Raw genomic sequence first — 115,343 nt, 5'->3', positions numbered from 1 at the left:
GCTTTATAAATTTTTTGTCCGCAGCGCTCGCATGGAATTAAGGATCGCGATTACAGCCACTCCTACATCCGCAAACACGGCAGCCCACATGGAAGCTAGCCCCAAAGCTCCCAGCACTAGAACGAGAGCCTTGACCGCTAATGCGAAAACTACGTTTTGCTTAGCAATGGTCAGGGTTTTTCTAGCAATTTTTATAACGACGGAGAGTTTTGAAGGCTGATCATCCATAATTACTATATCAGCGGCTTCAATTGCTGCCTCCGAACCGAGTCCACCCATAGCTACTCCAATATCCGCACGAGCCAGAACCGGTGCATCGTTGATCCCGTCTCCGACAAAAATCACATTTCCCTTTGCTTTTTTTGTCTCAATGATCTCTTCTGCCAATTCGACCTTATCTCCAGGCAAAAGTTCTGCATGAAAAGCATCCAGATTAATCGTGTCTGCAACTTTTTGGGCAACCGCCAGCCGGTCACCGGTCAGCATAACCGCAGAACGCACACCGGCATCCTTCAGGCCCTGTATAGCAGCAGCTGCATCCTTTTTGATGGTGTCAGAGATGGAGATGTAGCCCAAATATTCCTTTTCGTCCGCCAAGTGTACCAGAGTAGCGCTTTCCGTTTCTGGGAACTCATCGATACCTAAAGAGCGCATCAGCTTACTGTTGCCCGCATAGATTGCTTTGCCATCGATAATCGATTTAACTCCCTTGCCGGAGATTTCTTCAGCGTCGGATACCCGGCTTTTATCGATTGGTTTTCCGAAGGCCTCTTTGATGGACAGAGAAATCGGATGGTCGGAGTAACTCTCCGCATAAGCGGCCAGCTCCAGGAATTGATCCCGGTCAAGCTTCAAACTATGCACGTCGGTTACGGAAAAGGTACCCGTAGTGAGTGTGCCAGTTTTATCAAAGATTACCGTATCTACGCTGGCAAGGGCCTCCAGATAATTGCTCCCTTTGACCAGAATTCCGCAGCGCGAAGCGCCGCCCACGCCGCCGAAGAAGGCAAGGGGCACGGAAATGACCAATGCGCACGGACAGGAGATAACCAAGAAGATCAGCGCCCTGGATATCCAATCGCTGAAAGTCTGGCCGGGAATGGCAAGCGGCGGAATGACAGCCATCAGAGCCGCTGCAATGACCACGATCGGCGTGTAATAACGGGCAAATTTGGTTATGAATTTTTCTACTTTTGCTTTCTTACTGCCGGCGTTTTCCACCATATCCAGAATTTTGGCGACAGTAGATTGGTCAAATTCACTGCTGACTTTTATTTTAAGAATGCCGGTCAGATTAATGCAGCCGCTGGTAATGGGCTGTTCAGCTGTCACATCCTGGGGCAGTGATTCGCCGGTCAGAGCAGAAGTGTCCAGAGAAGAATGACCTTCCAGAACGACTCCGTCCAAAGGCACTCGCTCGCCGGGTTTTACCAGGATAATATCTCCGATGGCGACCTCATAAGGGTCAACCTTCTCTTCATGGCCGTCCTTCAGCAAGTTTGCGTAATCGGGACGGATATCCATGAGTTCACTGATGGAACCGCGGGACTTGTTAACCGCATATTCTTCAAATATGGTCCCCACCAGATAAAAAAGCATAACGAAAACAGCCTCTTTATAGTCCTTTAACCCGATGGCACCGATGGTCGCGATGGCCATGAGAAAGTTTTCGTCGAATACCTGACCGTGGCAAATATTGCGAATAGCGGTCAGTAGCGTATCATAGCCGGCGATTAGATACGAGGCTATAAGGATGATAAAAGCTGCCAGTTCAGGGAGGGGCAGCAGCGCTCCCATAACTAATAGTATGCCCGAGACGGCTGCCCGTCCCAACTGTATCTTCTGCTTGCGTTTCATATAGAATTACCCCTTTCGATTGCAGATATGTGTCGTGCCGATCAATCTAGCGGACGATTTTGCAGCCGCGCTCCACTTTCGTAATGGCCTTTTGGGCCAGATCAACGGCTTCGTTGAACTTATCGTCGTCAGCTTCCAGTATTAATCTCTGCGACATAAAATTGATGGTCGCGCTGTCCACGGAGTCCAGCTTGTTGATGGCAGCTTCCATCTTTGCGGCGCAGTTTGCACAGTCCAGTTCAGATAATTTAAATGACTTTTTCATGGTTGGTTCCTCCTAAAATTAAATGATTAAGCAATTGTTTAATTAATGGTTAAATTTTTTTATCGTTTGCAGTTCATATCAAAGACACTGTCAACGATTTTGTGAACGAGATCCGCTTCTTCCGTATCTGCCAGCGTATAATAAGCTTCCTTGCCTTCACGGCGAACCGTCAGCAGCCCGGCCTGCTTCAAAACTCGCAGATGGTGTGAAACAGCCGGAGAACTCATGTCTATGGCGGCTGCAATGTTGATTACGCATTCTTCACTGTGACACAGAAGCCATAAGATCTTTAACCGAGTTGTATCACTGATTAGTTGAAAAGTATTAGAGACTTTTTCAAAGGTGTCCAGTGTGGGCTTATGTTCCAGCAGTTCTAAAGTGTGGCTGCCGTGGTCATGAGGAAGTGTGGGTTTTGCCATATCAGATTCCTCCTTTCTTATAATACAGGAAATATCAATTGCGTAGCATTTCCTGTATTTCAACAAAGTCTACTTCTTTCAAGAATCGGCGAAGCCGACTTTGTTATAACGTAGGAAATACGATCATTGATATTTCCAGTCTATTGGCCAAGGCTGCTCCTTTTTAAGAATCAGCAACGGCGACTTAGTCTGCAAACGATTAAATGAATGTTTAATCGTTTGCCTATACTATAACTTTTCCGAATTGTTTTGTCAAGGCTTTTTCATAAAAAATTGCTGGCGCGCTTGGGTGGGTGAGCGGAGGGGGCAGCAAAGTATCAAGTTTGGCCGCAGGCCCCCTGGTTGCGGGCGTGTGGCTCCCTTCGGAACGTAACGCTCAAGGATTGGGGGACCACGACGATCACGGTTATTGCGACAACCCCTCCCTCAGGGGAAAAAAGTAAAATCGTTGTTCAAAATTTACGCCGTTTTCAACGACTGCGCCTCGTCAGATTGGGGATTGACCGGGTTTTGCCCATATCCCGCGGAACCAGCCACTACAACCCCACAATTTTGCGTAAAAAAGCCAAATTTCCAAAAAAATTTTCCAAGCCAAAGAAAAAACAATTTCATCTGCCGCAGCAACCCAAAACTTGGCGGTTCGCAGCACGCATCGCACCCAAAAAAGTCCGCGGCCGGAACCTAAAAATCCAGCTGAGTAATATAGGAAATAAAGGATTTCATAGCAGCGGATAAATATGTATTCTTCTGCCAGAACACATGGACATGGGCCGGCATGGGCCGTTCCAGCGGGACGCAGCAAATATCCGGATCGTCGGCAAAGATATCTTTATAAATAATCGTGGCCGAATTATTATCGCGGATCATGTAACGAATGGTGGAAAGCTGGCTGGAATTCATGATGATATTCAAATCAATGTCCGAGAAAGTGGAACGGATCGATTTGTAATGATAAGACCCTTTAGAAATAATCACCAGAGGAAGGCCAGACAGCATTTGGGCCGCAATCTTCTTTTGGCTGGCCAAAGGGTGGTCTTTGTTGACCGCCAGCTGCAGTTCAGTGGCAAAGATTTCCTTGGAATCACAATTGTTGTAGCAAGTTTCATTCTTGATGCCAAGGAGCAGATCCAGCTCCGCGTTGCCCAGCATTCGAATGCCGTCGATGGTTGCGATTTCAAAGATTTCCAGCTCAATATTTGGATGTTTTTCATTGAAATCAGGGATGATCTTGCGAAAGAAAAAGGTTCCCATAACAGAAGGCACTCCCAAACGGAGGACCGCCTTTCTGCCCTTAGATAGATCACAGGCTTTTTCGTAATAGCTTGCAAACTCCTTTAAAAACTGGTTTGTGAGCGTCTGAAAGGCTTCCCCTTCATGGGTTAGGCGAAGCCGATTGTTGACGCGGGAAAAAAGCTTGTAGCCCAGCTCCGTTTCCAGCCCGTTAATGGCTGCTGTGATCGACGGCTGTGAGATATGACAAGCTTCCGAAGCTTTGGTTATGCTCCCTTGTCTGCAGACTTCTTCAAAATACCGCAAATGATTAATATTCATAATGGTACCCCCTAAATTCGAAATATTGAGAAAATTCATATCAGATTCCCTTTAACCCTATTTTTTCTGTCAACAGTATAACAGATGATTCTGCTGGAAAACAACTAAATATATAGAACTGTAATCCTAGAAAAAACTGAGGGTATTATCAGAATAATCAATTTTTCCTGTGTTATGGATTGTGATATCGTTAACAAAGTAAAACAGCGCTGTAGCTTTAAAACTGCTTGAGAAATAAAAATTAGAGGAGGCCTTTATGAGGTTTGAATTTATCAATTTGCTGATGAATCCCTTCATGCTGATGTTTTTCGCCATCGGCACCGGCTTGATTTTCGGAAAGATTAAATTTGGGAAATTCAGCTTCGGATCTTCAGGAGCCTTGTTTACCGGACTGGTGATCGGCTGGGCTATGTATCAGTACGGCGGACATATTGTGGCGCAGGGCGAAAGCGCTGCCGGATATGAAGCCGCCAAAACAATGATGGACAATGGAATCATCGATGGAAATTTTTTAGAGATGTCTTTGATCTTTTTCGTAGCGGCGATCGGGCTGCTGGCGGCCAAGGATATGGGCGTTGTTATACGGAAATACGGTCCTAAATTTGTCGCCCTGGCTGTCATTATCACCTTTGTCGGTGCACTGGGAAGCTTTGGCGGCATGAAGCTGGTAAAGGAGGCCGGCGCCTATGAATTTTCGGGGGTTTACGTGGGTGCTCTGACCAGCTCGCCGGGCCTTGGAGCGGCATTGGAAACAGCTGAGGATCATGCAAAATCTGTGGCAGCCGATTATCAGCAGGCATCCCAGGAAGAAAAAGAACATGTTTTGCAGGTGATTGGAGATGACTCCCTGACTGTGGACAATACACCGGCTCTCACGCCCCAGCAGCAAGACGCATATGTGACCAACGCCACAGGAGGCGTAGCCACCGGATATGCCATCGCTTATCCCTTCGGCGTTATCATTGTCATCTTTGCCGTCAGCTTCTTTGCCATTATTTTCAGAATGGATCTGAACAAAGAAAAAGAACGCTACAAACTGGAAATGAATGAGGCCAGGGGGATGGTCAAGGAAAGAAATATTCCGGTCAGCCCATTCAATATGATCGCCTTCGCGGTGACCTGCGTTGTGGGCTATCTGGTTGGGAGCATCGAAATTTATCTCGGCCCTTTGGGATATTTCAGCTTGGGCGCTACCGGAGGAATCCTGATCATGTCCCTTTTGCTGGGTTCCATCGGCAAGGTCGGCCCTCTTTCCTTCCGAATGGACAACAAAGTAATGGGCATTATCCGCGATATCGCACTGGTATTCTTCCTGTGCATCGTCGGGTTAAAGTACGGATATGTGGCCATCAACGCCTTGACCGGATCCGGCGTACTTCTGGCTGTTTCCGCCCTGGTGGTGGGAATAACGGCCATGCTGGTGGGATTCGTTGTCGGCCGCTATGTGTTCAAGCTGAACTGGGTTGTGCTTTCGGGTGCGATCTGCGGCGGGATGACATCCACACCTGGACTTGGTGCAGCGGTAGACGCTCTGGAAAGCGATGATCCGGCGGCCGGGTATGGAGCTACTTACCCATTCGCGTTATTATGTATGATCATATTTACAATTATATTAAACCAGTTGCCAATTGTGTAATGGAGGTATTCGAACATGAGCGAAAAAAAGATGGGCCTTGCGGCCAGGCTGAGAGATGAAAAAGCGTTAGCATTAGTACGATCAGCGGAGGAAGCAGCAGAGATAATTAAAGACGGGATGACAGTGGGCGTCAGCGGTTTTACGCCATCCGGTTATCCCAAGGCTGTGCCTCTTGCTCTGGCAGAACGGGCGAAAGGCGGAGAGAAAATAAAGATCGATCTCTATTCGGGAGCATCGGTAGGACCGGAGATCGATGCGGCTCTTACTGAGGCGGGCGTGATCAAAAAGCGGCTCCCTTATCACACCAATGCCACCATCCGCGGCAAGATTAACGAAGGCGAAGTCGAGTACATAGATATGCATTTATCCCAGAGCACCCAATATGTCAATTATGGTATGCTAAACAAAATCGATGTGGCCATAGTTGAAGGGCTGGCCATCACGGAAGAGGGCCATATCATACCGACCACCGCAGTGGGCAATGCTCCCGCATTTATCAAAAACGCAGATCAAGTCATCGTGGAGATCAATCTAAAAAAGCCCATGAGCCTGGAAGGAATGGCCGATATTGTCCTGCTGGATAATCCGCCCAACCGCAAACCCATCGGTATCTGCAATCCGGCCGACCGAATCGGCATGCCCTATATGGAGTGCGGGTTCGATAAAATTGCTGCCGTTGTCATTACCGATATGCAGGATAAAACCAGGCCTCTGGGCGAAGTGGACGATGCTTCCAAAGAGATTTCCAATAACATCATAAAATTTTTTGATAGAGAAGTTGCCTCTGGAAGATTGACAAATTCTCTGCTTCCGTTACAATCGGGAGTAGGAAGTGTTGCCAACGCGGTTCTCTACGGCCTGTGCGATTCCGAGTATGAAAACCTGACCTGCTACACAGAAGTGGTACAGGATTCCATGCTGGATCTGCTCCGGTCGGGGAAAGCCAATATGGCTTCTACCACAGCGCTCAGCCCTTCCCCTGCTGCGCTGGAAGAGTTTTTAGATGAAGTTGATTTTTTCCGGGATAAGATCATTTTAAGACCGCAGGAGATCAGCAACAATCCGGAAGTCGTGCGGCGACTGGGTGTGATTGCCATGAATACCGCCATTGAAGCGGATATCTATGGAAACGTAAATTCCACCCACATTATGGGATCGAAGATGATGAACGGGATCGGAGGTTCCGGGGACTTCTCCAGAAACGGCGCCATTACCATTTTCAGCACACCGTCTACAGCTAAGGGCGGTAAAATCTCTTCCATTGTACCGATGGTTTCCCATGTGGATCATACGGAGCACGAAGTGATGGTGCTGGTTACCGAACAGGGTTACGCGGACCTGAGGGGACTGAGCCCAAAGGAACGGGCCGTGAAAATCATTGAAAACTGCGCCCACCCGGATTTTAAGGAAGAGCTGATGTCTTATTTTAAACGGGCCTGCGATTCCTCGGCGCTGCATACGCCGCATATTCTTACAGAAGCGCTGTCATGGCATTCCAGATATCTGGACACGGGGAGCATGCTGGAAGAGTGATAAAAAACGTTAATACATAAAAACAAAGATGGAGGAAAAAAGAATGGATGAAAAAGCAATGAGTCAGGAGTATATAGGCGGATTTATCGAACGGGCAAGAAAAGCTCAGGCTGAATTTGAAAAAATGACCCAGGATCAAGTTGATCTGGCCGTCAAGACAGTGGGAAAAGTCGTATACGACAATGCGGAGTATCTGGCGGAAATCGCGGTGGAAGAAACCGGCATGGGCAATGTCCCCGATAAAATCGCCAAAAATAAGCAGAAATCAAAAATTGTCTGGAACAACTTGAAAGGAAAAAAATCCAGAGGAATTCTCGATACAGATGAAAACACAGGCATTACCAGAATTGCTAAACCCATCGGTGTGGCGGCAGCCATTACACCTTGCACCAACCCGATTGTTACGCCGATGAGCAATGCGATGTTTGCCTTAAAGTGCGGCAATGCAATCATTATCACGCCTCACCACAAAGCACAGAAATGCAGTACTAAGACTGTAGAAATGATTAATGCCCAGCTGTCCAAGCTGGGATATCCGGAACATCTCATTCAAATCCTGGATCAGCATTCCAGAGAAAACACCAGAAACTTGATTTCGTCCGCGGATATCGTAATCGCTACCGGCGGCGCGGGAATGGTCAATGCAGCCTATAGCTCCGGCCGTCCGGCTCTGGGCGTTGGCGCTGGCAATGTTCAGTGCATCATCGATGAAGGATATGACTATAAAGAAGCGGTGCCCAAGATCATCGCCGGCAGAACCTTTGACTATGGAATCATTTGCTCCGGAGAGCAGTCCGTTATCTGCCCGGAAAAAGACTACGATGCAATCATGGCTGAATTTGAAGCGGGCGGCGCCTATGTGGTAAAAGATCCGAAAGAGCTGGAAGGTGTCCGGGAGGCTCTCTTCCAGGATGGAAAACCCAACCGGCATTCAGTGGGCCAGTCGCCGGAAAAGATCGCCGAGCTGGCGGGGATCGAGCTGCCGGAAGGCACCAAGATCATTGTTGCTCAGGCGGATGGAACGGCTTTGACAGATGCGCTGGGCGGAGAAAAAATGGCTCCGGTTATTGCCGCATATAAATATAAAACCCTGGATGAAGGGATCAATATTGCCAGAGAGAATTTGGAGAAAGAAGGTAAGGGGCATAGCGTATCCTTCCACTCCGATTCGGAAGACCATATCAGACACGTAGGCGAAGAACTATGCGTATCCAGATTTGTAATTAACCAGGTTTGTGCCAGCAGCGCAGGCGGAAGCTTCTATAATGGCCTGGCTCCGACCAACACGCTGGGATGCGGAAGCTGGGGTCATAATAGTATCTCCGAAAATCTGGATTACAAACATCTGATGAACGTATCCAGAATCGCCCGTTACATGCCCAATAATCATGTTCCTTCCGATGAAGAGCTGTGGGGATAATTGCAATTAAAAAAGGTAAGTGCAAACTCTTAAATAAATAAAGCTTTTAAAGGAAAATCGCCTGAAATCGTGAGTTCAGGCGATTTTCTTTTTGTATGGAAAAAAGCTGGCTGGCAGGCTGGAACTCTTGCGGCATCCCGGGAGCATGCGATCTATTGTCAATGCCCAAAAATTGGAAACTTTTTTTGGGTGCAACTCTGATATTCTAAAGATGCGGGCCTATGGTGTGTGGAAAGTACTGGGCCGAGTATCGGAACTGGGCGTTTTTTGTGGATGCTGATATTTCGGGAGCGTTTTCTGCTGCTGCGCCGCCTTGGTTTAAGGGGAATTGTCGGTATACGAGAAGAAACGTCTCCTTACCGATACGTTTCCTGATGGTACCGCCTGCGATGAAGGAGAACGTATCAGATTAGAAAGATTTTCGAGTTCGTTTTGATAGTTTCCCGGCGGGCGCCGATCTACCTGCCAGAAAGCCAAAAACTACACTATGCCCTTTCGGGGACCGGACTGCGTGACGCCAACTTGCAAAACACCGGCCTGCATAACGCCCGTTTGACCAACACCGGCCAACATATAAAAAGTGTTACAAAATGAAAAAAATAAAATGGAATATAGCCGGTCTGTTACAAAATGGAGCAATGAAAAAGAGCTGCTTTTTTCGATCAAAAATGACATGATTCTTGCAAAGCTTGATTTTTCAATGGTCGCATTCAACGTTTTAAAAATTCAGTAAATTGGCACAGTTGTTGCGTGATATATAAGTAAATCTACAAACGGAAAGAGAAAGGAGGAGATCGATGGATCTTGGAATCAATGGAAAAATTGCCATCGTGACCGGAGCCGGCAAGGGGATTGGGAGAGCCTGCGCACTGCAGCTTGCCAGAGAAAAGGCGGCGGTGGTTATCAGCGATATCGATGACGAAGCCGGACTAAAAACAAGTGCGGAGGTGGTACAGCTGGGAGTGGAGTCCCTATTCATCCACTGCGACGTTTCACAGGAAGGGGACGTGAAAGATCTGTTTCGCAAAACCCATGAACATTTCGGAAGAATCGATATTCTGATCAACAATGCGGGAATTTCGCCCAAACTGCCCTTTTACGAAATCACGGAAGAACAGTTTGACCAGGTGCTGAACATTAATCTAAAAAGCAATTTCCTGTGTTCAAAGGAAGCTTTCGCATATATGAAAGACAACGGATGGGGCCGGATCGTGAGCCTGTCCTCACTTGCGGGACTTCACGGGGGAATTAATTCTGCGGCCCACTATTCAGCAACGAAAGCCGGCATCATAGGTTTGACCAAAACGCTGGCCAAGCAGGTGGGCAAATACAATATCACCGTTAACTGCGTAGCACCGGGGCGGATCGACACCGCCATGACGAGGATGCTGTCAAAAGAACAGCTGGATGAAGTGCTGGCGCGAATCCCAATCAGGAGGCTGGGTACAGTGGAAGAAGTGGCCAACGTAATTACCTTCCTTGCTTCTGAGGGAGGCTCGTATATTACAGGTTCCTGCGTGGAGATTTTAGGCGGTTATACAGGGTGATTGTGAGGTGTGAGAAATGAAAGCAGTTGTAAAATTTAAAGATGGAAAAGATGGATGGGAAATCAGGGATCTGGAACGTCCAAATCCCGAGGATAACGAGGTCGAGATCAAGGTAATGGCAGCAGGAATTTGCGGCAGTGAGCTGCACCTGTATCATGACAACCATACCTATACGCCGCCGGTGGTCGTAGGCCATGAATTTTGCGGTGAGATCGTCCGCGTAGGAAAAGATGTGACCAAATGGAAAGTGGGCGACCGGGTCGTGAGCGAAAACAATAAAAGCGTTTGCGGCGTCTGTGATTTCTGCAGAACCGGACAGCCGATTCTGTGCCCGGAGAGAAAGCCGGTAGGTTATAAGGTTAATGGAGGCTGGACCAGCTACTTCTGCACGCCGGAACATCTGCTGATAAAGATCCCGGATAACGTAACCTTCGATGAAGCGGCAATGACAGAACCGGTCAGCGTCGCCACCCAGGCGCAGATCGTCCGCAAAACGGTCAATATCGGAGATGTGGTCCTGGTGCAGGGATGCGGAACCATCGGCATGATCAACGCCATGGTTGCAAAAGCCATCGGCGCCAAACATGTGATCCTCACCGGAACAGAGGTCGATGAGCCGGTACGCCTGCCTATTGCAAGGCAGTTGGGACTGGATGAAGTGATCAATGTAGAAAAAGAAGATTTAAAGAGCCGGATTATGGAAATCACCAATGGAGCAGGCGTTGATGTGGTCATCGAAGCATCCGGCGCGGATCCGGCGATTTACCAGATGGTCGATTTGATCAAGAAAACCGGACAGATCGTCGCGATCGGCGAAACGGCAAGGCCGGAGCTTACCTTCCCATGGACAGCCGCGGTGTTTAAATCCTGCACCATCAGCTATTCCTTCGGCGCAACTTTCGAGGCATGGAAGCAGGCCCTTGAGCTGATGGGAGCAAAAAAAATCAATCTGGAACCGCTGATTACCCATCGCATTCCGCTGGAAGACTTCCGCGAAGGCTTTTCGCTGTTGGAAAAGAAGGAAGCTTTGAAGGTTATCATGCATGCCAGTGATTATTAAAATCGAGGAAACAGAGTTATGAAGAAAACATACCAGGGAATTATTCCTCCCATCATATCCCCCATCGATGAGAAGGAAAATATCGATGATGAAGGATACAGCGCGCTGCTGGAATATTGTATTGAGAACGGGCTTCATGGAATCTTTGTTGCAGGCACCAATGGCGAAACCATGGCACTGACGCAAAAACAGCGGGAACACATCATTGACCTGACCTTAAAACAAGTAAAGGGAAGAGTTCCGGTCATAGCGGGGGTGATGGATACAAGTACCAGGCGGGTGATCGAAAATATAAAAGAACTGGAATCGCTGGGCGGAACATGCGCTGCCGTGACATCGATTTTCTACGATCGCCATACCTCTCAAGACGAGACGATCCGCCATTTCGAGAAGATATTAACAGAGACGGATGTGGATTTAGTGATCTACAATATTCCCTCTTTTACCGGTATCAGATTGACAGCAGAAACGGTTATGAAAATCGCAGTACTGGATGACAGAGTGGTAGCTTATAAAGATAGTTCCGGCGCCTATGGGGACTTTATGAAAGTCCTCAGCAAATATGAAGATACGCCTTTTTCTGTCATGCAGGGCGTGACACCGCAGGCCCTTTCGGCAGTCCTGATGGGAGCGGATGGATTCGTTCCTGCGCTGGCTCCTGCTTTTCCAAAGATGTTCGTTTCAGCCTATGAGGCGGCCAGAGATAAAAACGTAGAACTGACAAAACAGTACAACCGTCTGATCATGGAATCATCCAAGATTCTGGGAATGACAGCCAATGCCACAGCGGCGGCCAAATTTGCGATTTCACTACGGGGGTTTAACGATAAACGCGTCATTTTCCCGCAGGATACAATTCTAAGGGAAGAGGAAGAAAACATAAGAAAGAAATTCGAAGAAATCGAAGCGGCCTATCAGGCTATCGCAGCCTTGAATTGAAAATGAGGAAGCTGTTATGAAAAAAATTTTATATATTCAGCCGCTCCACCCGAGCGGAATGGAGTTTTTAAAAAAGAAATATCATGTGTTCACAGCAAATAATGAAGATCAGCAATACTTAAAATCCATCATTGGCGATTACCATGCGGTTGTAACCAGGCTGACCGTGATTGATCGGGAATTGATCCAATCGGCAGAGCATTTGCAGGTTATTGCCAAGCACGGCGTGGGCACAGATAACATCGATGTAAAAACAGCAGAACAGCAGGGAATCAAAATTGTGACAACCGGGGATGCCAATTCCAGATCCGTTGCGGAACATACCATTTTCGCATTGGGAGCCCTGAGCAAAAGAATCGTCTATCTGGACCAGGCGATGCGTCATAGCAAGTGGCAGACACGCGATGAAAAAGGAAGCGTGGACTTTGCGGGTAAAACAGTCGGTGTGATTGGATTTGGGCGGATCGGTTCCAAAGTGGCAGAGATAGCAAAATACGGATTTGAAGCGAAGGTACATATTTATGATCCAATTATGAAACGGGAGGAAATCGAAGAAAGAGGATTTGTCTATGAGCAAGATCTGGATGAGCTCTGCAGCAAATCGGATTTCTTGACGGTGCATGTGCCTCTCTTAGAAAGTACAAGGAATTTGATCGACGGGCGCAGGCTGGCGCTGATGAAGCCTACGGCTTTTATCGCCAATTTTGCCCGGGGCGGAATTATAAACGAAGCGGATCTTTATCAGGTGCTCAAAGCAAAGAAGCTGGCGGGAGCCGCCCTCGACGCATTTGAAACAGAACCTCCTGAGGAAACACTGCCATTGCTTCACCTTAGTAATGTGCTGTTGTCCCCGCACTGCGGGACATTTAGTGAGGACTCGAAAAAACGCATGTCAATGGCGGTAGCAAAGGGGATTGATGCAGTTTTGAGCGGCGAGGATATGTAAGAAAGGAGCAAATAACAGCATGGTATATGATTATATAATCAGAAACGGGATAGTCATTGACTTCCAGCGAAACCAATTCTACAAAAAGGATCTTTATTTGGTAAAAGGGCGGATTGTAGAAGGAGATCCTTCTGCCGATGGGGCGGAAATCATTGATGCGGAGGGGAAATACGTTCTTCCTGGGCTAATCGATATGCACGCCCATTACTTTTACGGCGGAAACAATCTGGGGATCAACGCTGATATCCTATGTCCGTCACAGGGAATTACCACCAGTATCGACGCCGGATCAACGGGGACCATGAATTTTGACGCTTTCTATCGCAATGGGATGCTCGACTCCATGACAGAAATAAAAGCCTATATCAATCTGATCCCGGAAGGCGTAAAGGCAGGTTATAAACGAGGAGAATGCTGCGATCCCGACGATATGGATTGTGATCAAATACTTGCATTTTTTAAAAAATACCCCCACGCCATCAAAGGATTGAAGCTGCGCATTGCAGAAGAAACCACAAAAGGTTTTGGGCTTGAGCCCCTTGAAAAAGCAGTTCAGATCGCTGAAAAGATCAGATGGGAAGGGTATCCCTGCGTTTTGGCGGTTCATTGCGCCAATCTGCCGGAGGATGCGCCCATATCCGGAATTCTCCAATTATTAAAACCGGGAGATTCCTATACCCATCTATACCAAAACTTAGGAGAGACGATCTTTGATTCGGATAGAAAAGTAAGAAAAGAGCTTAGGGATGCCAGAAAACGGGGAATCCTCTTTGAAACCGGAAACGGCAGCATTCATTGGTCAATTCCCAATTTAACGGATGCGTATAAAGACGGCTTTTTCCCGGATATTATCAGTTCCGATGCAGTGCTGCAATTTATTTGGAAAAAACCATCCTTCGGTCTGCTCCATGCAATGAATACTTCGCTGCTGTGCGGCATGGATGAGCTTTCAATTATGAAAGCGGTCACCTATGCACCGGCCAGAGCGCTGGATATGGCTGATGAAATCGGTACGTTGGAGAATGGAACAAGGGCAGATGTGGCAATTTTTGATATTTTTCCATGCAAGCAAGAATTTTTTGATCGGTTCGGCAATCGCAAGGAAAGTGAACGCGTATTTGTTCCGCTTATGACCCTGCGGGAGGGCAAACCGGTCTTTAGACAATCATTTTTCTAAGAAACGCAAAGGAGGAAAAGAATGAAAGTAATAAAATGGCTGGATAAGTACTTCGAAGAGATTCTGATGGCTGTCCTGCTGACTGCGATTGTTCTGGTGATGTTCGTGCAGATTTTCCTGCGCTATGTTGTCGGTCATGCGCTATCCTTCCCGGAGGAAGTTTGCCGCTACATGTTCATATGGATGTCATTTTTAGGAATCAGCTATTCCGTTCGCTGCAGAAATTCCCTGCAAATTGATATTTTGGAAACTCTGGTGCCCAAGATAAAACCAATCTTGAATTTGATCGCCAATATTGTTTTCCTAGGTTTCTGTGGAGTGATGATCTGGCAGGGAATCATATCCGTTGCCAAAATCTATGACCATAATCAAACAAGCGCAGCAATCGCATTACCGATGTGGATCGTTTATGCCGCATTTCTCGTAGGCTGCTGCTTATCCGTAATACGTCTGATTCAAGTTATATATGAAGATTTTATTTTGAAACACAGACAGAAAAAGCAAGAGCAGTTGATGGAAGATGAAACGGAAGGGAGGGACCAGGTATGAATGCGCTCGCCATATTATTCATTGTATTTTTCGGACTTTTGATCATCGGAGTCCCCATCGGCGTAAGTGTTGGGTGGTCCATGATCGCAATTGCACTATTTACAGATACCCACGGAGTAACGGGGGAATATGTATATCGAAACATAGCCAGCTGTCTGGATTCCTATATTGTTCTTGCTGTACCGCTGTTTATCTTTTGCGGTGTTATCATGGGCAGAGGCGGAATCAGTAAACGCTTATTCGACTTTTTTTCTTACTTTATCGGTAATTTTACCTCTGGGCTTTTGGCAGCGGTTGTGGTTACCTGTTTGTTCTATGGTGCCATTTCCGGGTCCTCTCCAGCAACGGTAGCCGCAGTTGGAGCTATGACGCTGCCTCTGCTGGTAGAGCTGGGATACGACCGGGTTTGGGTCACTGCGCTGATTTCGGTAGCAGGTACCCTGGGCGTTATGATTCCGCCCAGTATTCCCTTTATCTGGTACGGTCTTACAGCCGGACAATCCATCAGCGACCTCTTTATTGCCGGTATCCTTCCGGGATGTTTGGTCGGTTTGATTTTAATCGTTTACAGCTACATCTACTGGAAGATCAGAGGGGAAGACAAAGAACGGATTCGTGCCAGCGTAGACGTGCTCAGGAAGAAAGGCCTTTGGAAAACCTTCAAAGACAGCTTCTTCGCGATATTGATGCCTGTCATCATCCTGGGCGGAATCTACAGCGGCGTTGTAACACCGACAGAGGCTGCCTGTATTTCCGTTATTTATTCGATCCTTGTCAGCCAGTGCATCTATCGCACCCTGACTTTCAAAGATTATCCGGCGATTTTCAGAGAAACATTGAAGACGCTCAGCTCGGTTATGTACATTGTAGCGGTTGCCATGGCTTTCGGCCGGGTAATGGCGCTGATGGGTGTTCCGGAAATGGCCAATGATCTTGTTACCAGCATATTCCACTCAAGGACAGCGATCCTGCTGATCATGGTTGTCATTATGGTAATTCTGGGGATGGTCATGGAAGTGGTAAGCGCGCTGCTGATTTTGGCCCCCATCTTTGTGCCTATCGCCACCGGAGCAGGGGTGGATCCGGTTCATTTCGGCGTAATCATGGTTGTGGCGTTAGCAACAGGATTTGTAACGCCGCCGGTAGGACTCAATTTATACGTCGCCAGCGGAATGAGCGGAGTAGGCATCATGCCTCTGGCCAAAAAAGCGTACCCGATGATAGCCGTCTTTATGCTGGCTGTCATTGCGATTGCCTTTATCCCTTGGTTCTCTACCGCGCTTTTATAGAGGGGCGGAGAAAATATTCGTTATTGCTTATTAAGTAATGGATTTGTAATACGGAGGAAGAAAAATGAAAAAAATAATTGTTATGATTACTGTAATCCTTACGGTGGCACTCGGGTTCGCCGGATGCGGCGGAGGAGATGACAAAACTGCCAGCAGCGGCGGAGATGGGGAAAAGTATAAATTCGTCATCTCTCATTCCATGGCTGAAGATACGTCGTTCGGCTATACCATGAAGGAGCTGGAAGCGGACCTGGAGGACAGCGGCCTATTCGATGTGGAAGTTTACGGCGCCAGCGCTCTGGGCAGTGAACCGGAAAGCATCCAGGCAACTCAGATGGGCGAGATTCAGCTCTATATGACCATTGCTGGTACATACTCATCCTTTATCCCTGCCATCTATGTATTTGACCACCAGATGCCATGGATCGGCAATGCTGACGAAGGGATTGAAGTACTGCAATCTATCTACAAAGACAAAGAGTTCAGCGATTACATCAAAAAAGCATCCGAAGGTACGGGACTGAAGGTGGTCGGGTTCTCTACGCTGGGATACAGAACCTTTACGACGGATAAAAAAGTCCAGGACTTCTCCGATTGGAAGGGTATGAAGCTGAGAACCATCGAGAACCCGATCCACATGGAAGCCATCAACTCTTGGAAAGCAACCGCAACGCCGCTGTCCTTCACCGAAGTATACGCAGCATTGCAGCAGGGCCTGATCGACGGACAGAGTAATCCGCCGGAACCGACTTATTCCAGCAAATTGTATGAGCCTCAGGATTATATTACAAATGCGGATCATGTTTTCCATGTCGTTCTCTGGACCGTCAGTGAAGATTCCTGGAACAGCTATTCAGAAGAAGCACAGAAAACACTGCAGGCTTCCATCGATAAAGCCTGTCAGACAATGACCGATTACAGCTTGGAACACACCGATAAGTATCTGAAAATCTTCAAGGACAAAGGCTGCGAACCGATCTATCTGCCTTATGAAACGATGAAGCAGATGCAGGATGCCGTACAGCCGGCCAATAAAATGATTCCGGAGTACTCAGGCAAAGAAGCATACGACTTATTTATGAAGACCTTCGATAAGAGCGTAAAAGAACTTGGCTACGATCAATCGAAAGAATCTTATGAAGCGTATGTTAAAGAAAAAACAAAATAGGACCGTCAACGCTCAACAATGAACGAACAGAGCCGCTATGTATGAAAAATATGTAGCGGCTATTCGTGCATGATGGGAAAGAAAGGAAGCTCAAATCCATGAGAGACATTAAAACAATTACTGAATTGATATTGGACGAAGCCGAAAAAATCATCAAAGGGAAGCGGGATGAAATAAAGCTATTGATCATGTCCATGCTGGCAGGCGGCCATGTCTTGATCGACGACGTACCGGGAACAGGAAAAACCACATTGGTCAAGATCATGGCAAAGACTTTGGGCTGTGAAGCCAGAAGGATCCAGTTTGTTTCTGATTCCATGCCCAGCGACATCATTGGCATGAATATTTATAACCAAAAACAGCACGACTTCCAGCTTCGGAAAGGTCCGGTGTTTACCAATATTCTGCTTGCGGATGAAATAAACCGGGCCATGCCGAGAACCCAGTCGGCGCTGCTGGAGGCAATGGAAGAAAAACAAGTGACCATCGACGGCGAGGCGTATATGCTGCCAAAACCCTTTCTCGTTGTTGCTACGGAAAATCCTGTTGAATATGAAAGCACGTTCAATCTGCCCATCGCCCAGCTGGACCGTTTCTTCATCAAGCTGTCGCTGGGATATCCGAGCAGGGAGGATGAAAAAAAGATGCTCATGAGTTCGGCCCATGGCATTGATTTATCCCTGGTCAACAAAGTGATCGATGGGGCGGAATTCCTCAAGCTGGCTGATACGATTGGAGCGGTCCATATTGAGGAGAAGGTTTTGGATTATATCATTGACCTTGTGAACAAAACCAGGAGCCGGGACGACATTGCTGTCGGGGCAAGTCCAAGGGCGACAAAGAATCTGTTCCAGGCATCGAAAACGTGGGCGGCCATGCAGGGCAGAAACTTCGTAATCCCGGATGATGTACAGAAAGTGGCTCCGCCGGTGTTGTCCCATCGGCTGGTGGTGAGCGCCATGACTGATTTGACCGACGGACAGAAGACGGATATGGTAAAGGATCTTTTAGAAGAAATAGAGATAGAGAAAGACTGACATGAAAAGAGAAATATTAATCGATGAAACAAGCTTTTTCATGAGCATTCCTGTGATCATCGCTATGACTTTCTGCTGTATTGCAGCCCTGTACTGGTCCCTGGATGAGGTGGCGGCTGTTCTGCTGTTTCTGATTTTGATCGGCCTGGTTGCCCAGATATACAGCCATCTGACCTTGAGGTCCATTGAGGTCAGCGTAGAGTGTGAACAAAGAGTCGTTTTCCCAGGAGAACGTATGCGTCTTTGCTGCAGGATCAGAAATACAGGCAAGCTGCCGATTTTGAATTTTATGATACGCATTCCGATCAGCAGGTATGGCCCGGTTGCACCAGCAGATGAGGCAGATTACCGCAGCCTGAGTGATGCGGAAATCAGTAAAGCCAGAATGTACAGCGAGCAGATGGGCTTTGTTCTTGAAAAAAGAGTTCCCTATATCAGGGGCGGCGAGAGCCTGAACTGGGAGCCCCGGCTGAGGGCTGTCAAACGAGGAGAGACGGTTTTGGAAGACCGATTCCTTTACTGCGGAGATCCTTTCGGCCTCATTCATACATCAAAAAACAGCCGGCAGAATTGCCGGATATTGGTCTGCGCCCAAATTGTCCCTGTAAGAGTCGAGCCTTTTTTACATAACCTCAAGTTCAGCAGCCAAGGGGCCAAAAGCATTCACGAAGATGTAACGCTTATAAAAGGCAACCGCCCATACCAGTTATTTGACCCGGTGAAGTCCATCAATTGGAAGCTTTTGGCCAGTCAGGACAAATGGGTGGTCAACCTTTATGATCCTGTCTGTACCAAGCAGGTACATCTTATTTTCGATGGGGAGAGCTACAACCGGAAAGAGATCCCAAAGGCTGCGCTGGAAAACACTCTGCGTATTCTCTTTTCCGTGATCTTCAGGCTTTACGAGAAAGGGATGGGGTGCGGAATTTCACTGCCCAAGTCAAGAGCTTGTGCGCCGCGCAATCTCATGTTTCGAGATCCCCAGGCTTTGTCCGTGATCGCAGAATATCTGGCAAAATATCAGATCCTGGATCTGGAGGACAAGACGGAGGAAAAACACACAATTCTGCAGGAACGATCCAGCCTGTCGTCGGCAATCATAAGAGCCAGGGAAGAAAAGGAAAAAGCAAGGGCTATCCCAAAGAGCCGCTCCTTGTTTCGAGTGAAGGACCTCCTGGAGAAGAATGGTAATATCGGTGAATATTTTTACTTTACTTATGACGGAGCGCGATTTTTGGACAATAAAATGCTTGTCGCCCTTGCCCATGAGAAAGTAACCATTGTTTCTTATAAAAGATACGGCGGGGATGATCCGGCGCGCAGGGGCCGCGCGATCCATATTTCTGAGATTGGAGAGGGGATAAAACGATGAAGAATAATAGAAGCGATTTCCTTTCGGGCTGCATCTGCCTTTATTCCGTTTCCATACTTGCTTACTATACGGCGTATATCTTTTTTATTGGCAAACGAATGGACGCTTTCTACATATCGCATTTCATTTATGTTTTTTGCGGAGCACTGCTCCTTTACACTTTCGACTATCTGACCCGCGGAAGGACGAGTCTGTTTTGCTATGTCCTGCTGAGCTTTTTTTTTGCAGCCGGATGTTTCATCTGCTTTTCGCTGACAAAAGAAGCCAGCATAGAGCTGGCTGCAGTCTGTGTGTGTTTATCCTACTGTGGAAAAATGCTCAATGATAAGCCACTGGAAAAAATATCGGTTATTACCAGGTTCGAGCTGACGACGATTCTTTTACTGCTGCTGATGGTTACGTTGGAACTGAAACCAAATTTAAACGGGAATATAATTCCCATGGCAGCCGCGGTTTTAATCAGTTTGGCAGAGGTAAGCAGGATCAGCGTTTATAAAAAGAATGGTGACCCACTGCGAATCGGGGTGATCGGCCTATATATGGCCGTGTTAGGCTGTACTGTAATTCTTGTAAAAGAGAAAAGCTGGATTCTCGCAGGGATGTCGTTTGCTGTTGAGGGAATAAAACAGACGGGAAAAGCGTTAGGCTCCCTTGTGACCGGATTTTTCAGCTACGTGGCGGCCCATTTGACAGGCAAAACCAGCAGTCTGGTCAGTGAACATACAAACGGGGAATATATGGAAGAAAGCGGTCATCCCGGATTATTGATTGGAGTGATTGTTCTTGTTTTCCTTTTGTGTGCTGTTCTATTAATCGGCTTTATAAAACACCGCGGGAAGGGCGGCAGCACAAAGAAGGGAAAGGAAACGCGCCGCCGCCCGGGATATAGCAAGCCGGTTAACAAAGTACAGAAAAAGCAATCTTTTCGTAAAATGGGCGTATGGAGATTTTGGTTGATACCGGCAGGAAATCCCCGTATCTTTTTGCATAAGGCCGCCTTTCTTTGCCGCAAATCCAAACTGCGCTTGCAAGAATATCATTCGCCAAGGCAGTTCATGGATCATCTGCTGGGTGCGGGGCTTTTCGATGAAGCCGTCAAAGAGCAGCTGGCCGCGCTGGCCGATCAAATCGACTGCTTTTATTATTCCGGATCGCCGCAGAAGTGCGGGTATGAAAGGCGGCAGGGTCAGCTGCTTTTAAAGGAGATTCGGAAAGGGATCAGAAAAGAAAAGCGTCGAAACAAAAGAAAGCATTGACAGAGCAGGCTACTCCTGTTTTATCCCATACTTTTTAATTTTCCGGTAAAGTGTGTTGCGGGCAATCCCCAAATGCTGAGCTGTAGCCTGTATGTTATGGTTGTATTTTTTTAAGGCATCGATAATCAGCAGCTTCTCATAATCCGTGAGAACGCTTCCTTCGTCGGAGGCTTCTTCCTGGGCGGGATCCGCTAAAATCAGCTGGTTATCCTGCTTTTGGTAGAACTCGAAGATTCCGTTATACGTGCAGATATCGGAGATGGAGATGATGTTATTGTCATTGACTCTGGATAAAACCAGGCATCGCTCCAGTACGTTTTCCAGCTCGCGGACGTTTCCCGGCCAGGAATAGCTCTGCAGCAGGCGGCGGGCATCCTCGTTGAGCTTGATATCCCGTTTGAACTGCTTGGAAAAACTATCGATAAAGTTATCGATCAAGCGGTCCACATCCCCGATTCGCTCCCGCAGGGGGGGAATTGATATAGATATCACGTTAATTCGATAATAGAGATCATCGCGGAAATGGCCTTCCTTTACCAGCTGCCATAGGTCCTGATTGGAGGCCGCGATAATGCGGATATCGATGGAAATCTCTTCTGTCCCGCCGACCCGCACGATGGTCTTGCTTTGCAATGTCCGCAGCAGCTTGGACTGCATTTCCATAGACATGGAATTGATCTCGTCCAAAAAGAGGGTGCCGCCGTTGGCTGCTTCAAATTTACCGATCTGTCCTTCCCTTTTGGAGCCGGTAAAGGAGCCGCCCACATAGCCGAATAGCTCACTTTCCAGTAAGGAATGGGGAATTGCCGAACAGTTGATGGCAACAAAAGGCCCGCTGGAATAGTTGCTTTCATTGTGGATGGACTGGGCGAACAGCTCTTTGCCCGTGCCGCTTTCTCCCAAGATCAGGATGTTATTGTCCAGCTTAGCGGTTTCCCGGGCCAGCTTGATGGTTTGCTGAATTTCAGGACTTTCGCCGATGATATTGTCAAAGACATAGGTGGCTTTGAATTTTTGGGAACCGGCGCCGGCGCACTTGTTAATCAGCGCCTTTTTAAAAATCCCAATGGCCATAACCAATTTTTCGTTGTCATTGACCACAGGCTTTATGGTAGCGAAAAAAGTTTCCTGGGTGGAACCGATGTTTAGTACCACTTTACGATTGGCAATGGAGTGGGGCGAATTGAGGACTTCGCGGAACGGATTTTTCCCCCAGATAGTTTCACAGTTGAAACCGATCAGGCTGTTCCAGCCCTCGCCCAGTGTATTTTGCGCAGGTGAGTTGGAGAAAAGTATTTTCCCTGTATTGTCCACAATAATCGCAGGATCTTCGATCATTTCAATCACCGATGTGATAGTTTTTTCGTTGATTCCCGAGTAGGAACGGATGTCTTTGGAAATCAAATATTCAATATAGTATTTCAAAGTGACCAGCATGCCCAGCGTATGTTTATGCATGGGCCAGCAGTTTCCCTCAACAGTCAGCACCAGCAAAAGGTTTCCCGAAGAGTCCATAATGGGAACGGAGGCGCAGGTGAGACCGTGGCACATGGTTTTGTAATGCTCATAAGCCATAAGCTGGACCGGACGCTGCAGGAGGGCGGCCAGGTTGGTGGATGTCGTTCCCGCATCGGCTTCCGTGTGGCTTTCACCAATGATGAGTTCCCGCCGTTCGGAATCCTGTCCGGCAATTTTTTTGCCGAAACGCATCAGCAGGCATAGTTCCTGATCGTACAAGTCGATGCGATAGCCGGAATCGCGGATGTTGTCCGCGGTTTCCTGAAGGATCGGGCGTACCAGCTCGATGATCCAATTATTTTTCTTCAGCTTTTCCGATAATATATGTAAGGGGACCGTGACCACATGTTCATCATAAGGGTCCATTCCCCGGTCTTTACAACGCTGCCATGAACTGAGTACTTCCGGAGAAATATCAATGGACGAGGCTACGCGTCCGGTACTCATGAACGTTTTCCATGCCTGTTCCTTTGCTGACATGTTCTCCTGGAGCAGTTTCCATTCCGTCAATACATCTCCGTTCCAATTATAAATCGTCATAATGATATCCTCCTGTTGCAATGAAAGAAAATTCGTTTGGTCTAATTATATACCAAAGAACTGACGAAGTGTTCGCCAGTTCTTGGATTTTATTACGCAGGAAGTATCGTCAACGATATTTCCTGCGTATCAACAAAGTCTACTTCTTTTAAGAATCAGCGAAGCCGATTTTGTTATGATTGTAATTTATCTGGGAATCAGGGCCATAGGAATTTCGGCGGCCCGCTCTGTACGGATATCGATTACCGCGGGCCGTCCGCAGGCCAGCGCGTCGCGGATGGCCGGGCCGATCTCTTCCGGCTTGTCCACCTGCCGGGTCCAGCAGCCATAGGTTTCTGCGATCCTGCAGAAGTCTACGTCCGGATATTCATATCGTTCATGAATCAAATCCATCTGATCTTTATAGACCAGGGACAGGTCCGGGCGGCACTGAACCAGAGCCATGTTGTTATTGATAATGGTCACGGTGTTGATTCCATTGCGGACAGCGGTTTCCATCTCGTTTAAGTGATAGTAGAAAGCGCCGTCTCCGGTGAAACAAATAACCGGACGATCAGGGGCAGCGCATTTGACGCCCAGGGAAGCCGGATAGCTCCAGCCCAGAGAACCGGCTGCGCGGATGTATTTCTGGGAAGGCTTCATACGGAGCATGGTGGAAGACCATACGGCGGAATAACCGGTGTCCGCTACCAGTACTGCGTCGCCCGGGAGCGTTTTGCTGATTTCCATGCACAGGCGTTCGGGGCGGATGGGAAGCGTGTCCCTGTTTTGCTTTTCTTCATACTCGTCTAACGTTTCGCGGACATATCCCTGGACTATTTCTTTCCACGGCAGATGATCTGCTTTGTCTACCTTTTCAATCAGCTGAGACAAAACCACTTTGGCATCGCCCAAAAGACCGGTGCAGTTGGGATAATTTTTTCCCAGCTCCGTGGGATCGATATCGATTTGAACCACCTCTGTGGAAAGAGCCGGAACCTTCCAAGCCAGGGTGGTCTGATCGCCGGTCTGTGTTCCGACAAAGATGACCAGATCGGCATCCATAACGGTTCGATTGGCGCAATCCATGCCGTATTCGCCCACGATTCCGCTCCATAATTCATCGGTTTCATCCATCAGCGCCTTGCCGTCGGGCGAGGTGACAACCGGGATATCGGCTTTTTTAGCCAAGCCGCACGCTTCTTGTCCGGCGCCTGAGATGGCTGCGCCTCTTCCTAGGACCAGCACGGGCTTTTGGGCGCGGTTGATTTTATCGGCGGCCAGATCGATGTCGCTCTGCTCCGCGGCCGGACGAAAAGCCGGATACTGGGTGTATTTTTCTTCAACCATAACCGGCTGGGAAACGCTGCCCACTTCAATAACCCGCCCGGTGTGATTGCTCATGTCCGCATGTACGGGTCTGGGTTTTCCCGTGACAGCCGCCCGGTAACATTGCCGGAGCACCGTTGAGAGCTGTTCAGATTCGGAAACGTCCGCGTTAAACTTGGTGATCCCTTCATAAAGCAGGCGATGGTCCGCTTCCTGATAACAGCCTCGATACTGGTAGGTGGGCGGTTTTTTCCCAGTAAAGGCAATGACCGGCGAGTTTGCCAGCCAAGCTTCGTGAATCCCACCAGCCAGGTTAGCCGATCCGATGGATTGAGACATGCATATGCCAGGTTTTCCAGACATGCGGGCATACCCATCGGCCATGTAGGCGGCGGCGTTTTCCGAATGAGCCATGACCCGTTTCACGTCCATTTCTCCGAACTGGCGGTTCACCATCCGCAGCATGGCCTCCACGTAGAAGATATGCGTCAGGCCGTAGCCTTTCAGCGTATTGGCGATAAATTGATAGCCAGGAATTTTTTCGCTCATTTTCTAGTTCCTCCTTAACTAAAGAAATAATAATTTGTTGCCAAATAAAAACGCAAAAAGCGTACCAAATTATAATGGAAAGGCAGGCGGCTGATGTCAGGCGGAAAGAAAGCGTTGTATTTGTAAGCGACGAGCGGATTTTAACTTTTTTGAATAGTGAGAAAAAGGCGGCTTAAAATTTGGAGCCTTGGCGGGAGGATGTTAAAAAAGAGTGCAGTCCTTCGTTTGTCAGTGTTACATAGTGGAACAACGGCGGAGGGATGGAAATGGAGATTTGTTTGGGAGCGTTTTTGACGGTGCACTTCAACGCCCCTCCGGCAAATCATCGTGGATGCATCAAAATCTGTCTCTCCACGATGATTTTTGGGTGTTTTGGGACAATATCGGCCGGGAAAAAGAGAGAAATCATCGTGAATGACCAAAATTTCTATTAGCAGCGATAAAAAATCATCGTAATTCTAGCCGTAAGGAAGCGCTGACGATAATTGGCGGCCCCATGCCGCCAATCATTCCACTTCCTATCCCGCTCCCCATATTTCTCCCGCCCATCCCCGGCCTCCTTCGCAGCACCGTCCCAGCCAGCCCTATTGGCACCGGCTTCCCACAACCTCCGCAGCAGCATGTATATCTTCCTACTAATCGGTCTAAAATAAAGTATAAATATGTAAACTTTTTTAGCAAATTAGTACCATTTTTTGTGAAAAAATGGTCGAAATTTCTGTATATGAATAAAAATACACAAAAAATGCTGTGAAACAATCTGTAAATCTATTGGAACCATAGGAAATTTATTTCCGATGAGGCGTGAAACGGTTGAAATTTGTGGCGTAGACAAGATTGTGATTAGTCAGAATTGCGTGAAAACAACTACTTTTTCATAACGCTTTTTAATTAATATGCAGTCTGTTAATATATATAGGTAGGAATTATTATTTTTTATAAAAAAGGTGACGAAAGGAGGGAGTGCATATGCAGGATGTTATTGACAGAATTAAATCCGCTGAAAAAGAAGCGGAGGATTTGAAAGCTGCGGCCAGGAAACTTGCAGACGACGCGGCGGCCCAGGCAAAAGTCGATGGGAAAAAGCACATCGAAGACACCATCGCCAAAGCCAACCGAGAAGCTGCCAAAATCACCAAGCAGGCTGAGGAAAGAGCTGCGGCATCAGCAGCAGAAAAAATCGCTGCCGCTCAGAAAGAAGCGGATAAGATTCTGAAGATCGCAGAAAGCAGAATGGACCAGGCGGCACTTGTGATTGTGGAAGGGATTGTGGATAGTTTATGATTGAAAAAATGGAAAAAGTCTACATCTACAGTCTCAGAGGGCAATCCACAGACATAATGGAGGACATACAGCGATGCGGCGTCGTAGAACCGACTGCGACCCAGTCCATGCTGGAAGAAGATGCAGTAAAGATACTGGAAAGAAGTGAAAGCATCGACTTATCCAGAGAAGAAGATCTGGTGGACAAACTGGACGAATGTATCGCAGCCCTGAAAGAATTCGGTGAAAAGAGAAGCCTCTTTTACAAGCGGCCTCTAGTGACCTACAAGGAATTGACCAATGATCAGGTTCTTTTCGATACGATGAAAACCTGTGATCACATTGAAGGAATTGTAAAAGAACGAAATCGTTACCAAAAAGAACTGACAAAAGCAGAATTCGAAAGAGCTTCCTTCGTTTCATGGGAATCCCTGGATGCGGAAATCGGGGATTTTCGGACACAGCGCACCAAACTGCTGTGTTATGTCCTGCCGGCTCCCCGCGATCTTGAAGAAGTAGAGGCGGCAGCCGGGGAAAAAGAATTGGACGTTTATCTGAAAAAGATTTCAGAAGACGACGAAAACCGATACATGGTCGCTCTCTTTCATCAAAAAGATGAAAAAGCAGTAAGAGAGACCATCAGCATGTTCGGAGCCAAAGAGTTCACCCTGGAAGGCATTCGCGGAACCTTTAAAGAAAACATCGAAAGCTGCGACCAGAAAATCGCGGTTCTGACAAAACAAGTAGCAGGGGAAAACGAAAAGCTGAAAGCACTGGCGGAAAAAAGAACAGAACTGGAAATGGCTTACGATGCCATAAAAGTCCGGATGGACTGTCTGGCCAGCAAAGACAACCTGCTTCATACCGACAAGGTGGACATCATCACCGGTTGGGTCGTGGCTGACAAAAAAGATAAAGTCAGCCGGGAACTGGAAAAATACACCTGCTGCTATGAATACACAGAACCGGAAAAAGACGAGGACTTCCCGGTACTGATGAAAAACAGCAAGCTGGTAGCGCCTTTCGGAGCGCTGACAGAGATGTACTCGCTGCCAAATGCAAACAGCATGGATACCAACTGGGCCATCGGATTTTTCTTCTTCCTGTTCTTCGGAATGATGCTGTCCGATGCGGGTTACGGCCTGCTGCTGACCGTTGGAGGACTGGGAGCTGCCAAACTTCTCGATGTTGGAGAAGGCATGAAACGGCTTCTGACCATGCTGGGAATCAGCGGCATCTCCACCATCATCTTTGGCTTGATTTACGGAAGCTTTTTCGGCGACGTGATTCCGTCGGTAGCAAAAGTGTTCTTTGGCAAAACCGTTGAGATTCCCCAGCTGATCGACCCGCTGACTCAGCCGATGGTCGTCTTGGGACTGTCCTGCGGCCTGGGTGTCATCCATCTGTTCCTGGGTATGGGCTTTAAAGCTTATCTGATGATCAAACGGGGCGACAAATGGGGCGCGCTCTTCGATGTGGGATTCTGGTACATCTTCCTCATCGGACTGCCGCTGCTGATTCTGCCGGGCCGGCTGAAAATGATCGGCATCGTCATGTCCATCGTTGGAGCGCTGGGACTGGTCTGCACACAGGGAAGATCAAAGCCCACTATTTTCGGAAAAATCTCATCGGGCGTTATGAGCCTTTATGATGTGACCGGATATTTCTCCGATGTGCTGTCCTACTCCAGAATCCTGGCTCTGGGACTGGCAACAGGAGTTATCGCCAGCGTTGTCAATACCATCGGTACACTGACAGGCGGCGGAATTGTTGGAGCAATTTTATTCATCGTAATCTTTGTATTCGGCCACGCCCTCAATATGGCAATCAACGCCTTGGGCGCATACGTGCATTCGGCCAGACTGCAGTACGTTGAATTCTTTGGAAAATACTATGAAAGCGGCGGCAGAAAATTTGAGCCGCTGAAAGCAAGAACGAAATATGTAAACGTAACGGAGGAAAAATAAAATGGAAACTTTTGGAACTTTATTTACAAATGGTAACTTTTATGCATATTTAGGCGTTGCCCTGGCTGTAGGCCTCTGCGGCATCGGTTCCGCCAAAGGCGTAGGCCTGGTAGGTCAGGCGTCATCAGGCGTACTCAGCGAAGACCCAGAACGGTTCGGTCAGTGTCTGGTACTGCAGGCTCTTCCTGGTACGCAGGGTATCTACGGATTCCTGATCGGATTTATCATTATGCTCAACAGCGGAATGATGAGCGGCGACGTACAGCTTTCCGTAGGCACAGGCGCATATATCCTGGCTGCTTCACTGCCCATCGCACTGGTTGGTCTCCTTTCCGGAATCGCTCAGGGCAAGGTTGCCGCTGCGGGCATCAACATCATCGCGAAAAAACCGGATCAGCTGTCCAAAGCCATGGTATCCGCAGCGCTGGTAGAAACCTACGCCATCCTGGCATTCCTGATTTCTATGCTTTTGATCTTCAACATCGAAATGTAATCGGAAAGGGAATTCGTTATGGATAATATTTCAAAAATACTGGATGCTATCCGGGCGGAAGGTCAGGAAGAGGCGGATAAAATTACCGCTGCCGGACAGAAGAATGTAGAGGAAATTCAAAAGCTCTACAGCGAAGAAGCCGGCATCGAAGAAGGCGCTATCCTGAAAAGAGCCCTCAAGGAAGCAGAAGAAATCACGCAAAGAGGGGTTTCCCAGGCCGGTATTGAAAGCCGCAACACCAAGCTGACGGCAAGACGCGCGGCGCTGGAAAAGACCTTTGAACTGGCGGCGGGCAAGCTGGCCCGGCTGCCGGAAGCAGAAAAGCTGAACATATACGAAAGGCTGATTGGAAGATACAGCGGCAGTAAAGAGGTTACGATCGTGCTCAACGACGCCGACTGCAAAGCCTTCGGAAAAAAACTGGCGGAGGCGGCCGGAAAGGCCCACAATCTGGACGTAAAGCTATCACAGCAGACCGGCGATTTTCTGGGCGGCCTGATCATTCAGGAAGGCGAAGTCGAAACCAACTGTACCTTTGAAGTGCTCATAAACGATCGAAAGAAAGAGACGGAATCAGAAGTTGCGGCAATGCTTTTCGCATAAAGGAAAGGAAGGTATGTATTTATGGAAAAAGATGATACAAAGTACCTGCATGCTGCGGCACGAGTCCATTCTCTGGAAAATCAGCTGATCTCTCAGCAGGATTTATTGAAGGCCATCGAAGCATCCGATGCGGAAGATGCTTTCAAATCCCTGGCCGGAAAAGAAATGTTCCGGGACGTCTCCCATGGAGACTACGAGGCTGCTTTTGAGGCGGACCTGGTGAGAACGTATCAGCTCCTTGAAAACATTACTGAGCAATCGGAAGTGACCTATGTTTTCCGCTATCCGGCAGACGGTCACAATCTGAAGGTGTATGCAAAAGCAAGGCTTGCCCAAGGCGAGTTTGACCATCTATATAAACAGACCGGTACCTTTAGCCCGGAGCAGATGGAAGCGGAGCTCTCAGCGAAACGTTTTGAAAAGGTTCCCCAGATCCTAGGGGAAGCGGCTCTTGAGGCTATGGAACGTCTGGCAAAGACTAAAGACTCCCAGATCGTGGATATCATTATCGACAAGGCGGTGCTGGCGCTGATGAAAGAAAAGGCAGTAGCGCTGGATAATCCGCTGCTCATCGAGTACGTGGAAGCCAAGATCGACCTGATCAACATTGAGACCGCGGTCCGGCTCATCCGCATGAAAAAGGATGCTTATGAGGTAAGACGAATTTTCGCAGAAGGCGGAACCATCGATCCAGCGGACATCGACGAAGGCTATTCGGCAGGCTATGAAGGCATCAGCCGTCTCCTGGACAAAGCAGGAAAAAAGCGCAGAATGGAAAAAAGCGTACCGGCTTTACGGCATGGGGAGCCGCTGAATGTCTATGAACAGAATCTAGACGGATGTTTTAAGGACCTGTTTGATAAGGCCAAAGTCATTCCCTTCGGTTTGGAGCCGGTGATCGCGTTCCTCTATCTGAAAGACCGTGAGATTCGGGCTGTCAGACTGGTGCTGGTATCAAAAGTGTTCGGTCTTCCAAAAGAATTGATCGTAGAAAGGTTGAGGTACATCTATGCAGACTAAAATCGCTGTGATTGGTGACCGCGGCAGCGTACTGGGCTTCAAGGCCATCGGCTTCGATGTCTATGAAGTGGCGGGAGAGCCTTCCATCGCCGGTCTGGTAGCGGACCTGGCGAAACAGGAATACGGCATCATCTTCGTCACCGAAGAACTTATCGCAGCCAACCTGGACGTGGTTGAAAAATATAAGGACGATATGCTTCCTGCCATCCTTCCTATTCCCAGCAGAAACGGAAGCCTTGGGATCGGCATGGAAAACATACACAAGAATGTAGAGAGAGCCGTAGGTGCGGACATCTTTAATAACTGAGAAAAAAGTAGGTGAAAAAATTATGGACCATGGACAAATCGTAAAAATATCCGGTCCGCTGGTCGTTGCGGAAAACATGAAGAGCGCCAACATGTTCGACGTTGTCCGCGTAGGTGACCTGGGGCTGATCGGTGAAATTATAGAAATGCGGGGCGACAAAGCTTCCATCCAGGTATACGAGGAAACCGCCGGCCTCAAGACCGGCGACAAAGTCGTGACCACGGGAGAACCACTTTCCGCCGAACTGGGGCCTGGAATCCTGGAAATGATCTTTGACGGAATCCAAAGACCTCTGGAAGTGATTAAAGGAAAGACCGGAAGCAACATCGCAAGAGGTGTTGAGGTCACTTCCCTTGATCATGATAAAGAATGGGACTTCAAACCGACTGTCAAGGCAGGCGACGCCGTGATCCCCGGCGATGTGATCGGTACGGTGGATGAAACCAAACTCATCGTTCACAAAATCATGGTTCCGGTGGGAATCAGCGGAACGGTTGAAGAAATAAACGGCGGCATGCATAAGATTACCGATACGGTTGCCAAGATCAAGACAGAAGACGGAACCGTTCAGGAAGTCATGATGATGCAGAAATGGCCGGTAAGAAAACAGCGGCCCTTTAAAAATAAATTATCTCCGGAAGTTCCCATGATCACCGGTCAGCGGGTTATCGACACCCTGTTCCCCATCGTAAGGGGCGGAGCGGCAGCCGTTCCGGGACCATTCGGATCGGGAAAGACCGTCGTTCAGCATCAGCTGGCAAAATGGTCGGACGTAGACCTGGTTGTTTATGTAGGCTGCGGCGAGCGTGGAAACGAAATGACCGAAGTACTGATGGAGTTCCCGGAACTAAAGGACCCCAGATCGGGCGAATCTCTGATGAACCGTACGGTGCTCATCGCTAACACGTCCGATATGCCGGTAGCTGCCCGTGAAGCATCCATCTATACAGGTATCACCATTGCCGAGTATTTCCGCGATATGGGCTATTCGGTAGCCATCATGGCCGACTCCACATCCAGATGGGCCGAGGCCCTTCGTGAAATGTCCGGACGTCTGGAAGAAATGCCTGGTGAAGAGGGATACCCGGCTTATCTGACATCCCGTTTGGCCCAGTTCTATGAGCGGGCCGGTGAAGTGGCATGTCTGGGAAGCGAAGAAAGAACCGGTACCCTGACCGCCATCGGAGCCGTATCTCCGGCCGGCGGCGACAACTCCGACCCGGTCGTACAGTCCACCCTGCGTATCGTAAAGGTATTCTGGGGACTGGATTCGGGCCTGGCTTACAAGCGGCATTTCCCGTCCATCAACTGGCTGACTTCCTATTCCCTGTACAGCGAGACCATCGGCAACTGGCTCAATAAGAACGTGGCCGACGACTGGACTAAATGCGTGACAGAAACCAACAAACTGCTCCAGGTGGAATCGGAGCTGGAAGAAATCGTAAAGCTGGTTGGATACGATTCTCTGTCCCCTTCGGACCGTCTGATCCTGGAAGCTTCCAGATCCATTCGCGAGGACTATCTGCAGCAGAATGCCTTTGATGATACGGACGCTTACACTTCCCTGAAAAAACAGTATAAGATTCTCAAGATGGTTCTGACTTTCTACAATGAATCGGTCGTAGCCCTGGAAAAGGGCGTGGATATCAATCGTATTCTCGATATGAACGTCCGCGAAAAGATCGCCAGAGCCAAATATGTGGCGGAAGATGAAATCGAAACCTACATGGAGGATACGGCGGCTGAACTGACCAAAACACTGGATCGGCTGATGAAAGAGGAGGTGGCAGGCTAATGTTAAAAGAATATAAAACCATATCGGAAGTAGCAGGCCCTCTGATGCTGGTCAAAGGCGTTGAAGGCGTGGCCTACGACGAACTGGGCGAGATACAGCTGCAAAGCGGTGAAAGAAGACGCTGCCGGGTACTGGAAGTAAACGGAGACGACGTGCTGGTACAGCTCTTTGAAAGCTCCGCGGGAATCAACCTGCAGGACAGTAAAGTGAGCTTTCTCGGGCATTCCCTGGAATTATCCGTGTCCGAAGACATGCTGGGAAGAGTATTCTCCGGCATGGGCCAGCCCATTGACGGCGGCCCGGAGCTGATTCCGGAAAAGAACGTAGACATCAACGGACTGCCGATGAACCCGTCGGCCCGTGTTTATCCCGATGAATTTATCCAGACCGGCGTTTCCGCCATCGACGGACTGAACACCCTGGTAAGAGGACAGAAGCTTCCTATTTTCTCCGGCTCCGGTCTGCCCCACGCCAAGCTGGCGGCCCAGATCGCAAGACAGGCCAAGGTGCTCAAGGGTGAATCCAACTTCGCCGTTGTATTCTGCGCCATCGGTATCACCTTCGAAGAATCGGATTACTTCATTTCCGACTTCAAAGACACCGGGGCCATCGACCGTACCGTTATGTTCATCAACCTGGCCAACGACCCGGCCATCGAGCGTATCGCCACCCCGCGTATGGCTCTGACGGCTGCCGAATATCTGGCCTTTGAAAAGAACATGCACGTGCTGGTTATTCTGACGGATATCACCAACTACGCCGAGGCTCTCCGTGAGGTATCCTCTGCGAGAAAAGAAGTTCCGGGACGCCGGGGCTATCCTGGTTATCTCTACACCGACCTGGCGACCCTTTATGAGAGAGCTGGAAGAAAAGAGGACAGCGACGGTTCCATCACCATGATTCCTATCCTGACCATGCCGGAGGACGACAAGACCCATCCCATCCCCGACCTGACCGGGTATATCACAGAAGGACAGATCATTTTGTCCAGGGAGCTTTACAGAAAGAACGTAATGCCGCCCATCGATATTCTGCCTTCTCTGTCCCGTCTCAAGGACAAGGGTATTGGACCGGATAAGACCAGAGAGGACCATTCCGGCACCATGAACCAGCTCTTTGCGGCTTACGCAAGAGGTAAGGACGCCAAGGAACTGATGACCATCCTCGGTGAAGCGGCGCTGTCGGAAACCGACCTTTTGTACGCCAAATTCGCGGAAGAATTCGAGCAGAAATACGTTTCCCAGGGCTTTACCACCAACCGTGAAATCACAGAGACCCTGGATATCGGCTGGGAGCTGCTCTCTATTCTGCCGGAAAGCGAGCTCAAGAGAATCAAGCCGGAAATGATTGAAAAATATGGCGTTAAAAAAGAAAAGTAAGGAGGCGGGGATATGGCAGTTTTACAAGTAAACCCGACCCGAATGGAGCTTTCCAAGCTGAAAAAACGCCTGGCCACATCCACCAGGGGCCATAAGCTCCTCAAGGATAAGCGGGACGACCTGATGAAAAAATTCCTGGAGCTGATTCGCGAGAACATGGATTTGCGGGTGCAGCTGGAAGAAAAGATGGCCCAGGTCTACGCGGGTTTTGTGGTGGCCGGAGCCGCCATGGAGGATGCTTCCCTGCAGGAAGCCCTCATGCTGCCCCAGAGACAGGTGTATGCCAGCGTGAAAACAAAGAACGTCATGAGCGTAAACGTTCCCGACTTTCAGTTCACCGATACCGGCGATGAGGGAAGAGATATCTACCCTTATGGATTCGCCTTTACATCCGGCGAGCTGGATGCTTCTGTGGATGCATTGCAGGAGGTTCTGCCTTTAATGCTCAAGCTGGCGCAGGTGGAAAAAACCACTCAGCTTTTGGCGGAAGAAATTGAAAAAACTAGAAGAAGAGTAAATGCTTTGGAATATGTCCAGATTCCGACGTTGCAGGAAACCATCAAAAGTATTACAATGAAGTTAGATGAAAATGAAAGAAGTAATCTGGCGAGATTGATGAAGATTAAGGATATGATGATTGCCCAGCAGCGGCAGGCATTGGAAGAGTGATATGAAACTGGACTTTATAATCGACGGAAATAATTTTGACATGGCCGGAGAGGCATCGAGCAGCGTCAAGAAAACCTTGGCGCAGCTGGGTGTGTCTCCGCCTGTTATAAAGAGGGTTGCAATCTCCATGTATGAAGCTGAAATCAATGCTTTTATCCATGGAGGGGGAGGCAGCGCCCAGGTGGATATCGACAGCAGCCGAATTGAGATCATCATTCAGGACTCGGGGGCAGGTATCCCCGATCTGGACTTGGCCATGCAGGAAGGCTGGTCGACGGCCAGCGAGCAGGTGCGCAAGATGGGATTCGGCGCCGGGATGGGCCTTCCCAACATTAAGAAGAATACCGATGTGCTGGAAATTGAAACAGCACCTGGACAAGGTACAAAAGTGAAAATGATTATCAATTTTGAGTAGGGAGGTGCCTATGAACGTAAAAGAACTGGCTCAGGCTTTGGGCGCGCAGCTTTTGACATCCGGAGGCGCGCAGCGGGAAGTGACAGGGGTTTATGCCTGCGATCTTCTCAGCCGTGTGATGAGCGGATGTGAACAAGGAAATGCGTGGATTACCGTTCAGACCCACCTGAACGTGCTGGCGGTGGCCGAATTGGATGAGGCGGCCTGTATCATCGTACCGGAAGGCATTACCGTTGAAGCGGGGACTGCAGAGAAGGCGGAGGAACAGGGTATGGCCATTTTGTCCAGCGAGATGACCACTTATGAGCTTTGCTGGAAGATCCATCAGCTGCTGTCCTAGGGCAGCAGGACAATTATGAATTGCTATTATGACTTTCACATCCATTCGGCGTTATCGCCCTGTGCGGAAGAAGAAATGACGCCTAACAATATCGTGAACATGGGGCTGGTCAATGGGCTGGACATGATCGCGGTTACGGATCACAATTCTGCCCGAAACCTGCCGGCGATCTGGCAATGTGCCGCGGACAAGGGGCTTTTGCTGGTGCCTGGAATTGAGGTGGAATCCATAGAAGAAGTCCATATCAGTTGTCTGTTCCCACAACTGGAAGCTGCCGAAGAAATGGGCCGCTTTGTAGGAGCCCATCTTCCGCCCATCAACAATAAGGCAGAAATCTTTGGTCCTCAGTACATATTCGACGCCCATGACCGGATCACAGGGGAGGAGGAGCGGTTGCTGCTGGTTTCTACCGATCTGACAGCTGAGCGGGTTTTCCAGACAGCCCTTTCCCTTTCAGGGTGCGCGTATTTTTCCCATGTGGACCGGGATTCTTACAGCGTTCTGTCTGCCCTGGGAACAATGCCTGCGGATATCCAAACCTCAGTGGTGGAGGTGTCCGATTCACAAGCGGGCAGGCAGTTTGCTAAGGGGAGAAAGGATCTGGCGGACAAACGCTTTCTTTATTCTTCCGATTGCCACCGGCTGTCGGAGATGAGCAAGCGTAAAAATAAGATCGATTTGCCGCAAATGACAACGCAAGAAGTAATCAACTGGATAAAAGACATGAGGTGAATACAATGAAAGAACTGTCTCTGCATATCATGGATGTTATGCAGAATTCCATAACCGCGGAAAGCACCAAAATCGCAGTCAGCGTTAAGACCTGTGACAATGACAGGCTGCTGACGATTACGGTAGAGGATAACGGCTATGGTATGGACGAAGAGACACTTAAACGAGCGACTGACCCTTTCCATACTTCCAGGACGACTCGGCTTGTGGGGCTGGGGCTGCCCATGTTTAAGGCAGCGGCCCTTCTTACCGGAGGCGATTTTATCCTGGAATCGGAACAGGGCAGAGGAACCGTGCTGACAGCCGTGTTTGTCAATGAATCCATCGATCGACAGCCCATGGGAAATTTGGGAAACGTTTTTTTCCTCACCATGCTTTCCCATCAGGACTTGGAACTTTCCCTGGTGCTGTCCAGCAGCAGAGGAACCTTTTACTTTGACAGCAGAAAATTTGCCGTCGCCCAGGAACGCTGCGGCAACAGTTATATGGATGCGGCGTTCAGCGCCGAAACATTTATCAACGAACAGGCGGAACTGATCTTCCGGGATATTCTGCCGGAGATGGGAGGTGGCCTCCATGGAATTGAAGGAAGTTGTAAGACTGATAAAAGGCAGGCTGCTCTATGAGACGGAGGAAATTCTCGATCGGGAATACGCTTATGCGGTAGCGTCCGACCTGATGAGCAATGTGATGCTGGATACGGCCGACGACAGTCTGCTGATCACCAGCCTGGTTAATCCCCAGGTAATCCGTGCCTCAGAGATGATGAACATTACTTGCATTATCCTCACCTGCGGCAAGACGGTTACCGATACCATGATGGAACTGGCCAAGACCAGGAACATCGCTCTGGTGGAAACCCACTATACAACCTTTACCGTATGCGGAAAGCTGCACAACATAGGTATGCGGGAAGGACCGGTGGCAACAGAGTTGAGCCAGGTAACCTCCATACAGCTGGATAAGGAGCGGTGCATCGGCTGCATTCATTGTGTAAGAAACTGTCCTACTGAGGCGATCCGCGTCAGGAGCTGGAAGGCGACCATCAGCCCGGAGCGGTGCATAGAATGCGGCATGTGCGTCAAGGTATGCCCCAGACATGCTACCAGACCTGTGGTTGATACCTTGGAGGCGATGAATGAATACGATTACAAGATCGCCATACCGGCCACGTCTTTCTTTGGGCAGTTCAAAGGGATCAAAAGCAGAAATCATGTTCTGACCGCCTTAAAACAGATCGGCTTTGATGATGTGTATGAGGAAGCCATTGGCGCAGAAATGATTAGTTATGCCACCAGAAAACTGCTCCAATCGGGAGAGAAGGAGCTGCCTTTGATTTCGTCGGGATGCCCGTCCGTGCTGAAGATGATCCAGATCGGTTATCCCAATTTGCTGGACCATGTGGTGGATTATCGTCCCCCTGTGGAGGTGGTTGCCAGCATGGCGCGGCGGGAAGCTGAGAAAAAGTATCCGCATAAGAAGATCGGCATTTTTTTCATCGCTCCCTGTACGGCAAAGATTTCGTTTATCAAGGAAAGCGACGAGGTGATCGAGACTGATGTGGATGTGATGGTAGCCATCTCTGAGGTCTATAAACAGGTGCGGGCAAAGCTTAAGGTTCTGAAGGACTCAGAAGTAGAGGATTTGGCGCGGTCCGGGGTCATGGGGCTTCGGTGGACCAATCCGGGGGGCGAGAGTCTGGCCCTTAATACGGATAAATTCATAGCCGTAGATGGAATTGATGAAGTGATGGATATCTTTGAAAAGGTGGAGGATGAAAAGCTGGAGGGCGTAGATTTTATTGAGGCGGAAGCCTGCATCGGCGGGTGCTTCGGCGGCTCTCTGACAGTGGAAAACAGCTATTCGGCCAAGGCCAATATGAAGGTGATCCTGGATGAAGCCAAAGCGAAATACGGAGATCGGATTCTCAATTATCCGGGAAGCGAAGAAGAACTGAAGCGGAACCGGGAGCTGCTGTACAGGCCGGTGCTGCAGCTGGATCAGGATTTAAGCGTGTCTCTGAAGAAAATGGAAGAAATGGGAAGGATCGTCAGTACGCTGCCCGGTGTGGACTGCGGCGTCTGTGGGGCTCCGACCTGCAAGGCTTTTGCAGAAGACATTGTACGCGGTTTAATTACGGAGAGAGCGTGCATCATTCTTAACCGCACGCGTGGGAGGTAGAAAAATGAAGACATTAGAAGAACTGGAAAAGATCAGCAAAGGTGAAGAGGAAGAAAAGAAAACAGGGAAAATGACCATTTCCATAGGGATGGCCACTTGCGGCATCGCGGCGGGAGCCAGGCCGGTCATGAATTCCTTTGCCAATGAGATTCGTACCAGAGGGCTGAAAAACGTTGATTTGACAACCATGGGCTGCATTGGCATGTGCAAGTTGGAGCCTATCGTAGAGGTCTACGATGAAGATGGAATGAAAACGACTTATATTAAGATGACCGCAGATAAAGCCGCAGAGGTGATTCGCCGCCATATTATCGGCGGGGAAATCTGCAAGGAATACACAGCGGAATAATTATTGCGCGGCGCGGCAGCCGCGTCGAAAGTTGTCGAATGTGAAAGTTTGCTCAACAATTGCCCTTGCGAGGCCAGTTGTTGAGCTTTTTTTCATTCTTCCTGGCGCCCTTAGGGGGATTTTTTATGTTGCCGCCTTTTGAGGAGCGCTGCCTGCTGCCTAAAATTAAAAAAATCTCCAATTTATATTTATATTCACATGTACCTCAATTTCGCCCATTTGGAATAGAAATCCGAAAAATAAATAAAATTCGGCAGACCCTGATGCTTTTGATAAGGCTCAGCATCCCCAGGGCCCCTCGGAAGGTCTGATATTCCCAAGATACTGCAGCATCCCCAGGGTCCCCCAACCCTCCCCGGGACCTCTGGGCAAGGCCTGGCACACACCCAGGGCCCCTCCCCGGGGCTCAGCCTCAATGCTCCACATTTCCCACACCCACAAAATTCAATGGTAACGTGTTTCTTTACCAATGTTGCAATATCAGGCACCTTTGCTATAATGGTTAATGAACTTTAACGAAAGGTGATGAGCGATGAAACAACATGTAATCGAAATCAATCAGGATAAATGCATCGGCTGCGGCATGTGTGTCAAGACGTGCGTTGCCCATAATATTGCCATGAAAGAGGGCAAGGCCCAAATAAAATTGGACAGCTGCATCAAGTGCGGCCAGTGTTGCGCGGTCTGTCCAAAAGAGGCGATCCATATCAGCGGCTATGATTCAAAACCCATTGCGCGAACAGAAGAAGTTCGCCTGGATCCAAAAGAAGTGTTGGACGTAATCCGCTTTCGAAGAACCATTCGGCAGTTTCAGCAGAAAGAAATTTCAAGCCATGTGGTAGAACAGATTTTGGAGGCGGGGCGGCTGACCCATACGGCGAAAAACATGCAGGACGTATCCTTTGTTGTCCTGGACCGGGAAAAAGATTCGGTGGAACAGATGGCTGTCCGCCTGTTCCGAAAGCTAAAACCCTTTGCAGACCTGGTCAGTCCTATGGCAAGGAATAATCAGATTGACGACCACTTTTTCTTCTTCCAAGCGCCCCTGGTGATTGTGGTTATGGCAAACGATAAAACCAACGGCCTACTTGCGGCGCAGAACATGGAATTTGTGGCAGAAGCCAACGGACTGGGCGTACTGCTGAGCGGTTTCTTTATATCCTGCGCCAATGCTTCCCACAAGCTTAAAAAAACGCTCAAGGCTGAAAAAGGCAAGAAAGCGGCCGCTACGTTAGTGCTGGGCTACCCGGATGTAAAATTTTACCGATCTGCCCAGCGTGAAAATCTGGATGTAAACTATATGTAAAGGATGTTAAGATGGAAAGAGAATGTGAAGAACGACTGCAAAAAATTACACTTGGCTTTCAAACGTGCAGAACTGCCTTTACTGCCCTTGGAGATGAGACAAGGCAGCTGATTCTGATGGTACTGTTAAAAAGTGACTTATCCGGTGTTCGTGTCGGCGAGATCGCGGAAAAAACCCATTTGACAAGGCCATCGGTTTCCCACCATCTGCAAATTCTCAAAGAAGCGGGAATTGTAGCGATGAGAAAAGAAGGGACGAGAAATTATTATTATATCAACCTGGACGAAACCCAATGGAAGGAGATCGTCTCATTAATCAATCTCGTTTACAAAAGCATCGGGCACAACCATGATAAGGAGGAAGCGTAAATGATTTTATATTTTTCCGGAACCGGAAACAGCGAATATGCCGCAAAGCGAATCGGCAAGGAGCTGCAGGACCAGACCCTCAATCTCTTTGAAAAACTCAGGGACCGTGATTTTTCTCAAATGGGATCAGAAAAACCGTGGGTGATCGTCGCGCCCACCTATTGCTGGCGGATCCCGCGCATTCTGCAGGAATGGCTGGAAAATACCCCGCTGACAGGAAACAAGGACATTTATTTTGTCCTCACCTGCGGTGGGAACATTGGAAACGCAGGAGCTTATACGAAAAAACTGTGCCGCACCAAAGGCATGAATGATTTGGGCTGCATCCCCATTGTCATGCCGGAGAATTATATCGCCCTCTTTCATACCCCAGGAAAGGAGGAGGCGATGGAAATTATCCGCCGGGCAGAGACGGCAATCACGGAGGCTGCACAATTGATCAAAACCAAACAGCCCTATTGCCGGCCCTCAGTCACACTCATGGACCGGTTATCCAGCGGGATCGTCAACGATCTTTATTACCCGGTCATCGTACATGCGAAAAAGTTTTATGCGACCGATGCCTGTATATCCTGCGGTGAATGCGAAACCCTCTGTCCTCTGAAAAACATCCATATGGAACAGGGGAAGCCGGTGTGGGAAGATCACTGTACCCATTGCATGGCCTGCATCTGCCGCTGTCCCAGCCAGGCTATCGAATACGGCAAAAATAGCAAAGGGCAAGTACGCTATATTTTCCCAAAAGAGCTTACTAAAAAACTTTTTTAAAAAATTTTAAAAAAGTTGTAACATTCCGCACATGAATTGCATCTTATATTATAGAAGGACAAAACAGGGGATCAATAAGATGTGTATTGTTTTAAATTAGGTGTGTGGCTTGTAAGGGAATTTGGGAATAGGTAAGTAAAGAGGCTGGTGCATATAGCGACAGTCTCTTTTATTGGAAAATCGAAGGTCGCCCGCCCCATCCCGATTCAACCCGGCCCGCCGCATTTCATCGCTGGAGCCCTGAAAAAACCTTGATCGCGATAATTTCAGCTCCATTTCACAGCAGATCAGCCCATATTCAGAGGGAAATTATCCCCCGTGAACACTTTTACAGCAGATAGCGATAAAAAACCATCGTAGATCAGAGTTGAGTGATCAATGAGCGATGATTCCGGCACAAGCTCGATTTCCAAGCCTTGAATTTAAAATCCACGCCAATCCCGACATGCCTTGCAGCCGCAATCCGCCCAAAAGCTAGAATGTTTGTTTCAATTAACAAGAACGAACATGAAAATTTATGGAAATTCACCAAAAAATCAACAAATCCCCTTGACACAAGGCTGCCAAAGCGATATAATCAAACACAATTTAATAGCACATGTAAACCGATGAAGTGGAGATAAAAACAAATCGTGCACTCACAGAGAGCCGGCGGCGGTGAGAACCCGGCAGAACGCAGCTTGTTAAATGGACCACTGAGGGCGCAGTCAAAGGCAGGCATTACAAAGAGCCGGCTGAGTATTCTGCGACGTGAAGGCATACGTCAGTTGCCGGAAATATGTTGGTATTTCGTCGAGAGCGGGAGATTTCCCGAAGCAAGGTGGCACCGCGGAACAGGAATGTATCCGTCCTTGGCAGATTATGTCTTGGACGGATTTTTTGTATTACATTACAAACCGGCTAGGCAGATGCAGACGAAAGACTAGAAAGAAGGAGTAGAGCCATGTACAAACCAACCCTAGAAGAAGCGAAAAAACTTGCGGATGATTACCGGTGCGTTCCAGTGAGCCGCCGCATCCTTTCCGACATTGCCACACCTATCCAGGTGCTGCGTATCTTAAAGTCGGTCAGCCGCCACTGCTACATGCTGGAGAGCCTGGAGGACACGGATAAATGGGGCCGCTACACCTTTCTGGGATATGATCCCAAGCTGGAGCTGACCTGTGAGAACGGCACCCTCCACATCAAATCGGGAACAGATATAACCGTAGAGAACAGCAGCCCGGACGCATACATTCGCAGGATCCTTGAAGAAAACAAGAGTCCCCGTCTGGAAGGACTGCCTACCTTCACCGGCGGGCTGGTGGGCTACTTTTCCTACGACTACATCAAATACAGCGTGCCGGCCTTAAACCTGGATGCCAGAGATGAGGAAAATTTCAAGGATGTGGATCTGATGCTTTTTGACAAGGTGATCGCCTTTGATCATCTCAAACAGGAAATTATTCTCATCGTCAACGTGCGCACCGATGGCCTGGAGGAACATTACCGCAAAGCAGAAATCGAACTGGACAATATGGTCAATCTGATCAAAAACGGCCGCCCGGCTGACATTCCGCCGCTGAGACTAAAGAGCCAGTTCAACCCCCTCTTCAGCAGGGAAGCGTACTGCCAGATGGTAGAAAAGGCTAGGAGCTATATCTATGAAGGAGACATTTTCCAAGTCGTCCTTTCCAACCGGCTGGAGGCGGAAGCAGAGGGCAGCCTGCTGGATACATACCGGATGCTGCGGACCATGAACCCATCCCCTTATATGTTTTACTTCAGCAGTGATGATATTGAAATCGCAGGGGCCTCACCAGAAACCCTGGTTAAGCTGGAGGGCGATCTGCTCCACACCTTTCCCCTGGCAGGAACCAGGCCGAGAGGCAGGACCCCGGAAGAGGACCTCCGCCTGGAAAGGGAAATGCTGTCCGATCCCAAGGAGCTGGCTGAACACAATATGCTGGTGGATCTGGGGAGAAACGACCTGGGCAAGATCAGCCGATTCGGCACAGTGGAAGTGGAAAACTACTTGTCCACTGAACGGTTTTCCCATGTGATGCATATTGGCTCCACAGTCAGAGGGAACATTCGGCCCGGCTGCACGGCCATCGATGCCGCTACTGCAGTCCTTCCCGCGGGCACTTTGTCGGGAGCGCCCAAGCTTCGGGCCTGCGAAATCATCAATGAGCTGGAGGATAACAAGAGGGGCATCTATGGAGGCGCCATCGGCTATCTGGATTTTACCGGAAACTTGGACACCTGCATCGCCATTCGCATCGCCTTTAAGAAAAACGGAAAAGTATTCGTCCGCTCCGGCGCGGGAATCGTAGCAGACAGCGTGCCGGAAACCGAATACCAGGAATGCATCAATAAAGCCAAGGCAGTCGTCAAGGCATTGGAACTATCAGAAGGAGGTCTGGACGAATGATTTTACTGATCGACAACTATGACAGCTTTTCCTATAACCTGTACCAGCTGGCAGGGTCCATCAACCCGGATATCAAAGTAATTCGAAACGATGAAATGACCATAGACCAGATCCGGCAGCTAAGGCCGGAGCGGATCATCCTCTCGCCGGGACCGGGAAGGCCGGAGGATGCAGGCGTTTGCATCGAAGCGGCATCCGCCTTTGCCGGAGACACTCCCATTCTGGGCGTCTGCCTGGGCCACCAGGCCATCTGCAAGGCTTACGGCGCTGAGGTCACTTACGCAAAAGAACTGATGCACGGCAAAGAGGACGAAATCAAAGTCAATCAAAAATCCCTTTTGTTCCAAGGGCTTCCAGCTATGATCCGGGGCGCCAGATACCACTCCCTGGCCGCGGATGCAGCGACAATTCCAGAGGAGCTTTCCGTGACAGCAGTCACCGCGGACGGTGAAATAATGGCTGTTCAGCACACCAAATATCCGGTATATGGCTTGCAGTTCCACCCGGAATCCATCCTTACGCCGGATGGAAAGACGATTTTACAGAATTTTTTAGGAGGTAAATGATAAATGATTAGAGATGCAATCGTAGATGTGGCAGCAGGAAAGGACCTGTCTTATGAGACTGCGGAAGCGGTGATGGATCAGATTATGGGCGGCCGGGCCTCCCAGATCCAGATGGCGGCATTCCTTACGGCCATGTCCATGAAAGGTGAAACCATCGATGAAATTACAGCTTCTGCGGCGGGCATGAGAAAGCACTGTATCCGCCTGCTCCACGATATGGACGTGCTGGAAATTGTGGGAACCGGAGGGGACCGGTCCAATACCTTTAACATTTCCACCACATCGGCACTGGTCGTATCCGCGGCAGGCGTACCGGTGGCAAAGCACGGAAACCGAGCGGCTTCCAGCAAGTGCGGAGCCGCTGATGTTCTGGAAGCCCTGGGGGTGGACATCACCGTTTCCCCTGAACGCAGCAGAGAGATTCTGGAGAGCATCGGCATCTGCTTTCTTTTCGCCCAGAACTACCACCTTTCCATGAAATACGTGGCTCCGGTGAGAAAAGAACTGGGGATTCGGACCATCTTCAACATCCTCGGGCCCCTCACCAATCCGGCAGGAGCCAATATGCAGCTGCTTGGCGTTTATGAAGAGGAACTGGTGGAACCCATGGCAAATGTCCTGGCCAACCTGGGGGTCAAAAACGCCATGGTCGTTTACGGGCAGGATGGATTGGATGAAATATCCATGAGCGCGCCCACCACGGTTTGCGAAGTGCGCAGCGGCAGCTACCAGTCATATGTGATCAGCCCCGAGGACTTTGGATTGAAACGGTGTAAGAAAGCGGATTTGACCGGAGGAACACCGGAAGAAAACGCCCGCATAACCAGAGAAATCCTCTCCGGCGCCGCCGGCCCCAAGGCGGACGCTGTGATACTCAATTCGGCGGCAGCCCTCTATGTGGCCGATCCAACTCTCAATATGACGCAGGCAGTGGAAAAAGCAAGGGGCATCATCAGCAGCGGCAAAGCGCTGGCTCAGTTGGATCAATTTGTTGTACTTTCTCGTGAGGTGACAGCATGATTCTGGATAAAATCGCAGAAAAGACCCGCAGAAGGATTGAAGCGGAAAAGGAGCGCATCTCGGCAGTGCAGATGAGGCAGATGGCCCTGGGCATGGATACGGGAAAAGGCAGGCCACTGGAACGGGCTTTTGCAGAGAGGGAACTTTCCTTTATCTGCGAAGTCAAAAAAGCTTCGCCGTCAAAAGGAGTGATCGCAGAGGACTTTCCATATCTTCAGATCGCAAAGGAATACGAAGAAGCGGGAGCCGCAGCCATTTCGGTTCTCACGGAACCCTATTTCTTCCAGGGCAAGGATGCCTATCTGGCCGAGATCGCGGAGCACGTTCATATACCTGTGCTGCGCAAGGATTTTGTGCTGGAACCTTATCAGATTTATCAGGCGAGGATCATCGGAGCATCGGCAGTGCTGCTGATCTGCTCCCTGCTGGACGAGAAGAAACTGAAAATGTTCGTGTCCATTGCCCAGCGGCTGGGATTATCTCCCCTCGTGGAGGCCCACACGGAAGCGGAAATCGCTATGGCCCTTGCGTCAGGCACAGAGATCATCGGCGTCAACAATCGGGATTTGGCGACCTTTGAGGTGGATATTTCCACCAGCGCCAGATTGCGGAAACTGGTGCCGGATAACCTGTTTTTCGTATCCGAGAGCGGGATCCGGAGCGGGGAAGATATAAAGCAGTTGAAAAAAGATGGAGTCAACGCTGTTCTCATCGGAGAAACGTTGATGCGAAGCCCGGACAAGAAAGCGGCGCTGGCGGAGCTGAGAGGTGAGCAGGCATGACGCGGATTAAAATATGCGGGCTGACCAGACCGGAGGATATTGATTTTGTCAACGAAGCCAAGCCGGACTACATCGGTTTTGTCTTTGCCCCAAGCAAGCGGCGAGTGGACGAGAAACAAGCCCTGGCTCTGCGGCAGCGTCTGGACCCTGGCATTGAGGCAGCAGGTGTCTTTGTGGATGCTCCCATTTCGCAGATCCTGGAACTTGGTGAAAGGAGCATTATCGATTATGTACAGCTCCACGGAAGCGAAGACCCGGCCTATATTAAAGCGCTGCGGCAGCATACTCATCTGCCCCTGATCAAGGCAGTCAGCATGAGCAAGCCTTTTGATCCAAAGCAGCTGGAAAGGTTGGATGTGGACTATCTGCTCTTTGATCAGGGCAGCGGCGGCAGCGGCAAGACCTTTGACTGGAAGCGGATTCCCAGGACAGGCAAGCCCTTTTTCCTAGCAGGGGGGCTGAACCCGGACAATCTAAGCCAGGCCATCAGAGCGGTAAAACCCTTTGCCGTCGACCTTTCCAGCGGTGTGGAAACCGGCGGCAGAAAGGACAGGGAAAAACTATTACAAGCAGTTAGGAGCGTAAGAAATGAGTAAAGGAAGATACGGCGTTCATGGGGGACAGTACATACCGGAAACCCTGATGAACGAGATTATCAATCTGGAAAAAAGTTATGAATACTATAAAAAGGACCCTGAGTTTAACCGGGAGCTGAAAGATCTGCTGAATAATTATGCAGGAAGGCCGTCCCTTTTGTATTATGCGGAAAAAATGACAAAGGATCTGGGAGGGGCCAAGATTTATCTCAAGCGGGAGGATTTGAACCATACCGGCTCTCACAAGATCAACAATGTGCTGGGGCAGGTGCTTTTGGCAAAGAAAATGGGAAAGACCAGGGTCATCGCAGAGACCGGGGCCGGCCAGCACGGAGTAGCGACCGCCACTGCGGCAGCGCTTTTAGATATGGAATGCGAAATTTTCATGGGCAAAGAGGACACGGACCGGCAGGCTTTGAACGTTTATCGAATGGAGCTTCTGGGAGCAAAGGTCCATGCGGTTACCAGCGGCACCCAGACTCTGAAAGACGCAGTCAACGAGACCATGCGGGAATGGGCCGGCCGGGTTCATGATACCCTGTACGTTCTGGGATCGGTTATGGGACCCCATCCGTTTCCCATGATAGTTAGGGATTTTCAAAGCGTCATCAGCAGAGAGGCAAAGGAGCAGATTCTGAGAGCGGAAGGAAAATTGCCTGCAGCTGTCGTAGCCTGCGTGGGCGGGGGCAGTAACGCCATGGGCATGTTTTATAATTTCATCCAAGACGAAGGGGTACGGCTGATCGGATGTGAGGCTGCCGGTCATGGGGTGGATACTGACATGAACGCTGCCACCATCGCCAATGGAGCGCCGGGTGTTTTCCACGGTATGAAATCTTATTTCTGCCAGGATGAATACGGCCAGATCGCACCCGTTTATTCCATTTCCGCGGGACTGGACTATCCGGGAATCGGGCCGGAGCACGCCCATCTTCACGATATCGGCCGGGCGCAGTACGTGCCGGTTACCGACGATGAAGCTGTGGATGCCTTTGAATACCTGGCGAGGACGGAAGGCATCATCTGCGCGGTGGAGAGCGCCCATGCGGTGGCCCATGTGCGCAAACTGGCGCCGGGGATGAGCCCGGATGAAAGCATCATGATCTGTCTTTCGGGCAGAGGAGATAAAGACGTGGCGGCGATCGCCAGATACAGGGGGGTGGATCTTCATGAGTAGAATACATACGGCATTTGAGAAGGGAAAAGCCTTTATCGGATTTGTGACAGGAGGCGATCCTTCCATTGAAAAATCGGAAGAGTTTATTTTAAAAATGGTGGAAGCGGGAGCTGATTTGATTGAAATCGGCGTGCCTTTTTCCGATCCCATCGCGGAAGGCCCGGTCATCCAGGCGGCAAACCTGAGAGCGCTGGCAGCCGGCACCACGACGGACCGTCTCTTTGAGCTGACCGCTTCTCTGCGGAAAAAGACCCAGGTTCCCATCGTTTTTCTCACCTACCTCAATCCCGTTTTCAAGTATGGTTATCAACGGTTTTTTGAACGCTGCCGCCAGTGCGGAGTGGACGGGCTGATCATCCCTGATCTGCCCTATGAGGAAAAGGACGATGTGGCGGAGCATGCGGGAGCATACGATGTTGACATCATATCTTTGATCGCCCCCACATCGGAAGACCGGATCCGGAGGATCGCAGAAGATGCGAAAGGGTTTCTTTACGTGGTATCCTCCATGGGCGTGACCGGAATGCGCAGCGAGATAAAAACCGATCTGGAATCCATGATGAAGACTGTGCGCCAGTACAGCGCCGTTCCTGCGGCTGTGGGCTTTGGCATCAATACCCCCGACCAGGCGCGCCAGATCGCCAAGCTGGCGGACGGGATCATCGTAGGCAGCGCGATTGTAAAACTGTGCCAGCAGTATGGAGAGGATGCCGCTGAGCCAATCTATGAGTATATTCACTCTATGAAAGAGGCGATTAAAGGCAAATAACGGAAAGATATCATAACGGGTGCGGACGCCGCGTATCATGCAGGTAGGAGGAAAATTTTGATACGTGCTCCATATAATATGTAGGGAAATGTATCCTGTATACAAAATCTCGTATAATGCGACAAAATGCGCACAAAAGCATGGCAACTTGATTTGTTTTGTGGTAATATAAGTCGTGTATGCGACTGAAAAAACTTTGGAAAGGAAGGTTTCAGAAATGAGTCAACAGAAAAAGCATTTGCAAAGTATCAAGGTGAGTCATGAGAAACATACTGCAGAGTGTGAAACTCAGATAATGCCCATCCCCGATACTGTGTGCATTTCCATGTCTCAGCATATTGGAGCCCCGTGCAAGCCTTTAGTGAAAAAAGGCGACTATGTAAAAGTCGGGCAGCCAATCGGCGACACAGATGCCTTTGTAAGTGCTCCTATCCACTCGAGCGTTTCGGGAACCGTTACGGGAATCGAAACGATTCGTTCCGTAGCCGGTGGAGAGGATCAAGCAATCGTAATCGAGACAGACAAAAAACAGGAGGCTTGGGAGGAGATAAAGCCCCCTTCGGTTGAAAACAGAGAGGACTTTGTTAAAGCCGTAAGAGCCAGCGGAGCAGTCGGATTAGGAGGAGCCGCTTTCCCCACGCATATTAAGTATAATCCACAGAATTTGGATGAAGTGGATACACTGATCATCAATGGTGCGGAGTGCGAGCCTTTTATCACATCTGACCATAGACTGATGCTGGAAAACAGCCAGGATATCATCGACGGCGCAGTGCTGGTCATGGAACAGCTGGGCCTGTCGAAGGGATACATAGGCATTGAAGAGAATAAACCGGATGCCATTGCGCTGCTGGACAAGATGCTGGCGGAGCAGAATCATCCTGAGATTAAAACTGTAACCCTGAGAGCCCGCTATCCGCAGGGCGCGGAGCGCGTGCTGGTATATGAAATCACGGGTAAAACCATGGATGCGGGCGTTCTGCCGGCACAGCTGGGCGTGATACTTTCAAACATAACCACCATCGCTTTTATTGGACAATACTTCAGGACCGGTATGCCCCTGATTTCCAAGCGGATTACAGTGGACGGTTCTGCTGTGGCCGAGCCGAAGAATATCCTTGCGCCCATTGGCACAAGGATTGCTGATGTCATTGAATTCTGCGGCGGATATAAGGACGAACCGAAGAAGATCCTCATGGGCGGACCGATGATGGGAAGAGCCATCTATTCCGACCGTGTACCTCTTGTAAAAAACAACAATGCCATTTTGGCGTTTGCAGGATCCCAGTCTCTGGTGCCTGAGGAAACGGGCTGTATCAACTGCGGCAAGTGCCATAAAGCATGTCCGTTCAAACTGCTGCCTACCGCATTTGCAGCGGCCTATGAAAACAGAGACGCAGAAAAACTTGATGCGCTTAAAGTCAATCAGTGTATGGAATGCGGAAGCTGCGCTTACGTATGCCCTGCCAAGAGACCGCTGGGATTCATCAATAAGCTGGGTAAGGCACTAGTAAAAGAGGAGGCGAGCAAATAATGGAAAAACAATATCATGATAATCTCATCGTATCCTCGGCGCCTCATATGGTATCACCGGTGGACACCACCAAGATCATGGGAACGGTGCTGATTGCCCTGGCGCCGGCGTTTGTTGTGGGGATTTATCAGTTTGGGTATAGAGCAGCAGTGATGACAGTAGTTTGCATCATCGCCTGTGTTGTATTTGAATGGCTGTTTAACAAAATTTTAAAAAGAAGACAGACTGTAACCGATCTCAGTGCAGCCCTGACCGGCGTGCTGATCGCATTTAATGTACCATCCACCCTTCCTTACTGGATGGCTGTCATCGGATGCTTTGTTGCAGTTGTGATTGTAAAACAGCTCTTTGGAGGAATCGGACAGAATCTGGTGAACCCGGCGGTTACGGCCAGAATCGTTCTCTTTATTTCCTTTGCCACAGAAATGACTACCTGGCCCATACCAAGAGGTGCAGGCGGCCTTGATGGAACTACGGGACCCACTCCTTTGGGGATCCTTTCCGAAGGTGGCGGACAAATGCCGTCCAACCTGGATTTGTTCCTGGGCAATGTGGGGGGATGTATCGGTGAGGTGAGCGCGCTGGCGCTGCTCATCGGCGGAATTTTCCTTATCTGGACCAAGGTCATTTCCCCGATCATTCCGGTATGCTTCTTAGGCACAGTATTTGTACTGGCGCTGATCATCCCGGGACAGGATCCGATTTTCCATCTGTGTGCGGGCGGACTGATGCTGGGTGCATTTTTCTGCGCTACAGACTACGTTACTTCGCCGATCCTGCCCATGGGAAAAGTGATCTTTGGTATCGGCTGCGGTGTGTTCACCATCTTGATCCGTGTATACGGCTCCTATCCGGAGGGCGTTTCCTTTGCCATCCTGCTGATGAATATCCTCACTCCGCATATTGACAATTTCTGCACTAAGAGAGCGTACGGAAAAGGAGGCGGCAAAAAAGATGAAAAATAACACTTTTAAAGAAAATATAGCCCCTGCTTTGGTACTGATTATTATCTGTCTTGTGGTAACAGCAGCTCTTGCAGGGACATACAGCGTTGCCAATCCGCTCATTGAGGCCAATGCACAGAAGACTGCCGACGAGGCTCGCGCCAAGGTATTGCCGGACGGTGACAGCTTTACCGAATATGAAGGAAAGCTGGTTGGTGGCGTGACAGAGTGCTATATGGCGGATAATAAATCCGGTATGGCGGTTACAGCGACCTACAAAAGTTTTGGCGGAACATTAACTTCAATGGTAGGCATTGACAAGGACGGAAAAGTCACCGGCGTGACCGTTACCGAACACGCAGATACACCGGGTCTGGGTACAAAAGCGATGGAGGCCGATTATCTGAAAGAACAGTACAGCGGACTCGATACGGCTGGCCAGGACAATATTAAAAACGACAAAGGTGTAGACCAGATCGTAGGCGCTACGATTTCTTCCAACGCAGTTTACCAGTGCGTTAGTGAAGCTCTGCAGCAGTTTAAAGAATGCGGAGGTGTGAAATAATGAATAAATTAGGTGTATTGACAAAGGGCATTCTCAAAGAAAATCCGGTACTGGTACAGCTGCTGGGCCTCTGCCCCACACTGGCTGTTACCACCAGCGCTATCAATGGCCTGGGCATGGGCGTTTCGGCCATGGCGGTACTGATATGCTCCAATATCGTAATTTCCATATTGAAGAAAGTTATTCCGGGGAAGGTGCGTATCCCGTGTTACATTGTTGTAATTGCTGGATTCGTAACCATCGTTCAGCTGATGCTTAAGGCGTACCTGCCGGCCCTGGACAAATCTCTGGGACTGTTCATCCCGCTGATCGTAGTTAACTGCATCATCTTGGGAAGAGCAGAAATGTTTGCAAGCAAGAATACCATTGCGGACTCGGCGCTGGACGGGCTGGGCATGGGTATTGGATTCACCCTGGCTCTGGGTGTCATGGGTCTTGTCAGAGAGATCCTGGGAAGCGGTACGGCTTTTGGTATTACGCTGACTGCGAATCTGATTACCCCGATGGGAATTTTTATGCTGGCTCCTGGCGGCTTCTTCGTATTTGCGATCCTGGTCGCAGTGATCAACTGGGCTTCCAACGGAAAAGCAATCAAGAAGAAGGAAATTGGCTGCGACTGCTGTCCGATGTCTGACTCGTGCGGCGGCAGCTGTGACGAAAAGGAGGCTAGAGCATAATGAAAGAAATAATTGTAATTATGATGACGGTTATCTTGGTGGATAACTTCGTATTATCCCAGTTCCTGGGTATCTGCCCCTTCCTGGGAGTCTCCAAGAAAATGGACTCTGCTACCGGTATGGGCCTGGCCGTTACCTTTGTAATGGTGCTGGCTACTGCCGCAACTTGGCCGATCCAGAGATTCCTTTTGGACACTTATAATATCGGATACCTGCAGACAGTCGTATTCATTCTGGTCATTGCCTCGCTGGTACAGCTGGTAGAAATGACGCTGAAGAAATATATGCCGCCTCTTTACAAGTCGCTGGGCGTATTTCTTCCCCTGATCACCACCAACTGCGCAGTGCTGGGCGTTACCATCATGAATATCGATGATGAGCTTACTTATGTACAGTCCCTGTTCAACGCAGCGGGTGCCGGAATCGGCTTCCTGCTGGCAATGGTTCTGTTCGCTGGTCTGCGGGGAAAACTGGAAGATTGCAAATTGGTCCCTGTTTCATTTCAGGGAATTCCGATCACGCTGATTACTGCGTCCATCCTGTCCCTGTCCTTTATGGGATTTTCGGGCGTAGTAGAAGGCCTGTTTGCGTAAGGAGGGGTGAGAGATGAGTATATTAATACCTGTAGGTATCGTAGTAGTCATTGGACTTATCGCCGGTATCATTCTTACCATTGCATCAAAGGTCATGTATGTACCAGTAGATCAATTGGTTATCCAGGTCCGTGATCAGCTGCCGGGCGCTAACTGCGGTGCCTGCGGATTCAACGGATGTGATGACTATGCGGCTGCGCTGGCAGAGGACAAAGGCGAAACGATAAGTACATCGGCCTGTCCGGTAGGCGGTTCGGATTTGGCTCAAAAACTGGCATCGGTACTGGGTGTAGAAGCAGGAACTGCTGAACCGCAGGTGGCTGTCGTTATGTGCGGCGGAAACGCGGAAGTCGCCAAGACCATCATGAAGCAGGAAAATATTTATACCTGCAAGGGTGCAAATCAGCTTTACGGCGGACAGTGGGCCTGTACCTCCGGGTGCCTGGGCCTGGGAGACTGTTCCGTTGTCTGCGACTTTGACGCCATTCATGTAGTCGATGGACTCGCTCATGTTGATCGAAATAAATGTGTCGGCTGCGGAAAGTGCGAAAAGGTGTGTCCAAAGCATATTATCCAGATTCGCAACAAAAAGAATCTGGTGTATGTGGCCTGTCATTCCAACAGTCCGGGAGCACAGACCAGAAAACGCTGCATGGTTGGATGTATCGGCTGTATGAAGTGCCAGAAGGCATGTAAGTTCGACGCCATATACGTGGAAAACAACCTGGCAAGGGTAGACTTTGATAAATGTAAGAACTGCGGACTTTGCGAGAAAGAATGTCCGACCGGCGCCATTATTAATTTAAGACCCAAGAAAAAGGCTGCGCCGAAGAAGGCGGAAGAAAAAGCAGAAGCAGCCAACAGCTGATCTGTAGAAGACCGTTTTTAACAATCAGGACTTTTGCCGCCAGGCGAGGTTCACGAGAAAGTAAATAGACTTGAAGAAGAAGGGGCGCCGCATTGGATGAGGATTCGATGCGAGCAGCCCCTTTTTTCATGAAGGTTGATAAAATGAGCAAATTAGGATAAAATAAAATATACTTTATTTTATCCTAAAAGGAGGGCGCGCGATGAACTATATTGAACGCACATTGGAAAGAAAATTTTTGCACATGAGTTCCTTTTTCAAGGCCGTGCTGGTGACGGGCGCCCGGCAGGTCGGCAAGACGACGATGTTAAAGCATCTGGCTGAAGGGCAGAGCAGAACTTATGTTTCAATGGATAACCCGATGGCCCGGACCCTGGCCCAAACGGATCCGGTGCTGTTTTTCCAAACTTATAAGCCGCCCATTATCATCGACGAGGTACAGAAGGCGCCTCAGCTCTTTGAGCAAATCAAAATCATATGCGATGAGAGCGAGGAGAAGGGTCTCTTTTGGCTGACCGGTTCCCAGCAGTTTAACATGATGAGAAATGTCAGAGAAACGTTGGCCGGGAGAATCGGCATTCTGGAGCTTTATGGTCTGTCCAAGAACGAGATCGAGGGGATTAAGTTTTCGGACGATTTGGACTTCTCGCTGCCTTGCCTGCTGGAGAGGCAAAAGCAGGTTAAGAAAAACGATATCGTCGACGTGTTTGAGCATATTTGGCGCGGCGGCATGCCGCAAGTGGTTGATGCGGACGCGGAGCAGAGGCAGGAATACTATAATTCTTATGTGGATACCTACCTGATGCGGGATGTCGCAGAGGCGGGCGGTATCACTGATACTGTGCGTTTTGGCAAGTTTTTGACCGCCTGCGCCGCACTGACTGCTGAGCAGATTAACTACAAGACGCTGGCTGAAGCCGCCGAAATATCCCAGCCTACGGCAAGGGAATGGGTGCGGGTGCTCCATGGACTGGGTGTCATTTATCTTTTACAGCCTTTTTCCAATAACCAGCTGAAGCGGCTCACCAAAGCGCCTAAGCTGTATTTCTGTGATACCGGTCTTTGCGCCTGTATATCCATGTGGCTCACGCGGGATACTTTAATGACCGGCGCAGTCAGCGGACACTACTTTGAAAATTATGTGGTGATGGAACTGGTCAAACACTATGCCTATGCCAAATCCAAGGCAAATCTGAACTACTACCGGGATTCCAACGCCAAAGAGATCGATGTATTTGTTGAGGAAAACAATTTGATTCATCCCCTTGAGATCAAGAAGTCGGCAAATCCGGACCGGCGGGAAGTGAAAAAGTATGCGCTGGTGGATAAGACCAGCCTGGAGAGGGGATGCGGCGGCATTATCTGCATGTGCCAGGAGGTCATACCCATAGACGATAAAAACTGTTTCATACCCTGCAGCCTGATTTAGAGGTCTGACGGGATTGTGGGCAAAGAAAAACGACGTGCCGGATCGAGAGCGGCTGGGCGTCGTTTGCTTTTGCTTTATGGTGGGGACGACTGAACTCGAATCAGTGACCTCCTGCTTGTCGAGCAGGCGCTCTAACCAGCTGAGCTACGCCCCCGTAAATGTGGTGCCGGCGGGTTGGACCGCTGCATCCATCAACATAACCATTTTACCAAATGGCGGGTTCGCCGTCAATGAAGATTTTTGATGGGAAGGCCGGAATGGGAAAGCTTTTTTAAAATCAAATGGGTGAGGATTCCGATCAACACGCCGCTGGCCATCCCGGAAAAAAGCAGCACCGGAAAATAAACAAAGAGCTTAATCGTGGAAACGAGAAAAGCTGCAGTTAAGAGCTGGCCTAAGTTGTGGGCAACGCCCCCGGCCATGCTGATACCGATGGTGGAAAAGAGGCCGGTCTTTTTTAGAAGGACCATCACCGCCAGGCTCAAGAGTCCCCCGGCCAGGGAGTAGAGGGCACCGAAAAGCCCGTTGAACAAGAGGCCCGCCATGAGAATGCGCAGCACATTGATTATCAGCGTATAGCCGGTTCCCAGCAGATAGAGGGAGACCAGGATCACCAGATTGGCGATGCCCAGTTTGATGCCTGGAATGCCCACGCTGAAGGGGATGAGGGCTTCAATGTAGGAAAAGATCAGCGCCAGCGCCGCCATCATTGAGGACAGGGCGACTTTGTATGCAGTTGTCTGTCTGTTTTTCTTGGCCATAATATGAATCTTCCTGTCTATCGTGAAATTGCGTCGTATTCCTGGTTGTCGCCTTCTATCTCAATGACGATTTTGTTGGGCAGGCATACGATGCTTTGTGATGTTTTGGCGATTTTTCCCTGATGGACGCAGTCCTGCCCCTTACAATCGGAAAAGGTCATTGAAACCGCACCGTCTTTTATGGTAATCTTATTAATATGGTCATTCTGGTCAATGGTGATCGTTCGGTTCTCAGACAGGCTGTAATTGGCATATTCATCGCCGTTTACTGAGATGCGGACCATTTGTCCGGTTTCTTCTCCGGTGGTGAGCGCATAAGAACAGCCCAGACCGAACACAATCAAAAGGAGGGCCAGGATAACGTCTGCTTTTCGAATCATGTTAACTCCTTGGAGGTATTGATCTATATGAAGTTTATCAAAAAAAGTTTGCTGCTCGTTGTTTGCATGTGTATCATTATAACACAAACCGGCTGCGGAAGCGAAGAACCTGTTTCTGAAAATCAGTTCCGCCTGGATACCATTTGTACGATCACCATTTACGATCTGAAAAAATCCCAGGCGCAGGATGCGCTGGATAAAGCCTTTGCCTGCATAAAGGATTATGAGAACATGCTCAGCAAGACGGTAGAGGGCAGTGATGTATATAAAATTAACCATGCAGGGGGAAAGCCGGTGGCGGTCCATGGGGAGACTATGGAGGTAATCCAAAAAGGGATCGAGTACGGAAAGCTTTCCCAAGGCATGTTCGATATCACCATCGGCGCGGTTTCCGACCTTTGGGACTTTACAGGAAACAACCCGCGGGTGCCGGATGAAGAGCAGCTGAAAAAGGCTGTGAAAACGGTGGATTATCGAAAGGTAAAGGTTGAGGGAGATACGGCAGCCTTGACAGATAAGGACGCCCGTCTGGACTTGGGCGGTATCGCCAAGGGTTATATTGCTGATCGGGTTACGGAGGTTTTAGAAAAAGCCGGAGTAAAAAAGGCGATCATCGATCTTGGGGGAAACATCGTTACCATCGGATCAAAGGGAGAAGGCAAGCCGTGGAAGATCGGGATCGAGCGGCCTTATTCGGACCGGAGCGAAATCCTGGGAGCCGTAGAAATGGTGGATGCAACGATCGTCACCTCCGGCGTCTATGAACGGTATTTTGAGGCCGGGGGCAAGCTGTACCATCACGTGCTCAATCCCAAAACCGGCTATCCCATTGAAAACAATCTGGATGCGGTCACCATAAAAGCCGGCAAGGGCCAGTCGGTGGACTGCGATATTTTGGGCACCGTCTGTCTCATGCTGGGTATGGAAAAAAGCAGGGAATTGCTGGCGGGCATGGATGGAATTCAGGCCGCATTTATCGATAAGAATGACAAGGTGACGGAGATAAATGGTATGAAAGTCATGCCGGAAAAATAAGGAGGAAGAATGGTCAAGTTTCAAACAATAAAAGGGTTTTTCTACAGAAACCGTTATATTTTCCTGGCATTTTTCGTGCCTTTTCTGCTGATGCTGCTGGCTTTCATAGGGATGGATTTTTTTCCTTTCGGAGAGAACCAGTCGGCGGTGATCGACATGTATCATCAGTATTTTCCCTTTATCTATGAACTGCACGAAAAGCTGCAGAGCGGCGGCAGCTTGCTTTACAGCTGGAACGGGGGACTGGGCACCAACTTTCTGACCCTGCTTTCCTACTATGCTGCAAGCCCTCTTTATTTCCTCACTGTCTTTGTTCCTGACGCCTATATGATGGAAGCGGTGACGCTGATCATTCTCATTAAGGTCGGGCTGGCAGGGGCCTTTATGGCAATTTACCTGAGAGGCATGCACCAGAGAAGCGATTTTTCCACTGCAGCCTTTGCGGCGCTGTATGCGCTGTGCGCCTATGTTATAGGTTACTACTGGTGCCTCATGTGGCTGGATGTGGTGGCTCTGCTGCCGTTGTGCATTCTGGGACTGAACCGCCTCATTGACCGGGGGGAATTCAAGCTGTATACCATTTCGCTGGCGGCTATGATGCTGACCAATTATTATATAGGCGGCATGGTTTGTATTTTCATCCTGTTTTATTACCCGATCCTTTATTTTTCCAGGACCAACAAGCGGGGGATCGCAGGCTGCGCACGGATCACGGGCAAGGCGGTTCTTTGTTCTGCCGTCGGTATCATGATCTCCGGGATCACGCTGCTGCCGACTTTTCTCAATATGCAGAACACCTATTATATCGATTCCCAGATGCCGACCGATTCCACCTTTTACAGCCCCTTGATGGATGTGATCACCAATCTTCTTCCCAATACCCAGCTTACGGTGCGGGAGGGGCTTCCCAATATCTATTGCGGCCTGATCACTGTGATGATGTTTGTTTTTTTCCTTTTAGCAAAGCGTATTCCTGTTCGAAAAAAATTTCTTAACTGCCTATTCCTGGCCTTTCTGATCTTGAGCCTGAACTGGAATAAGCTGGATTTCATGTGGCATGGATTCCATTTTCCTAACCAGCTGCCTTTCCGTTACTCGTTTGTGGTATCTTTTTTACTGATCGCGCTGGCTTATGAGGCATTCATCCATTTTCGGGAGATTTCCCTGGTTCAGATCGCGGGGGTGACTGCGGGATTTTTGGGATATGTGATTCTGGTACAGAAAATTTTTAAAGACGATTTTTCGCAGGAATTTGTGTATGTGTGCCTGTTCCTGCTCTTTGTATATGCGGGATTTTTGGCTGTTTACAGAACGGGGAAGTTTGATCATACTTTGATGTGCTTTATATTGCTGGTGATCGTCGGTGGGGAACTGATGAATCATACAGCCATTGGAGTGGAGAAGGTCAGCTATACCAACCGGGCCGAATATTTTGCGGAAAGCGGTGACGTACGGACGCTGACAAGGGAAACCAGAGAAAGGGATGATGGTTTTTATCGCATGGAGGTAGCCAATCCGATCATTCTCAACTCTCCGATGCTTTACAGCTATCCCGGGGTATCTATGTTTTCTTCCACGGTCAATGGGGATGTTTCCTATTTGATGGAGCATATTGGTCTTGAGGCAAAGGATGTGAAGAATCGATATAACTATGTGATGACGACTCCGGTAGCTAATGCCATGCTCAATGTGAAGTATTTGATCGGCAGAGGTGTTCCTATCGAAGGGGAAAGCTCTCTATCGCTGGCTGGTGGAAAGGAAACGACTACGCTTTATGAAAATAAGTACGACCTTTCTGTCGGATATATGGTTAATTCGGCAGCTGCTTACAGCTGGGACTTTAACCAGGAAAATCCGTTCCACGTTCTCAATGACTTTGTAAAAACCGCGACAGGAACGGACGCCGGCATTTTCCATTCTGTCGGCGAACCCCAAATGACAGGCAGCGGCGTGTCGCTGGGCTCCTATGAAAACGGGCGGATCGGCTGTACGGTTGGCAGCGGGGAAACGAATCCGTCCGCCAAGCTGACCTTTACCTCACCTCAGGAACAGCAGGTGTATGTTTATATCGAAGTGGACGGAGCCGAAACGATCACTGCGAAAAGGGAGAGCGGTAATCAAATCGATTTGCGGGAAGATTGCGGAGCAGTAGTAAGTGTGGGCATGTGCCAAGCCGGAGAAACAGTCGACATTGACATTCAGTTTGAAGAAGGCCAGACAGGCGGCGCCATTACCGCATTTGTCTATGGAATGGATACAAAGTCTTGGGAACAGGCTTACAATCTGTTGGATGATGAGATTCTTAATGTTTCAAAGCACAGCGACACGTCGATCGAAGGAACCATTGATGTGAAAGAAAACGGTTATTTTGTCACATCGATTCCCTATGAAAAGGGCTGGACCATTGAAGTGGATGGGGAAGAACGATCCGCAGAAACCTTGGGCGGCGCGTTCTTAGCCATTCCCCTGGAGGCGGGACATCATCAAATCCGTATGACCTACCTGCCCGACGGGTTGATCCCTGGGATTCTGCTCAGCTTGTGCGGTATCGGCATTTTGATTGCACTTTGCTTTATCCGCAGAAAAACGGCAGGCTCAGGGCTTGGGGCCTCGAAGCAGGAGGAAAAGGCGGACAACCTGCCTGCCCTGCCTGCGGCGCCAATTGCAGGTAAGGCGGCAAGGCGCAGGCGGCGGCTGACTCCTCTCAGGTGCAGGCGGTTTTTGTAGGGGGCTTTAAAACGACCAGGCAGCAGATCGGGGAAAATTTCTGCGAAACTTCGCATTATTTACGCAAAGTAGTGGGTTTGCGGGGCCTGAGATGGAGAAGCGGCCGGGCTGGCTGCTGAAAGTTCAATTCGAGAGGCCGCAGCCGTTGGAAACTGCGTAAACTTTGCAAAAAAATTCACTTTTTTCCCCGAAAGCCTCATTCCTCTTTACGCATCCCTTCTCCCAATACACCCCTTTTCCCATTCAACAATTTTCGACATTGCTCTCAGCAGCGCCATTATCCCAACCCATTAGCCCCATGGAGCAGTTTTCAAGACAAATAAACGTTAAATAAATATCAATCGCTTTTGCGTAGTAAAGCAAAAGCGAATCGATTTCTAATTGAAATTTTAGGAATGTAAACGGTTTCAACTTCCGATATGACCTAGAAATCTGGATAAAATAAGGAAAATAAAGCAAGATAATACCGAAATTAGCCTAGACAAACCGCAAATATGACGGTAAAATGAAAAGCGTGAGAAGAAAAAGGATTAAGAAAAATGGATAAAGTTGAGTAAAGAAAAAACGTTAAACTAATAACAACGAATGGAAAATACTCACAAAAAGCACACTCATTTCAAACAACTCTATTTAGGGAGGAAATTATGGACAATATGGACAATAAGGAATTATATCAAAAAATTGATGAAATTATTGATGCCCACGCAAGTGAAAAGCCGATCGTTGCGATCTTGCAGGATATCCAGGAAGAATATCGATATCTGCCGCGGGAAGCTTTCGACTATCTGGCGCAAAAGCTGGGAGTCAGTCTCGCCAAGATCTACAGCATAGCCACATTCTACGAAAACTTCTCACTTTCACCCAAGGGAAAATACGTAATCAAAATTTGTGACGGTACAGCTTGTCACGTTCGGAAATCAATTCCGATCCTCGACGCTCTCAGGAAAGAACTAGGCCTTTCAAGCGAAAAAAACACCACGGACGATCTCATGTACACCGTTGAGACCGTCTCCTGTCTTGGAGCCTGCGGTCTGGCACCGGTTCTGACAGTAAACGATAAGGTATATCCGGCAATGACTCCGGAGAAGGCAGTCGACCTTCTTGCGGAATTAAAGTAGGAGGGAGCGTAAGTCATGGTTATAGAAAACAGAGAAACACTACAGAAATCAAGAGAAGCGTTCCTTGAGCAGATCGAACATCAGACGAAAAAAATCTACGTCTGCGGCGGAACAGGCTGCGTAGCCGGCGGCTCAATGGAAATCTATGAAAGATTGAAAGAACTCATCCAAGATAAAGGCCTGAAATGTCAGGTAGAGCTGGAGAAGGAAGAGGAAGGAAACCATATTGGCCTGAAAAAAAGCGGATGCCATGGATTCTGTGAAATGGGACCGCTGCTTCGAATCGAACCGGCAAAGCTTCTTTATTTAAAGGTCTCCCTGGATGATTGCGAAGAAATTGTTGAAAAATCCGTTGTTGGAGACGAGGTAATCGAGCGCCTCATTTACAGCAGAGACGGCATTACATATCCGGTGCAGGAAGAAATTCCTTTTTACAAAAATCAGAAAAGAATCGTATTGGAAGACTGCGGACAGATCGACGCGGAATCCATCGAAGAATATATTGCCTACGGCGGCTATAGTTCCCTTGAAAAATGCCTTTTCGACATTACCCAGGACGATATTATCAAGACCATCTATGATTCCAATCTTCGGGGCAGAGGAGGCGGCGGCTTCCCGGCCGGAAGAAAATGGTCCCAGGTAAAAGCACAAAAAGATCCTGTCAAATACGTTGTCTGCAACGGTGACGAGGGAGACCCAGGCGCCTTTATGGATAGAAGCATCATGGAAGGGGACCCTCACAAAATGCTGGAAGGCATGATGATCGCAGGTTACGCTTCCGGAGCAAAAGAAGGATACATCTATGTCAGAGCCGAATATCCGCTGGCTGTTCAGAGATTGGAAAAGGCCATTGCTGATTGCAAGCGGTACGGAATCCTGGGCAAAAACATATTGGGAACGGACTTCGAATTTGACGTTCACATCGTAAAGGGTGCAGGAGCTTTTGTCTGTGGAGAAGGAAGCGCACTGACGACTTCCATTGAAGGCGACCGGGGTATGCCGCGAGTAAAGCCGCCGAGAACCGTTGAACACGGCCTCTACGGAAAGCCGACACTCCTGAACAATGTTGAGACCTTTGCCAATGTTCCCATTATTCTGGAAAAAGGCGCTGATTGGTATAAGACCATCGGCCCTGTGAAGAGCCCGGGAACCAAGGCTTTCGCATTGACCGGAAATATTGTAAACACAGGTCTTATCGAAGTACCGATGGGAACGACGTTAAGGCACATCATCTTTGATGTAGGCGGCGGCGTAAGAGGCGGCAAGAAATTTAAAGCTGTTCAGATCGGAGGACCTTCCGGCGCATGTCTGACCGAAGAACACCTGGATCTGCCCCTTGACTTCGACAGTCTGAAAAAAGCGGGAGCTATGATCGGATCCGGCGGACTGGTTGTTATGGATGAAGATACCTGTATGGTGGAAGTCGCCAGATTCTTTATGAACTTTACCCAGAACGAATCCTGCGGTAAGTGCGTTCCCTGCAGAGAAGGAACCAGAAGAATGCTGGAAATCCTGGAGCGGATCGTTGCTGGAAAAGGCGAGCTGTCCGATATCGATATGCTGGAAGAACTGGCCGATACCATCACTTCCACAGCCCTGTGCGGCCTGGGAAAAACAGCAGCCAACCCAGTTGTTTCCACATTAAAATACTTTAGAGATGAATACGTTGAGCATATTGTAGATAAGCACTGCAGAACCAAGAACTGCCAGGCGCTGAAAAAAATCTACATTGAAAAATATCATTGTAAGGGATGCAGCCTTTGCGCGAGAGTCTGCCCGGTGGATGCGATCTCCGGAAAGCTCAAAGAGCCGTTTGAAATCGATCAGAGCAAGTGCATCAAGTGCGGTGCCTGCATGAGTTCCTGCAAATTTAAGGCGATCAAGGAGGATTAATCAAAATGAATACGATGAATAATAAGAAGTTTATGATAATCGATGGTCTTCCGGTAGCCATTGAGGGAGAGAAAAATATCTTAGACGTAATCAGAAAAGCAGGAATTGACCTGCCGACTCTGTGTTACTATTCAGCTTTATCCACATACGGAGCTTGCAGAATGTGCGTTGTGGAGGGGAAAAATGGCGATATCATGGCTTCCTGCTCCACACCGCCCCGCTCCGGAATGGAGATCAAGACCAATACACCAAGACTTCAGAAATACAGAAAAATGATCCTGGAACTGATGCTGTCCGACCACTGCAGAGAGTGTACCACTTGCGAAAAGAACTTTGACTGCAAGCTGCAGGAACTGGCTCAGCGTTTCGGTCTGAAAGACGTCCGCTTCGATCAGTACAGCATCGACGATACGCGGGACGATTCTTCTCCGGCGATTATGAGAAACCCCAACAAGTGCATCATCTGCGGCGACTGTGTACGCATGTGTTCGGAAATCCAGAACGTGGGAGCCATTGATTTTGCTTACAGAGGATCGAAAATGGAAGTTACCACTGCGTTCAACATGCCGATTTCAGAGACCAATTGCGTAAACTGCGGTCAGTGCGCGGCTATTTGTCCGACTGGCGCCATCACCATTAAAAACGATCTTCAGCCCCTGTGGGATGACCTGCATGACAAGGATACCATTGTGGTGGCACAGATCGCACCGGCTGTAAGGGTGGCTCTGGGCGACGAATTCGGTATCCCCAGAGGAACCAACGTAATGGGCAAAATTGTAAGCGCTCTGAGAAGAATGGGATTTGATGAAGTCTATGATACAGCTACCGGCGCTGACCTGACGGTTATTGAAGAGGCCAACGAGCTGGTGGGCAGACTGGAAAAGGGCGAAAAACTGCCTCTATTCACATCCTGCTGTCCGGCATGGTTCCGCTATGCGGAGATCAATCATCCGGAACTGATGGACAACATTTCCAGCTGCAAATCTCCGATGGAGATGTTTGGTTCGGTTCTCAAAGAGAGAGCCAAGCTCAATGAAAAGGGCAAAAAACCCAAGAAAACCAAGGTCGTAGCAATCATGCCTTGTACGGCTAAAAAATACGAAATTCACAGAGAAGAATTCCAATATGACGGTGAACCGACCATTGCCCATTCCATTACCACGATGGAACTGGCCAATATGATTCGGGAAGCGGGCCTGCGCTTTGAAGATATCCTGCCGGAAGCAGTTGACATGCCTTTTGGCATTGCCAGCGGAGCGGGCGTGATCTTCGGCGTGACCGGCGGTGTAACCGAGGCGGTTATCCGTTACGTCATGGGCGATGCGGCCAGAGAACATTTGGCGGATATTTCCTTTACCGGTGTGAGAGGATTTGAAGGACTCAAGGAAGTAAAGGTTCCTTATAAGGATCGTGAACTTAACATTGCGATAGTCAGCGGTCTGAAGAATGCGGAAAACCTGATCCAGGCTATCCAGGCCGGTGAAGTGGAATATGACTTTGTAGAAGTCATGGCCTGTGAAGGCGGATGTATCGCCGGCGCCGGACAGCCCTTCGTAATCGGCAGAGCTAAGCCGGAGCGTTCCGAAGGAATGTACCAGGCAGACAGAATGTCCAATGTCAAACTGTCTGCGGAGAACCCGGTAACCGACGGACTTTATGCAAGCCTGCTTGTGGGTGATAAGGCACACCACCTTTTACATTATAAATAAAACAGAAAAAACAGTGAGGGGAAAAACGGTCCGATTGAGGGCCGTTTTTTCTGTTTTCAAAAGGGTATTTAGTTGGCAGACTTCCATTTTTTCATCAGCTTCTCCATTGCAGCCGGGATATCGGCCAGTGGAATTTGATTGTAATAGAGGATCAGCGACGTGGAGTTCTCTTCCGATTCACCGGTGTAGGCCGAGGTTGGAATAGCGGCAATGCCCAGGGCTTTTGCATCGGTGCAAAGCTCCTGAGCGCTTTTCGAACTCTTTACGCGAACGATGATGTTGATACCGGACGAGGTATTAGTTGGCTTGGTGAAATTGGTGTTCAAACAGCGTACGACTGCCTGCAGCTTTTGTGCGTACAGGTTGCGTAATTTTTTGATATTGGTTTGATAGAATCCCCGCTCCATGAACAGAGCTAAAGTCAGCTGTTCCATCTTGGAGCAGGTCTGTGTATAATCGCCGCGGATCGTCTGAAAGATTTCCGCCATAGCAGGGGGCAAAACCATATAACTGATCTTGATGGAGGAAAAGAGGGTGGTGGAGAACGATCCCAGATAGACCACCCTTTCCTTGGTATCCAGTCCCTGGAGGGCTGGAATGGGTTTGCCGAAATAGCGCAGCTCACTGTCGTAATCATCTTCCATAATGATGCTGTCGTTTTTGATGGCCCATTCCAGGAGCTCGTAGCGCTTGCCGATGGGCATGACGGCGCCGGTGGGCACCTGATTGGAAGGGCTCACATAGACAGCGGAGCGGATATTGGAAGGGAGCCGGTCGATGGTAATCCCTTCTTTTCCAACCTTAACCGGTGTGATGGAAAACCCGCGGTCGCGGAAAATGTTGTTGACCGGCATGTAGCCTGGATCCTCCACGGCAACGTGGTCGATGGCCATTTTTTTCAGGATATTGGCAAGATGATTGGTAATCTGCTGTGTTCCTGCGCCGATGACAATCTGAGCAGGATCGCAGATCACACCACGGAACTGGTAGAGATATTTGGAAATTTCATAGCGCAGAGCCATTTCTCCCTGAGGATCGCTTTCAAAAAATAGAAGCGGGGAATATTCGGTAATGACTTTATTGGCGCATTTTTTCCATTTATTGAAGTCAAAGCATTCCAGGTCATAATAGAACTCCGGTTCCTGAGTTTCCATGGTCCGATCCAGAGGTGAGATGCTCCGCTTCTTGAAGACGGATACAGCTTCCGTGGGCAGCACGTTGCCCGCATAATATCCCGATTGGGGTTTGCTGTATATGTAGCCTTCCACCATCAGCTGACTGTAGGCCAATTCCACTGTGGTCATGCTCAGTCCCAGGGTTTTTGACAGACTACGCAAAGAAGGCAGCTTTTCACTGCTGTGAATTTCGCCTGAGAGGATTGCTTCTTTTATGTAATCATAGAGCTGGAGGTAATAGGCTCTTTTGGAATGTTCGTCAATGTTGGGAATGATAGCTTTCATAACGTTCCTTTCTGTACCTATAAAAATATTTATTTTTGTATATTCCTTTATATACACTTACCCTGTATTATAGTGTATAGCGAAAAATTAGTAAAGAGAGGAAGTACAAATGAAAAATGCAGGACAGACAACGAAACTCGTTATGACTGCGCTGATGATCGGTATTATAATTGTTTCTATCATGTTTATTAAGTTCCCGATTCCAGGAACGCAGGGCTATGTCCATCTAGGAGACGCTATGATTTTCCTTGCTGTATTGGTATTGGGCTGGAAATACGGCGCTGCGGCTGCGGCCATTGGCGGTGCCCTGGGCGATATTATGGGCGGCGCTGCTGTCTGGGCGCCATGGACATTTGCTATCAAGGGAATTATGGCTATCATCATGGGATTGTTCATCGCGGCCACATTGAAGAAAAAGCCGCTGGCCATTGCAGGGGTACCGGTCATGGAACTGATCGGCATGATTCTGGCGGGTATTTTTATGGTGATCGGGTACTACGTGGCCGAAGGGGTGATCATTGGAAACTGGGTGACACCGGTTCTGGGCGTACCTTGGAACATCGGACAGTTCATAGTCGGTATGGTCATTGCAGGTGTTCTGGCGGCAGCCCTGTATAAGACGCCGGCACGGAAGTACTTTGCCTATGTCTTGGATAATAAGCAGCTTTCGTAAGCCTGCTCAATAAAAAACGGGGCGTCCGCATGAAAAGTGCATTCTTTCATGCGGGCGCCCCGTGTCATTTAACGTTGCTGCAACGTTGTCACCTATGACCGTATTGCGTCATTCCCCAAAAAGATCAGCTCTTTAAAGGAAGCAGTTCATTGACCAGCAGATAGTCAGCGGCCATGATTTCTTCCTTAAACAGCTTAAACGCGCCGCGGCTGGCAAAGAAGCTGCTTGCACCTTTTTCCGCCAAACGCTCGGCGATATACAGCATGAGCGTCACTTCACTCAGCTTGCGTCGGGCATCCTCCGGTGATCGGATATCCCGAATATCCGGTTTGGGAGCCTGAGAAAGAGCCTGCAGCATATGGCTGTGGAGCTGTGTTTTTTTGTAAATAAGCGTGGGATCCAGCTTGAGAATTTTTGCCGCTGCCTCAGCGCCCGACCGTTGGTGAGGTGTTAATTCACCTTTAGAAAACGTAAACTTTTTTCCTTCAAAGACACCAAAGGCTTTCATGGTATCCAGATAACCCAGGCGAATGATGCGCCGGGCATTATCGGTATTGAAGATGAGGAAGTTTCCCAAATCCCAGTGGCTTTTGATCATCACCAGCTTTGATGCGGTTTCCTCGGCCAGTTCAACGGTATCTCGGCGGACAAAACCCGCCGCTTCTAAATAAACAGCGATGATATTGTCCGCCCCCTTCTTCAGCGCCAACTCTACTGGCATTACATCCACATAGCCTCCGTCGATATAGCGGACGCCGTCGATTTCTCTGGCCTGCACTGCCGGAAAGCAAGATGCGCTGGCCAAAATATAGTCCTGCAGTTTTCCCTGCGGAATGTCTTCAGCAAACAGATAATGAGGCTTGAGTGAGGGGAATTCTACGGTCACAACGCCCAGCTTTATTTGTGAACGGCGAATGGTTTCCTCGCTTACATACTTTTCAACAATCTTTTCCAGACCAGATGTACCCGCGCCTCCCTTCGTAATGATTTCCTTGGCGTAGGCGATTGCTTCACCGGCCGTCATACCGGCAATCTCAAAATCAAATCGGCCAGTCTCCTTGCCGCCGTCGCTTTCCAGGTCAAAGACCATGTGAGTCTCCAGCTCCTTCCAAAGATTCACCGCCAGTTCAAAGTCATCCTGAGCAACCATAGCACCGTTCAGTGCACCGACCGATGTCCCCGTAACAATGTGGATGGGCACGCCGAGCTCACGAAGCGCCTGCCATACACCAATTTCGTAGCCGCCGCGGGAGCCGCCGCCGCTGAGTACCAAAGCATTTTTTTCCATAAAATCCCTTTCTAAATGAACATCCCCTAAAAATAGTCCTTAATAGAATATTAGCAATGAAGCAAAAAAAATACAAGGAATAAATAGGTAAGAGCATAATGATATAGGAGTTGAACATATGTTTGCGATATGGTAAAATAAGAACACAAGTTCAAAAGGAAGGGAGAAGCAGTTATGGATCTGATGTTTGATAAATTGAAAATACTGGCGGACAGCGCCAAGTATGACGTGTCCTGTTCCAGCAGCGGCGTGGGCCGCAAGAACAACGGAACGATTGGCAGCGGAGCTGCGGAAGGGATTTGCCACTCTTGGTCAGCGGACGGCAGATGCATTTCATTGTTAAAGGTTTTGTTTACCAATAAATGCGTTTACGATTGCGAATACTGCGTCAACCGCCGCAGCGCCGATACTGGAAGAGCTTCCTTCGAACCGGAGGAACTGGCGCGGCTGACCATTGAATTCTATCGACGAAATTATATCGAAGGCCTCTTCCTCAGTTCTGCAGTGGAGCGCTGCCCGGACTATACAGCAGAGAGAATTTTGCAATGCCTGCGGCTCTTACGTAGAGAATTCGGATTTGCCGGCTATATCCATGCCAAGATTATCCCCGGCGTATCTCAAGAACTGATTCATGCCATTGGCCTGGAGGCCGACCGGCTCAGCGTCAACATTGAGATGCCTACGAGCAAGAGTCTGGAACTGTTTGCTCCTCAAAAAAAACCAAAACAAATTTTTAGCCCCATGCGACAGATAACTAATACGCTTATTGAGAGAAAGGCGCTTAAAGGACCTGGCACCATGTTCAAAGGGCAGGAACTGAATTCACATTTAAACTATTTGAGCCCCGGCCAGAGCAGCCTCTCCCTCGATCCGCAGCAGATCCGGGAAAACCAGAACCAGCAAGATCAAAATATTCTGGCCGCGGCGGCGGTGCTGCCGGCTCGATTAGGAAGAAAAAAGGAGGTCTTTGCTCCCGCCGGACAAACCACGCAAATGATTATCGGAGCAGGTCAGGAAACCGATAAACAAATCCTGACTACCACCGAGAATCTCTATCATACCTTTAAGATGAAGCGGGTATATTACAGCGCCTACATTCCGGCTGTTCCTTCTCCTATTCTGCCTGACGTGCTGACGGCTCCGCCTCTGGGGAGGGAACATCGGCTGTATCAAGCGGACTGGCTGCTGCGGTTCTATGGATACAGCGCCGGTGAGCTTCTCGATGACGAACACCCCAATTTGGATCCTGACCTGGACCCGAAAGTTACCTGGGCGCTCCGCCATCTGGATCAATTTCCGGTGGAAATTAATAAGGCTCCCATGGATTTACTGCTACGCATACCGGGGGTGGGGGTGCAATCGGCTCAGAGAATTCTCCGCCAGCGAAGAATTTCTGCTGTGAAGTACGATGATCTGAAAAAAATAGGCGTTGTCTTAAAGCGGGCAAAACATTTTTTGACCTGTTCGGGGAAATATTACGGTGAGAAAACCTTTATGCCCCATGTCATAAAAAATCAAATATTGCAAATAAACGATGGGGTTCAAATGTCAATGTTTGGCGACAATTCTCAATCCTTGCTGACACAAGGGGATCAGAGAGGAACGGTGTTGATCCATGGTTGATTATCTGTACGACGGAACCTTTGAGGGACTTCTGACTTGTATTTATCATCATTATTATACGGAAAAGGCCAGCGGTATCTTCCGAAAAGAAGAATACCAGTCCACAATGCTTGGCGGATACCAGGAGGTGGAAACAGAGGAGGAGAAGACGATTACCGTTTATGAAGCCATTGAAAAAAAGATTTCCTCTGAGGATTTGAAGCGGGTCTATAAGGTGTTCATGTCCAGCGTGGCAAACAAGGAGACGAAAATTCTCAACTATGTGCGGCTGGGCTTTGTCAAAGGTTCCTGCGTCAGCATGCTCCACGGCGATCCCATCGTCTATGAAGTCCAGCAGGCGGAACGGAAGGTCAACGGCGAGGTGCACCGACTGAAGGGACTGATTCGTTTTTCCGAGCTGGGAAACAAGGTCTTGTACAGCCCCATTGAACCGGACCATGATCTGATCGAGTTTTTGGCGGACCATTTCTGCGACCGCTTCAAAAATGAACCCTTCATTATCCATGATGTGAAACGGAGCAAAGCCCTGATTGCTTATCAGGGAAGCTGGTATATCAGCCGCTTTACCAAAGACGAGCTTTCTCCCCTGTCGGAAGAGGAGAAAGAATACCGGCGCCTTTGGAAATCCTATTTTGAGAATATGGCGATCCGGGAAAGGATTAACCCCCGCTGCCAGAAAAATCTCATGCCGGTGCGATATTGGAAACATTTGACCGAATTCCAGCTTTAGTACATCGTCCGGCCCTTTGCCTGTGGTCTAGTATAATGTCCGTTTAGTGTTTGAATAAATACGCCAAATCACTTGACAGATGATCAATTGCACTAGGCTAGTCCACTTTTACACCTTCCAGTTCCAGCAGATATTTTTTGATGTGAGTACCTCCCGCATAACCGGTCAGGCTGCCATCAGATCCGATGACTCGATGGCAGGGAATAATAATCATGATCGGATTGCGGTTGTTGGCAAGTCCCACTGCCCGAAACCCCTTGGGGCATCCGATGGCTTCAGCGATGTCCTTGTATGTACGGGTCTGGCCATAGGGGATTTCCTGCAAAGCGGCCCAGTCTTTTTTTTGAAATTCTGTACCATTGGGCTTCAAGGGTAGATCGAAGTCCGTCCTCTGGCCGGAAAAGTATTCGTCCAACTGACTTCTGACCCTGCGTGTAAGCGGTGTTTCTTCCCTAGAATATTCTCCGGTTACCGGCGGTTCGTCACAATCCAAAGCTAGGTCGGTTAGCGCGCTGTCCTCGGTGACAATGCGGAGGATGCCTACTGGAGAATCGTAGAGTGTGATATGCTTCATAATCGGTTCCTTTCTCCCTGCCTTCTCAGCGATCTGAGATGCAGAATCTTTTTCATTTATTTTACCCTGCCAGGCGGCAGCTTGCAAGATACCTTGTACAATCAGAACTGCAAGTATATTTAGAACGAAAAGGCCGGATTCATTTTTGACACTCACACTTCGCACCCTGCTTTCTTTACCCGTCAGAATAGAAAGCCCGACCGTTTGTTGATGACCTGAATTGTACGTTTTGTGTTCCGATTATTACATGATGGACAACCAGGCTAAAAAAATGATAAAATAATATACAGGAAAGACGCAAATGTGACTGTATGTGGAATTTTATAAAATGAGGAAGACACTATGTGGAAAATACTGATTTGTGATGACGACGCTGTCTTTCTGGAATTACTCAAAAAGAGCGTCATAAAAGCCGCAGGGGATCGGATAAGGGAAATCAGGACGTTTGTTGAAAAGGAACAGATTGAATTCTATGCTGCCGAGCACCCTAACGAGGCGTATATCGTATTTCTTGATGTGGAGCTGGGGGAGAACAATGGAGTAGACAGCGCTAAACGGATTTTGAACATTCAGCCTAACTCGCAGATTATTTTTGTCTCTGCACATGATAAATATTACTTGGATGTATATGAAGTGGATCATATTTTCTTTTTGAAGAAGCCTTTGGAAGCCGAACAGCTGCGCAAGGCGCTGAAGCGGGCTGCGGACAAGCTGGAAGGCGTAAAAGGGGATGGATTTGTTGTAGTCAATAAAAAAGGCGCTCAAAAGCTCAGCTTCAATGAAATTCTATTCTTTGAAAAAGAGAAGCGTAAAATCCATGTTCATACAACAAAGGACGTAATTACGTTTTACGGAAAATTTGACGATATAGAACCGCAGCTGGATGATCGATTTATCCGGTGTCATAACAGTTATATCGTCAATATCAGCAAGGTAAAGAAAATGGGAAATCGAAAATTCTACTTTGACACTGAAAAGGTGGCTCCAATCAGTAAAAGCTATTACTCGGATGTTCGGGATATCTTTCTCGATTACTTGGAGCGGAATTTTTGACCATGCGGCCAAAGCCTTGACAACGGCGGATAAAACTGATAATGTAATCGCAAGAACTGTTCCAGGTGCGGACAGAGGTGTGAAAGTTATGCAGGGCTGGGGGGAAATATCTTCCCGGCCTTTTTTGTAAGGAGGGGGATTTATGTATTGTGAAAATTGTGGTGCGAGAATCGATGATGACTCAAAATTCTGTGAGAATTGCGGTGTGCTGGTGAAATCGGAGGCAGAGCCGTCTATAGAGCCCAAAGCTTCTGAGCCGGAAACAGATCCGGTCGAGCAGGAAGAAAAGGGAATCACAGATTTGGACCAGCTGATGGAGGTGGATATGGGATTGCCGCTGAAAGAGGAAATGGAGACGACACAGATCTTTACAAAGGAAAGCTTTTTCAGTGAAATGGAGCAGGAAAAAGCGGCCCAGGAGATCCAGGAGGAAACTGTGGAAGAAATGGAAGAGACAGCGGAGGAAACCGGAACTCAACCCTTCTTTTCTGCCCCAATCCAAACACAGAAAGCGGAGCCAGAAAAGGAAGATGCGATACGAGCAAGCGCCGAGCCTGAGGAGGAGCAAGAGCTCGAACTTACTCCTACTGAACCGAAAGCTTCGGAACCAGAAGAAACGCTGCCGATTGAGGAGCCTGAAGAAAGCCAGCAAGAACGCTTTATCTGGAAAAAAGAGGAGGATCCGGAAGCAGTGCCGATCGAGGCGGAAGCTCCAGAAGGCGATTCGCAGCCGGAAGAACTTGCAGGAGATGAACCAGAGGCAAGCAACCTGCCTCCTGAAGACGAGGAAGGGGACAGGCCGCTGTTTTGTATGGCCTGCGGCAAAAGACTGCCCAAGGGCGCAGCTTTTTGCGATATTTGCGGAACACCCACAGGAGAAGTTGCGCCGGTGGAATTACATAAGAGAAGGCCGGATCAGGGACTGCTGATAGCACTGGCGAAGGGATTCTTTGTACGTCCTGCCGCTGCCATTGAAAAAGCTGCCTCGGAAAATGGATTTTTGCCGGGGATTGTGTTCCTTTTAATCAAAGATGTGATAGTAGCCGTTCTGTCGGCAGTCTTTATGGGCAAGCTGTCTGCATCGCTGGGCGTTTTCGGCTCCTGGCTGATCCAGGGAGACCCCTTTGGATTTGGCGCCAAGGCGTTCCTTCTTAGCGTTGTTTTGGATGCGCTGTGGATTGGACTTTTGTTCGGCGCGGGTAAGCTGTTTAAAGGCAAGGGAACTATTCGGGAATTGACCGGGGCCTGCGGGACTGCCAGTCTTTTGGCGGCGGTTCTGCTGATCGTTACGACCATATTGACCGCTTTGGTACCTGTCGCAGCCCTTTGTGCGGCGCTGATTACCTTAGCGGCGACAATCGCGGTTATGACAAAAGCTACAGCCCAGGCAATGCAGATGGAAGACGATCTTTCCATATATGCAGTACCGCTGGCATTTGCCTGCTTTAGCATCATTGTCTTTGTTGTATTGCGCCTGCTCGCATAGGGGAGGACGATAACAGGAGTGGTACCATGTATTGCAAGAATTGCGGAAATAAAATAAGCGAGGGCGCTAAGTTCTGCAAGAGCTGCGGCGCTCCGGCCGTTGAACCGTCGGAAAAACGGGAAACGGAACAGGCCAGAAGAGAAAGCATTCGCAGGGAAAAGGCAAAAAAAAAGAGGAAAATTCTGCTGGCGTGCCTCCTTCTTTTGGCTGTCTGCGCCTGCGTCGTTTTTGCATATGTAAAACCCAATTGGATTGACAGGAAAACGGCCAAACCGGAGGATGGCAAACCGGCGGCGGCCGCCCTGGCAAAAGGCGAGACGGGAAATTCTTTTGCTAACTTAGCCAACGGCGGAGAATTGGTTGAGAGCGGATCTTGGATTTACTATTCCAACGGGCAAGGCATTTATAAAACTGCCGATATGTCTGAGGAAGGGACACAACTGTGCAGGGCCACGGTTCCCGGCAACCTGAACGCAGCGGGAGAGTGGATTTATTACACAGCAGCAAAGGGAACAGAGCATTACAATGTGATCTACCGGGTGAGAATGAACGGCAGCGAGAGCGAGATGCTTTCTGAGGAGCCATGTACCATGCTGACGGCGGCGGGAGACAAACTATATTATCAAATAGTTGATCAAAATTCCGAAGGCTATGAAGGAAAACTGTTTTCCATGAATATGGATGGGAGCGGCGTTAAACAAGTGTTGGAGGATCAGATCCGTTTTTTAGGTATTGAGAAGGATTGGATTTATTATACGACCTATCAAGGGGAACAGAATACACTTTATCGAGTGAAAACCGATGGAACCGAAGAGGAAAGGCTGATATCCGAGTTTCGGTCCTGTTCTGTTCCCGTTGTGAAGGATGGTTGGCTTTATTATGGCAGAGCGGCTGAGGATGGTTCCTGGAAGTTATGCAGGCAGAAGCTGTCTGCTGACGGCAAGCGGGAGGACATCGTCCAGGCAGCGGCCAGCAGTTCTTATTGGGAGATTGCCCTCAATGTTTGCGATGGTTGGGTTTACTACGTAGATTTGGGAAATACGAAAGATACAGAAGAGCCCCAAGAACGTGTTTGTCGGGTAAAAGTCGACGGCAGCGAGCCAGAGCTTATGTCGGACGGCGGGTGGAGCTGTCGTATTTTTACAGCGGATCAGGATGTTATGTGCTGTTTCTCCAAGAATAGCGCCGATGAATTGGAAAATTGGCAGTTAGAATGGGAAGTCATGGAATAGAAACGAGCGGGCGGTCTTTATCTTTATGATGAGGCAGTCCGCTCTTTCGACAGTTATCCCAGCACCAGCGACACAGAGGTTTGGAACGTATCACCCTGATCTGTCATTTTCATAGTACCGTCATATTTTTTTACAATACTGCTTAGGATATGAAGTCCTAAGCCATGGTAATCTTTATTCAGTTTGGTCGTTTGCATATTCGTTTCAATAGGGCGGGCCGTAGATACTTTTGTATTTTTGACACGTATTAATAAAATTCCGCTTCGAAAATCACAGTGCAGCGTTACAAAGGGATGAGGGTCTGACGCAGCATGAGCGGCCTCGATGGCATTATCCAATAGATTGCCGATCAATGATGTTAATTCGATCTCCGTCATTTTATTCTCTGGGATCTGAAAGCGGGAAACCTCAAACCTGATATTCAGATTTTGGCATACCGCTGTCTTGCTGAACAACAGCGCATCTGCTACCGGATTTCCCGACTGGACCATAGAAAGCAGCGCATTGCAGCTGTCCAGGCAAGCTTGCTCCATGTGGAGTTGCTGGGAGAGATCACGGACCGCATCGCTTTCGAATACTTGTGCCGCTTTACGGACCTCACTGGACATTTCGCGGACTTCTTCAGAAAATGAGCGCAGGCCTTCCATATACTGGTCCTGCGCAGTCCATTGTTTTAGCATCGTCTGATTCTCTTCAACGATTTTTTTATGAGAACGGTAAACAAGCACAAAGACAATCGTCAGCACAGCCAGCAAGATCATCATTAGGAGGACAGCGTCAGTATAAATAGCCATTTATGCTCCCCTTTCTTCCAGCATGCCTTGCCATTTTTTCGCAGAAGCATGGATTGAATCAGCTGATAAAGAGGATCTCGGCGAAGCTTTAATTGCCAGAACCGCGGGGGCTGGTGCCATGGAGCTTTGAAAATGAGCGGACAGGAGGGATCCTCGCTTAGGCTGATCTCACACGCTTCCCATGTGCAGCCGTAGCGATCAGTAAAGGCCTTCAGATAATAATAGAGGATGTAGCATTCCCGGTCACTCAGCCCTTGGATTTGAAGTTCTTTCCAGCGAAAAGCTTCCTCCGCTTTCCGTTCAATTTGATCACAATGGGACAGAAAGGATTGGCAGTAATGATCAGCATAAGGACTCTTTATAAGATCTAAGTGTTCGAGAACATTCAAATGATTAATCAGGTCGTGGCGCAGGCCCCGCATCTGGAATTGGAGGGTAACAATCGATTTATAATACGCATGCTGCAAATCCATTTCCACTTGCAACATACGCCTGTTTTTGCGGATATGGATCCGGTCATACAGAAAAAAGACTAGAATCGCCGTCAAAAGCCATATGCACAGACCAATACAGAAAAAAACCGCCAGGTTCACGTTTGCCGCCGCACCGCCGATCATATATGAATTGAGTTCTTTAGAAAGGCCAGAAACGAGGGCGATTACCGAGTCAGCCAGATAAATACCGCCATAAATCACCGAGGGAATCTGTTCCAGCTTCGTCCATAGTCTGCGCCTCGCCAGACTTGCCAGGAAAAGCGCGATGCCTGAAGCAGCCGCGGTAATCAGCAGGGGAGCCGCGTCTTTGGGAGACTGGGCATCCATGATGGAAGGTCCCAGCATATAATATTTCCGCAGCAGGTGGAAAAGAGTCATAAACGGCAGTGCTGCCACGGAAAAAATAAGAAACAATCCGCAGTTTCGAGCAGCGGATCCCTTGACATATCGATGAAAAAAGAAAATCGGAAAGCCATAATAAAAGAGAATGTCCAATATGATATACATAGGATGATGCATGACAAAATCCGGATCGCTTTCATGAAAAGAAGCTATGACTGAGGTCACATTGGTCAGGGCAGAAAACAGGCCAAACACGATCAGAGCATTGCGCCGCTTCCGCTTGAACGTAAAGAGGATCAGCAGCAGTGCTGCTGAAAAAGCAAGATTTACGATGCACTCCAGCGACACGTAGATCATATTCCACATGGCTAAAAAACTCCTTTCCCTTTTCTTCTATTATCGCATGGTCTGTTTAAAACCACCAGTGGAATTTGTGCAAAAATAATAGGAATCCGTACGATTTTGCTGACGCTTGTGGTATAATTGCATAAAAGATCGCCGCGGGGCGATTGGACAAGATGGAGGAAAAAGGAGCAGGTATGAAAAAAGTAGTTTCAGTGGTATTGGCCCTGGTCGTGATTGTGGCGATGACGGCCTGCGGCAGCAAAGAGGATGTGAACAAAGCCGAAGGGAATAAAGACGGCCAAGTGGCGTACAAGTACTATGAGATGATGGACGGCGATAACCCCCAATATTACTTTGAAGCCAACATGGAGGATCAATTCCTGGACGAAGAGGCATCACCGGACGAGGAAGTTCCAGAACCGACCAAGGGCATCATGGCCGAAGCCCGGGACGGCAAGGATAAGTTTGTCCTCCTGGAAGGCGAAACGGAATTTGTGAGCCGCCAGATCGAAACCGGAAAAGATTCTTTCGAGGTTCGGGATTCTGAGAAGAAATACACCAAAACGGAAGCCGAGCCGGAAGAGGACATGAAAATGGTCTATGTCAAAACCGATAAACTGGAGATGGACGGAACAACCTATCAGTATGATGAATACCAGTCAAGTTATGAATTGCCGTCAGACCTTGATGAGGAAGTTATGGACACCTATCTCTATATAAAGAGGTTTCTTGTGGACGATCAGGGTGAACTGAAGGCGCTGATCTACCGCCAGGAGATGCAGGGTAAGGATGGAAAGGAAAATCAGCCGATCTATCAGAGAATAGAACGGATAACGAAATTGGAGTCCAAGGCGCCCAAGGATCTCTTTGAAATTCCCAAGGATTACAAAGAGGTTGAGGAACTGGACGATGAAGCCGCGTATGATGATGAAGAGTTGTTGGAGGAGGAGTAATTATGGATGCGAGAGTTAAGGATATCGTTGAAAGGAGTCAACATATCGTTTTCTTCGGCGGGGCGGGAGTATCTACGGAAAGCAATATCCCTGATTTTCGATCGGAGAGCGGCCTCTACAGCGCCGTTTCTCAATATGGACAGTCGCCTGAAACCATGCTTTCCCATACATTTTTTCGGAATAGCATGGAAACTTTTTTCGATTATTACAAAAATAATCTGATTTATCGCGATGCCAAGCCCAATAAAGCGCACATTGCTCTTTCCAGGTTGGAAGAAGAAGGGAAGCTGAACGCCGTTGTGACACAGAATATCGACGGACTTCATCAGATGGCCGGCAGCAAACAGGTCTATGAGCTTCACGGATCGGTCCTGCGCAACTATTGTGTGGATTGCGGAGCTTTTTATGATCTGGATTATATTATGGATGAAGCGCATTGTGACGGGCTTATACCAAAATGTGAAAAATGCGGCGGTGTTGTAAAGCCAGATGTGGTTCTATATGAGGAAGCGCTGGACGAGCAGGTTATATCGGGGGCTGTTGCAGCCATCCGCAGGGCGGATACGCTCATCGTTGGCGGTACATCCCTGGTGGTATACCCTGCCGCGGGCCTGATCAATTATTTCGGCGGCAAAAACCTGATTCTTATCAATAAATCAGAAACCCAGTATGACAGCAGAGCCAGTCTGGTGATCAACGATTCTATTGGAGCAGTGCTGGGAGACTGACGCGCCGCTTGGAATGCTGCGGGAAGCCATGGCAGAAGCGAGCACATAATAAAAACTGGAAAAAGTGTATAAGAGCGTATGAGCGGGTGCGACAGCCGTTGCCATACGCTCTTTTGTTTTGGCCTCCCACCGGATCCCTAACCAGATTCTCAGTACGACTAAATCAGGGGCATGTATCTCTTTGTCTCTATTTTTGAAGGGCTCACTATCAAAAAACTGCAGCGCAGCGGGGTAGCTGCTCACGGAATGGGGTGAAATGTGAAACGAATGGAAAAATAAAGATTGTTGTTGTGAGCTGCAGGCTGAGTGCGGACTGGAAGAGTGCTATATGAATGAGAACAGCCGCCAGAAACAAGGCTGGCAGTGCCAAGTGATCCCTAGCTGTCCGCCTCCTTAACCGGAATCAGGAAATAATACAACAAAAACATATATATATAAGTAGAAAAAAGTTTTAAAGCTGGGGGAACTATAGTATAATAAATTATTATTTACAAAAGGGAGGACGGTAGTCATGACGTTTGAGAGAGAAGGCGTGCTGTTTTGCTATCTCCTGGCTATTTTTTTGGGTATCGCTGGAATTACCATGGTCTTGCTTGCTGGAAAGAAGCGGGCTAGTGAGTTGAACCTGGCAATGAAGTTATTTCTAGCAGGTATGCTGATTATGAGCCTGTACGATATGATTTTGTACTATACCGATTATGTAATCGGGGATATCCGTGATATGCTGACGCTCCGAATCGGCAGTTGTATTATTGCTATCTTATTTTATCTCTGGCTGCACCTGGAACAGAAGATTGCTGCTACAGATGAATTTTCTGCATTGCAGAGGACTGCAAAAATTTACATTTTTTTCTATGCGATCCTATGGTTTTGTTCGACCATTGTATTCACCATTAACTATTTCTATGCACTGAGATGGATCCTACTAGTGACCGATATTATTCTACTGCTGATTATGCTCATCGGCAGTGTGGTATACATCAGTAAATGCATTTTGCTGCATCAGCCCAAGAGTACAATCTACTACATGGTTATTGTCACAGCCATGCTGATATGGAACTATGCATCTTATTTTTGGGGAGAAGCATCTGTATATTGGGGAAATAGCAGATTCATCAGGGAGCCGCTGGATTTAACGATTATCTTTTGGTTCGTAGTCAACATAGCCACAGTGGTATTCATTTATAAGGCTGATTTTAAGGATGCTTATGAAACCGCAAAAGATGACAGTGCTAAGGCTGAATTCGACCTCGATAAGAGGATGGATGAGGTGGCGGCGGCCTATGATTTGACTGGAAGGGAAAAGGATCTCAGCCGTCTGATCTACGAGGGAAAGAGCAACAGTGAGATTGCCAAGCTGCTTTATATCTCCGAGAGCACAGTAAAAACCCATGTCTATAATATTTTTCGCAAGATGGACGTTAAAAATCGAATGGGTGTGACCTGCATCATACGGGATGGAGATCAGAGGAATAAGGATGGAGAAACAAATTAACCGTGTAATACGAAAAGTACGGGTAAGCGGCGTTTTGCCGGTTACCCGTACTTTTCTGTATTTGAACAATTTACGAAGAGCTATGCTGAGGCGGCAAGAAGCTTTTCATAATTCGCTTCCTGCACAATGTGCTTGTTAAAATAGATATCTGCTAACCACCAGGTTCCAAATGTCAGGACGATCATAGCCAACTTGCATAAAAACATCTTTGGCCCGCCTTGATAAAGCCTGTCGATTCCAAGAAATCCTAAAAAAATGGAAAGAATAAGTGCGATGGTGGGATTCTTAAATTTAAGGCTCTTTAATTTTGATTGTTCACAATTGGCCAGCAGGGCATCTGTTTCTGCCGCATGTTCCGGGCCGATATACCTTTTTACTGATTCAACTTCCAGCATGCTTGAGTCCTCCTTTATTTGATGTTTACAGCCTACCAGAAAGCCGCCGATCTGTCTGTAGATCAATAGTATGAAAGGAGCTGAACTCCTATACAACTTTAGTACGAAAAGATTCAAATACCCGTGAAGTCTGAATTTTATGTATTTTATGAGCCGAAAAAAAGAGAATTTTTAAATCCGGCAGAATGTGGTATAATAACAAAGCATACCGTTAACTTTGCAGAAGGGGGAATGGTGAGATGAATATATTAGTAACGAATGATGATGGAATCGATGCGGCCGGTATTTCCAGTTTGGTAAAGGCTTTATCCCAGACAGCGGAAGTTTATGTCTGTGCGCCGCACACCCAAAGAAGCGCTGCCGGACATGGAATAACGGTGGGAAAACCCATCGAGGTTGAGGAAACCGCCTTTGATGGTGCTGCCAAAGCTTTTTCTATAACCGGAACACCAGCTGATTGTGTAAAAATTGGAACCAAGATTCTCAGTCAACAGAAGATAAAAGTAGATATGGTATTTTCAGGAATTAATTTAGGCGGAAATTTAGGAACCGATACCCTGTATTCTGGAACGGTTTCGGCCGCCATCGAAGGGTCTCTTTGTGGAATTCCCTCGGTAGCCGTCTCTGTGAACAGCCACGAGGCCACCCATTTTGAACTGGCCTGCGAACTGGCAGTAAATGCCTGCAAAAACGGATTTCAAAAAATGGATGCCAGAACCGTGCTCAATATCAATACGCCTGATCTGCCTAAAGAGGAGATCAAAGGCGTGAAATATACCAGGCTGGGAGCCAGAGAATACAAAGAGTTCTTTCGGCCTAAGGAAAACGGGAACGGAAAGACTCAATACTGGTATGAGGGTAACCCGGTTATTTATGAGGGCCTGCCCGATGACATTGACGTGATTTCCATGCAGGACGGCTACGCCAGCATCACGCCGCTCCAATACGATATGACCAATTATACTTTAGTGGATGAAATAAAAACATGGAGGCTAGAGGGATGAGTTTGATAAAACGAGAAGACGCCCTGCTGCTTGCCATCGACTTTCAGGAAAAGCTGATGCCGGCTATGGCAAACCAGGAAGAACTGGAAGAAGCGGTAGTAAAGATGGCCAAAGGTATCCGGGCTCTGGAGATTCCGGTACTCGTGACCCAGCAGTACACCAAAGGCCTTGGGGCTACGATCCAGCCCATCGCGGAAGCTTTGGGACCCTTTGTTCCCATTGATAAAACATCTTTCAGCGCCCTGGGAGAGCCGGATTTTGTACAGGCGCTGGAGGCGGCGGGAAAGAAAACCGTGATCCTGATTGGGATCGAAGCGCATATCTGCGTGCAGCAAACAGCACTTGACCTCATAGAACGGGGATACGACGTATACGTCATTCAGGACTGTATCGCTTCCAGAAAAGAAAGCGATAACCTGTGCAGCCAGCAGCGAATGGCTGGGGCGGGCGCCGTGATCACCACCTGCGAATCGGTTCTTTATGAACTTCTGAGAGGAGCCGGGGCGGATGGATTCAAAGCCATCTCTGCCCTTGTAAAATAAACCATGTTTATGTTTGAAAATCAGATAACGATCGAAGACCGATCGCACTTAGAAAAATATTTAAACGGCTATGATTATCAGACCTCTGGCCTGTCCTTTTCCTCCCTGTATATGTGGAGAAACATCAATGGATTCAGCTGGCAGATGGCAGGAGACTACCTGCTTTTGTCGGGAATCAGCCATCTGGAGATGGAGGACGGCACCATCGAACCTTTTCTCTTTCCGCCGCTGACAAAGACGGGCGTTTATGAAGAGGAAGGCCTGCGCCGGGCCATCTATGAAGCAAAGCGGATCTTTGAGGAAAAGGGCTATGAGTTGACCCTTCGCCTGCTTCCAGATCATATGATCGATATCATCGAAGCGGCGTGCCCTGGCGAGCTTAAATTTGCAGCTGACCGGCCCAACTACGATTATGTTTACAGACGCCAGGACCTGGTGGATCTGAAGGGCAGGGATTATCACGGCAAAAAGAATCATCTTAACTATTTCCATAAAAATTACCAATTTGAATATGTACAGCTGACGTCGGCCATGGCGGAGGATGCCATGCGCTTTATCGAGGAATTCAACGCCCGCAAGGAGATCCCGGAATTCGAGATGCAGCTGCTGAAAATGGAAGAAGAGGCCATGGCGGATGTGTTCCGCAATCTGGAAAGGGTCGGCTATCTGGCAGGCGCCATCCTGATCGACGATAAGATCGAGGCCCTCAGCGTAGGCGGGTACCTGAACAAAAACACTGTGACCGTTCATGTGGAGAAAGCTAATATTAATTTTCGGGGACTTTATCAGGCAATTAACAATGAATTTTGTAAAAATGTGCCTTCCCACATCGAATATATAAACCGTGAGGAAGATATGGGGATCCCTAATTTGCGCAAAGCAAAGCTTTCCTATAAGCCGGTTAAACTAGTAGAAAAATATATCGCCCAATTCAAATGACTTTAACAGCTTGCTATAAAGTTGTTAAAATATTAACAGATTTTTAACAAAAACGCTTGCAATTCTCAAATAGTATGGTAATATTGTAGAAAAAGCGAGCGTTAGTCTGGTTAAAAATCTAACGAGAGTTACTTTGGCACTGAAAAGTGCGAGGATTTTAAGGAGGACATGAAAAATGAAAGAGGTTGTAATCGTAAGTGCAGCAAGAACACCAATCGGCAGTTTTGGCGGATCACTGAAGAACATTCCGGCAAGACAGCTGGGAGCGATCGCAGTGAAAGAAGCCATCAATCGGGCAGGAATCAAACCGGAAGACATCGATGAAGTAATCATGGGATGCGTCCTGCAGGGAGGCCTGGGCCAGAACGTTGCAAGACAGATTTCAATGGATGCGGGAATCCCGAAGGAAGTACCGTCCATGACCATAAATAAGGTATGCGGATCCGGACTGAGAGCCGTAGGGCTGGCCGCACAGATCATCAAAGCAGGAGATGCGGATATCGTAGTAGCCGGAGGAGCGGAGAATATGTCCATGTCCTCCTATGCTGTACCTGCTGCAAGATGGGGAGCAAGAATGAATGACACCAAGATGATCGATATGATGATCAAGGATGGACTGTCTGACGCGTTCAGCGGCGTACATATGGGAATCACGGCAGAAAACATTGCAGATCAGTGGGGTCTGACCAGAGAAGAGCTGGATGAGTTCGCAGCAGCATCTCAGCAGAAAGCAGTAGCAGCGATCAAAGCGGGCAAATTCAAAGATGAAATCGTTCCGGTAGAAATTCCGCAGAGAAAAGGCGATCCAGTGATCTTTGATACAGACGAATTCCCAAGAGATGGGGTAACAGCAGAAGGAATCGGCAAACTGAGACCGGCTTTCAAGAAAGACGGAATCGTAACAGCAGCCAACGCATCCGGAATCAATGATGCTGGAGCTGCAGTCATTGTAATGTCCAAGGAAAAGGCCGATGAACTGGGAATCAAGCCGATGGTGACGATCAAATCCTATGCATCCGCAGGGGTAGATCCGCAGATCATGGGAATCGGCCCGGTGCCTTCCACAAGAAAAGCACTGGAAAAGGCCGACATGACCATCGAAGATCTGGACCTGATCGAAGCCAACGAAGCGTTCGCAGCACAGTCGGTGGCAGTAGGAAAAGATCTGGGCTTCAATAAAGAAATCCTCAATGTAAACGGCGGAGCCATCGCACTGGGTCACCCGATCGGATCATCCGGAACAAGAATTCTGATCACCTTGATCCACGAAATGGCAAGAAGAGACGCGAAGAAGGGTCTGGCAACACTTTGTATTGGAGGCGGACAGGGAACTGCAATGATCGTAGAAAGATAATTGCATCCGTGAGTCGTATGAAAAAAGGGGCTGTAAAATAAGTCCCTAGTTAAGGACCGCCAGTTCCGGCATCTGCCGGAACTGACGGTCCTTTGTTTTATCAACTGTTTTCTGAAGGATCTATTGATTTTGAGGGTAAAAAAGTGTGCACTTAATAAACCTATGATGTTCGTCTTCTTTAAAGTTGACTGCCCGATATGGATTCCCATGATATTTTTCCATTAACGGAACGAAGCATTCCATGTCTGATGCGTATGGTTTTACATCAACTACGGCAATATACATCACAAACAGCAGTCTGGAGATTATACGCCGGGAGCAGCTGGTCATTTCCCATATGATCCCGTTTTAACTGCATAAAAGTAGCATCGTGGTCTGTTTTGGAATAGCTGTTTCTTTCATCCCCACAGACCTCTATATGATGTGCATATGTTTTTAAGCGTTCAAGATATCCCTGCAGTTCCTGGTATTGTTTCTGCTGAATACTTTTTCTATGGCCGCAACCGGAAACAAATGTAGATTCATCCAGGTTCGCTCTTTTTTTAGACATTATTGCGAAGCAAAGCGAATCTCGGAAAGTAACATCTAACGCACCTTGGAGAACTCTTTCCTGTCTTTAGCTCCTGGCTTTCGCCCGAAGAATCCTGCGCCCAAAGCTGCCGCTGCCGGAATAATCAGAACGCATCCAGTGCCGCTGACTGCAATCGAAATAATTTCCTGCACGAATTCTTTGGAGTTGACCATTTGGGCAAAAGAATAATATTCCATGAATTGAAGAAAGAGCGTGAAATACTCGGCAATAAAAATGAAGAACAACGTATTAATTGTAGAACCGAGAATATCGCGGCCCACGGAAATCCCCGAGATGAACAGCTCTTTGCGGGAGAGCCGGGGGTTATTCAGATGTACCTCATAAAGGGCTGAAGTTACGGCCAGAGCCGTATCGACGACGGCTCCGATGAGAACCATCAACAAGGCCGAAATCTGCAGCAGGATCATATTGATGCCAATGGCGCCATTATAGCCGTTGGACGGGCGAATCTCATACTGACCGACAGGGAATCCCTGCGTGTTCGTTTGTGTACCGAGAAACCACAGAAATGGAATCAAAAGACCGATGATCAAGAGGACAGACCAAAAGGCTGCCTTGGTCTTGTCGTTGATTTCATTCTGATAAAAGAGCGTTAGCAGCGTGATCAAGATACAGGCAATGGAGGCACAGATAAAAGGATTTACGCCAAGATAGATGAGCACCAGAGCCGCCGTCAATAAAATGGCGTTTCCTGCCAGTGTGACCAAGGCCTTTGCGGAACGATCACCGCCGATGAAAAGAACCAGCAGAATAAACAAGATTGCAAAAATCAGCAGCATGATTTTTTGCCCCCTTTCAAGAAACAAGATGCGGCAAAAATGGCCAGGGGAATGGTGAGGATAATACCCATACTTCCCGTGAGAAAACGAGCGATCTCAAAAAAAGCGTTGTATTTCATTACCGTGAAAAAGCTGATGTCATTTTTCATGGAAATGAGAAAAACGGGGATGCAAGCAGCGATATTGGTGAAAAAAACCACGTTGATCATGGTGCCTGTTATATCGTCAGCCACCTGCCGGCAGGAAAGCAGCAATGCTTTCTTTGAAATAAGCGGGTCTTTGCGTATCAACTCAGCAGAACAGGAAGTAATGGTTACTGCGATGTCCATGATAACACCCAGCCCTCCAATGAGGATTTCTGACAAAAATAGCAGATTAGCTTCGCTGCGGGTATAGGGTTCGGGCAAATATTCCATGAATTCATAACTGAGTTCAGGGCCAAAATGAATAACCGCAGCAGAAAGCAGGCCGATGATCGCTACCGCTGCCAGCGTTGCAATCAATGATATGAACGTTCGCTTGTTAAAACCATTGATGAGGATTAATACAATGGCTGAGAACAGAATCACCAGTACAATCGTGAGGGAGAGGACATTGACTCCGGCCTCATACAAGGTGAGCATTCCGTAAAAAAGAACGATGTTCAAGCCGAGTCCGATGATTGTGTAAAATCCTTGTTTTCCGCCAGCTAAAAGGAGAAGATCGGTCAGGACCAGGAGAACCAGAACCGCATAGTGATCCCGTTTTACCCCTGTTACTGTTCCAGTCAGGCTAGAGCCGGTTTTATCGTTCAATGAAAGGAATAAGAGGCTGCCGCGACTGTATCGCTCATCATATGCAAGAGACGGATCATAGGTATTTTTCAACGTGACCGTTTGTCCTTCGTGTTCTCCATTTTTTATAGTTCCAGTAATAGCCTGACGGATTGACCCATCCTTCTCCTCAGACTGAACCGCAGAGGTGACCTTAGCGATGGTCGTATCATATACTTGGAAATTGTTATATACAGCTATGTAGACAATCAACGACAAGAATAGCACAATTATAAGTTTTGCTGCGAATTTTTTATGTAACATTCATGTCCGCCTTTCCTTGCTATTTTCTACGACATACTATAGAATAAGAAGGGAAGTGAATGCAAGGTCCTTTGACGATCATCAGAATTTCTTAAGATTTTCGTCAAGAAACCGACACATTTGTTGCCTATAATGGAAACCACAAAAGGGAAAACAAGCTGCAAAAGGGAAAGGGGAAAACCTATGAAACAAAAAGCAGTAGCAATGGCGACAGCCTTCACCATGCTTTTAGCAGTGGGTGTTACAGGGCTTGGAAGTGAAGCGCTGCATCAGCATCCAGCTTATTCGAATCAGAACATTCGGCTGGAAGCTCAGCAGACGCCGGCACTTGCGGCGCCGGAGGCGGATACGCTGCTCCTGGCGGCACCAGTCTGGGAAAAAGATAAATAAAATGTAATGGGATGAAAGAAAAAGGAGCTTAGGGGGCTCCTTTTTCATTGCATTTACTACCAAAATTGGGATATAATAAGAAGATATATTTTTAGGAGGAACGAGGAATGGCAGACATCGATAAAAAACAGGCCGCGGCGCCGGACAGCGCATCGAATTTTATCCATAACATCATTGATAAGGATTTGGAAAACCAGAAATACGAAGACCGGGTACATACCCGTTTCCCCCCGGAACCCAACGGGTATCTTCATATTGGACACGCAAAATCCATTTGTCTTAATTTTTCCACCGCGGAGAAATATAACGGTAAATGTAATTTGCGGTATGATGATACCAATCCGGTTAAGGAAGACCTGGAGTATGTGGACGCCATTGAGGAAGATGTTAAATGGCTTGGCTTTCAGTGGGACGAGCGCCTCTGGGCATCTGATTACTTTGATAAAATGTACGAGTTCGCCATCCGTTTAATTAAAAAGGGGAAGGCATTTGTCTGTGATTTGAATGCGGATCAGATTCGAGAATATCGGGGAACGCTGAAAGAGCCGGGCAAAGAGAGTCCATACAGAAATAGAAGCGTAGAAGAAAATCTCAGGCTCTTTGAAGAGATGAAGGAAGGCAAATACGCGGATGGAGAAAAGGTTCTGCGGGCGAAAATCGATATGGCATCGCCCAACATCAATATGCGGGATCCGGTTATTTATCGGATTTCTCATACAGAGCATCATAATACAGGGGGCAAATACTGCATCTATCCCATGTACGACTACGCTCATCCCATAGAGGATGCCATCGAGGGAATCACCCACTCCATCTGCACGCTGGAGTTTGAGGACCATAGACCACTGTACGACTGGGTGCTCCAGGAGCTGGAATGGCAGACTCCTCCCCAGCAGATTGAGTTTGCTCGCTTAAATCTGACCAATACCGTCATGAGTAAACGTCACTTAAAGGCGCTGGTGGACAATGGCGTAGTCGACGGCTGGGACGATCCCAGAATGCCGACGATCGCAGGACTTAGAAGAAGAGGCTATACGCCGGAAGCGATCCGCGATTTCTGTGAACGGATTGGAGTTTCTAAGGCCAACAGCACGGTGGATGTGGCGCTGCTGGAACACTGCGTCCGTGAGGATTTGAAGGCAAAGGTGGAAAGCCGCAATGTGGTGGAGGATCCTATAAAGATTGTGATTACCAATTATCCTGAGGATCAGACCGAGGAGATGGAGATTGAAAACAACCGGGAAGTTCCGGAAATGAGCAGCCGCAAAGTGCCATTCAGCAGGGAGCTGTATGTGGATGGATCCGATTTCATGGAAGAGCCGGTGAAAAAATATTTCCGCCTGTTCCCTGGCAATGAAGTGCGCTTTAAAGGGGCCTATTTTATCACTTGCAACGATGTGATCAAAAACGAGGATGGGACGATTAAGGAACTGCACTGTACCTACGATCCGGCCACCAAGAGCGGCAGCGGTTTTGAAGGCCGCAAGGTGAAAGGAACGATCCATTGGGTTGACGCACGTACTGCGGTCAAGGTAAAGATTCGCAATTACGATTATCTGATGGTGGAAAATGAAGAGGGCGAAACTGTGCTCAATCCCGATTCTCTGACCGAGACTTGGGGGTATGCCGAACCGGCGTTGAGACAAGCCCAGCCGGGAGAGCGGTTTCAATTCTTCAGGCATGGGTACTATATTGCCGACGCTGGGCTGACGACGGAGACGGAAAAGGTATTTAACAAAATCGTGGGACTAAAAAGTTCCTGGAAAAAATAAAGGAGTAAACATGGATTACTATAAAGAATCCCTGAAAATGCACGAAGAGTACAGAGGCAAGATGGAGGTGGCCAGCAAAGTACCGGTAAAAAATAAGGACGACTTATCCACCGCCTATACGCCGGGGGTCGCTGAGCCGTGCCGCAAGATTAACGAAAATCCGGAAGATGTATATAAGTATACCAATAAGAGCAACACCGTAGCGGTGATCAGTGATGGTTCGGCCGTTCTGGGACTGGGTAATATCGGCGGCCTGGCTTCCATTCCGGTCATGGACGGAAAATCCCTGTTGTTTAAAGAATTCGCAGGGATCGATGCGATCCCTATCTGCCTGGAAACACAGGATGTGGAAGAAATCGTCATGATCGCTAAGAATATTGCGCCTACGCTGGGGGGCATTAACCTGGAAGATATAGCAGCGCCCCGCTGTTTTGAAATCGAAAAAAAACTCCAGGAACAGGTGGATATTCCGGTTTTCCACGATGATCAGCATGGTACGGCGGTTGTGGTAACTGCTGCCATATTCAATTCGCTGAAGATTGTCGGAAAAAAGATGGAGGATTTGAAGGTTGTCATCAGCGGTGCGGGAGCGGCGGGAGCGGCGATTGCCAAGATGCTGCTTTCGGTGGGCGCTGGGGATGTGATTGTTTGCGACCGCATCGGACCTTTGGCGAAAAACGATGATCGTTTGACTCCGGCCAAAGAGGAAATTGCCCGCATTACCAACCATAATTTGGTCAACGGGACTTTGGCCGATGCCCTTGAAGGTGCCGATGTGTTTATCGGAGTTTCCGCACCCCGGATCGTGACGGAGGAGATGGTGGCCTCGATGGCGGATGATGCCATTGTGCTGCCCATGTCCAATCCGGAGCCGGAGATCATGCCCGACCTGGCGAAAAAAGCGGGCGCACGGGTAGTGGGCACCGGACGTTCTGATTTTCCCAATCAGATCAATAATGTGCTGGCTTTTCCGGGAATCTTCAAAGGCGCTCTGGCTGCAAGGGCCAAGCGGATTACGGAAGATATGAAGATCGCGGCGGCTCGTGCATTGGCGGATATTATCAATGAAGAGGAGCTGTGCGAAGAATACATAATTCCAAGTGCATTCCATCCAGGGGTTGCTGATGCCATTGCAGAGGCAGTAGCCGCAGCATGGAAGGAATAGAATACGATATTCTCCATTGAGTGCGGCGTTGCCGCAAGGTTGAATATCGTGAAATTTTTTCGTCGTGGCGAAAAAAATATAAGATGTGAAATGTGCAGCAGCCGTGAGGCTGCTGTTTTTTTTGCGGAGGTGTTTGGGCCTGGGCTGAGGCATGCAGCCCAGGGAAATATTGGGAAAGGGTTCGGATATGGCCGGGAAAAAAGTTTGATATTTTGCTGGAATTTACGCAGCTTTCAACGGTTTGCGGCTGTGGGAAACGGCGGGGGCAGGCCGAATTCCTGTCCGAAGCCGGATCGATGGCCGCAACCCCATTGGAATGCGTAAAAAACGAAATTTATTTTGAAAGTTTTCCGCTTAATGTAGATTTCCTGCTGAGACGAGGCGAGCCTGGTGTGGCCCCATGGCCGGGATAGGTGCTGGTACATAACTTGAAAAAAAGATTAATATTTCGCTGAAATTTACGCAAGTTTCAACGGTTTGCGGCTGTGGAAATCGGCGGGACAGGCAAAATCCCTGCTCGAAGCCGGATCAAGGGTCGCAACTCTATTGGAATGCGTAAAAAGCGAAATTTATTTTATAAGTTTTCCGTAAGGGCTTGCAATATATGTAATATTTATATAAAATGGAATAAAATTACATATTCGAGGTGCAACTATGTATAAACAAAAACAGCTTTTGGCGCAAATTAAAGAAGAAGTGGGTAGATATGAGGCTTTAATTCATGATCTGGAATTTCGAAAAGCACAGCTGCCTGACGGAAGCCTGATTTATAAACGGGGCAGCTATTATCGCGCTGTGAAATTCAAGGGAAAAAACAGGCAGATTCTCATTCCGGAAAATTTATCAGAAGCGCAACGCTTAATTGACGAGTTGAAAGAGCGGCGTTACACGAAGAAAGCCCTGCCAGTTTTAAAACGAAATTTAAAACTTCTTCAGCAAGTCATCGAGAGGATGGAACTTTACGATGCGGCCAAAATAGAAGATTCGTTACCATCATACTATAAAGGGCTGAACCATACAGCCTTTCTTTTAAAAGGAGACATTTACCCTGAGCAATGGTCCTCTATACCCTATGACCGCAACTTGTCTCATCCGGATGATTTGCTCTATCAATCGGAGGGCGGGCAGCTTACCCGTTCAAAGGCAGAAGCAGAGATCGCCACGATTCTGGAGCAAAAAGGAATCTTTTTTCGCTATGAGCCAAAGCTGCAGCGGGGTTGGCACTGTTATTATCCGGATTTTTGCGCGGCCCATCCGGTTCACCGAAAACAAATCTATTGGGAACACTTTGGAAAAATGGACGACCCAGCGTATGCGGCAAATACAATGGATAAGCTGCGGGTGTATTCAGAACACGGATATCGATTGGGCGACAACCTGATCGCGACTTGGGAAACAAAAACGGCGCCCCTTACCTTTCAGCATATAAAGGAGCGGGTAGACGTATATCTGTCCTGAGCATAGTTGGGAAAAAAGTTTGATATTTTGCTGGAATTTACGCAGCTTTCAACGGTTTGCGGCTATGGAAAGCAGCGGAGGCAGGCCGAATTCCTGTCCGAAGCCAGATCGAGGGCCGCAACCCCATTGGAATGCGTAAAAAACGAAATTAAATTAAAAAATTTTCCGCTTTTCACAGATTCCGCACTGAGGGAGCCGCACCGCTCCCCCCTCCATACCGCTCCCTCAGCCAGCCCAGCACCCCACACCTGGAATAAAACCCAGATTTTTCTTGACACAAGCAAAGCCGATTGGTACAATAACAAAGGATTAAACACAAGAAGTGTTGCGAAATTTAACCACGAAGGTTAGCGCCTGATCAATGCAGGCCCTACTTTTCGTGGATTTTTTATTACATAGGAAAGGGCAACCACATGAAAAACCAAACAGCCATCTACATCTTGAAAAAAATCGGTCAGCTGGCGCTGACCATCCTTGTGCTGTCCATTTTGGTATTTCTAGTATCACGCTTGGCCCCGGGCGATCCGCTGCGGGCTTATTATGGAGAAAGCGTGGAAAAAATGTCCGTCCAGCAGCTGGATCACGCCAGAGAGAGGCTGGGACTGAACGACTCCTTACCGGTCCAGTATATCCGCTGGGCTGCAGATGCGCTGCACGGAGACTTTGGGATTTCCTATATTTATAAACAGCCGGCGGCACAGGTTGTGGCAGATGTCTACCAAAATACACTGCTGCTTGCGGGAGTTTCCTTTCTCCTGATTTTCGTATTGGGACTGCTGCTGGCCATCTTTTGCGTGCGCCATGAGGGACGTGCCGTGGACCGGATGATCTGCAAGATCGGAGTTGCGGCCAACAGCATCCCCGAATTCTTTGTAGCGCTGATTTTAATCCTGCTTTTTTCAGTTACACTGGGAATTCTCCCCCAGAGCGGTGCCCATGCTCTTGGGGGAGGAGAGACCCTGCACCATTTGGTGCTGCCGGTCAGTGCGATTGTCATATCCCATCTCTGGTATTGCGCCTATTTGATGCGGAATAAATTATCCGACGAAGTTCGGAAAGAATATATTTTGTTGTGTAAGGTGAAGGGGTTGACCCAAAATCAGATCATTTACCGCCATTGTCTGCGGAATATTATGCCTGCGGTCGTCAGCATTATGGCTATTTTTCTGCCCCATCTGCTGGGCGGCGCTTACGTGGTGGAGATGGTCTTTTCCTACCCCGGACTGGGAGAGCTGGGAGTGGAAAGCGCCCAGTACCACGACTACAATATGCTGATGCTGATCAGCCTGATCACCGGGGCGGCTGTAGTCCTGGCCAATATGATCGCCCAGGTGATCAACGAAAAGCTGGATCCGCGGATCAAATACGAAGAAATCAGGGAGGGCCAGTCATGAACAGAAAACTCCCTTACATCTCAATCACGATCCTGGCAGTCATTGCTGCAGGCTGTCTCCTGACGGGCTTGATGCCGGGACAGAACCCTTACTACATGAATACCGAAGCAATCAGCCAGGCACCATCGGCCGCTCACCTTTTCGGAACCGATACACTGGGCCGGGATATTTTCGCCATTATCTGGAATGGAGGCAGACTGTCCCTGGCCATCGGTCTGCTGGCAACCTTGCTGTCCACGGTTACCGCCATCATCTATGGCTGCGTTTCCGGGCTGGCAGGCCCCAGAATCGATGACCTGCTGATGCGCTTTACGGAAATCCTAATGAGCATTCCCCAGATTCTGCTGGTGATCTTTCTGCAGGCCATTTGGGGAGAACCGACGGTCCTATCCATTGGCATTGTGCTGGGCGCCACCGGGTGGATGGCCGTGGCCAAGATGGTTCGCAGCGAGGTACGCCAGATGCGGGATGCGGAATATGTGCTGGCCGCCAGATCCATGGGCGCCGGATTTTTTTATATCCTTTGGCACCATTTGATGCCCAACTTCATGTCTGCCATCATGTTCATGGTCGTGACCAACCTGGGCAGCGCCATTGCTGCCGAAGCAACCCTCAGTTTTCTGGGCCTGGGCCTTCCGACCAGCGTGATTTCCTGGGGAAGCCTGATGTCCCTGTCTCAAAAGGCCATGTTGACCGGTGCCTGGTGGCTGCTGATCATTCCGGGTGTATTTTTAGTGATCACCCTTATCTGTATTACGGAAATCGGAGAATACCTGCGGACAACGGGCAGAAGAGACCGGCTGATTTAACCTGCAGGAAGCAGGTCTTGAAATAGAAAGAGTAGAGGCAAGTTACTTTTGAAAGCGAAGGAGAAAGAAGAATGAAAAAGAAAGTATGTTTACTTTTGGCGTTGATCCTGTCAGTCGGAATTCTGGCGGGATGCGGCGGCAGCGACGATGCAAAAAAAGAAGGCAAAACGCTGGTGTACGGCAGCAGTGACTACACAGCCATTAACCCGGCCCTGTACGAACACGGCGAGATCAACTCCCTGATTTTTCTGGGACTGACCACTCATAACGAAAAGGACGAAGTGGCGCCTGGGGCTGCGGAGAAATGGTCCTTTGACGAAAAAACCAACACCTATACCTTTCAGCTGAGAGAAGGCCTCAAATTCCACGATGGAGAGCCTCTCACCGCTGAGGATGTCAAATTCACCATCGAAGCCATCATGAACCCGGATAACGGGTCGGAAAACGCTTCCAACTTTGAGGATGTCACCAAGGTGGAAGCCGCGGATGATTTGACGGTAAAGATCACCATGAAAGCGCCCAACGTGGCCATGCTCGACTACCTGACCATCGGCATCCTGCCCAAACACTTGCTGGAAGGAAAAGATCTGGCGACGGATGAATTCAACCAAAAGCCGGTCGGCGCTGGACCTTACAAACTGACGGGCTGGGATAAGGGCCAGGCCATCACGCTGGAAAAGAACGACGACTTTTACCTGGGAACGCCCAAGATCGATAAAGTAATCTTCAAAATCGTCGAGGATTCCGATGCCAAGGCCCTCCAGCTTCAATCGGGAGAGCTGGATTTTGCCCAAATCACTCCAAAAGCCATGGAAGAATTCGAAGGAAAAAATGAGTTCAAAGTTTATACCATGAAAACAGCCGATTATCGGGGAATCATGTATAATTTCAATAATCCTTTGTTTAAGAACAACCACGAGCTGCCCAAGGCCCTCAGCTATGCCATTGACCGGGATGCCATCATCAAGAGCGTGCTTTTGGGCCACGGGCAGGCAGCTTATTCGCCGCTGCAGATGGGGCCTTACAACAACAAAGATGTTGAAAAATATGATTATAACCCGGATAAAGCCAAAGAGCTGCTGGAGAAAGCGGGATGGAAAAAGGACGCTGACGGAATTTATGCGAAAAAAGGACAGAAGCTGGAATTTACCATCAATTGCTCCCAGGGGGACCAAGTTCGCGTGGACATGGCCAACATCTGTGCGCAAAACCTCAATGAAATCGGCGCCAAGGTGGATGTGAAAACGCCGGCGGAAACAGACTGGGCAGGCCAGGAGGCCTTCCTCATCGGCTGGGGAAGCCCCTTTGATCCGGACGATCACACCTACAAAGTTTTCGGCACGGATAAGGGCGCCAACTATAACGGATACTCCAACGCCAAGGTTGACAAGCTCCTGCAGCAGGCAAGAGAAAAGGAAGCTGCGGAAGACCGTTTGCCCCTGTACAAGGAATTTCAGACGGAGCTGGCAAAGGACCCGGCCTATACCTTCATCGCTTACATCGATGCTGTTTATGCTGGAAAGGCTGATATAACCGGGATTACAGAGGAAACCGTTCTCGGCCATCACGGCGTAGGAATTTTCTGGAATATTTACGACTGGGATATGAAATAATGGACATACTCACCATCAACAACTTAATCGTGGCCTTTGAAACATCCCAGGGAGAGATGACTGCGGTTAAGGGGGTATCGCTTTCTTTAGCCAAGGGGGAAACCCTGGCGCTGGTAGGAGAATCCGGCTGCGGCAAAACCGTTCTCTGCAAGAGCATGTTGAAGATTCTCTGCGAAAGGGGCCGCATCAAGGAAGGGGAGATCCTGCTCTCGGGGCAGGATCTGGTCCCTTTGGAAGAAAAAGAAATGGTCCCCTGCAGGGGCCGTGATGTGGCCATGATTTTCCAGGATCCCATGAGCTCCCTCGATCCCACCATGCCAGTGGGCCGGCAGATCGCCGAAGCAGCCGCCGGGCGGACCGACGATCCCAAAGCACGGGCCCTGGAGCTGATGCGCCTGGTGGAAATCGATCATCCCCGGCAGCGCTATGAACAGATGCCCCATCATTTCTCCGGGGGCATGCGACAGAGAATTGCCATCGCCATTGCCCTGGCAGGCGATCCCCAAATTCTGCTGGCCGACGAACCTACCACTGCTCTGGATGAAGATACCCAGAAGCAGATTTTAAAGCTGCTGGCAAAGATCGATATTGCGACAATTTTTATCACCCACGACTTGAGCCTGGTTGAGGATATCGCCGACCGGGTAGCGATCATGAAAGACGGCAGAATCGTCGAGACCGGATCGGTTCGTCAAGTGTTCGATGCGCCCGGCCATCCCTATACAAAAAAACTGTTGGGATATTTGGATTATGGAAAGGGGCGGGGACACGACCACAAGCACAAACAGCAGCGCTTCGATACGCCTTTGGTGGAAGTGCGCAACTTAAAAAAAAGCTTTTCCCTGGACAGGCATTCGATTCAAAATGCGCTGGAGGATTTTTCGCTGGATATTTATAAAGGAGAAATTTTGGGCTTAATCGGACCCTCCGGATGCGGAAAGTCCACTTTGGCCAGATGCCTGATGGGAATTTACCCGCCGACTTCGGGGCAAATCCGCTTCTTTAATGAGAAGAAAAGCAAGAATTGGAAGCAGATGATTTTTCAGGATTCGGATTCCGCTTTCAATTCCCGGATGACCATCCGCCAGATTATCGGCGAACCGCTGCGCATAGCGGAAAAACGAACGCCCGACCGGCAGCGGATCGCTGAGCTGATGGAACAGGTGGAGCTTGATCCTGCATTAATGGACCGGCGGCCTTATGATGTTTCCGGGGGGCAAAGACAGCGCGCCGCCATCGCCCGGGCAATCAGCGTTGACCCGGAATTCATCATCGCCGATGAACCCATCTCATCGCTGGATATTTCCACCCAGGCGCAGATCGTCCACCTCTTCCGGCGGCTTCAGGAAGAACGAAACCTGACTATTTTGTTGATCGCCCACGACCTGCCCATGGTAGGTCATGTCAGCGACCGTATCGTGAAAATGGGGGAATGAGGTGCGGCATAAAGAAAAAGGGAGGGGCTATCGTAAAGGCAACAGCCGATAAGGAAGTAGAAAGAATAAACTAACTTAACGGCTGACAAACAAGGTTGCAAACAACTCCGAATGCATTACACATTCGGAGTTGTTTTATGATAAAATGTATCTGTAAAGGCGGTGAGCAAAAGAATGGATGATAATCTCATTTCAATGGGCAAATTACAAAGCGACATAAAAACTATGAAACTCGTTTCTCTATTTCTAAAACCAGAACAGAGAAAACAGCTAAACGCATTAGAAAAGCAACTTGATAATATGATTGCGCAAACAACAGCTTTCAATGAAAGATTTTCCTCTTACGGTTGGTGCGCCTATGATAGTATGAGTATGACTCTTATAGAGAGTGCAAATACTGCTTTCGAGGAAGGTGGAATTGAGAATGCTGAACAGGTTTTGATAAATTACTACAAAACGGACGTCAACAAAATTACTCATTGGATAAAAAATAGTTCAAGGGTATTTGCCGTGAGATATAATTTGATACAGCGTTTCTTTGAAGACCATTTTGCAGAAAGGTATCATGCGAGCGTTCCCCTTGGCTTGATTATAGTTGATGGGGCGTTAACGATTTCACAAAAAGCAAAGGTTTTTTTGCTGAGGGAACAGCAGTTGATGCATGGGATTGTTTAGTTGGATGTAGCGACGGTTTGACCAAACTAAAAGGCATATTTAATCAGAACCGCACAAAAACAAATACCGAAACGAGTACACTCCCTTATCGGAATGGCATTTTGCATGGTCGTGATTTGAATTATGCTAATGAATATGTATCATGCAAGTGCGTGTCTCTTATGTTCGCTGTTGCCGATTGGATGAAAATGAAGAACAGCGAAGATACAAGAAAAGCTAAATATGAGAAATCAGTCAATCCTCCCCCTATAAGAGAGACTTTAGCGCTCATAAAAGAAAACAAACAGATACGAGAGGAAATTTCATCATGGGAAAAACATACAGTTATTGTTGGCGAGGATATTCCCGCTAATGGATTACCAAAGGATTATATAGAATACCCGTATATTCTTGAGGTCGTTGAGATGTTGTGTGCATGGAAAAACAAAAACTATGGAAAGTTGTCAACACATCTGCAAAAAATGTTTTCAGCAAATCTTTCTTCTGGAAAACGTGCTGGCGAATGCCGAAAAATATTTGAACATAAAATACTTGACACATTTGAAATTATTGAGATTGAAGAACGAGCGTGTGCCTTGTCAAAGGTCATAGTTAAAGTGTTTTGGTCAGATGGTAATCGTAAAAAAGAGGCCCTCTTAACTTTCGGTTGTGTCTATGAGAGCACTACTGAACGTGTGGGAATACCTTGGAGAAACAATGGAAAATGGATTTTAATGCCATGGGATGTACAAGGATTATATCAATAAGTGGTTATTTATATGGAACAATGGAACAGCATTTTGTGCCTTCAAGGGATATTGTATTGCCTACCTCGTTTCCGCACTCTGGAAGCCACATAAATGCTATTTTTTGCACTCTAAATGTCCACGCTGACAGGGCAGATGTTACGCAGTAGAACGTCATTTTGAGGGGTACGAGTATAAAACCCTTACCCATGCCCTTATTACGTCCGTAAATCCGCATAAATCAAGGGGAAAATATCCTCTATTGCGTAACAAAGAACCCCCATAATTCAGAGAGGGCACAAGCGGTCTATCCGTTTGCGCCCTCTTGATTGTCTCATGGCTTTGCTACTTGCTCGGCGGCTGATACTCCATTCGGAACTTCATAACAGCTATAAGCAGCTTGGCATTCAATCGCTCTTTCATATCGGTGTTCCCTCCGCTTAATCTGCCTATATAGACTTTGTGCCGTTCCTGTACCGCAAGGAGCGCGGCGGTATCACCTGTGATTGCTTTTTCAATCACTTCATAGGGAACAAGGTTGTATTTGCTATTCTTCATCTTTCATCTTCTCCATTTCTTTCCGCAACTGTTTCAAGGCTGCGTTTTTCTGATAGTTGACGGTTGTGCGCGGCTTTCCCAATAACGCCGCAATCTGCTTGTCCCTTAATTGCAGATAATAGCGCATAAGGATAATTTCTTGCCGCCGTTCCGATAGGCACAACAAGGCTTTTGCCAACTTTTCACTGTCAACAATAACCGTCTGCCCGTTGACTGCAAAGGCAGTAGGCTTGTCCTGCAATACAAAGTATTCATCTGTGCTGTGCGGCGCAAAAGAAGTGTTCTCTTGCAAGTATTCATAAGAGATTTCATGCTGCGTTCTGCGTTTCCGTTCCCTGTAATAGTTACAGGCTTCATTGTGCAATACGGCTTTGCAAAATGCGTGGAACCGGCGTTCAATACTTTCCCTATATTCTGTGGATAACATCATTCTCACTCCCTTTCCGTGTGGAATGAGGGCTATAACAAAAACCACATGTGCAGTACAAAACTGAACAGGCGGTTATGCTATATGATGTGACAGTTCCTCTTGATAGGCGCAATATCCAGTGAGCAGGAATGGACTTTTTTTGATAATTCAAAAATGGTCGGATTGTATCGATAGACTATGCGCTTCATGGTGGTTACCTCCATTAGCCGCCGTATCTGTCAGCGTTCAGTCGTCATTACTTTTGAGGGAAAAGGAAAACGGCGGTTTTGATTGTTATTTCAAAACCGCCGTTAGGCCACTGTATTTTGTTTAGGCACATAGCTATCCTGCCGCCACAACAACGGTTTTTTTATTACCGTTGGGTGGTGCTATCGTTATAAATAATGGTAGACCCGTTTCTTCTTTATGATAAAACCAAGTGATACAAATATCGTGAGCAATTCTGCCAATGGAACAGCAATCCATATTCCTAAGACATCAAAAAATTGTGGAAGTATCAGAAGCGCAACCGAAATAAAGACAAATGTTCGCAGCGTAGAAATAATTGCTGATACTTTCCCGTTGGATAAGGCTGTAAATGTGGCAGAAGCAAATATATTGAAACCACAAAACAAAAAGCTAATTGGGAAAATCAGAAATCCTTGTCGTGCAATTCGGTATACGTCTGTTCCTTTCGGTGAAAAAATACTAACTAACGGTGAGCCGAGCAGCATTGCAATCGAAAATACCAAAATAGAGATTGTGCAGATAAAGAGTAGGCACATTCGGAAAATCTTCTTCAAACGCTCATAATCCTTACTGCCATAATTATAGCTAATGATAGGTGCAACGCCCATGGAAAAGCCTATGTACAAGGTTGTTAGCAGGAATTGTGTGTAAATAATAATCGTAATTGCGGCAACACCATTTTCACCTAACAGCTTCATCATCATAATATTAAATAAAAAGGTGGTCACTGCCGTTGCAATCTGGCTTACCATTTCTGAAAAGCCGTTAGAACTGCTTCCCCATAAGACGCGGAAATCAAGTATAGGCTTTTGAAATCGAAGCGTTCCTTTCGACCTTGCAAAAAATACAATCCCTATTGTCGTCGGTATCAAATATCCAATTCCAGTAGCGAGCGCCGCACCCGCAATCCCCATATTCATTGGTACTACAAAAATGTAATCAAGCAGTATATTGGCTGCCCCGGCGCTTATGGATAAGGTCATTCCGAAGCCGGGTTTTCCCGCTGTCACAATCAGACTTTGAAATAGAACCTGCACCATACTTGCGGGTGTAAATAGCAACAGAGTAGCAAGGTACTGCTTACAGTATGGAAAAAGCAGCTCGCTTGCGCCCAGTCCCCATATAATCTTATCAATAAACAGATTTCCCAATATGGCAACGGCTACACCAAGTATCGCTCCTGCCAAAACAATTAATGTAAAGTCTTGTGAAGCTCGCTTTGGATTGCCCTCACCCATTTTTCTCGCTACGATTGCACTTCCCCCGGTTGCCAACATTGCCCCAAGACCAACTATTATGTTGATGACAGGTGTAACAATATTTAAGGCTGATAATGCGGCTGTGTTTACAAAACGAGAAATAATAATCGTATCAACAATGGTATATAATCCCATAAAAATCATCATAAGGATTGTTGGAAATGCGAATTGTAGAAGCGACCGCATGGTAAAGTTTTTGGATAGCGGATTTTCGAGTTTTTCAGAAAAGGTATCACTCAAAATCGCTTACCTCCAAATTATCTTTATGCAAAGTGAGTTTTTGTGTGGGATACCCAAACTCAATGAGTAACTCTGCCTCAGCAAATCCCAATTTCTTAAATACCTCACGATAGCCGGGGTCAGCCTTGTCACCCTCTCGAAAAGTTGTGATACTGATAGGAGTGTTTTTCAAAAGTTCGCCCCATAGCTTCTGCAAAAAGGCTTTCGCAATATCCCTCTTTCGATATTGTGGATGTACCCCTAAAAAATCAATACTTCCAGTTTCATTGTCAAATGCCATTGCTCCAATGATAGTGGCTTCGTCTTTTATAATTAACGCTTGCTTTTTCTGAATACACCGTTTTAGCTGTTTCAAATATTCATCTTCTTTTAAGTATGGAAAACCGTCAACCACAAGATGAACCAAATCCATCCATGCAGGAATATCGCTGTCTGCGGCAAAAAGAATATCCCTTTTCCAGTCAATTTCGACGCATATTTTTGTAGGTTTTTTATTCAAAACATATCGTAGCTGCAATGGATAAAATTCTTCTGCTTCCCGATATTGGCGGGGCGTTTTTTTATACATTAGCTTGAAAATAGTGGTAAACGCTTGTTGGCTTTCATATCCGGCAATTAGGGCAATTTCAATGATAGGCTTATCTGAAAAGATAAGCAGTTTAGCGGCTTCCGTTAATTTGCGCCGTTGCACATAATCATGAATCGTTAGTCCAACCGTTTCTGTAAAAACACGATGTAAATGATATTTTGAATAATGTACCGCTTGCGCCACAATTTCTAAATCCAGCTTATCCGCTAAATTGTTTTCAATGTAATTGATTGCTTCGGTTACATTGATAATGTTAATTTGCATTGCAGCGTCCTCCTTTCTTAGCAGTATTATATCAAATACTTTTCGGCGTTCTTTCATTATTCTTGCTGTTTTTATCCATTATCTGCGCTAAGACTAAAATTATAGTGTCTTGACAACATTACGTCAATCATTACAAATATAATTGATGAAATAAATTGCAGCCACCATGTGCTACAATATTTTTTTGACCTAATTTTGGTTTCCATTTAGCATTTTAGAAATTTCTCCGTATTAAGGAGTGAGAAAAGAAATTTGAAAAATTTTACTCAAAACTTTGGCAAAATTGCGCCCGGCGGTGTAGTAGGTAGTGAAAGGAGAAATGCGAATGGAAAACCGAAAACGGAACGTGCAAATCATAGTCCGAGTGACAGAGGAAGAACGGGCGTTGATTGAGGAAAAAATGAAGCAGATACCAACGATAAATCTATCCGCTTACGCCCGTAAAATGCTGATTGACGGGTATATCATTGTTTTGGATTTGCAAGAGGTCAAAGCGCATACCGCACAGCTTCAGAAAATCGGCGTGAATGTCAATCAAATTGCAAAGCGTATCAACGAAACAGGGCGCATTTACGCCGACGACATGGACGAGATAAAGCGGCTCATGGAAGAAGTATGGCGATTGGAACGGCGGCTGCTTCTGCAATTTAAGGGGCTTACAAAATGAGGGCTTGGGAAACTTCCCAACAAGCGTTTTGCAAAGCAAAATACGGAACAGGCTATCCGGTTCCTATGCTTGCTGCGAAACTGCAAACACTGATTTCAAGGGAAAGGACGGGAAAGGAATGGAACGGAAAAGAGAAATTGACGAAAGCGAATACTTACCAAAACGGGGCAATCCGCTGAACGAAACGGTCTATTACAAAATCGGCGGTACAATCTTTGAAATTGAAACCTCCTGCGGCGGCTCTGAACTGCTGTACGAAAATTGGAACGGCTCATAAAATCGGAAACCGTCACATCGCCTGCTGACAATGAAAAGAAAGTCCGCTATAATAAAGACAGCAACCAGTTTGTCGGGCGTTCATTACAGGAGGAATGAACACATGACAAATACAAATTATCCCGACAACATTACAGCTTTATATGCCCGTTTAAGCCAAGAGGACGCATTGGACGGGGAGAGTAACAGCATAGCAAATCAGAAGTCCATATTGCTCAAATACGCGACGGACAACGGCTTTCCAAACCCCTTGTTTTTCATCGACGACGGAGTATCGGGAGTAACCTTTGATAGACCCGGTTGGAATGAGATGATAGGGCTTGCGGAGATGGGAAAGGTCAAGACAGTTATCGTCAAGGATATGTCCCGTATGGGGCGCGATTATCTGAAAGTCGGCTACTACACCGAAAGTTTCTTTGCCGAGCGCGATATACGCTATATCGCTATCAATGACGGCGTGGACAGCGACAAAGGCAACAACGATTTTACCCCTTTCCGCAATCTGTTCAATGATTTTTACGCACGAGATACGAGCAAGAAAATCCGCGCTATGATGAGGGCAAAGGGCAATTCGGGCGAACACCTATGCACCAATCCGCCCTACGGGTACAGAAAAGACCCACAAGACAAAAAGAAATGGATTGTGGACGAGGAAACCGCCGAAGTAGTCAAACGTATCTTTGCGCTGTGCGTGGACGGGAAAGGGCCTATGCAGATTGCAAAGCTGCTGACCGCCGACAAGGTTTTGACCGTTAAGGCGCACTACGCCAAACGCGACGGAAAGCCCATGCCGGACAATCTCTATCGGTGGGATTACAAATCCGTCGCGGGGATATTGGAGCGTCCCGAATATACGGGGTGTACGGTGAACTTCAAGACCTATTCCAAATCCCATAAGCTGAAAAAGCGGCTGAACAACGCGCCCGAAAATATGCGGATATTCCCCAACACGCAGCCTGCAATCGTCAATGAAAAGGTATGGCAACGGGTACAGGAACTACGAGCGAATAAACGCCGCCCTACCAAAACAGGAAAGCAAGGTTTATTCTCTGGACTGCTTTACTGTGCTGATTGTGGGGATAAGCTGTATTTTTGTACGACAAACAGCTTTTTACCTAATCAAGACCACTATGTATGCTCCAACTACAAGAGCAATACCGGCACTTGTTCAGCGCACTTTATCCGCGAGGAAACGCTAAAGTTGTTTGTGCTGCGCCGGATATTCAGTGTGACGGCGATGTTCATAGACAACGCCGACGATTTCCGCAGGGTGGTACAAAAGCAGCGTTTTGAGGAAACGGAAAAGGCTGTAAAGCGGCGCAAGAAAGAGTTGCAACAGGCAAAGAAGCGGATAAGCGAACTCGACCGCATTTTCAAGCGTATCTATGAGGACGACATAACGGGCGCAATTTCTCACGAGCGGTTTTTGAAGCTGTCCGCCGAGTATGAAGCGGAGCAAAAGGAACTGACGGAGTTTGTCAAGACAGAGCAGACTTTGACAGCTTCGCCGCTGTTATCCGCAAGTATGTGGGTATTAAGGAACTGACGCCCACCATCGTCAATGAGTTTGTGAAAAAGATAATTGTCCACGCCCCGGACAAGTCCAGCGGATACCGCCGGCAGAAAATCCAAATCGTCTGGAACTTCATTGGGGAGTTGGAGCAGGACGGCGATAGGCAAACCATTGAACGGCAAAGAAAAGGCAGAACGGCATAGCCTTTCGACTATGCCGCCCTGCAAATATGACTTTACTTCCTTGTGGGTGTCCGCCTAATGATGGCCCCCTTTGCATAAGTTTTCAGGATCGATCTGAATCCACTACATCAACCTTGGCGGCAGCACCACCATCGCTAGAGTGCTCGGATTTCTTCGAGGCTCAATTTTGTCAACTGCTCAATTTCTTCCAGCGGTCTGCCCAGTTTTTTCATCTCAAGCGCCATTTCTCTTCTTGCTTCGGCTCGCCCTTCGGCCAGACCGTCTTTGTGGCCAGTTCGATAGCCATCTTTCTCACGGATGGTCTCACATTCCTCTCTGGTCAGTTCTTCATATAACAAACTCATAACCTCACCACCATTTCTTTTCAGGAAATCCTGCAGGACCCCTTCCTTGACGCAGGCCCTCACGGCCTCCTCGATGGCTGCCTTCAGGTCATCCATGTGCTTTTGGTTCTCCCGCACGATGTGGATGAACCGGCTGTACTCAGCAAGGGTTTTGCATTGAGACAAAACCTCCGCTCCCTGTTCGTAATTCACATTGATGACTTTCACCACTGCCTCTAAGGCTATTTTATCACATTTCGTGAAAAACGCATCAGAAAGTTTCAGCTCCTGCTCCAAAGGCGCATTTCCAAGCAGTTTGCAAATTTCACCCTTTTGTGATATCATCTATTCTGTATCTTTATGTTCTGACCGAGTTTCATAAGAATACGGACAAAATGTTGATTGGAGGAATCACAAGTGAAAATCGTACTCGACGGCATGGGCGGCGATAACGCGCCTTTTGAAATCGTAAAGGGAGCAGTAGAAGCATCCAAAGAGACAGAATACCAGATCTGCATTGTAGGAAAAGAAGATCAAATCAAGGCAGAACTGGAAAACTATAAATATGATCCGGAAAAAATCAAAATTGTGCACGCAGAAGAAGTGATCACCAATGAAGACAGTCCGGTGAAAGCGATCAAGCGGAAAAAAGAATCCTCCATGGTCAAAGGACTGACCATGGTCAAAGAAGGCGAAGGCGACCTCTTTGTTTCCGCCGGGAACACGGGCGCGCTGGTGGTGGGCAGCAGAATGATACTTGGCCGGATCAACGGCATCGACCGTCCGGCGCTGGCCAGCATCTACCCGGTTCTTGGCGAAAAAGCCTGCCTGCTGGTGGACGCTGGGGCAAGTTCGGAAGCCAAGCCGCATAATTTACTAGAATACGGAACAATGGGCAGTATATATGTAGAGAAGGTACTCGGCCGCCCCCAGCCGAAAGTGGGACTGGTCAACCTGGGCGTTGAAGAAGGAAAAGGAACCACGGTTACTAAGGCAGCCTTCAAGCAGCTGTCCCAGGCGCCCATCAACTTCATCGGAAATGTAGAAGCCAGGGAAGTGCCGGCCGGAGCCTGCGACGTCATCGTCTGCGACGGCTTTGTGGGAAACGTCATCTTAAAACTGACGGAAGGGCTGGCGTGGAGCATCCTCAAGCTGCTTAAGAAAAAATTCCTGGACGGACTCAAAGCCAAGATCGGGGCGCTGTTCCTGAAAGACAAGCTGGGAGAGCTGAAAAACGAATTCGACTACTCCGAATACGGCGGAGCGCCCATTTTAGGAGTAGAAGGGCCGGTTGTAAAGATGCACGGATCTTCCAATGCAAAGGCGGTCAAGAATACCATTCTCAAAGGCATTCCTTATGCCCAGGAAGGGGTCGTAGACATCATAAAGAATGCAATAACAGACTTAGAGGAGATTATTGCCAGTGAACAATAGCGCACAGTTTCAACAAATGATTGGATATACATTTGAGGATATACACCTCCTTGATAAAGCGCTGACCCACAGCTCTTATGTCAAGGAAACAGGACAGAGCCGCCTTTGCGACAACGAAAGGCTGGAGTTTCTCGGCGACGCGTTTTTAGACGCAATCATCGGCGAAGAGCTTTATCGCAGGCTGCCAAAGGCAGAAGAAGGCAAGCTGACAAAAACCAGAGCTTCCATCGTTTGCGAAAAATCCCTCGCTGCCGTAGGAAGAAAGCTTTCCATCGGGGAGCACATGCTCTTCAGCAGAGGGGAAGAAAAGAGCGGCGGCCGGGACAGAGACTCCATTTTGGCCGACGGAATGGAGGCGGTGATCGGTGCCATCTATCTGGACGGCGGATACGAACAAGTCCGACGATTTGTAGTGGACATCTTTCAAGAAGACTTGCAGGCCGCAGGCAAAGGCAAGCTGACCAACCAGGACTATAAATCGGAAGTGCAGGAACAGCTTCAGGCTAAGGGCATTTTGGACATGCACTATGTGCTGGAAAAAGAAGAAGGCCCAGACCACAATAAAGTCTTTTCCGTAAGGCTGGAAGTTTTAGGGGAACCAGTCGGCTACGGCCAGGGAAAGAGCAAAAAGCTGGCGGAGCAGAATGCGGCAAGGGATGCAATGGAAAGGGGTATCGATGTACTTTAAGCGGATTGAAATGCACGGGTTCAAGTCCTTTGCGGAACCGGTGACAATTGAATTCCACAGAGGGATCACCTGCGTGATCGGTCCCAACGGCAGCGGCAAGAGCAACATCAGCGATGCCATCCGCTGGGTACTGGGAGAACAGAGTCCGAAAATGCTGCGGGGAGGCAAGATGGAAGAAGTGATTTTTTCCGGCACAGCCAACCGCAAATCCAGGGGGATGGCAGAAGTAACGCTGGTCATCGACAATGAAGCGGGAATCCTTCCCATCGACTACAATGAAGTGGCCATCACCAGAAGGATGTTCCGCTCGGGAGAAAGCGAATATTCCATCAATAACAACCAATGCAGGCTCCGCGATATCCGTGAGCTGATTATGGATACGGGCATTGGCGTCGATGGGTATTCCCTCATAGGACAGGGTAAGATTTCCGACATTGTCAGTAATAAAACGGAAAGCCGCCGGGAAATCTTTGAGGAAGCCGCCGGAATCGTTATGTACCGGACAAAGAAGGCGGAATCAGAACGAAAACTCAGCGGTGCGGCCGCCAACCTGGAGCGGGTCAATGACATTATCGGAGAGATCGAAGGCAGAATCGACCATCTTCGTGAAGACAGCATCAAGGCTAAGGAATATATTGAGCTTAGAGATAAGAATAAAGAACTGGAAATTAACATAACTCTGAAAAATATCGAAAGTCTGGAATTGAAAAACGAGTACATAAAAGACGATATTGCAGAGCTGAAAAATAAATTGGATGAAAGCCGTGACACAAGAGAAGCCATGGCCCGTCAGCTGGCGGAAAACAAGCAGAAGAGCGAGCATCTGGAGGGTTTGATCACAGAGGGCAGAGAAAAGCTGATGCAAAGCATTGAGGAGATTAACCGCCTGGTCAACCAGGGGCAGATTGCCGGCGAACGGATTAGCACGATCAAAACCAACACCGAAAGACTGACCGATGAGATTGGGACCCTGGAAGAAAAGCTGGAAAAAGAACGGCAGCACGCCGAAGAACTGCATCGCAGCAAAGCGCAGGCAGACCGGGAGCTGGAACAAGTGAACCGGGCTCTGCAGGAAAAGATTCAAGCCCGCGCAGCCCTGACCGATCAGATATCCCAGGCCGATTCCCTGGCGGACCAATACAAGGAAGAGATCTTCCGCGCCCATAGCGCCATCGGATCGCACAAGGCGGAAATCAGCAGCCTGGAAAATCTGAGGGAAACCCTACAGCGGCGCCGGACCCAGATTCAGGCAGAAAAAAGCAGCGGCGAGGATACCAATCGGGATACCCTGGATGCGCTGAACAAACTCCGGGCGGACAAGGTTAAGCTGGAAGAAGAACAGAGCCAGACAAAACAGGAACTGGCACAGAAAACAGATAAGTACAATCTGAGCCTGAGGAAAGAACAGGAACAAAAGAGAGCGCTGGAAGAACTGCGCATCTCCATCGGGCAGCTGTCCTCCAGAAAAAAGACCATTGAAGAAATGGAAAGCAACTATGAGGGCTATAATTATGCGGTAAGGTTTATCATGCGGTCGGGATTGGCCGGCATTCTTGGAACGGTGGCCGAACTGATTTCCGTGCCCAAAGGGTTTGAAACAGCCATCGAGACCGCCCTGGGAGCAGCCATGCAGAATATCGTCTGCGAGGATGACCAGAGCGCCCAGAAAGCCATCGCCCGCTTAAAAGAAAACAAGGCAGGAAGACTGACCTTCCTTCCCATCTCATCCATTCGCGCAAACCGGGGAAACTATGACCGCAGGCTGGAGCAGGAACCGGGATTTCAAGGCTTTGGAACCGACTGCATTCAGTTCGACCGGCGCTATCAGACGGTCATGGAGTACCTTTTGGGCCGGGTAGTCATTGTGGATACCATGGACCATGCGGTAAAGCTTTCGAAAAAAGCGGCGGGGCTTCGCTTCGTTACATTGGAAGGCGAAATCATCAACGCCGGCGGCGCCATCACCGGCGGAAGATATAAAAATAAAACTGCCAATCTTTTGGAAAGAAAGGCGGAGGTGGCGGACCTGGCCAAACAGCTGGAAACCGCCGGACAAGAAAAGACAAACGGCATCGACCATCTGTCCCGCCTTAAGGAAGAAATCGAAGGTTTTCAAGCCGAAATCGCTGACCTGGAGCAGATCGCAAGGAAGCTGGAGATGAATATCTTCAGCATAGAAAACGAACTGGCTGTCACAGAAAGTGCGCTCAATGACTTTAAGACCAACAGCGGCAAATGGGAAAAGGAGCTGGAAAATATCCGCAGCGAACAGGAATCATCCCAGAAGATGATCCGCCAGCTGGAGGAGAAAATTTGCACTGAAGAAAAGACCATGGCTGAAAAGGAATTGCTGGCGGAAGAACAGCTCCGTTTATCCGACCAAAAGAGTGAACAGCTTTCAAATATCAATGAAGCCATCACAGCCGCCAGGATTGAGGCCGGAGCCTGCGAAAGCAAAAAAGCAGGCGCAGACGATCTGGCGCGGCGGGTAAATGCGACGATTGGCGAGCTGGAGCAGGAAAAGCAGCAAAAGGAGCAGCAGATCGCCGCCTTGACTGCGGAAAAAAACAGCCTCAGCTGCGGCCATACCGACCTTGAGGCAGACGTAAAAGAAAAGGAAGAAGCAAAAGAAAACCTGGAAACCTATCTGGAAGAACTGAACCAGGAGCGGGGAGAAGCCGCTTCCAAGGCAGACAAGCTGGCTATGGAAAAGGAAGAGCTGGATCACCAGGTGAACGCTTTGCAGGACCAGAAATACGAGCTGGAAATCAAAGAGGCCAAAAACCAGACCCAGCTGGATTCATACAAAGAAAAGCTGTGGGAGGATTTTGAAGTTTCCTACATCCAGGCCATGGAATTCAAAAAGCAGGATTTTGTCATGTCCGCCGCTGTCAAAGAAAACCGGCAGATCAAAAGCAGAATCAAAGAGCTGGGCGAAGTGAATATCGGCGCCATCGCTGAATACGAAACGGTCAGCGAACGCTACGAGTTCCTCACTTCTCAGCGGGCCGATATTCTGGAAGCCATGAACAGCCTGAGCGGCATCATCGAGGATATGGACCGGACCATCAAGGCCAGATTCAAAGAGAGCTTTGACCAGGTGGTCGTCAACTTCGAAAAGGTCTTTGCCGATCTCTTCGGAGGGGGCCACGCCGAACTGCGGCTGGATGACGAGAACAACCCTCTTGAATCGGGCATCGATATCATCGCCCAGCCTCCGGGCAAAAAGCTGCAGAATATCAATCTGCTCTCCGGAGGAGAAAAGACCATGACGGCCATTGCCCTCATGTTCGCGGTGCTCAAGACCAAGCCCACGCCCTTCTGCATTCTGGACGAAGTAGAAGCGGCGCTGGACGATGCCAACATCGAGCGCTTTGCCAGATATTTAAAGACCTTTGAAGATATCCAGTTTACCCTGGTCACCCACCAGAAAGCGACCATGGAGCACGCGGATGTCCTCTACGGCGTCACCATGCCCGAACAGGGAATATCCAAAGTGCTCTCCCTCAACATGGGAGACGATTTTGCGGTTTGATACCCACCAAGTTATAGATAGAAGGAGATAGAGATTATGGCTTTTGAAAAAAAGAAAAAAGGTTTTTTCGGACGCTTGTCGGAACGAATCGGAGACGTGATCCTGGCAAGGCCGACCATTGATGAAGATTTTCTGGACGAATTGGAAGAAATTCTGATCACATCGGATATTGGAATGGAAACAACGATGACCATCATCGAGCGCCTTAGAAGCGATATAAAGCATGAATATTTGAGAGAACCACAGCAGGTAAAAGATCAGCTGAAGAAGATCATAGCCGAGCTGATCGACAAAGGCGAGAGACACCAGCTCTGCCAGGAAACGCCCCTGATCATTCTCATGATCGGAATCAACGGCGGCGGAAAGACAACCTCCATCGGAAAGATCGCCCATAAGTGCAAGATGGAAGGCAAATCGGTGATGCTGGCGGCAGCGGATACCTTTCGCGCGGCAGCCAGCGAACAGCTGGTCATCTGGGGCGAGCGGGTCGGTGTCAACGTGATCCGCCACCAGGAAGGGGCGGACCCTTCGGCAGTCATCTTCGATGCCATCCAATCGGCCAAGGCCAAAGGCATCGACGTCCTCATCTGCGACACGGCCGGCCGGCTGCAGAATAAGAAAAATCTCATGGACGAGCTGACCAAAATGAACAGGATCATTGATCGGGAATATCCGGAGGCCGCGAGGGAGAATTTGCTGGTCCTGGATGCGACCACCGGCAAAAACGCCGTGTCCCAGGCCAAAGAATTCAATGAAAGCGCCGACATCACCGGAATTGTTCTCACCAAGCTGGATGGTACGGCCAAAGGCGGGATCGTCATTACCATAGCCGATGAGTTTGATATGGCAGTCAAATATATTGGCGTCGGCGAAGGGATGGAGGATTTAAAAGCCTTTGATCCGGCCGAATTTGCAGGAGGAATTTTTGATGAGTAAACCAATTGTTGCCGTCGTAGGAAGGCCCAATGTGGGCAAGTCCACATTTTTTAATAAAGTCGTGGGCAGAAGAGTAGCCATTGTAGAAGATACGCCGGGGGTGACCCGGGACCGGATCTATGCGGAAGCAGAATGGAACGGCGTTCATTTTGCGCTCATCGATACCGGCGGCATCGAGCCGGACAGCAAAGACATCATCCTATCTCAGATGCGGGAACAGGCGGAGGTGGCCATCGGTACCGCCGATGTCATTCTCTTCATGGTGGACGGAAAAGATGGCTTGACCGCAGCTGACCGGGAAGTGGCGATGATGCTGATGCGCACCGGTAAAAAGGTAATTCTGGTGGTCAACAAAGTGGATAAGCCTACAGTGCCCGACGATTTTTACGATTTTTATGAACTGGGATTGGGTGAGCCTATCCCCATCTCTGCCGCCAACATGCTCAATTTGGGAGATCTGTTGGATGAAATCGTGCAAAGCTTTCCGCCGGGAGCGGGAACGGAGGAGGAAGACCAAATTAAAATTGCTGTCATCGGCAAGCCCAATGTGGGCAAATCTTCCCTGATCAATGAGCTGCTGGGCGAAAAGCGGGTGATCGTTTCGCCTATTGCCGGAACAACCAGAGATTCCATCGATACGCCCTTTGAACAGGACGGGGAAAAATACCTGCTCATCGATACGGCGGGAATTCGCAGAAAGAGCAAGGTTAATGAAGATATCGAACGCTTCAGCGTGATCCGCGCCGTAGCTGCCGTGGAGCGGTGCGACGTTTGTCTTTTGATGATCGATGCGGCGGAAGGCATCACCGAGCAGGACAAAAAGATCGCCGGTGTGGCCCACGAAGCCGGCAAAGGAATCGTAATCGTGGTCAACAAGTGGGATTTGGTGGAAAAGGATTCCAACACCATGAAGCATTTCCGCCAGGAGATCGCCAAAGAACTGACCTTCATGTCCTATGCGCCGTCGATTTTCATTTCCGTATTGGAAAAACAGCGGATCCAAAAGGTCCTGCAGACCGCTAAAGCGGTGGCTGAAAATCGCGCCATGCGCATCTCCACAGGCCAGCTCAACAGCTTGATTACCGATGCAACCATGATGAAACAGCCGCCTTCCGATAAGGGCAAAAGATTAAAAATTTATTACGTTACGCAAGTTGGGGTGAAACCGCCGCTGTTTTCGTTTAAAATAAACTCTAGAGAACTGATGCATTTTTCCTATGCCAGGTACCTGGAGAATAAAATTCGGGAAGGCTTCGGCTTTGAAGGTACTTCCATAAAATTCGTATTCAGAGAAAAAGGTGAAAGGGAAGATGAATAGTATAGGAATCATAGGCGGGGCTGATGGGCCCACAGCCATCTATGTGACCGGGGATACCGGGATTGCAGGAGAAATGCTCAACCTATGCGGAGGCGTTGATAAAACGGCTCTGTGGATGTATATCGGAATCATGGTTGCGATCGTGATTGCTGCGTATTTTGTGGGAAACATCTCGCCATCCACGATTTTAGCAAAGAAGCATGGAATCGATATTAAAAAAGAAGGCAGCGGAAACGCAGGTACGACCAACGCCCTGCGAGTGATGGGGAAAAAGGCCGGAGCCGTGACCCTGGTAGTGGACGTACTCAAGGGACTTCTTTCCGTAGTCATAGCGGGGCTCCTCTGCGGACAGGGCTGCGCCATGCTCTGTGTCATCGCCGTCATGCTGGGACATATCTGGCCGATTTTATACAAGTTCAAAGGCGGAAAAGGAGTGGCTACCTGTTTTGGGGCCGTGGCGGGGCTTAACATCCTGGTCGCTCTCTGTGCCCTGGGCGTGCTGGTCCTGGGCGTGCTGATATCCAAGCGGATGTCGGTGGGATCTATGCTGGCGGCACTTTCTTTTCCCGTGTTCTGCTGGTTCCTGGAACCGGATTTCATATATCTGGCATGCGTGCTCGCTCTGGTGATCATCATCAAACACCGGGCAAATATCGCACGGTTGCTGCACGGCCAAGAGCCGAAGTTGAGTTTTTTTGATAAGGAGATAAAAAAATGAAAAAGATAGGCGTAATCGGAGCGGGAAGCTGGGGAACAGCCCTGGCGCTGACCCTCAGCGGAAAAGGACATCAGGTGACAATCTGGGACGTGAACCCGGAGCATCTGTCCGAATTGGAACAAAATAGAGAAAATGTCCGCTATCTGCCGGATATTAAATTCAATGACAATATGAAAATCGGAAAAACGGCAGAGGAAGCCCTGCAGGATGCCGATGTGGTTCTCTTTTCGGCGCCGGCTCAGCATTTTCGCAGCGCGCTGAAAACCGCTCTCCCTTATCTGAAGCCGGATATGATCCTGGTCAATGTGGCCAAAGGCATCGAACAGAAAACCCTGATGCGCATGTCGCAGATTGCTTTTGAAACCCTGCCCCAGGCCAGATACGTTACCCTGTCCGGACCTTCTCATGCTGAGGAAGTGGGAAAAAGCCTGCCGACGACCGTAGCAGTGGCCTCCCCTGATCTGAAGCTGGCAGAAGAGGTGCAGGATATCTTTATGACCGAACGCTTCCGCGTTTACACCACCGAAGACATCGTCGGCGTGGAGCTGGGCGGCGCGCTGAAGAACATCATTGCTCTGGGAGCCGGGATTTCCGACGGCATGGGATTCGGCGACAATGCCAAAGCTGCGCTCATGACCAGAGGGCTGGCTGAGATCAAACGGCTGGGCGTGAAGCTGGGGGCTGACCCCGCTACTTTCGCCGGATTGACGGGAGTGGGCGATCTGATCGTCACCTGCACCAGCATGCATTCCAGAAACCGGCGCTGCGGAATCATGATCGGTGAAGGGATGTCACCTGAGGCTGCCACTGAAAAAGTGGGTATGGTCGTAGAGGGCATGTACACCACGGAAGCCGCTTATGACCTGGCCCAGCGGGAAGGGGTGGAAATGCCCATTACCCAGCAGCTTTATGAAGTGATCAACGGCAGAGCCGATGCTAAATCCGCAGTGGAACTTCTCATGGGGAGAGAACGAAAACATGAACAAGCCTAAGACGTATCATATTACCACCTTCGGCTGCCAGATGAATGAACATGATTCGGAGACCATCGCAGGCATGCTTTCTCAGATGGGATTTTGCGAAAGCCCGCAGCGGGATGAGGCCGACGTGGTCATCATCAATACTTGCAGCGTCAGGGAAAACGCGGACAAACGGTTCTTCGGCACATTGGGACAGCTGAAGAAAAAAAAGCTGGCCGATCCGGAGTTTACGGTCTGCGTATGCGGGTGTATGATGCAGCAGCAGCATATTATTGACAGCATTAAGACAAAATACCCTTGGGTGGATATCATTTTCGGCACCCATAATATTCATCAGTTTCCCCAGCTTTTAGAAAGCGTCATCAGTGAAAAGGAAAAGATCGTCGACGTCTGGGAGGACGGCGGCGAGATCGTGGAAGGGCTGCCGGCCAAGCGGCTTTATAAACATAAGGCATTTGTCAACATTATGTACGGATGCAACAATTTTTGTACCTACTGCATCGTCCCTTACACCAGAGGCAGGGAGCGAAGCCGCCGTCCTCAGGATATCATGGGCGAGGTAAAGCTCCTTGTGGCCGACGGGGTGCGGGAAGTGACCCTTTTGGGGCAGAATGTCAATTCCTACCGGGGAGACGAGAAGACGGACTTCGCCGATTTGATCTACCGACTCAATGAGGTGGAGGGACTGGAGCGGATTCGCTTTATGACATCCCATCCCAAAGACTTGTCTGATAAACTGATTCAGGCGTATGTGGATTGCAATAAGCTGTGCAATTACATTCACCTGCCGGTGCAGTCGGGCAGCAGTCCGGTGCTGGCCCGCATGAACCGCAAATATACCAAAGAGGATTATCTGGAGCTGATCGCCAAATTGAGAAAGGCGGTTCCTGACATTACCATCAGCACGGATATCATCGTCGGCTTTCCGGGGGAAACGGAAGCGGATTTTGAGGAGACGCTGGATTTAGTTGGCAGGGTCAGATACGATTCGGCCTTCACCTTTCTCTACTCCATCCGCAAGGGGACGCCGGCGGAAGAATACGAGGATCAAATTCCTGAGGATGTGAAGCATCAAAGGTTTAACCGCCTGGTGGAAGCGGTCAATTCCATATCCGCTGAAAAGAATGCAGCATATGTGGGAAAGGTGGAAAAGGTCCTGGTGGAAGGCGTGAGTAAGACCAGCGCTCAGAGGTATACGGGGAGAACGGAAGGCTTCAAACTGATTAACTTTCCGGGAACACCGAAGCTGGCGGGCAAAATCGTTGATGTAAAAGTTACAGAAGGAAAGACATTCAGCCTGGAGGGCGAAGTCTTATAAACTGCAAAAGGTGTGTATTTATGGAAGAGAA

General features: G+C 48.6%; 109 protein-coding genes and 1 tRNA gene (1 of these 110 only partly in view). 87 read left to right on the top strand and 23 right to left on the bottom strand.

Features of this window, described 5'->3' with window-relative positions:
* Positions 1-3 precede the first annotated feature (3 nt).
* From LG211_RS06235 to LG211_RS06220, 4 genes are all read right to left on the bottom strand, one after another.
* On the bottom strand, positions 4-1,857 hold the full coding sequence (locus LG211_RS06235) for a heavy metal translocating P-type ATPase (RefSeq protein WP_148398492.1): 1,854 nt from the start codon (positions 1,855-1,857) through the stop codon (positions 4-6).
* A 46-nt stretch (positions 1,858-1,903) separates the two neighbouring features.
* The gene (locus LG211_RS06230) at positions 1,904-2,122 is read right to left on the bottom strand and encodes a cation transporter (RefSeq protein WP_148398494.1); all 219 of its coding nucleotides are present in this window, start codon (positions 2,120-2,122) and stop codon (positions 1,904-1,906) included.
* A gap of 59 nt (positions 2,123-2,181) precedes the next feature.
* Positions 2,182-2,541 carry an ArsR/SmtB family transcription factor gene (locus LG211_RS06225; protein WP_148398496.1) on the bottom strand — a complete coding sequence of 120 codons (360 nt, stop codon included), beginning with the start codon at positions 2,539-2,541 and terminating at the stop codon, positions 2,182-2,184.
* A gap of 681 nt (positions 2,542-3,222) precedes the next feature.
* Positions 3,223-4,092: a LysR family transcriptional regulator gene (locus LG211_RS06220; RefSeq protein ID WP_148398498.1), complete on the bottom strand. Its 870-nt coding sequence runs from the start codon at positions 4,090-4,092 to the stop codon at positions 3,223-3,225.
* A gap of 256 nt (positions 4,093-4,348) precedes the next feature.
* Here LG211_RS06220 and LG211_RS06215 point away from each other — a divergent pair, with 256 nt between their 5' ends.
* From LG211_RS06215 to LG211_RS06150, 14 genes are all read left to right on the top strand, one after another.
* Positions 4,349-5,728, top strand: coding sequence for an aspartate-alanine antiporter-like transporter (locus LG211_RS06215; RefSeq protein WP_148398500.1), 1,380 nt, complete (start codon positions 4,349-4,351; stop codon positions 5,726-5,728).
* A 15-nt stretch (positions 5,729-5,743) separates the two neighbouring features.
* Positions 5,744-7,261, top strand: a complete 1,518-nt coding sequence (locus tag LG211_RS06210; protein ID WP_148398502.1) for an acetyl-CoA hydrolase/transferase family protein — start codon at positions 5,744-5,746, stop codon at positions 7,259-7,261.
* Between the two features lie 43 nt (positions 7,262-7,304).
* The gene (locus LG211_RS06205) at positions 7,305-8,681 is read left to right on the top strand and encodes an aldehyde dehydrogenase family protein (protein ID WP_253020513.1); all 1,377 of its coding nucleotides are present in this window, start codon (positions 7,305-7,307) and stop codon (positions 8,679-8,681) included.
* 797 nt (positions 8,682-9,478) lie between these two features.
* On the top strand, positions 9,479-10,228 hold the full coding sequence (locus LG211_RS06200; protein ID WP_269477173.1) for an SDR family NAD(P)-dependent oxidoreductase: 750 nt from the start codon (positions 9,479-9,481) through the stop codon (positions 10,226-10,228).
* A gap of 16 nt (positions 10,229-10,244) precedes the next feature.
* Positions 10,245-11,288: a zinc-dependent alcohol dehydrogenase gene (locus LG211_RS06195; protein WP_269477172.1), complete on the top strand. Its 1,044-nt coding sequence runs from the start codon at positions 10,245-10,247 to the stop codon at positions 11,286-11,288.
* Positions 11,289-11,306: 18 nt separating this feature from the next.
* Positions 11,307-12,227 (top strand): dihydrodipicolinate synthase family protein, encoded by a 921-nt coding sequence (locus tag LG211_RS06190; RefSeq protein WP_269477171.1) that lies wholly within the window; start codon positions 11,307-11,309, stop codon positions 12,225-12,227.
* Positions 12,228-12,243: 16 nt separating this feature from the next.
* Positions 12,244-13,173 carry a hydroxyacid dehydrogenase gene (locus LG211_RS06185; protein ID WP_253020509.1) on the top strand — a complete coding sequence of 310 codons (930 nt, stop codon included), beginning with the start codon at positions 12,244-12,246 and terminating at the stop codon, positions 13,171-13,173.
* A gap of 19 nt (positions 13,174-13,192) precedes the next feature.
* Complete coding sequence (locus LG211_RS06180; RefSeq protein ID WP_253020508.1) at positions 13,193-14,350, top strand: amidohydrolase family protein; 1,158 nt, start codon at positions 13,193-13,195, stop codon at positions 14,348-14,350.
* Positions 14,351-14,371: 21 nt separating this feature from the next.
* The gene (locus LG211_RS06175) at positions 14,372-14,899 is read left to right on the top strand and encodes a TRAP transporter small permease (RefSeq protein WP_253020507.1); all 528 of its coding nucleotides are present in this window, start codon (positions 14,372-14,374) and stop codon (positions 14,897-14,899) included.
* Positions 14,896-16,188 carry a TRAP transporter large permease gene (locus LG211_RS06170; protein WP_253020506.1) on the top strand — a complete coding sequence of 431 codons (1,293 nt, stop codon included), beginning with the start codon at positions 14,896-14,898 and terminating at the stop codon, positions 16,186-16,188. Before LG211_RS06175 ends, LG211_RS06170 begins: the two co-directional genes overlap by 4 nt.
* A gap of 64 nt (positions 16,189-16,252) precedes the next feature.
* On the top strand, positions 16,253-17,356 hold the full coding sequence (locus LG211_RS06165; RefSeq protein ID WP_253020505.1) for a TRAP transporter substrate-binding protein: 1,104 nt from the start codon (positions 16,253-16,255) through the stop codon (positions 17,354-17,356).
* Between the two features lie 98 nt (positions 17,357-17,454).
* Positions 17,455-18,393 carry an AAA family ATPase gene (locus LG211_RS06160; protein ID WP_253020504.1) on the top strand — a complete coding sequence of 313 codons (939 nt, stop codon included), beginning with the start codon at positions 17,455-17,457 and terminating at the stop codon, positions 18,391-18,393.
* Position 18,394: 1 nt separating this feature from the next.
* Positions 18,395-19,765, top strand: coding sequence for a DUF58 domain-containing protein (locus tag LG211_RS06155; RefSeq protein WP_253020503.1), 1,371 nt, complete (start codon positions 18,395-18,397; stop codon positions 19,763-19,765).
* On the top strand, positions 19,762-21,021 hold the full coding sequence (locus tag LG211_RS06150; RefSeq protein ID WP_269477170.1) for a hypothetical protein: 1,260 nt from the start codon (positions 19,762-19,764) through the stop codon (positions 21,019-21,021). The genes LG211_RS06155 and LG211_RS06150 overlap by 4 nt, the downstream gene beginning before the upstream one ends.
* A gap of 9 nt (positions 21,022-21,030) precedes the next feature.
* Here LG211_RS06150 and LG211_RS06145 read toward each other — a convergent pair whose 3' ends face one another.
* From LG211_RS06145 to LG211_RS06135, 3 genes are all read right to left on the bottom strand, one after another.
* Positions 21,031-23,079, bottom strand: coding sequence for a sigma-54 interaction domain-containing protein (locus LG211_RS06145; protein ID WP_253020501.1), 2,049 nt, complete (start codon positions 23,077-23,079; stop codon positions 21,031-21,033).
* 186 nt (positions 23,080-23,265) lie between these two features.
* Positions 23,266-24,936 (bottom strand): thiamine pyrophosphate-binding protein, encoded by a 1,671-nt coding sequence (locus tag LG211_RS06140; RefSeq protein WP_269477169.1) that lies wholly within the window; start codon positions 24,934-24,936, stop codon positions 23,266-23,268.
* A 430-nt stretch (positions 24,937-25,366) separates the two neighbouring features.
* The gene (locus tag LG211_RS06135) at positions 25,367-25,558 is read right to left on the bottom strand and encodes a hypothetical protein (RefSeq protein WP_148398520.1); all 192 of its coding nucleotides are present in this window, start codon (positions 25,556-25,558) and stop codon (positions 25,367-25,369) included.
* A 347-nt stretch (positions 25,559-25,905) separates the two neighbouring features.
* On the opposite strand from LG211_RS06135, the gene LG211_RS06130 reads away from it, so the two are divergent.
* The 32 genes from LG211_RS06130 to LG211_RS05975 all read left to right on the top strand — a co-directional run bounded on the left by LG211_RS06130 (position 25,906) and on the right by LG211_RS05975 (position 54,824).
* Positions 25,906-26,220 carry a hypothetical protein gene (locus LG211_RS06130; protein ID WP_148398522.1) on the top strand — a complete coding sequence of 105 codons (315 nt, stop codon included), beginning with the start codon at positions 25,906-25,908 and terminating at the stop codon, positions 26,218-26,220.
* Positions 26,217-28,166: a V-type ATP synthase subunit I gene (locus LG211_RS06125; RefSeq protein WP_148398524.1), complete on the top strand. Its 1,950-nt coding sequence runs from the start codon at positions 26,217-26,219 to the stop codon at positions 28,164-28,166. Before LG211_RS06130 ends, LG211_RS06125 begins: the two co-directional genes overlap by 4 nt.
* Before the next feature lies 1 nt (position 28,167).
* Positions 28,168-28,659 carry a V-type ATP synthase subunit K gene (locus tag LG211_RS06120; RefSeq protein ID WP_148398526.1) on the top strand — a complete coding sequence of 164 codons (492 nt, stop codon included), beginning with the start codon at positions 28,168-28,170 and terminating at the stop codon, positions 28,657-28,659.
* Between the two features lie 18 nt (positions 28,660-28,677).
* The gene (locus LG211_RS06115; protein ID WP_148398528.1) at positions 28,678-29,262 is read left to right on the top strand and encodes a V-type ATP synthase subunit E; all 585 of its coding nucleotides are present in this window, start codon (positions 28,678-28,680) and stop codon (positions 29,260-29,262) included.
* A gap of 21 nt (positions 29,263-29,283) precedes the next feature.
* On the top strand, positions 29,284-30,282 hold the full coding sequence (locus tag LG211_RS06110; protein WP_148398530.1) for a V-type ATPase subunit: 999 nt from the start codon (positions 29,284-29,286) through the stop codon (positions 30,280-30,282).
* Positions 30,272-30,589, top strand: a complete 318-nt coding sequence (locus tag LG211_RS06105; RefSeq protein WP_148398532.1) for a V-type ATP synthase subunit F — start codon at positions 30,272-30,274, stop codon at positions 30,587-30,589. Before LG211_RS06110 ends, LG211_RS06105 begins: the two co-directional genes overlap by 11 nt.
* 22 nt (positions 30,590-30,611) lie before the next feature.
* Positions 30,612-32,384, top strand: coding sequence for a V-type ATP synthase subunit A (locus LG211_RS06100; RefSeq protein WP_148398534.1), 1,773 nt, complete (start codon positions 30,612-30,614; stop codon positions 32,382-32,384).
* On the top strand, positions 32,384-33,763 hold the full coding sequence (locus LG211_RS06095) for a V-type ATP synthase subunit B (protein ID WP_148398536.1): 1,380 nt from the start codon (positions 32,384-32,386) through the stop codon (positions 33,761-33,763). Before LG211_RS06100 ends, LG211_RS06095 begins: the two co-directional genes overlap by 1 nt.
* A gap of 12 nt (positions 33,764-33,775) precedes the next feature.
* Entirely contained in the window at positions 33,776-34,432 is a 657-nt protein-coding gene (locus LG211_RS06090) for a V-type ATP synthase subunit D (RefSeq protein ID WP_148398538.1), read from the top strand.
* A gap of 1 nt (position 34,433) precedes the next feature.
* A complete protein-coding gene (locus tag LG211_RS06085; RefSeq protein WP_148398540.1) occupies positions 34,434-34,847 on the top strand; it encodes an ATP-binding protein in 414 nt (137 codons plus the stop codon).
* Positions 34,848-34,857: 10 nt separating this feature from the next.
* The gene (locus LG211_RS06080; RefSeq protein ID WP_148398542.1) at positions 34,858-35,187 is read left to right on the top strand and encodes a DRTGG domain-containing protein; all 330 of its coding nucleotides are present in this window, start codon (positions 34,858-34,860) and stop codon (positions 35,185-35,187) included.
* A 15-nt stretch (positions 35,188-35,202) separates the two neighbouring features.
* Positions 35,203-35,919: a PHP domain-containing protein gene (locus tag LG211_RS06075; RefSeq protein WP_148398544.1), complete on the top strand. Its 717-nt coding sequence runs from the start codon at positions 35,203-35,205 to the stop codon at positions 35,917-35,919.
* A gap of 5 nt (positions 35,920-35,924) precedes the next feature.
* Positions 35,925-36,545, top strand: coding sequence for an ATP-binding protein (locus LG211_RS06070; protein ID WP_148398546.1), 621 nt, complete (start codon positions 35,925-35,927; stop codon positions 36,543-36,545).
* Complete coding sequence (locus LG211_RS06065) at positions 36,496-38,100, top strand: [Fe-Fe] hydrogenase large subunit C-terminal domain-containing protein (RefSeq protein ID WP_148398548.1); 1,605 nt, start codon at positions 36,496-36,498, stop codon at positions 38,098-38,100. The genes LG211_RS06070 and LG211_RS06065 overlap by 50 nt, the downstream gene beginning before the upstream one ends.
* Positions 38,101-38,104: 4 nt before the next feature.
* Entirely contained in the window at positions 38,105-38,449 is a 345-nt protein-coding gene (locus LG211_RS06060) for a (2Fe-2S) ferredoxin domain-containing protein (protein ID WP_148398550.1), read from the top strand.
* A 532-nt stretch (positions 38,450-38,981) separates the two neighbouring features.
* Positions 38,982-39,755, top strand: a complete 774-nt coding sequence (locus tag LG211_RS06055; protein WP_269477168.1) for a nitroreductase family protein — start codon at positions 38,982-38,984, stop codon at positions 39,753-39,755.
* An 11-nt stretch (positions 39,756-39,766) separates the two neighbouring features.
* Entirely contained in the window at positions 39,767-40,123 is a 357-nt protein-coding gene (locus LG211_RS06050) for an ArsR/SmtB family transcription factor (RefSeq protein ID WP_148398554.1), read from the top strand.
* Positions 40,124-40,891, top strand: coding sequence for an EFR1 family ferrodoxin (locus tag LG211_RS06045; protein WP_148398556.1), 768 nt, complete (start codon positions 40,124-40,126; stop codon positions 40,889-40,891).
* Positions 40,892-41,834: 943 nt separating this feature from the next.
* On the top strand, positions 41,835-43,304 hold the full coding sequence (gene trpE / locus LG211_RS06040) for an anthranilate synthase component I (protein WP_269477167.1): 1,470 nt from the start codon (positions 41,835-41,837) through the stop codon (positions 43,302-43,304).
* Positions 43,301-43,870: an anthranilate synthase component II gene (locus LG211_RS06035; RefSeq protein ID WP_148395981.1), complete on the top strand. Its 570-nt coding sequence runs from the start codon at positions 43,301-43,303 to the stop codon at positions 43,868-43,870. The genes trpE and LG211_RS06035 overlap by 4 nt, the downstream gene beginning before the upstream one ends.
* A gap of 3 nt (positions 43,871-43,873) precedes the next feature.
* On the top strand, positions 43,874-44,890 hold the full coding sequence (gene trpD, locus LG211_RS06030) for an anthranilate phosphoribosyltransferase (RefSeq protein ID WP_253020495.1): 1,017 nt from the start codon (positions 43,874-43,876) through the stop codon (positions 44,888-44,890).
* Complete coding sequence (gene trpC / locus LG211_RS06025; protein WP_269477166.1) at positions 44,887-45,672, top strand: indole-3-glycerol phosphate synthase TrpC; 786 nt, start codon at positions 44,887-44,889, stop codon at positions 45,670-45,672. Before trpD ends, trpC begins: the two co-directional genes overlap by 4 nt.
* Positions 45,669-46,268 carry a phosphoribosylanthranilate isomerase gene (locus tag LG211_RS06020; protein WP_269477165.1) on the top strand — a complete coding sequence of 200 codons (600 nt, stop codon included), beginning with the start codon at positions 45,669-45,671 and terminating at the stop codon, positions 46,266-46,268. The genes trpC and LG211_RS06020 overlap by 4 nt, the downstream gene beginning before the upstream one ends.
* Positions 46,261-47,445 (top strand): tryptophan synthase subunit beta, encoded by a 1,185-nt coding sequence (trpB, locus tag LG211_RS06015; RefSeq protein WP_269477164.1) that lies wholly within the window; start codon positions 46,261-46,263, stop codon positions 47,443-47,445. Before LG211_RS06020 ends, trpB begins: the two co-directional genes overlap by 8 nt.
* Positions 47,438-48,214, top strand: coding sequence for a tryptophan synthase subunit alpha (gene trpA / locus LG211_RS06010; protein WP_269477163.1), 777 nt, complete (start codon positions 47,438-47,440; stop codon positions 48,212-48,214). The genes trpB and trpA overlap by 8 nt, the downstream gene beginning before the upstream one ends.
* 217 nt (positions 48,215-48,431) lie before the next feature.
* Positions 48,432-49,748: an electron transport complex subunit RsxC gene (rsxC, locus tag LG211_RS06005; protein WP_269477162.1), complete on the top strand. Its 1,317-nt coding sequence runs from the start codon at positions 48,432-48,434 to the stop codon at positions 49,746-49,748.
* Positions 49,748-50,713, top strand: coding sequence for an RnfABCDGE type electron transport complex subunit D (locus LG211_RS06000; protein WP_148395988.1), 966 nt, complete (start codon positions 49,748-49,750; stop codon positions 50,711-50,713). Before rsxC ends, LG211_RS06000 begins: the two co-directional genes overlap by 1 nt.
* A complete protein-coding gene (locus LG211_RS05995) occupies positions 50,703-51,257 on the top strand; it encodes an FMN-binding protein (RefSeq protein WP_148395989.1) in 555 nt (184 codons plus the stop codon). The genes LG211_RS06000 and LG211_RS05995 overlap by 11 nt, the downstream gene beginning before the upstream one ends.
* Positions 51,257-51,934 (top strand): electron transport complex subunit RsxE, encoded by a 678-nt coding sequence (gene rsxE, locus LG211_RS05990; RefSeq protein ID WP_269477161.1) that lies wholly within the window; start codon positions 51,257-51,259, stop codon positions 51,932-51,934. The genes LG211_RS05995 and rsxE overlap by 1 nt, the downstream gene beginning before the upstream one ends.
* The gene (locus LG211_RS05985) at positions 51,934-52,527 is read left to right on the top strand and encodes an electron transport complex protein RnfA (RefSeq protein ID WP_148395991.1); all 594 of its coding nucleotides are present in this window, start codon (positions 51,934-51,936) and stop codon (positions 52,525-52,527) included. The genes rsxE and LG211_RS05985 overlap by 1 nt, the downstream gene beginning before the upstream one ends.
* 13 nt (positions 52,528-52,540) lie before the next feature.
* The gene (locus tag LG211_RS05980) at positions 52,541-53,395 is read left to right on the top strand and encodes an RnfABCDGE type electron transport complex subunit B (RefSeq protein ID WP_253020491.1); all 855 of its coding nucleotides are present in this window, start codon (positions 52,541-52,543) and stop codon (positions 53,393-53,395) included.
* Between the two features lie 202 nt (positions 53,396-53,597).
* A complete protein-coding gene (locus LG211_RS05975; protein ID WP_269477160.1) occupies positions 53,598-54,824 on the top strand; it encodes an ATP-binding protein in 1,227 nt (408 codons plus the stop codon).
* A 77-nt stretch (positions 54,825-54,901) separates the two neighbouring features.
* On the opposite strand, the gene LG211_RS05970 is transcribed toward LG211_RS05975, so the two are convergent.
* The 3 genes from LG211_RS05970 to LG211_RS05960 form a co-directional block, all read right to left on the bottom strand.
* Positions 54,902-54,978, bottom strand: a tRNA-Val gene (locus LG211_RS05970).
* A 73-nt stretch (positions 54,979-55,051) separates the two neighbouring features.
* The gene (locus LG211_RS05965; protein ID WP_148395994.1) at positions 55,052-55,585 is read right to left on the bottom strand and encodes a Gx transporter family protein; all 534 of its coding nucleotides are present in this window, start codon (positions 55,583-55,585) and stop codon (positions 55,052-55,054) included.
* Between the two features lie 17 nt (positions 55,586-55,602).
* A complete protein-coding gene (locus LG211_RS05960; RefSeq protein WP_269477159.1) occupies positions 55,603-55,965 on the bottom strand; it encodes a NusG domain II-containing protein in 363 nt (120 codons plus the stop codon).
* A gap of 27 nt (positions 55,966-55,992) precedes the next feature.
* On the opposite strand from LG211_RS05960, the gene LG211_RS05955 reads away from it, so the two are divergent.
* From LG211_RS05955 to LG211_RS05935, 5 genes are all read left to right on the top strand, one after another.
* The gene (locus LG211_RS05955) at positions 55,993-57,000 is read left to right on the top strand and encodes an FAD:protein FMN transferase (protein ID WP_269477158.1); all 1,008 of its coding nucleotides are present in this window, start codon (positions 55,993-55,995) and stop codon (positions 56,998-57,000) included.
* A gap of 9 nt (positions 57,001-57,009) precedes the next feature.
* Positions 57,010-59,727, top strand: a complete 2,718-nt coding sequence (locus tag LG211_RS05950) for a YfhO family protein (protein WP_269477157.1) — start codon at positions 57,010-57,012, stop codon at positions 59,725-59,727.
* A 644-nt stretch (positions 59,728-60,371) separates the two neighbouring features.
* Entirely contained in the window at positions 60,372-60,845 is a 474-nt protein-coding gene (locus LG211_RS05945; RefSeq protein WP_465250780.1) for an NADH-quinone oxidoreductase subunit NuoE family protein, read from the top strand.
* Positions 60,846-60,860: 15 nt separating this feature from the next.
* The gene (gene nuoF / locus LG211_RS05940; RefSeq protein WP_148395998.1) at positions 60,861-62,738 is read left to right on the top strand and encodes an NADH-quinone oxidoreductase subunit NuoF; all 1,878 of its coding nucleotides are present in this window, start codon (positions 60,861-60,863) and stop codon (positions 62,736-62,738) included.
* A gap of 5 nt (positions 62,739-62,743) precedes the next feature.
* Positions 62,744-64,447, top strand: coding sequence for a [FeFe] hydrogenase, group A (locus LG211_RS05935; protein WP_465250779.1), 1,704 nt, complete (start codon positions 62,744-62,746; stop codon positions 64,445-64,447).
* A gap of 68 nt (positions 64,448-64,515) precedes the next feature.
* Here LG211_RS05935 and pdxR read toward each other — a convergent pair whose 3' ends face one another.
* Positions 64,516-65,907: a MocR-like pyridoxine biosynthesis transcription factor PdxR gene (gene pdxR / locus LG211_RS05930; RefSeq protein ID WP_148395999.1), complete on the bottom strand. Its 1,392-nt coding sequence runs from the start codon at positions 65,905-65,907 to the stop codon at positions 64,516-64,518.
* A 109-nt stretch (positions 65,908-66,016) separates the two neighbouring features.
* Here pdxR and LG211_RS05925 point away from each other — a divergent pair, with 109 nt between their 5' ends.
* Positions 66,017-66,580: an ECF transporter S component gene (locus LG211_RS05925; RefSeq protein WP_148396000.1), complete on the top strand. Its 564-nt coding sequence runs from the start codon at positions 66,017-66,019 to the stop codon at positions 66,578-66,580.
* Between the two features lie 124 nt (positions 66,581-66,704).
* Here LG211_RS05925 and LG211_RS05920 read toward each other — a convergent pair whose 3' ends face one another.
* Entirely contained in the window at positions 66,705-67,868 is a 1,164-nt protein-coding gene (locus LG211_RS05920; RefSeq protein WP_148396001.1) for a patatin-like phospholipase family protein, read from the bottom strand.
* Between the two features lie 174 nt (positions 67,869-68,042).
* On the opposite strand from LG211_RS05920, the gene LG211_RS05915 reads away from it, so the two are divergent.
* Both LG211_RS05915 and LG211_RS05910 read left to right on the top strand, forming a co-directional pair.
* Positions 68,043-69,491 carry a putative DNA modification/repair radical SAM protein gene (locus LG211_RS05915; RefSeq protein ID WP_253020486.1) on the top strand — a complete coding sequence of 483 codons (1,449 nt, stop codon included), beginning with the start codon at positions 68,043-68,045 and terminating at the stop codon, positions 69,489-69,491.
* A complete protein-coding gene (locus LG211_RS05910) occupies positions 69,484-70,221 on the top strand; it encodes a TIGR03915 family putative DNA repair protein (RefSeq protein ID WP_253020485.1) in 738 nt (245 codons plus the stop codon). Before LG211_RS05915 ends, LG211_RS05910 begins: the two co-directional genes overlap by 8 nt.
* A gap of 97 nt (positions 70,222-70,318) precedes the next feature.
* Here LG211_RS05910 and LG211_RS05905 read toward each other — a convergent pair whose 3' ends face one another.
* Positions 70,319-70,951: a methylated-DNA--[protein]-cysteine S-methyltransferase gene (locus tag LG211_RS05905; RefSeq protein WP_332108547.1), complete on the bottom strand. Its 633-nt coding sequence runs from the start codon at positions 70,949-70,951 to the stop codon at positions 70,319-70,321.
* Positions 70,952-71,137: 186 nt separating this feature from the next.
* On the opposite strand from LG211_RS05905, the gene LG211_RS05900 reads away from it, so the two are divergent.
* The 3 genes from LG211_RS05900 to LG211_RS05890 all read left to right on the top strand — a co-directional run bounded on the left by LG211_RS05900 (position 71,138) and on the right by LG211_RS05890 (position 74,566).
* A complete protein-coding gene (locus LG211_RS05900) occupies positions 71,138-71,848 on the top strand; it encodes a LytR/AlgR family response regulator transcription factor (protein ID WP_253020484.1) in 711 nt (236 codons plus the stop codon).
* Positions 71,849-71,990: 142 nt separating this feature from the next.
* Entirely contained in the window at positions 71,991-73,334 is a 1,344-nt protein-coding gene (locus tag LG211_RS05895; protein ID WP_269477156.1) for a zinc-ribbon domain-containing protein, read from the top strand.
* A gap of 26 nt (positions 73,335-73,360) precedes the next feature.
* Positions 73,361-74,566 carry a zinc ribbon domain-containing protein gene (locus tag LG211_RS05890; RefSeq protein ID WP_269477155.1) on the top strand — a complete coding sequence of 402 codons (1,206 nt, stop codon included), beginning with the start codon at positions 73,361-73,363 and terminating at the stop codon, positions 74,564-74,566.
* Positions 74,567-74,619: 53 nt separating this feature from the next.
* Here the strand turns inward: LG211_RS05890 and LG211_RS05885 are convergent, their stop codons facing one another.
* Both LG211_RS05885 and LG211_RS05880 read right to left on the bottom strand, forming a co-directional pair.
* Positions 74,620-75,360, bottom strand: a complete 741-nt coding sequence (locus LG211_RS05885; protein ID WP_148396007.1) for an ATP-binding protein — start codon at positions 75,358-75,360, stop codon at positions 74,620-74,622.
* Positions 75,330-76,562, bottom strand: a complete 1,233-nt coding sequence (locus LG211_RS05880; protein WP_253020481.1) for a hypothetical protein — start codon at positions 76,560-76,562, stop codon at positions 75,330-75,332. The genes LG211_RS05885 and LG211_RS05880 overlap by 31 nt, the downstream gene beginning before the upstream one ends.
* 173 nt (positions 76,563-76,735) lie before the next feature.
* Here LG211_RS05880 and LG211_RS05875 point away from each other — a divergent pair, with 173 nt between their 5' ends.
* The 3 genes from LG211_RS05875 (at position 76,736) to LG211_RS05865 (ending at position 79,717) form a co-directional block, all read left to right on the top strand.
* Complete coding sequence (locus tag LG211_RS05875; RefSeq protein WP_148396009.1) at positions 76,736-77,494, top strand: hypothetical protein; 759 nt, start codon at positions 76,736-76,738, stop codon at positions 77,492-77,494.
* A gap of 2 nt (positions 77,495-77,496) precedes the next feature.
* The gene (locus tag LG211_RS05870; RefSeq protein WP_148396010.1) at positions 77,497-78,222 is read left to right on the top strand and encodes an NAD-dependent protein deacylase; all 726 of its coding nucleotides are present in this window, start codon (positions 77,497-77,499) and stop codon (positions 78,220-78,222) included.
* A gap of 511 nt (positions 78,223-78,733) precedes the next feature.
* A complete protein-coding gene (locus LG211_RS05865) occupies positions 78,734-79,717 on the top strand; it encodes a helix-turn-helix domain-containing protein (RefSeq protein WP_253020479.1) in 984 nt (327 codons plus the stop codon).
* Between the two features lie 80 nt (positions 79,718-79,797).
* On the opposite strand, the gene LG211_RS05860 is transcribed toward LG211_RS05865, so the two are convergent.
* On the bottom strand, positions 79,798-80,112 hold the full coding sequence (locus LG211_RS05860; protein ID WP_148396011.1) for a TM2 domain-containing protein: 315 nt from the start codon (positions 80,110-80,112) through the stop codon (positions 79,798-79,800).
* Between the two features lie 239 nt (positions 80,113-80,351).
* Between LG211_RS05860 and surE the strand changes: the two genes are divergently transcribed.
* The 4 genes from surE (at position 80,352) to LG211_RS05840 (ending at position 83,951) form a co-directional block, all read left to right on the top strand.
* On the top strand, positions 80,352-81,116 hold the full coding sequence (gene surE, locus LG211_RS05855; RefSeq protein WP_148396012.1) for a 5'/3'-nucleotidase SurE: 765 nt from the start codon (positions 80,352-80,354) through the stop codon (positions 81,114-81,116).
* Positions 81,113-81,658: a hydrolase gene (locus LG211_RS05850; protein WP_253020478.1), complete on the top strand. Its 546-nt coding sequence runs from the start codon at positions 81,113-81,115 to the stop codon at positions 81,656-81,658. Before surE ends, LG211_RS05850 begins: the two co-directional genes overlap by 4 nt.
* 3 nt (positions 81,659-81,661) lie before the next feature.
* Positions 81,662-82,597, top strand: a complete 936-nt coding sequence (locus LG211_RS05845; protein ID WP_148396014.1) for a DUF2156 domain-containing protein — start codon at positions 81,662-81,664, stop codon at positions 82,595-82,597.
* 175 nt (positions 82,598-82,772) lie between these two features.
* Entirely contained in the window at positions 82,773-83,951 is a 1,179-nt protein-coding gene (locus tag LG211_RS05840) for an acetyl-CoA C-acetyltransferase (protein WP_148396015.1), read from the top strand.
* Between the two features lie 585 nt (positions 83,952-84,536).
* On the opposite strand, the gene LG211_RS05835 is transcribed toward LG211_RS05840, so the two are convergent.
* Both LG211_RS05835 and LG211_RS05830 read right to left on the bottom strand, forming a co-directional pair.
* Positions 84,537-85,322, bottom strand: coding sequence for a YibE/F family protein (locus LG211_RS05835; protein ID WP_148396017.1), 786 nt, complete (start codon positions 85,320-85,322; stop codon positions 84,537-84,539).
* Entirely contained in the window at positions 85,313-86,398 is a 1,086-nt protein-coding gene (locus LG211_RS05830; protein ID WP_148396018.1) for a YibE/F family protein, read from the bottom strand. The genes LG211_RS05835 and LG211_RS05830 overlap by 10 nt, the downstream gene beginning before the upstream one ends.
* A gap of 183 nt (positions 86,399-86,581) precedes the next feature.
* Here LG211_RS05830 and LG211_RS05825 point away from each other — a divergent pair, with 183 nt between their 5' ends.
* The 10 genes from LG211_RS05825 to LG211_RS05780 all read left to right on the top strand — a co-directional run bounded on the left by LG211_RS05825 (position 86,582) and on the right by LG211_RS05780 (position 97,856).
* A complete protein-coding gene (locus LG211_RS05825) occupies positions 86,582-86,788 on the top strand; it encodes a hypothetical protein (protein WP_148396019.1) in 207 nt (68 codons plus the stop codon).
* 107 nt (positions 86,789-86,895) lie between these two features.
* On the top strand, positions 86,896-88,560 hold the full coding sequence (locus tag LG211_RS05820; RefSeq protein ID WP_253020477.1) for a glutamine--tRNA ligase/YqeY domain fusion protein: 1,665 nt from the start codon (positions 86,896-86,898) through the stop codon (positions 88,558-88,560).
* A 10-nt stretch (positions 88,561-88,570) separates the two neighbouring features.
* On the top strand, positions 88,571-89,725 hold the full coding sequence (locus tag LG211_RS05815) for an NAD(P)-dependent malic enzyme (RefSeq protein WP_269477154.1): 1,155 nt from the start codon (positions 88,571-88,573) through the stop codon (positions 89,723-89,725).
* A 654-nt stretch (positions 89,726-90,379) separates the two neighbouring features.
* On the top strand, positions 90,380-91,183 hold the full coding sequence (locus tag LG211_RS05810) for a hypothetical protein (RefSeq protein WP_269477153.1): 804 nt from the start codon (positions 90,380-90,382) through the stop codon (positions 91,181-91,183).
* Positions 91,184-91,596: 413 nt separating this feature from the next.
* Positions 91,597-92,577, top strand: a complete 981-nt coding sequence (locus LG211_RS05805; protein WP_269477152.1) for an ABC transporter permease — start codon at positions 91,597-91,599, stop codon at positions 92,575-92,577.
* Entirely contained in the window at positions 92,574-93,386 is an 813-nt protein-coding gene (locus LG211_RS05800; RefSeq protein WP_148396024.1) for an ABC transporter permease, read from the top strand. The genes LG211_RS05805 and LG211_RS05800 overlap by 4 nt, the downstream gene beginning before the upstream one ends.
* A 71-nt stretch (positions 93,387-93,457) precedes the next feature.
* On the top strand, positions 93,458-94,999 hold the full coding sequence (locus LG211_RS05795) for an ABC transporter substrate-binding protein (protein ID WP_269477151.1): 1,542 nt from the start codon (positions 93,458-93,460) through the stop codon (positions 94,997-94,999).
* Positions 94,999-96,435 (top strand): ATP-binding cassette domain-containing protein, encoded by a 1,437-nt coding sequence (locus tag LG211_RS05790; protein WP_269477150.1) that lies wholly within the window; start codon positions 94,999-95,001, stop codon positions 96,433-96,435. Before LG211_RS05795 ends, LG211_RS05790 begins: the two co-directional genes overlap by 1 nt.
* Positions 96,436-96,609: 174 nt before the next feature.
* Entirely contained in the window at positions 96,610-97,110 is a 501-nt protein-coding gene (locus LG211_RS05785) for a hypothetical protein (protein WP_269477149.1), read from the top strand.
* Positions 97,111-97,127: 17 nt separating this feature from the next.
* Positions 97,128-97,856, top strand: coding sequence for a hypothetical protein (locus LG211_RS05780; protein ID WP_269477148.1), 729 nt, complete (start codon positions 97,128-97,130; stop codon positions 97,854-97,856).
* A gap of 324 nt (positions 97,857-98,180) precedes the next feature.
* Here the strand turns inward: LG211_RS05780 and LG211_RS05775 are convergent, their stop codons facing one another.
* From LG211_RS05775 to LG211_RS05760, 4 genes are all read right to left on the bottom strand, one after another.
* Positions 98,181-98,393 carry a helix-turn-helix domain-containing protein gene (locus LG211_RS05775; protein WP_269477147.1) on the bottom strand — a complete coding sequence of 71 codons (213 nt, stop codon included), beginning with the start codon at positions 98,391-98,393 and terminating at the stop codon, positions 98,181-98,183.
* Entirely contained in the window at positions 98,383-98,823 is a 441-nt protein-coding gene (locus LG211_RS05770; protein WP_269477146.1) for an RNA polymerase sigma factor, read from the bottom strand. Before LG211_RS05770 ends, LG211_RS05775 begins: the two co-directional genes overlap by 11 nt.
* Positions 98,824-99,197: 374 nt before the next feature.
* Positions 99,198-100,550: an MATE family efflux transporter gene (locus LG211_RS05765; RefSeq protein ID WP_336246036.1), complete on the bottom strand. Its 1,353-nt coding sequence runs from the start codon at positions 100,548-100,550 to the stop codon at positions 99,198-99,200.
* Positions 100,543-101,403, bottom strand: a complete 861-nt coding sequence (locus LG211_RS05760) for a GNAT family N-acetyltransferase (RefSeq protein ID WP_269477145.1) — start codon at positions 101,401-101,403, stop codon at positions 100,543-100,545. Before LG211_RS05760 ends, LG211_RS05765 begins: the two co-directional genes overlap by 8 nt.
* 325 nt (positions 101,404-101,728) lie before the next feature.
* On the opposite strand from LG211_RS05760, the gene LG211_RS05755 reads away from it, so the two are divergent.
* From LG211_RS05755 to LG211_RS20025, 4 genes are all read left to right on the top strand, one after another.
* Complete coding sequence (locus tag LG211_RS05755) at positions 101,729-102,070, top strand: plasmid mobilization protein (RefSeq protein ID WP_269477144.1); 342 nt, start codon at positions 101,729-101,731, stop codon at positions 102,068-102,070.
* A gap of 118 nt (positions 102,071-102,188) precedes the next feature.
* Positions 102,189-102,347 carry a hypothetical protein gene (locus LG211_RS05750; protein ID WP_269477143.1) on the top strand — a complete coding sequence of 53 codons (159 nt, stop codon included), beginning with the start codon at positions 102,189-102,191 and terminating at the stop codon, positions 102,345-102,347.
* 102 nt (positions 102,348-102,449) lie between these two features.
* A complete protein-coding gene (locus LG211_RS05745) occupies positions 102,450-103,892 on the top strand; it encodes a recombinase family protein (RefSeq protein WP_336246035.1) in 1,443 nt (480 codons plus the stop codon).
* Positions 103,874-104,062, top strand: a complete 189-nt coding sequence (locus LG211_RS20025; protein ID WP_336246034.1) for a DUF4368 domain-containing protein — start codon at positions 103,874-103,876, stop codon at positions 104,060-104,062. Before LG211_RS05745 ends, LG211_RS20025 begins: the two co-directional genes overlap by 19 nt.
* 134 nt (positions 104,063-104,196) lie before the next feature.
* Here LG211_RS20025 and LG211_RS05740 read toward each other — a convergent pair whose 3' ends face one another.
* Positions 104,197-104,730, bottom strand: a complete 534-nt coding sequence (locus LG211_RS05740; protein ID WP_269477142.1) for an RpnC/YadD family protein — start codon at positions 104,728-104,730, stop codon at positions 104,197-104,199.
* Between the two features lie 72 nt (positions 104,731-104,802).
* Here LG211_RS05740 and plsX point away from each other — a divergent pair, with 72 nt between their 5' ends.
* The 9 genes in view from plsX to LG211_RS05695 are tightly spaced (at most 36 nt apart) and all read left to right on the top strand, a layout consistent with a single transcriptional unit that may run on beyond the window.
* Complete coding sequence (gene plsX / locus LG211_RS05735) at positions 104,803-105,819, top strand: phosphate acyltransferase PlsX (protein ID WP_148396028.1); 1,017 nt, start codon at positions 104,803-104,805, stop codon at positions 105,817-105,819.
* On the top strand, positions 105,809-106,507 hold the full coding sequence (gene rnc, locus LG211_RS05730; RefSeq protein WP_253020474.1) for a ribonuclease III: 699 nt from the start codon (positions 105,809-105,811) through the stop codon (positions 106,505-106,507). The genes plsX and rnc overlap by 11 nt, the downstream gene beginning before the upstream one ends.
* A complete protein-coding gene (smc, locus tag LG211_RS05725; protein WP_253020473.1) occupies positions 106,497-110,042 on the top strand; it encodes a chromosome segregation protein SMC in 3,546 nt (1,181 codons plus the stop codon). The genes rnc and smc overlap by 11 nt, the downstream gene beginning before the upstream one ends.
* 36 nt (positions 110,043-110,078) lie before the next feature.
* A complete protein-coding gene (gene ftsY / locus LG211_RS05720) occupies positions 110,079-110,978 on the top strand; it encodes a signal recognition particle-docking protein FtsY (RefSeq protein ID WP_148396030.1) in 900 nt (299 codons plus the stop codon).
* Entirely contained in the window at positions 110,971-112,296 is a 1,326-nt protein-coding gene (gene der, locus LG211_RS05715; RefSeq protein ID WP_148396031.1) for a ribosome biogenesis GTPase Der, read from the top strand. Before ftsY ends, der begins: the two co-directional genes overlap by 8 nt.
* Positions 112,289-113,014 carry a glycerol-3-phosphate 1-O-acyltransferase PlsY gene (plsY, locus tag LG211_RS05710; protein ID WP_148396032.1) on the top strand — a complete coding sequence of 242 codons (726 nt, stop codon included), beginning with the start codon at positions 112,289-112,291 and terminating at the stop codon, positions 113,012-113,014. The genes der and plsY overlap by 8 nt, the downstream gene beginning before the upstream one ends.
* Positions 113,011-114,006 carry an NAD(P)H-dependent glycerol-3-phosphate dehydrogenase gene (locus LG211_RS05705; protein WP_148396033.1) on the top strand — a complete coding sequence of 332 codons (996 nt, stop codon included), beginning with the start codon at positions 113,011-113,013 and terminating at the stop codon, positions 114,004-114,006. Before plsY ends, LG211_RS05705 begins: the two co-directional genes overlap by 4 nt.
* On the top strand, positions 113,993-115,312 hold the full coding sequence (gene miaB, locus LG211_RS05700) for a tRNA (N6-isopentenyl adenosine(37)-C2)-methylthiotransferase MiaB (protein ID WP_269477141.1): 1,320 nt from the start codon (positions 113,993-113,995) through the stop codon (positions 115,310-115,312). Before LG211_RS05705 ends, miaB begins: the two co-directional genes overlap by 14 nt.
* Before the next feature lie 20 nt (positions 115,313-115,332).
* A protein-coding gene (locus LG211_RS05695; protein WP_269477140.1) for a lysylphosphatidylglycerol synthase transmembrane domain-containing protein crosses the window boundary here: on the top strand, positions 115,333-115,343 show its 5' end (the start). It continues 1,084 nt past the right edge of the window; 11 of the gene's 1,095 nt are visible here — the first part of the coding sequence; the start codon lies at positions 115,333-115,335; the stop codon falls past the right edge of the window.

The organism is Hominibacterium faecale, from assembly GCF_020734085.1.
Lineage (GTDB): Bacteria > Bacillota > Clostridia > Peptostreptococcales > Anaerovoracaceae > Hominibacterium > Hominibacterium faecale.
This window is presented reverse-complemented; position numbering and strand designations above follow the sequence as displayed.

Bases quoted from the DNA above. Each gene is read 5' to 3' on its own strand.
- LG211_RS06235 (WP_148398492.1), bottom strand. From the start codon at position 1,857: ATGAAACGCAAGCAGAAGATACAGTTGGGACGGGCAGCCGTCTCGGGC.
- LG211_RS06230 (WP_148398494.1), bottom strand. From the start codon at position 2,122: ATGAAAAAGTCATTTAAATTATCTGAACTGGACTGTGCAAACTGCGCC.
- LG211_RS06225 (WP_148398496.1), bottom strand. From the start codon at position 2,541: ATGGCAAAACCCACACTTCCTCATGACCACGGCAGCCACACTTTAGAA.
- LG211_RS06220 (WP_148398498.1), bottom strand. From the start codon at position 4,092: ATGAATATTAATCATTTGCGGTATTTTGAAGAAGTCTGCAGACAAGGG.
- LG211_RS06215 (WP_148398500.1), top strand. From the start codon at position 4,349: ATGAGGTTTGAATTTATCAATTTGCTGATGAATCCCTTCATGCTGATG.
- LG211_RS06210 (WP_148398502.1), top strand. From the start codon at position 5,744: ATGAGCGAAAAAAAGATGGGCCTTGCGGCCAGGCTGAGAGATGAAAAA.
- LG211_RS06205 (WP_253020513.1), top strand. From the start codon at position 7,305: ATGGATGAAAAAGCAATGAGTCAGGAGTATATAGGCGGATTTATCGAA.
- LG211_RS06200 (WP_269477173.1), top strand. From the start codon at position 9,479: ATGGATCTTGGAATCAATGGAAAAATTGCCATCGTGACCGGAGCCGGC.
- LG211_RS06195 (WP_269477172.1), top strand. From the start codon at position 10,245: ATGAAAGCAGTTGTAAAATTTAAAGATGGAAAAGATGGATGGGAAATC.
- LG211_RS06190 (WP_269477171.1), top strand. From the start codon at position 11,307: ATGAAGAAAACATACCAGGGAATTATTCCTCCCATCATATCCCCCATC.
- LG211_RS06185 (WP_253020509.1), top strand. From the start codon at position 12,244: ATGAAAAAAATTTTATATATTCAGCCGCTCCACCCGAGCGGAATGGAG.
- LG211_RS06180 (WP_253020508.1), top strand. From the start codon at position 13,193: ATGGTATATGATTATATAATCAGAAACGGGATAGTCATTGACTTCCAG.
- LG211_RS06175 (WP_253020507.1), top strand. From the start codon at position 14,372: ATGAAAGTAATAAAATGGCTGGATAAGTACTTCGAAGAGATTCTGATG.
- LG211_RS06170 (WP_253020506.1), top strand. From the start codon at position 14,896: ATGAATGCGCTCGCCATATTATTCATTGTATTTTTCGGACTTTTGATC.
- LG211_RS06165 (WP_253020505.1), top strand. From the start codon at position 16,253: ATGAAAAAAATAATTGTTATGATTACTGTAATCCTTACGGTGGCACTC.
- LG211_RS06160 (WP_253020504.1), top strand. From the start codon at position 17,455: ATGAGAGACATTAAAACAATTACTGAATTGATATTGGACGAAGCCGAA.
- LG211_RS06155 (WP_253020503.1), top strand. From the start codon at position 18,395: ATGAAAAGAGAAATATTAATCGATGAAACAAGCTTTTTCATGAGCATT.
- LG211_RS06150 (WP_269477170.1), top strand. From the start codon at position 19,762: ATGAAGAATAATAGAAGCGATTTCCTTTCGGGCTGCATCTGCCTTTAT.
- LG211_RS06145 (WP_253020501.1), bottom strand. From the start codon at position 23,079: ATGACGATTTATAATTGGAACGGAGATGTATTGACGGAATGGAAACTG.
- LG211_RS06140 (WP_269477169.1), bottom strand. From the start codon at position 24,936: ATGAGCGAAAAAATTCCTGGCTATCAATTTATCGCCAATACGCTGAAA.
- LG211_RS06135 (WP_148398520.1), bottom strand. From the start codon at position 25,558: ATGCTGCTGCGGAGGTTGTGGGAAGCCGGTGCCAATAGGGCTGGCTGG.
- LG211_RS06130 (WP_148398522.1), top strand. From the start codon at position 25,906: ATGCAGGATGTTATTGACAGAATTAAATCCGCTGAAAAAGAAGCGGAG.
- LG211_RS06125 (WP_148398524.1), top strand. From the start codon at position 26,217: ATGATTGAAAAAATGGAAAAAGTCTACATCTACAGTCTCAGAGGGCAA.
- LG211_RS06120 (WP_148398526.1), top strand. From the start codon at position 28,168: ATGGAAACTTTTGGAACTTTATTTACAAATGGTAACTTTTATGCATAT.
- LG211_RS06115 (WP_148398528.1), top strand. From the start codon at position 28,678: ATGGATAATATTTCAAAAATACTGGATGCTATCCGGGCGGAAGGTCAG.
- LG211_RS06110 (WP_148398530.1), top strand. From the start codon at position 29,284: ATGGAAAAAGATGATACAAAGTACCTGCATGCTGCGGCACGAGTCCAT.
- LG211_RS06105 (WP_148398532.1), top strand. From the start codon at position 30,272: ATGCAGACTAAAATCGCTGTGATTGGTGACCGCGGCAGCGTACTGGGC.
- LG211_RS06100 (WP_148398534.1), top strand. From the start codon at position 30,612: ATGGACCATGGACAAATCGTAAAAATATCCGGTCCGCTGGTCGTTGCG.
- LG211_RS06095 (WP_148398536.1), top strand. From the start codon at position 32,384: ATGTTAAAAGAATATAAAACCATATCGGAAGTAGCAGGCCCTCTGATG.
- LG211_RS06090 (WP_148398538.1), top strand. From the start codon at position 33,776: ATGGCAGTTTTACAAGTAAACCCGACCCGAATGGAGCTTTCCAAGCTG.
- LG211_RS06085 (WP_148398540.1), top strand. From the start codon at position 34,434: ATGAAACTGGACTTTATAATCGACGGAAATAATTTTGACATGGCCGGA.
- LG211_RS06080 (WP_148398542.1), top strand. From the start codon at position 34,858: ATGAACGTAAAAGAACTGGCTCAGGCTTTGGGCGCGCAGCTTTTGACA.
- LG211_RS06075 (WP_148398544.1), top strand. From the start codon at position 35,203: ATGAATTGCTATTATGACTTTCACATCCATTCGGCGTTATCGCCCTGT.
- LG211_RS06070 (WP_148398546.1), top strand. From the start codon at position 35,925: ATGAAAGAACTGTCTCTGCATATCATGGATGTTATGCAGAATTCCATA.
- LG211_RS06065 (WP_148398548.1), top strand. From the start codon at position 36,496: ATGGAATTGAAGGAAGTTGTAAGACTGATAAAAGGCAGGCTGCTCTAT.
- LG211_RS06060 (WP_148398550.1), top strand. From the start codon at position 38,105: ATGAAGACATTAGAAGAACTGGAAAAGATCAGCAAAGGTGAAGAGGAA.
- LG211_RS06055 (WP_269477168.1), top strand. From the start codon at position 38,982: ATGAAACAACATGTAATCGAAATCAATCAGGATAAATGCATCGGCTGC.
- LG211_RS06050 (WP_148398554.1), top strand. From the start codon at position 39,767: ATGGAAAGAGAATGTGAAGAACGACTGCAAAAAATTACACTTGGCTTT.
- LG211_RS06045 (WP_148398556.1), top strand. From the start codon at position 40,124: ATGATTTTATATTTTTCCGGAACCGGAAACAGCGAATATGCCGCAAAG.
- trpE (WP_269477167.1), top strand. From the start codon at position 41,835: ATGTACAAACCAACCCTAGAAGAAGCGAAAAAACTTGCGGATGATTAC.
- LG211_RS06035 (WP_148395981.1), top strand. From the start codon at position 43,301: ATGATTTTACTGATCGACAACTATGACAGCTTTTCCTATAACCTGTAC.
- trpD (WP_253020495.1), top strand. From the start codon at position 43,874: ATGATTAGAGATGCAATCGTAGATGTGGCAGCAGGAAAGGACCTGTCT.
- trpC (WP_269477166.1), top strand. From the start codon at position 44,887: ATGATTCTGGATAAAATCGCAGAAAAGACCCGCAGAAGGATTGAAGCG.
- LG211_RS06020 (WP_269477165.1), top strand. From the start codon at position 45,669: ATGACGCGGATTAAAATATGCGGGCTGACCAGACCGGAGGATATTGAT.
- trpB (WP_269477164.1), top strand. From the start codon at position 46,261: ATGAGTAAAGGAAGATACGGCGTTCATGGGGGACAGTACATACCGGAA.
- trpA (WP_269477163.1), top strand. From the start codon at position 47,438: ATGAGTAGAATACATACGGCATTTGAGAAGGGAAAAGCCTTTATCGGA.
- rsxC (WP_269477162.1), top strand. From the start codon at position 48,432: ATGAGTCAACAGAAAAAGCATTTGCAAAGTATCAAGGTGAGTCATGAG.
- LG211_RS06000 (WP_148395988.1), top strand. From the start codon at position 49,748: ATGGAAAAACAATATCATGATAATCTCATCGTATCCTCGGCGCCTCAT.
- LG211_RS05995 (WP_148395989.1), top strand. From the start codon at position 50,703: ATGAAAAATAACACTTTTAAAGAAAATATAGCCCCTGCTTTGGTACTG.
- rsxE (WP_269477161.1), top strand. From the start codon at position 51,257: ATGAATAAATTAGGTGTATTGACAAAGGGCATTCTCAAAGAAAATCCG.
- LG211_RS05985 (WP_148395991.1), top strand. From the start codon at position 51,934: ATGAAAGAAATAATTGTAATTATGATGACGGTTATCTTGGTGGATAAC.
- LG211_RS05980 (WP_253020491.1), top strand. From the start codon at position 52,541: ATGAGTATATTAATACCTGTAGGTATCGTAGTAGTCATTGGACTTATC.
- LG211_RS05975 (WP_269477160.1), top strand. From the start codon at position 53,598: ATGAACTATATTGAACGCACATTGGAAAGAAAATTTTTGCACATGAGT.
- LG211_RS05965 (WP_148395994.1), bottom strand. From the start codon at position 55,585: ATGGCCAAGAAAAACAGACAGACAACTGCATACAAAGTCGCCCTGTCC.
- LG211_RS05960 (WP_269477159.1), bottom strand. From the start codon at position 55,965: ATGATTCGAAAAGCAGACGTTATCCTGGCCCTCCTTTTGATTGTGTTC.
- LG211_RS05955 (WP_269477158.1), top strand. From the start codon at position 55,993: ATGAAGTTTATCAAAAAAAGTTTGCTGCTCGTTGTTTGCATGTGTATC.
- LG211_RS05950 (WP_269477157.1), top strand. From the start codon at position 57,010: ATGGTCAAGTTTCAAACAATAAAAGGGTTTTTCTACAGAAACCGTTAT.
- LG211_RS05945 (WP_465250780.1), top strand. From the start codon at position 60,372: ATGGACAATATGGACAATAAGGAATTATATCAAAAAATTGATGAAATT.
- nuoF (WP_148395998.1), top strand. From the start codon at position 60,861: ATGGTTATAGAAAACAGAGAAACACTACAGAAATCAAGAGAAGCGTTC.
- LG211_RS05935 (WP_465250779.1), top strand. From the start codon at position 62,744: ATGAATACGATGAATAATAAGAAGTTTATGATAATCGATGGTCTTCCG.
- pdxR (WP_148395999.1), bottom strand. From the start codon at position 65,907: ATGAAAGCTATCATTCCCAACATTGACGAACATTCCAAAAGAGCCTAT.
- LG211_RS05925 (WP_148396000.1), top strand. From the start codon at position 66,017: ATGAAAAATGCAGGACAGACAACGAAACTCGTTATGACTGCGCTGATG.
- LG211_RS05920 (WP_148396001.1), bottom strand. From the start codon at position 67,868: ATGGAAAAAAATGCTTTGGTACTCAGCGGCGGCGGCTCCCGCGGCGGC.
- LG211_RS05915 (WP_253020486.1), top strand. From the start codon at position 68,043: ATGGATCTGATGTTTGATAAATTGAAAATACTGGCGGACAGCGCCAAG.
- LG211_RS05910 (WP_253020485.1), top strand. From the start codon at position 69,484: ATGGTTGATTATCTGTACGACGGAACCTTTGAGGGACTTCTGACTTGT.
- LG211_RS05900 (WP_253020484.1), top strand. From the start codon at position 71,138: ATGTGGAAAATACTGATTTGTGATGACGACGCTGTCTTTCTGGAATTA.
- LG211_RS05895 (WP_269477156.1), top strand. From the start codon at position 71,991: ATGTATTGTGAAAATTGTGGTGCGAGAATCGATGATGACTCAAAATTC.
- LG211_RS05890 (WP_269477155.1), top strand. From the start codon at position 73,361: ATGTATTGCAAGAATTGCGGAAATAAAATAAGCGAGGGCGCTAAGTTC.
- LG211_RS05885 (WP_148396007.1), bottom strand. From the start codon at position 75,360: ATGGCTATTTATACTGACGCTGTCCTCCTAATGATGATCTTGCTGGCT.
- LG211_RS05880 (WP_253020481.1), bottom strand. From the start codon at position 76,562: ATGTGGAATATGATCTACGTGTCGCTGGAGTGCATCGTAAATCTTGCT.
- LG211_RS05875 (WP_148396009.1), top strand. From the start codon at position 76,736: ATGAAAAAAGTAGTTTCAGTGGTATTGGCCCTGGTCGTGATTGTGGCG.
- LG211_RS05870 (WP_148396010.1), top strand. From the start codon at position 77,497: ATGGATGCGAGAGTTAAGGATATCGTTGAAAGGAGTCAACATATCGTT.
- LG211_RS05865 (WP_253020479.1), top strand. From the start codon at position 78,734: ATGACGTTTGAGAGAGAAGGCGTGCTGTTTTGCTATCTCCTGGCTATT.
- LG211_RS05860 (WP_148396011.1), bottom strand. From the start codon at position 80,112: ATGCTGGAAGTTGAATCAGTAAAAAGGTATATCGGCCCGGAACATGCG.
- surE (WP_148396012.1), top strand. From the start codon at position 80,352: ATGAATATATTAGTAACGAATGATGATGGAATCGATGCGGCCGGTATT.
- LG211_RS05850 (WP_253020478.1), top strand. From the start codon at position 81,113: ATGAGTTTGATAAAACGAGAAGACGCCCTGCTGCTTGCCATCGACTTT.
- LG211_RS05845 (WP_148396014.1), top strand. From the start codon at position 81,662: ATGTTTATGTTTGAAAATCAGATAACGATCGAAGACCGATCGCACTTA.
- LG211_RS05840 (WP_148396015.1), top strand. From the start codon at position 82,773: ATGAAAGAGGTTGTAATCGTAAGTGCAGCAAGAACACCAATCGGCAGT.
- LG211_RS05835 (WP_148396017.1), bottom strand. From the start codon at position 85,322: ATGCTGCTGATTTTTGCAATCTTGTTTATTCTGCTGGTTCTTTTCATC.
- LG211_RS05830 (WP_148396018.1), bottom strand. From the start codon at position 86,398: ATGTTACATAAAAAATTCGCAGCAAAACTTATAATTGTGCTATTCTTG.
- LG211_RS05825 (WP_148396019.1), top strand. From the start codon at position 86,582: ATGAAACAAAAAGCAGTAGCAATGGCGACAGCCTTCACCATGCTTTTA.
- LG211_RS05820 (WP_253020477.1), top strand. From the start codon at position 86,896: ATGGCAGACATCGATAAAAAACAGGCCGCGGCGCCGGACAGCGCATCG.
- LG211_RS05815 (WP_269477154.1), top strand. From the start codon at position 88,571: ATGGATTACTATAAAGAATCCCTGAAAATGCACGAAGAGTACAGAGGC.
- LG211_RS05810 (WP_269477153.1), top strand. From the start codon at position 90,380: ATGTATAAACAAAAACAGCTTTTGGCGCAAATTAAAGAAGAAGTGGGT.
- LG211_RS05805 (WP_269477152.1), top strand. From the start codon at position 91,597: ATGAAAAACCAAACAGCCATCTACATCTTGAAAAAAATCGGTCAGCTG.
- LG211_RS05800 (WP_148396024.1), top strand. From the start codon at position 92,574: ATGAACAGAAAACTCCCTTACATCTCAATCACGATCCTGGCAGTCATT.
- LG211_RS05795 (WP_269477151.1), top strand. From the start codon at position 93,458: ATGAAAAAGAAAGTATGTTTACTTTTGGCGTTGATCCTGTCAGTCGGA.
- LG211_RS05790 (WP_269477150.1), top strand. From the start codon at position 94,999: ATGGACATACTCACCATCAACAACTTAATCGTGGCCTTTGAAACATCC.
- LG211_RS05785 (WP_269477149.1), top strand. From the start codon at position 96,610: ATGGATGATAATCTCATTTCAATGGGCAAATTACAAAGCGACATAAAA.
- LG211_RS05775 (WP_269477147.1), bottom strand. From the start codon at position 98,393: ATGAAGAATAGCAAATACAACCTTGTTCCCTATGAAGTGATTGAAAAA.
- LG211_RS05770 (WP_269477146.1), bottom strand. From the start codon at position 98,823: ATGATGTTATCCACAGAATATAGGGAAAGTATTGAACGCCGGTTCCAC.
- LG211_RS05760 (WP_269477145.1), bottom strand. From the start codon at position 101,403: ATGCAAATTAACATTATCAATGTAACCGAAGCAATCAATTACATTGAA.
- LG211_RS05755 (WP_269477144.1), top strand. From the start codon at position 101,729: ATGGAAAACCGAAAACGGAACGTGCAAATCATAGTCCGAGTGACAGAG.
- LG211_RS05750 (WP_269477143.1), top strand. From the start codon at position 102,189: ATGGAACGGAAAAGAGAAATTGACGAAAGCGAATACTTACCAAAACGG.
- LG211_RS05745 (WP_336246035.1), top strand. From the start codon at position 102,450: ATGACAAATACAAATTATCCCGACAACATTACAGCTTTATATGCCCGT.
- LG211_RS05740 (WP_269477142.1), bottom strand. From the start codon at position 104,730: ATGATATCACAAAAGGGTGAAATTTGCAAACTGCTTGGAAATGCGCCT.
- smc (WP_253020473.1), top strand. From the start codon at position 106,497: ATGTACTTTAAGCGGATTGAAATGCACGGGTTCAAGTCCTTTGCGGAA.
- ftsY (WP_148396030.1), top strand. From the start codon at position 110,079: ATGGCTTTTGAAAAAAAGAAAAAAGGTTTTTTCGGACGCTTGTCGGAA.
- der (WP_148396031.1), top strand. From the start codon at position 110,971: ATGAGTAAACCAATTGTTGCCGTCGTAGGAAGGCCCAATGTGGGCAAG.
- plsY (WP_148396032.1), top strand. From the start codon at position 112,289: ATGAATAGTATAGGAATCATAGGCGGGGCTGATGGGCCCACAGCCATC.
- LG211_RS05705 (WP_148396033.1), top strand. From the start codon at position 113,011: ATGAAAAAGATAGGCGTAATCGGAGCGGGAAGCTGGGGAACAGCCCTG.
- miaB (WP_269477141.1), top strand. From the start codon at position 113,993: ATGAACAAGCCTAAGACGTATCATATTACCACCTTCGGCTGCCAGATG.